This window comes from Brevibacterium sp. Marseille-P9724 (genome assembly GCF_902500275.1).
Classification (GTDB): Bacteria; Actinomycetota; Actinomycetes; order Actinomycetales; family Brevibacteriaceae; genus Brevibacterium.
Genome location: NZ_LR722997.1, coordinates 1 through 109,403 on the forward strand (window position 1 = coordinate 1; position 109,403 = coordinate 109,403).

Consider the following 109,403-nt stretch of genomic DNA (forward strand, 5'->3'; position numbering starts at 1 on the left):
AGTATTCCACCGCGCTAGCGGAATCCGGAATCCGTCCGAGTGTGGGAACAGTCGGCGATTCTTATGACAATGCTCTAGCCGAAACAGTCAACGGTCTCTACAAGGCGGAACTGATTCATGCCCAAGGTCCGTGGACGTCGGTCGGAGAAGTCGAATTGGCTACCTTGCGGTGGGTGCATTGGTGGAACACCAAGCGACTTCACGAAGCATTGGACTACGCCACCCCACAAGATGTAGAAACCGAGTACTATCTCACCCAGCCCATCAACACAGGGGCGTAATAGAAGCGGAACTAAACCCAGGCCGCTTCAGAAGTCCCTGACGATCCGGTCAAGATCGCCAGGGACCAACGATGGGGTCAAGACGCACTTTCCACAGCAACAGACCTGATCACCCACAACACCACAGCCACTACCAATGACATCGGTGCACCAGCAGAATACGACACCGCCATCGACACCAGCTACCAACACAACCTCGGCATCCAAAAAGGCTGGATCAAATAACCGCAACACGCCCGGAAAAGACACACTTTTCTTTACTTAACCCCCGCTGTGCCTCGGGAACATGCCTGCGTCCTCAGAACATGAAAAAGCTCCGAGGCAAGAACCCCGGAGCTTCATCTGGCGGTAGCGGTGGGATTTGAACCCACGGTAGGGGGTTGCCCTACACAACATTTCGAGTGTTGCACCTTCGGCCGCTCGGACACGCTACCGCGGATAACTCTACGGCCTCAGCCGCCACGGCACAAACCGAAGTACTGTCATTCTGGTCACTCCGGTCTGTCGCGCAGCCGCAGATCAGCGAAAAAATCATCCAGCACAGCCCGACATTCATCGGCCCGCACACCGGGATACACCTGGGGAATCGGGTGAGCCGCGCGGTCCCGCGGGAGGTCCCACACGGATCCCACCGCGCCGGTTTTGGGTTCGTGCACACCGAAGACGATCGTGCCTACGCGGGCGTTCATTGCCGCTCCGGCGCACATGGCACACGGTTCAACCGTGACGACGAGGACCGCCCCGTCCAGCCGCCACGTGCCCAGAGTCTGCCCGGCTTGGCGCAGAGCGAGGATTTCGGCGTGGGCGGTCGGATCGGCATCGGCTTCGCGCCGGTTGCAGGCAGCTCCGACCACTTTCCCGTCGACAATGACAACAGCGCCGATCGGCACATCGGATTCGGGGCACTGGTGCGCCTGCTCAAGCGCTACACCCATCCATTCCGCGTGCTGTTCGCGGACTGCCAGCACCATGTCAGCCCACTGCTTTTCCGCCGGCGGCGCCAATGGCTGCACTACCGCAGTCAGGCCCGCGCTCAGGAGCACTACCACCGCCCCCGTGGGCTTTGGGCGCACACATTGAAGTCATGCGTCTATTGTCTCTGCCCGCACCGCGCACACAAAGCAGGACTGCAGCCGCGGTCGGCGCTAGGCTTAAACCATGAAGCTCCACGTGGCGGACCACCCGCTCATTGCCCACAAGCTCACCGTTCTGCGTGACGAGCGCACTGACTCAGCTCGCTTCCGCCAGCTGACCGACGAACTCGTCACACTGCTTGCCTACGAGGCCACGCGCAATGTTCGCGTGCAGCTCAAGCAGATCAACACCCCGGTGTGTGCAACCACCGGTATCCAGATCGCCCAGCCGCGCCCGCTGGTAGTGCCTATCCTGCGCGCCGGCCTCGGCATGCTCGAAGGCATGACCCGCATGCTGCCGACCGCCGAAGTCGGCTTCCTCGGCATGGTCCGCGATGACGACACCCTCGAAGTCGAGGCCTACGCTCAGCGCCTGCCGGTCGACCTCGAAGACCGCCAGGTGTTCGTCATCGACCCCATGTTGGCCACCGGCCACACTCTGGAAATGGCCATTGATTTCCTGCTGGAGCGCGGTGTTTCGCACATCTCTGCCGTCTGCCTTGTGGCCGCCCCGGAGGGCGTCGACTACATCACGCAGCGCTTCGGAACACGGGCTGACATCGATGTGTTCACTGCGGCTCTCGATGAAGGGCTCGACGAAAACAACTACATCGTTCCCGGCCTTGGCGATGCCGGCGACCGCATGTACGGAACAGCCTGACCACTCACCTGAGTCCCGCGGGACTGCAGCTCAACAGCACGAGGCGCCTGGCACCTCGTGCTGTTCTTCTTCTGTCATCTTGACTCCCCTGAATACGGGCAAAACCGCTTATCGAGTCACAAAAACACCTTTTGTTGCGTCATATGTCGTCACAAACGTCCCAAAAGCTGATTTCGGCTTGGTTTTCAGTCAAGCCGTGACAAATAATGACGTCATGTTCTTCCTGCAGCGAATGCCGATGCTCTGCGTTCGCGACCTCACGTGCTGACACGGTCGCGAACGAGTTCTTCAGCAGCATCCACACAGTCCCATCGCTAAGAGAAGAGAAAACCATGGCGCAGCCCGCATCTGCACCCCAGAACATCCACCCCCGCAGCGCAGCAGCAACCCGCAGGCGAGGAGCCCGATTGACCCCGGTAGACCCGCAGTCCGCCCCTCGCACATACGGCCCCGCCGGAGTGCAGGCTCAGCCTGGTTCAGCCCGCGGAATCATCCTCTACATAGGTCTGAGCGAAGAAGAGGCTGCCGCCTCCGGCACCAACCTCACGGAAATCGCCGAGTCGCTGCGGGACTACACGCAGGAACTCGCCCCGTCGTCAGAAACCCAGGCGATCATCGCACTGGCGCCTTCCGGCCCCGAACGCGACCTCGAAGCAGTGCGCGCAGTTGCGACCGGGTCCCCCGCCGCCCGCGGTGCTGCCGCCCGCACGCACGGTCCCGTCCGCTCCCGCATTCCCAGCCGAATTCAGCCGCCCCAGCCCGCCGAAGTCCAGAAGCCCACACCTGGCCTCAAGGTCGACCTTCCGCGGCGCGAAGTGCACATCGACGGCAGGCTGGAAACCGTGACGGTCAAAGAGTTCGACCTTCTGGCAACGCTCGTCAGCAGCGAAGGCCGCACCCTGTCGCGCACCGAGCTTGTGGACAAAGTGTGGGGCGATGACGCTGACCGCCCTGACGAACGCACTGTCGATGTCCACGTGCGCAGGCTCCGCAAGCGCTTGGGTGCCTACTCTTCTGTTGTGCGCACCATCCGCGGCCAGGGATACCGCTTCGATACGCACCCTGATGTCGAAGTCTGGAGAGCATCAGCTCTGCGCTGATCCGCTGGCGCTGCGCTGACGCAATCGGTGTGGGCCCGCGATCCGGTGGATAGAGGAGCAGCCCCGTCCAGCGGATATAGGCGTGCGCTGAGGGACGCCCCAGAAAGCGGTCAGGTTGGACTCGTAGACTGAAGCCCTGATGTCTCGCACGAAGAACCCAGCCAAGGGCGTTATCGTAGCCCTCCTCGGCGCGCTGTTGGCCGCGCTTCTGCTCATCCACGAACTGATTCCGACTACCAACGGCATTGCCCTCGTTGTCGAATCGACGCTGCCCTGGACGTGGGTGCTGCTTGTTCTGCTTCTGCTTTTCGCGTTCATCCGCTTGTCGCCGCTGTCGATCATCGGCGTTCTCATTCCAGCTCTGGTGTGGGGCGTGATGTTCGGCCCCTATCTCAAACCGGCTTCAGATGACCGCAATGCGGACCTTATTGTCGCCACGCACAATGTCGGTGCGCGTCTGCCGCAGCCGACTGCCACGGCGCGCTCCATCATCGACCAGAATCCGGATGTCGTTGTCGTCCAAGAGATCGAATCCCTGTCGGGCAAGATCATCAAAAAGGAACTCGACAAGTCGTTCGAGTACACCCAGGTTGCCGACACGGTCGGCGTGTGGTCGCGCTGGCCGCTGTCGAAGAAGCGGAACATCGACCTTGGTCTGCAGTGGCCGCGGGCTTTCGAAACCACGGTGCAAAGCGATCATGGCGATGTCACGCTCTACGCGGTGCACGTTCCGTCGGTGCGTCCCGGGGTGGAAACTCTGCGCAATTCTGCGCTGCAGAAACTTTCGTCCGCCGTTAAGCAGGAAGACTCCGAACACCTGATTGTGGCTGGCGACTTCAACGCGGTGCAGACTGACCGCTATTTCAAAGACCTCGACGATCAGCTGCTTGACAGCCGCAAGGCCGTCGGCGGCGGCTTCGGCTTCACGTGGCCGGCAAGGTTCCCCGCGGTGCGGCTGGATCACATCATGGTCCGTGGGCTCGATCCGGTCTACGACACCGTCATGGACCGCGGAACCTCCGACCACCGTGCCGTCATCGCAGGGCTGAACTTGACCAAGTAGCGGCTGGCACGTCAGTTCTTGGCGGTGCACTTGCCCGTGGGCACAAGCCCGCGCGTGCCCTCTGCCGCCTTGAGCGTCGGCATGATCTCCTTGAGCGTGAGCGCATAGCCGGTGGAATCGTCATTCTGCGATTTCGCGAAGACCATTCCCGACACTCGACCGTCGGCAGCGATAAGCGGACCTCCGGAATTGCCCGGGCGGACATCCGCGCGCAGCGAATACACCTGGCGGACGGCTTTGTTCTGCCCGTAGATGTCTTTGCCTTCAGCAGTGATCCTTTCGCGGACCCTCGAAGGTGAAATCGTGTACGGGCCGTGTTCCGGGAAGCCGACGACTACGGAGTCAGCCCCTACCTCAAGATCTTTCCCGCGCTGCATAGCCGGGGTTTTGAGACTGGGCACGTAGAGAACAGCGACGTCTGTCTTGGGGTTGAAGCCCACGACCTGCGCGGGAAGAGCCTGCCCCTTACCGGTGACCTGCACTGATATCTGCTGGGCCGCGGCGACAACGTGCGCGTTGGTGGCCACATAGTGGTCGGCATACACCCAACCGGTGCCTTCTGAGGCCGAATTGCACGCCGGTGCTTGAGCGTTGATCTTCACAACCGATTCGGAAGCTTCTTTGCCGACTTCCACCATTTCCGGGTTCGGCGGCCCGACTTCGCGAATCTGCTCTTTCTGCCCGCTGAAGACATCGGGAAACCCGTTGAAGCGAAGGGCGTCGCCCAAAGCACCGAGCGCCTGCGAAGACGGCACGGGTGCCGCCCGGTCAAGTGCTCGCACAATGTTCGACTCTGCAGCCCACTGGTTTGGTTCGATGAGTGAAGTGGTGCGCACCCACCCTGCGGTGACCCACACCAGCAGGCAGAAGATAACAAGGCCGCTGATGGCACCGCCAATGGAGTCAACGAGTTTGCCCGAAACCGAGCGCATTCGCTCTCGCAGCCCCCGACCCAGCGAAGCTCCGATGGTCGCGCCGATCAGACCCAGCACAAAGGGTACGGCGAAAACGCCTGTCGGGCCGATCGCTTCGACGAGTTCGGCAGCGTCGACTGCTTTGAGTCCGGCGAGTGCACCTCGACCGGCGAGCAGTCCGGCCGTGAACCCGAGCAGCGCACCGACGGTGGGGCTGAGACCGCGGATCCACCCCGTTGCCATTGACGACAGCGCAATGATCGCCAGCACTAGGTCAATCATCTGAATCCACCGTGGTAGTGAGGCTGGTAGCTGCGCACGCTGTTCATGCTGTTGATCAGCTGTGTGCGCTGCGTGGTGAAGGCGGTGAGAAGCTTCATTTCGCGTTCTCGTTCCACCTGACCGCCTGCGTGGACATTGATGCGCTGGCGGGCATTTGCCAGGTCGATCGTGGTGCGGACCATCTTCTTGAAAGTGGCTGACGCACCGGGGTATCCGGCGGCCCAGCGTTTGGCCTGTCTGCGCCCTCGCCACGACCCGAAGGTGTCGACTTCAGCAGGTGTCAACCATCCCGCCGCCCGGTATTCGTCGAGCATCGCGCGGTCTTTGCGCACTTCGAGCCAGCGCAGAACGAAGGCCAGGCTGTACCAGATGACGGTGTTGACCAGCGCCAGCGCAACAATGACGAGCAGCGCGAAGACTCCCAGCCCGGAGACGATCCCGGCCATGAAGTTCCAGAGGGCATGCAGGAAGGTTCCCACGGACCAGCCCAGCGGCCATGCCAGAACGGCGGCCCACCACTTCCAGCGGGAGGCCGCGAAGCCGATGGCAATACCTGCCACGGCGGTGAAGAGCGAATGGCTGAGCGGGGACACAATTCCGCGCAGGACAAAGGTGATGGCCAGACCGGCGAACTGTCCTTCGTCAAAGGAAGCCGAAAGATACTGCAGGTTTTCGGTGAAGGCGAAGCCCGCTCCGACGAGCGAACCGTAGATGAAGCCGTCAAGCGGGCCGGTGAAATGACGGCGTGCCGCAATGGCGAAAACCGCGAGGAAAATGCCCTTGGCACCCTCTTCGATGGGCGGAGCGCCCAGGACTGGATACAGAAGCTCGTACAGACCCATGGAGTTGTCAAAGCCGATGAGCACAGATGAAACCGAGAATCCCACCAGCTGCACCACGAGGGTGAAGAGGATCGCCATGACAGCTCCCCACAGCAGAGGCAGCACCAGCCAGACAGGATTTCGCCTCTTCCAGCGATTGAACCACAGAACAACCAGGAAGATGAACGCCATGGGCACCAGCGACAGCAGGACTATGAGGACGCCCAGGCCGTTGAAGGTCAGCGACTGCAGCAGAATGATGATCAGAAGTCCGAAGCCCAACAGCCCTACGGCGAGTGACCCCAGAATAATGCGGACCAGCTCTCCGGTTGAGCCGTCCGGGCGCGAAACCGTCGGGTAGGCAATCCCGGACGCACCGGCCAACTGCCCCGATGGTGCCTGCCTGACGGGCCCCGCGGGACGGGCGTACCACGTGGGGCGGACAGGACCGCCGTGCGGGTAGTGCTGGCCGTAGTTGCTGTTGTAGTGCTGCGTCATAGTCGCCGTTCGTATGGTCTTGCCGAGCGTTTCGCATACATAATTCCACACCCCGATGTCACAGCGGACGTCCTACGCTGTGAAACCGTGACGACAGCTGCTGGTAGATGCTGAAGCCCCCGCTTTTTCCGCGGGGGCTTCGGCGTGCAGGGCTTCGGACTGCGCGGGCTTCAGGCTGTCGCGCTTCAGTCGACCGCGATCTGCAGAGTCCGGTTGGTGTACTCGGAGAGTTCGTCCAGCAGGGTTTCGTCTTCGTGCAGCTTGCGGCCGAAGGACGGAACCATCTTCTCAAGCTTGGGCTTCCAGCCTTCGAACTGGCGCGGGAAGCAGCGTTCGAACAGTTTGATCATGATTGACGGGGCGGTCGATGCTCCGGGCGAAGCACCCAGCAGTGCGGCGACCGAACCGTCTGCCGAGGAAACGGTCTCCGTGCCGAAGCCGAGCATGCCCTTGCCCTGGGCGTCCTTCTTCATGACCTGAACGCGCTGGCCGGCATGGATGAGCTCCCACTGGCTCGGGTCGACTTCCGGGGTGAATTCGCCGAGAGCTTCGAAGCGGTCCTTTTTCGTGGACGCCAACTGGCTCATGAGGTAGGTCACGAGGTCGAAGTTGTCCTTGGCCACGTTGAGCATGACCGGGAGGTTGCCTGCCCGAACCGAGAACGGCAGGTCGAGGAACGAACCGGTCTTGAGGAACTTCGGTGAGAAACCGGCGTAGGGGCCGAACATCAGGTATTCCTTGCCGGAGATCACACGGGTGTCCAGGTGCGGAACCGACATGGGCGGGGCACCGGTTGCTGCCTGGCCATACACCTTGGCGTGGTGGCGGGCCACCAGTTCGGGGTTCGAGCTGCGCAGGAACAGACCGGAGATGGGGAAACCGCCGTAGCCGTTGGCCTCTGGGATCCCGGTTTTCTGCAGCAGCGGAAGCGCGTGGCCGCCCGCGCCGATGAACACGAACTTGGCATCGACGTCGAACGATTCGGCCGCTGCCGTGTTCTTCACCGACACCCGCCAGCCGTTTCCGCTGCGGTTGAGGTCGGTGACTTCGTGGCCGGTGCGGACCTCAACGCCGTTGTCGGCGAGGTTGGCCAGCATCTGGCGGGTGAGCGAACCGAAGTCCACGTCAGTTCCGCTGGTCACGCGCGACAGGCCGTTGATCTGTCCCGGACCGCGGTTTTCGAACATGAGGGGCAGCCATTCAGCCTGCGTGGCCGGGTCGTCGGTGAACTCCATGTCCTTGAACAGGGGATTTTTGACCATGGCTTCGCGGCGAGCGCGAATGTAGTCGCGGCCGGACTCACCGCGGCCGTAGGACACGTGCGGAACCTGGTTGATGAAGGTGCTGGGCTCACCGACAATGCCTTCGTCGACAAGGTAGCTCCAGAACTGGCGTGAGACCTGGAACTGTTCGTTGATGTTGACGGCCTTCGTGATGTCAATGCTGCCGTTCTTGTCAGCCGGCGAATAGTTGAGCTCACACAGGGCGGAGTGGCCGGTGCCCGCGTTGTTCCAGGCGTCAGAGCTTTCGCGAGCAACGTAGTCAATGCGCTCGTAGACGCGGATTGTCCAGTCGGGCTGAAGTTCGTGCAGCAGGGTGCCGAGCGTCGCGCTCATGATGCCCCCGCCGATCAGGACGACGTCAGCGTTTTCCTTGATACTCAAAGTCAGCATCCCCGTTCAGCTGTTCGATAGATAGTCGACTCAAACTCTACTCCTGTGCACACCGTGCTGATTCCCAGGGTCAGGGACACAAGCGGGTTAAAACATCCCGGCGACTTGTGCGCTCACGCCTGTGGAAGAAGCCGTCGCTTTCCACAGCCTTTGCCGACCGTAGAGATCATGCCAGCACCGCCTGTCTGATGGGGGCTATGAACAGACTATTGACAGCGCTGAAGACAAGCGCACTCATTATTCTCAGCGCCATAATGGCGCTCGCGCTCATGGGGCCGGCGGCCGCGAACGATGACTTCCACGGCCCGGGGCTGTGGCACAAAGAGGGGGCGCACAGAACCTTCTACGGCGCCTACCTCACTATCGACGGAAAGCCCTCCTACTGTCTGGATGCGGGACTGCCGTCCCCGCGGCCACACCACTTCAAGGGCGCTGAGCCGACATCGGTGCGAACTCCGCAGACGGCATGGCTGCTTGCCGAATACGCTGAGTCGAAGAACAGCAGCAGGCAGGCCGCCCTATCGGCAATCGTAAAGCTCGACACAGCACTGCCCCACCGACACAGCATGAAGGTCCGCGCGCCTAAAGAGCTCGGCAAGAAGTTCGCGAAGGCGGCAGACATGTTCACCCAGATGCGCAAAGACGCTGCAGACTACGCTGGCCCGTACACACTGACCCTGGAACCTGAACACCGCGACGGAAAGGTGTTCACAACCCCGGTTCTCGCCTCGGCCGCGGGCAAACAGCTGGACTGGCCCGTCGATGTTGTCGTGACCGGCGCGGCCACAAGCCTGCGCAAGCAGGTCCGGTCAGGCACAGAAGTGTCAGTCCCAGCAGCACCCGGGGCTTTGGTCTCGATCGAAGCCACGGCTTCAGGACTGCCGAGCACCGATGTTCTGGTCTACACACCCACTGACGGCAAGCGAGTTCAGAACGTAACAACCGGTGCTCCCGCAGAAGTCACTGCCAAGGCAACGGCCAACACGCAGCTGCCGTTTGCACCACAAGCCAAAACCAGGGCTGACATCGCTGCCGATGGAAGCACGACTGACACGATCACCATCAGCGGGGCACCGCCGAACTCGACGCTGTCGGTGATCGCGCGGGCCTATCATTCGAAATCTGAACCCGTCCAGAAGGCCGAAGCGCAGGGAACGCTGGTCGGCGAACAGGAGCTCACCGCGCGCATCGACGGCGACGGAAGGGCTCAGCTGACAACCGAACCGATGACAAGCCGACCAGGCTGGACCACGTGGACCGTCGAAATCCGTGAAAGCGAAAAGTCAGACGGTTGGGTATCCGACTGGGGCATCCCGGAAGAAACCGTCTATTGGGAACAACCGCAGGACCCGACTGCCCCGCCGGAAAAGCCCACGCCGTCAGGAGAGCCGACACCGTCTGACTTACCAGCACCGGAAGAAACTCCGACGCCTGCGGAAACTCCATCGGTCCCACCGCAGCAGCCAACGCCGGAACCTATACCTGAGTCCACACCGGAAGCCGGAGGCGAGGGAACGCCCACACCACAGCAGCCGAAGCAAACTGAAGCGCTCCCCCGCACTGGTGCGGACTGGCGGGTTGGTGCCGGAATGGGACTGGTCCTGCTGGGAATCGGCGCGGCAGCGCTGGGCTTCACCCGAAAACGAGGCTGACTGCTCAGCGCGTTCAACCCGGACGCACCGCAGTCTTGGGTGAACAGCACGAGGGGTGGACAGCATCAGCTGTCCCCCCCCCGGGGCCTAATGTCAGTACCAAATCTCAAGAGCCGAACCTCAAGTGTCGAACATCAGCCCTTGCTGTCTGTTTCCTGGTCAGCCGCCCCCTCGGCAAAGCGGCTGGCAAAGTTGAGATACCAGTCGAGGATCTCGCTGTCGGCAGCAGTTGAGCGATTGACAACATCCGGCGACTGTCCCTGGAAGACCTTCTTCAGCGGCACCTCGAGAAGTTTGCCGGTGCGTGTCATGGGAACACCCGGTGCGGCAATGATTTCGTCGGGCACGTGCCTCGGAGACACCTCGGAGCGGATCGTCTGCACAATCTGGGAGCGCAGCTGCTCATCGAGCTCCACACCCGGAACGGTGACAACAAACAGCGGAAGATAGTAATCGCCATCGCCCAGTTCAGCGCCGATCACCATGGACGCCTGCACGCCCTCGACCCGGTTGACCGCGTTGGTGATGTCCGAAGAGCCCATGCGGATGCCGCCTCGGTTGATGGTCGAATCCGAACGCCCGTGGATCACCCAGCGGTCGTCAGCCGAGCGCGTCACCCAGTCGCCGTGACGCCATACGCCGGGGTACACATCGAAATACGCATCTCTGTACCGGCTGCCGTCGGGGTCGTTCCAGAACTTCACCGGCATCGACGGCATCGGCTTGGTCACCACGAACTCAGCCAGTTCGTCTACAACCGAATTGCCGTGCGCGTCAAAGGCATCGGCTGCGACACCCAGGTACGGTCCCTGCAGCTGGCCCAGCACCACCGGGTTCAGCGGGTTCGATCCGATGAAGGCGGTGCAGATATCAGTTCCACCAGAATCTGAACCCACGCGAATGTTCGGTGCCACGAACTCGTACGTCCACTTCCACGTTGAACCGGGCAGCGGCGAACCCGTCGAGAGGATTGTTCGAAGCGACGACAGATCGTACTCGGCCCTTGGCTTGGCCCCGGCTTTCTCCATCATCTGCAGGATCGCTGCACCGGTGGCGAAATGGTTGGCTTTCTCGCGGCTGACGATCTCGAAATGGCGGGAGGCCGAACCGGCCACGGGGGAACCGTCATACACGACGATGCCCACACCTGCACCGAGGGAATTGACCAGTATGTTCCACATGATCCACGTGGGCGAGACCGCCGTGTAGGCCAAGAACCCCGGCTTGAGTTCGCTGTGCAGAACAGTTTTTGCCGCTTCCAGGACAATGCCCCCGTGGCCGTGCACAATGCCCTTCGGCTTGCCGGTCGTACCGGAGGAAAAAACAACCCATAGCGGGTGCGAGAACTCCACCCGGGTGAATTCCGGCTTCTGCGGCGCGGCGACGATTTCGGAGAAGACGGCGCTCGGAACTCCCAGGTCGACAGGATCAGCAGCGGGAAGCCGGTCACCGAGGTTGTCCACCAGCACGTGGGTCTGAACACTGGGCATCTGCTCTAGAAGCGAAGCGGCAGATGAGCGCAGATCAATCTGCTTGCCGTTGAACCTGTAGCCGTCCGCGGTCAGCAGAACCTTCGGCTCAAGCTGAACGAACCGGTCCAACACTCCCGCCGAACCGAACTCAGCACCGACAACCGACCAGATCGCGCCCACAGATGCGCTGGCCAGCAGGCCGACTACAGCTTGGGGAATGTTCGGCAGCACGGCGCACACTACATCGCCTTCGCCCACCCCGGATGAACGCAGCCACTGAGCAAGCGCGCCAACCTGCCCCGCAAGCTCCGCCCAGGTCAAGGCACGCCTGCCCAGGTCCTCATCCAGGCCGATGAGCGCTTCGTCATCCGGCATGTGGTCAGCCCAGCGCAGCATGTTTTCGGCGTAGTTGATCTGAGCTCCCGCATACCAGCGCGCATGCGGCATAGATCCCACAACGGCGGGGCTGTCTGCGCGATCGCCTATGACGTCGAAGAATTCCCACACTGCATCCCAGAAGTCGCCCAGATTTTCGACCGACCAGGCGTGCAGCGAAGCGAAGTCTCCTACCGGCACGCCTCGTGTCTCAGCCAGCCACTCCTGAAATTCCCGCATTTTCGATGCGGCGATCCGCTCTGGTGAGGGTGTCCACAGAACGTCACCGGCCTGGGCTTGGTCAAAGTTCTCAGCGAGTGCCATAGCTTTCCTTTCTGCCGCGCTTCATGGCGACAGTCTACGAAAAGTGACGTAGGTCTCACCTGCTTTCCTCGGCAGAGTTCACCTTGTCGTTGCCTGTTTGAGCTTCGCGCGCTCTAGTCTGATCTGGACAGTGCGCATCCCTGTGCGCCCACGCCGCTTGTTAGGACTCACATGAAGCGTCAAGCTCTGCTCGCCGGCGCCGTTGCCGTCGGACTCGCCTTCGGTTCCGCAGTGCCCGTTTCGGCCGCACCGGCCGATGCTCACATCTCGGAAATCTCCTACCCGTCGAACGATGCCGACTTCGTTGAGATCGCCGCCCCGGCTGGCACCGACCTGTCCGGTTGGACAGTCGGCTCGGTCACCCGAGGTGGGGCGCTCAACAGCGACGAATCGATTGTCACCCTGCCGAAGGGCACTGTTGTCGGTGAGTCCGGCGTTCACGTTGTCGAACTGCCGCTGACGAACTCCGTCAACACCGGCAAGGCAGCCGATGGCGCTTATGGCGCTTCGGTTTTCGTGGTCAGCGCCGAAGGCAAGCTGATTGACTTCAAGCAGATCGGCGGTGTTGTCGGCGGCACGGGCGTCACGGCCTCCCAGAGCAGCAAACTGCCGGCGGCGGGGCGCGGCCAGCAGGCAGAACCAACAGGAGCAAAGGCATCCGGCAGGGACCAGTCGATTCAGCTGAAGTGCTCATCGTGGAAATCCGGCACCCCCACCCCGGGATCCGCTCCCGATCCCAGCACGTGCGATTCACCAGACAGCCCCGAACCGACTGAAACCAGCTCGCCCGACCCAACAGACCCCTCGGACCCGGAGAATCCGGCCAACCTCCTGCCGATCAACACCATCCAGGGCAATGGTGAGAAGAGCCCGTATGCGGGCAAGACTGTCACCACGACCGGTGTCGTCACAGCTGCGTACCCGACCGGCGGGCTCGGCGGCTACTACATTCAGACCGAGGGCACCGGCGGCGACAACCACGACTTCGCAAAGGGATCACACGGGGTCTTCGTCTATTCAAAAGACACCGTGGGCCAGGTCAAGACCGGCGACAACGTCGAAGTGACCGGCAGCGTCAGCGAGTACTACGGACAGACGCAGATCATTGTCGACGATAGGGGGCTGAAGAAGCTCGATGCTGCGGCTGCTGCTCCGAAGCCGTACGAAGGCGCATTCCCCGAAGACCCTGCCGAACGCGAAGCCCTCGAGGGCATGCTCGTACAGCCCAGCGGCGACATCACGGTCACGGACAACTACTCCACTAACGTCTACGGTGAAATCGGCCTGGCCAACGGAACTGACACTCTGCACCAGCCCACGGATGTGGCACGCCCCGGCTCAGAAGAAGCTCAGCGGATCGATGCTGAGAACAAGCGGAAGGCCTACACCCTTGATGACGGCGGTACCGCGGACTTCTTCAAGACCGCCAAGGACACTCCGCTGCCGTACTTGAGCAACGACAAGCCGGTTCGGGTTGGTGCGAAAGTCACATTCACCAAGCCCACCGTGGTCGGCTACAGCCACGACAAGTACCGCCTGCAGCCCACGGGGTTCCTGCCGGACAACGACGAGCTGACACCCGCCTCGTTTGAAAACACCCGTGCAGGTGTTCCCGATGTCGGCGGTGACATGACGCTCGCAAGCTTCAACGTGCTCAACTACTTCCCCACGACCGGCGACACAGAACCCGGGTGCCGGGCCTACACCGACCGTGAAGGCAACCCCGTCGGCGCCAACCGCTGCAAGCCGCGGGGCGCGTACAACCAGGAGAATTTTGAACGCCAGCAGACGAAGATCGTCGCTGCGATAAACAAGCTCGATGCATCTGTGGTTGCGCTGGAAGAGGTTGAAAGCTCCGACAAGTTCGGCAAGGAGCGCGACTGGGCGCTGTCGCAGCTGGTCAAGGCGCTGAATGCCGCGGCAGGCGAAGACCGGTGGGCTTTTGTCCCCTCCCCACAGACGATTCCTGAAACCGGTGACGATGTCATCCGCACCGCGTTCATCTATCAGAGGGCCGAAGCCAAGCCCGTCGGCGATTCGGCAATCCTGGACAGTCCGGCGTTCCACAACGCTCGCGCTCCCCTGGCGCAGAAGTTCCAGGCCGTCGGCGTCAAGAATCCGGGGGCTTCAGAGTTCATTGCGGTTATGAACCACTTCAAGTCGAAGGGATCCGGCAAGGGTCCGGGCAATGAGGACACCGGTGATGGTCAGGGCAACTCGAATGCTGACCGCGTGGCGCAGGCTAAGGCCGTTGATGCCTTTGCGGAGGAACAGAAGAAGTCCATGGGCACCAAGCGCGTGTTCATTCTGGGTGATCTGAACTCATACACGAAAGAAGACCCGATGCAGGTCTTCTACGATGCCGGATACACCGAGGTGGGCGATCACTTCGGCGCCACACCCACCTACCTTTTCGGTGGGCTGACCGGCAGCTTGGACCACGTGCTCGCCTCGAAAGAAGCGATGGGGACGACAACACGGGCCCAGTCGGCTGTCCCGGCTGCACCGGCAGGTGCCGTGACTGGTGCGGCCACGTGGAACATCAACTCGGTTGAGTCAATTGCGCTGGAATACAGCCGCCACAACTACAACGTGACCAACCTGTACCAGCCGGATGAGTTCCGCTCCTCGGACCACGATCCGCTCATAGTGGGCATCAGCACAGGTGAAACGCCGGCTGACGAACCCAGCCAGGAACCATCGGAAGAGCCCAGTGATCAGCCCTCCGAGGACCCCAGCGAGCAACCTTCCGACGAACCCGGCCAGGAACCATCGGAAGAGCCAAGCGATAAACCCACTGCAGGCGGATCGGCTGCACCGTCCGAGGCGCCCGCTGATGACGGCGCCGATTCCTCACCTGTCGCTGAAGCTGAGGACAACGACGGTGCTCCAGGTTCAAGTGGTTCCGATTCGCAGGCCTCCGCTGCCGGAGACACCGGCAGCCCTTCTTCCGGGGGTCCGGGATCGGCGATGCCGCGGACTGGTACGGAGCTCACCGCGCTTGGTGTTGGTCTGGCGCTGCTGGCGGCCGGAGCAGCAACTGTGCCGATCAGCCGTAGGCGGTCACAGGCACAGCGCTGACAATCGGGTCACTGCCGGAACTTCGGCGGGATGTACTGCTCTTCCAGGGGGATCTTCCGCCCGGTGGGAGTCTCGACAGGTGCTTGTGAAGGCTCCCGGACCATCCACCTGACAACACCAGCCCCGCTCATCACGTTCTTAGTCGCAAGGCAGGCACCGGCTTTCGGGATGAACTCTACGTATTCAGACATATTCTCTCCCTTTGTCCTCACTCACAGAGGCTTGCCGTTTGACCTTGCGGTGTGAGGGTCGACTGTTTGGTCAGTGGGGCAGCTGTGTGATGCCGTGGCGCTGGTAGACGGTGTGGAACTGTGCGCCGATCTGTTCGGAGTCGGTTCCTGTTCTTGCAAAGAGGATGGTGCCGTCTGTTGCGGCGAAGCTGAGCAGATCGGTGCCTTCGAGGTTGAGCTGTTCGGGTTCCAGTGGCAGCCATACTGCGTGTCCGACCGGGGTGTCCCAGGGGTCTTGCGGGTTGGTGAAGGCTGTGTGTGCGCTGGTGAGCACGACAGTGGCTACGGGTCCGAAGGCGTAGACCATCATCTGCATCAGGGTGTGCAGCGGAGTTGATTCGAGCACGTTGTTGCTTCCGGTGATCAGCCGCAAAGACACCTGGTTTAAGGGACTGTTCTCACCGACGATGGGGGCGGCTGTGATCATCAGCATTGCTTCAGCACCGAGGGTGGAAGACACGAGTGCTGGTGCCAGTCCGTGTTCGAAGCACGGGCCGAAAGCGTCTTCCGGGGCCCGCAGCAGCAGTCGCGCATTGGCCTGGGCGTCTTTCCCCCAGGTGCCTCCGGTGACTGAAACCCATGGCTCGCTGCCGAAGACACGGCGAATCTCGCTGATGAAGGTCTCAACTGCCGAGGTGATCTCGGCAAGGTCGGGCAAGGGGCGGTTGAAGATCGCCCGAATTGTCACATCAGTGCCTTGGGGGTTCATGCTAGTGCTCCTGGCTGGGTGGTGGTGTTGGGGGTGAGGATGATGTTGATGCGTGTGGCCAGTCCGTGTTGTGCCAGAAGGTTGCGGATGGCGGTAGCACCGGCAACGGTGCTGATGTGCCACTCGATGGCTGATGTTGGGGGTACGGATTCGGCCTGCCAGGAAGCGAGGCTGACGAGGTCGGCCATGATTGCCAGCACGGGTGGTTCCCAGGGTTCGCGCCAGAGCTGTTCGTGATCGTCAAAGGCCATCAGGAACACTTCACGTGTGTCGTTATCGCGCAGCGTACGTCCGTGGAATCGCACAGGGATGACATGATCACCTACCTCATAGGCTCGCGTCCACGTCGGCAGCTGGCCCTCATCATTTGGCCGCAGACCCGTAATCTGCTGTCGATACACAAACTGGGCCCTACCCGAATCCCCCACACCAGAACCAGAACCATCAGATGCTGGTTCGACTGGTGGTGGGCCCGTGGGTGTTGGCTCGGCTGGTGGTGGTGTTTCTGTCACTTCGTCACTTTCTTCTTCGTCGGACCATTCAGGTGCAATGATGCGTACCTGGTCGGGTACTGGCAGGTAGTCGGGAACGTCCATGTTCTGGACGGTGTCGCGCGGTATTTCATCCAGCCCGCTGCGTTCAACGACGGCTTTCCAGGCATCAACAACCTGCTGACTGGTCCAATCAGCAGGACAGGAATACACCGTACCGCTGCCCATACGCTGAGAGGTCATTCCATCAGCAAGCCATGAAAACTCACCAACCACATCATTAAGCCAGATCCGATAACCAGGCCGGATATGCCAACTGAGCCGATGCCACATCAACAGCTCATTAAGGGTGACCATCTCCACATACAGAGGATCAAAGGCAAGGACGAACCCCTCAAAAAGACTCTCACTCAAAGCCTTCGTACGCTCCGGCGACAACCGCTCAACAGAGGCCGAAACCTTATGCAACGGTATCCTGCGGCCTACCGACGGCGCGCCGATCGACAGACTAACCCTAACTGGCTCTTCGTACCCCGTAATCAAAGGACCCGGGTCGGCGTATCCCCACGCGGTTGTCGGTCTGCCGTGGTCATCCACGACAGGCAGTTCTTCAAACAAACGCTGCAGTTCCGCACGCGAGCCATCCCAGGGAACATTCAGCAGACTCGAACCCAAAGAGGCATCACGAGCTTGCACAAACCCCAATAACGCCATCACCCGATCAGCAGCCCACCCAGGACTCTCACCAGGCCGACCCCAAAACGCACGAACAAAACAATCCTGCCGCGACCACATGGTCTCAGCCATCACACACCCCTCCTAGGCGTATAAACAATTTTGATCTCCGGATAATCTTTCCCAAGAAGATTTCGGAGCGCTGTGGCACCCTTTTGAGTCGAGCAGTGCCACTCCAAAGTCGCACCGTCTGGAAGCGCATCCACCTGCCGTTTTGCCTGCTTTTCAAGGTTCTCAGCCATACTTTCAGCGACTGTGCCTCTAGGGTCGTTGTACAGCACCTCGTAGCCGTCTTTTGCTTCGAGGAAGACTTCTTGGCCGTTTCGTTCGGTGCGCCCGTCAAATGACACTGTGGATCCGTCATCCATATTGACGGTGTATTCGACCAGCCTGCCGTCCCCGGGTGAGGTGTGCCCGGTGATCTGTTCCTGGTATTTCATCCAGTCTTTTTCTTCAACGCTGCGGTTCTTGTATTCGTAGCCGTCGGTTTTTGTTGCCCGATCGAACGTTTCCGGCGGGGTCCGTGGAGGGTGGTCCCCTGGAAGTGTGACATCGCCAGATGCATATTCCTTGGCTTTTGCAACATCCAAAGGAACTGGATCTTCTAAGGGCTCATTACCAGCACCCCAGCCGGCCCCTTTGTTCCGTCCCACCCATTGCTGAGAGTCAGGATCCCACTGCATTTCCCAATGTCGCACTACTCGAGTCTCACCATTGGGCCGTGTTTTGGTCACTTCATTCAATGGTGCGCCGGTACGAGGGTCAATAGGGTGATCCCCTCCGGGAGGCACCTGGTTAGCCCGAACCGCTTCGACGTCTTCTGGAGTCCAGTTCGGAGCCCCTGCCGCAATAGCGTCCGACTTGCGCATCGGAGTGATGTCCGGGTCCAGTCCCGGGTTGCCCGGCCTGCTCTGACCGGTGGTGTCGACCCCCCTGGGCGTGGGGGTATCTGGACCTTGCGGCTGCGCTGTGCCGCCTGCACGTGAATCAGCTTCCCGCGCTTGTGGTCCGTTGGTGTCCTGCTGTGCCGCGTAACCGCCTTGTCCGCCCTCTACTGTCTGGGCCGCAGGCGCAGGGGCCTCGTTAGGCATACGTGGAGGAACCGCCAAATCGGGAACTGTTTGTCCCGAATGGGACCCTGGAGAGTCGGGTACTTCCGCACCACCCCGACTCTGGGGTGCAGATTCGTTGATGATTCCACTGGGGTTCAACGCTGATGGGTGTGGGTGTCCAAAGTGGAAGGCATTCGCGGTCTTATTGGCAAGCCAGGACGCCCCCGGCACTGCGAAGTCTGCCGCGTTGCCGGCGAAACGGAGAGTGGAATTGGCAATCTTTCCCGCAGCAGAAGCCATAGAAGCAGCTCGTCCAGCGGTAGAGGCGGCTTTCACTGCCCCTCCAGCTTGACCGCCTGGAATGAAAAATGTGCCGACATTGAGAACACCCTCGGTGGTGGCCGCTACGGGATCCTCTTTGAATTTACCCCAGCCATCACCACCAGCCCGATGAGTCGCCTCGTCCCACCCGATAAGACCACCCCAGCCGCCGCGATACGTGGAGTGCCGCTCCTTCATAAAGTTCTTTACCGGTCCTTCTGGACCGAACTTCGTAAATGCCAAAGCAGGAACGCCATTCATGCCGGCAAAGAGGGCCGTTGAAACCAAGAAATCACCGACTCCAAGCCATGTCTGACCAGCGTTTTCCCAGGACTTCTCGCCAGTTTCCGGGTCACGCCCGAAAAGAGCTCGGATTCCATCGACAGTATTCTTGCCAAAATTAACAGCCCCGTGGCCGACTGACTCGTGGCACTCTCTGTCTTCATCAACAGGAGAGCCCCACGGCATACTGTCGGGCGAATTCATGATCGAATCAGCAGTAATGGGCTCAACGGGAGCAGCACACGCGCCCTGCAGCTGACTGTTGATACCGTTAGCAGCATCAGCTGCCGCGCTCGAGATTCGTTCGATGAAACCAGCGTACTTTTTCAGAAGATCTTCGTTCTTCTTCACTGCCGGCGCGTGCTCTCGCCACGACACGTGCTTCATCGGCATCTCCAGCGGAACCGCATGCCCCATGTCGGCAAGCTTTACCGAATCTACTTCCTCATAGCCCTTGCGGGCTTCTTTTTCAAAATTGGAAGCAGTCTTCTCAAATGAACGAAGCTCATTCTTAATACCGTCTAAGGCGTCAGCATAGTCATCAATATACTGCGCAACCTTCTTCATGCGGTCACCAAGATCAGAAGCCGCTTTTTTAGGCTTATCCATCAGCTTATAGACCCGCTCCTGCTCCGGAGCCTCATAACAATCAGGCAGACCAGACCAAACAGAATGAATCGAATCGGTGCGGCTGACGACGGTGTCTTTCATTTTCCGAATGCTTTCAGCACCCGATTTAATTGACTGCGTGTTCAAATCTGATGCAGAACACGGGAAAGCTTCGGGACAGATCAAACCATCAGCGGAGACTGGATCGGATTGTCCGCCGCTGCCTATGCTGGCGGTCATGATTTGACTGGGCAAGGTCAGTCCCCCTTGTAGCCGTTCTTCTCGAAGTAGCTGAAGTCGCCGGTTTTCGCAGATGAAATCGCCTCACGCTGAAAATTACCGCTCATATCCTGCTGACCCAGCTGATAGGCGCGGGTTGCGTTACCGACGCCGAGCATACCCGCGCTGATGCTGTTGATAATCAAGGACAGCTCATCCTTATGATCATCAAAAATATCGTAAAGCGCTTTTGGCACAGCCGCGGTAATGGCGCCGCCCCATTCGAGTCCGCTGAAGCAAGACTCCAAAGAGTCTTCTTTCAGCGCATCTTGCAGCTCCTTGAAATCATCCGGAATCTTCTCCAAGGTCCGCTGCACCCCAGCGGGGCTGATCTTCCAAGCCGTCATAATTGGTCCTCTCTCAGTCTGCCGCCAATCAGGGCATTCGACCTCGGTTCAGTACGCCGCGCTGACTAGAGCGCCTGTACAGAATTCAATGGGGTAAACAGTTCACAGTCGTTCGCGCACGTACCCGTCAATCGCCTTTGCCATCGTCGTGGCAACAAGCCGTCCCTTCATTTCGGTGTGCTTGAAGAACAGCAGGTCCGTCCAGTACATGCCGGTCAGATCCCTCTCGTCGTCACCGCAGTCGAGCAGTGCAAGGGCATCCTCGTCTGTTTCGATTCGCCGACTCAGGCCGACAGTCAGAAGAACCTCACCGTGTTTGTCAATAATCGTCACGGTGCCCGGTGCTTCAAACTGAATCGCGTGGCCGCCGGCCATAAGATGCTCGATATTCAGAAGTGCCGCCTGCTGTTCCAGGGGAACGGGAGAAAGCAGCACAGATTCACGAGACACCGAAGCCGCCTCCTTTCCCCTCGTTCCGGCCCAGCGCCTTTGCAAGACGCACCTGGTCCAAGTCCTGCGCGAATCCAAGCAGCTGGTTCCACAGTGGGTCCTGCCCAGTGAGTTGAAGAATGACGCTCGGCACGCGGGCCATTCCCACCTGAGTCAGATCGAACTGTCTTGCCAAACGCGCAGTATCCAGTTTCAGATCCCGCACAGCGCGCGGGCCTATCAACAGCGCAAGCGGTTGATCCATGGGCCGGGCGCGAGCTCGCTGCCCGAACCCCGTGGCAGACAGATCCACTTGGACAAGCGATACCATCGCAACATTCGGGCGAAAGCCGTTCACCATCCCGCTAAGGCACCCGGCTATCCGTTCGCGGACGGCCGCGGTCACCGCTCCGGGCCGTCCGAGGTCCACCTCATCGGAGCCCAGCCCAATGAGCGCACGAGAGTGCTCGAGCAGACCCTTTCGGGTCCGCCCCACCCGGGTCCGCGCCATCGAGCCCCACTCGCCGTGAATGAGGTAGCTCTGGGTGGTCGGCATGGACATCCGCATATCGAGGCTCATCACCGCGGGGTCCCAGTCCATAAGCACAGGCTCCTGCTGGCCCCATCGATTCGGAATGTCCCCTCCGAGTTCAGCGAACACATGTTCAACAAGCATGCCGATGACAGTCTCTTCTGCCGCTCGCTCCCTTGCGTACACATCAACCAGGAGCGCCCAGTGCCCGGCAGACGAACGAGTATTCGCTGATCCATTCGGCGCAGTTTCAGAGGCTTCAGGGCCTTCTGACACTCTGAACGAGTCGAGCCGCTGCCTGCTGGTGTCAACGTCCCCGAACAGTTCGTCCACTTCAGCTGCGCGATAGCCGGTAAGCGCATTGAAAAGAGAACCGTCTGCACGGCGAACAGCCCAGGCTCCCCCTGCTTCACGCAGTGCTTCGCTCACGTGCCAGCTCAGCAGCGCGTCCTCGCGGGTGACGATGACCGGCCGCATGCCGGAGTACAGCGCGTCCCGGATCAGCGCAGAGACGAGACCGGTTAAAGCGACTTGCTGATGTACGGACTCATGCAGAAGCCAATCCCATCCCCACGATTCCGCAACCGGGTGGAACTCAATCTGCATCAGCCTGGAATAGCGCTTCGCGCCGTACTCAGGGCACGGTGAGCTACGTCGTCATTCTCAGCAAGAGATGCACGGATCTTCGTGATCACGTCGCGCACCTGCTGGCCAGCTCGATTCCACTGCCGCTCCAGCTGCGCATATTCATCAGAAACGCCGTCGGCCTGGTATTCGGCCATCGCCGCCTTCACATCCGCGTCTCGGCGCTCCAACAGGCTTTCCACATGGGAGGCCACAGCCTCAAAATTGCCCTGCGCGGTCTGCGAGCTGGAAATGTTGTAGTCGTTGCGGTCCATCATGTTCGAGTTCATCGTGTCTCCTCAGGTCACTGTGACAGCAGGCGGATCAGGCCTGTCCGCCAATGCGGTTCAAGAAAGTCTCGTCGGAAAAATCAGCAGAGCCTTCGGCCGACTGGTGCGCTGCCGCACCCTCTTCAGCCGCGGTGCGGAAGGCGGTGTCCTGGCCGTGAATCGAGGTCACAATGCCGCTGAGCGCTTTGTTGAGAGCAGTCGCGATCTCGTCGACACGCGAATGAAAGTTGTTGAATGATGCTTTCGCCGGGCCGTTGAAAACTCCGGTGAGCGGTTCAGCAGCATCGGCAAGCGCCCGCACCTGCGAACCGAGGTCGTCGTTTTCGACCGTGGTGCGCTGTCCGAGCCTGGAAAGGGTTTCGGCTTCCATCGAGAATTTTGTTGCCATTTTCGTCCCTTCGGTGTGGATCTTCCAAGGACTACCGTGCCACATAACAGGGCTATCGCAAAGAGGGCAAACACGTTTATTCGATAATCGAAAATTGAGAAGCGCGATGAGCTTTCGGCACACCAGCCATTCCGCCGCATTTCGGCGTTTTCAGACTGGGCAAGATATGTGTCAGATAGCTACAGTAGACACTGTTCCCACCACCCAGGGGATGCTTGTCTTGACGTGAAAGCGAGAAATGCTCGGCACACCACTTGAGCAGACACTGCGAACGGGTGAACTTCCCGCTCGTCCTTCGGCGATGGCAGTGTCGGCCGCGCTCGACAGCGCGATGTGCTGCATACCGCTGATCATCGCCGTCGCCATTGGGATTGCCGGTTCGCTGAACTCCACGCGAATTGTTCTCGCCGGTGTGGCAGTGTCACTGGCGGCGATGCTCGCTTTGACGTGCGTGCGCGCCCGCACCGGTTCGAGCGCCGGTCATGCGCTCTTCGGACTGCGCACTATTGCAGCCACAACGGGACTGCCCGCATGGCCGTTTCTCACGCCGGGCAGCCGGGTGACTCTGGACAGCCGCAACGGAGCGGATCCCCTTCACCTCAAGCCACGGGCTTCCGCCCAAAACGGCCACTCTCCGCCCGTCGAGATTCCTCGCCGTCGGCAGGCCCATCTACAGCTTCACTTAGATGATGGCTCCGCCCTTCCCATACCCGGTGTGGTTGCGGTCGGGCGGGACGCACGAGCACTCGGGACGATCCCGCGGATACCATCACTGGCGATCATGGACTTCAACCGCACGCTCGATGCGATTCATGCCATTATCGAACCCGTGCCGAATGGAATCCGATTGCATGCGGTCTCAAGGCGTCACCCAACGCACTGTGCGGTCGAAGGTCAAGTCCAGCGGGTGGAACCCGGCCATGCGGTCGAGGTGGCCCTCGCCGTTCCCTTCTGGTTGGGCGACCGGCGCTTTGCAGTTCATGAAATCGTTCCCACCCGACGCGGATGGGCGGTGGCACGATGATCGATCCCGATCGCACTCTTGTGGAATCAACCCGCACTCGCAGGGCACGAATGCTCGCTGCGTTTCTGCACGGTTCGCTCTCTTCTCGCCGGGCCGTCAACACAAATGTGAAGCGCGTGCTCGGGTCTACCGTCCTCGCCGCTGTGATCTCGGTAGGCTGCCTTGGAACCGGCTTCGTTCTGGGCCACCTCGAAAAGCAGCGGAACGAGAAGGCGATTGAGGCGTTTCGCCAAGCCAGCGAGGCAAATCCGATTCCGGCCAAGCCGCCCTATGTGAAGAGCAAAGAGACGGGATTGCTCAAAAACACCCGCACGGGGGTTCACATCGATCCGCGCACCGGGTTCGAAGTCGACCCGAAAACCATGCTTGCAAAGGACCCGCAAGGGCGGCTCATCGACACCCGCACCGGCTGGATCTTTGACCCTAAGACGGGGTACTACACCGATCCCGCCAGCGGGGTCACGGTTGACCCCAGCACACTCACCGTTGTGAAGGGGCCCTGAGTGGCATTCATTCGCGTATCGCTGTTCACCGGAAGCCGTTCGGCAGACCTCGTTCTGCCCGATGACGTTCCTTTGGGGGCTCTGCTTCCGCAGATGCTCGAACTCCTTGGTGATCGATCACCCGGCGGAACAGAGATCGCGCTTGTCACAGCGTTGGGAAGCACGCTCGACATGGATCGCTCACTCTCCGAGCTCAAGGTCACCCCCGGTGCAATGCTTCGAGTAGCGGCACAGGACGAGCGCCCTGTTGAACCGCAGGTCGCCGATGTGACAGACACACTGGGGACTGTAGGCGGCGCGCGAGCGGATGCGTGGGGTACCCGTTCAACAATCGCGGTACTTGCTGTCATTGCCGGTGTCGCTGCCGCCATCGCAAGCCAACTCATCTTCACAGAGAGAATCACCCTCCCCGCAGGTGACCCGCTGGCCGTGATGCTCATCATCAGCGCAGCACTCACAGCTGTCGCCTTGTTCGCAGCCCGAAAGCAGCTGACCGCGCTGTCCTTTGTTCTGGCAGCCGTCTCCATTGGCTGTGTGGTCCCAGCGATTCCCACCGCTTCATTCAGCATGGGCGTGTGGGGTACGTGCCTGCTCGCAGCGACTCTGCTCTGGGCGGTTATCGGAGTCGTGGTTGGGATCGGAATGCGGCGTACGCCTGTCCTGGCCGGGGCCGCTTTGGGAGTGCTTGCCGCCGGCGGACTGCTTGTGGCCGCGGAGATCTGGAGCGGACTGAAAATTCACGCACTCGCGGCGGTGATCGGCGCTGTTCTGCTTGGCCTGATTCCAGGTGCCGCCCTCGCAATCAGCGGCTTGACCCGATATGACGATCTGGTGATCGGAGGCGATGCGCCGAAGCGACCGCTGGTGGTCACGGCCGTGTCTGATGCATTTGCTTCGCTCACGTGGTGCATAGCAGCTCTTGCACTGCCGGTCAGTGCTGCGGTCAGCATGCTGCTGACGGCTTCGTCCATGTGGCCCGTAGTCCTGGCGGCGGCCACAGCTGCTGTCATGTTGTTGCGCTCTCGGCTGCTGCCGCTGGTGTTTCAGCGGTGCATCCTCCTGGCTGCCGCGCTGCTTCCGCTCATTCTCTTCGCGTTCAACACCGACCGCGCGGAATCCACTGCACAGTGGGTGTTTGCTGTCGTGATCGCCCTGGTCACGGTGTGCGTCATCACTGCCATCGCGCCGCCGAGTCGGGTGCGCGCGGCTCAGCTACGTCGCATGGCCGGCACTCTGGAACTTCTCGCAGTGCTGGCCCTGGTACCGGCTCTTCTGGGCACCTGGGGTCTCTTCCACGATCTGCTGAGCGTATTCCGATGAGCCGCATCCGCACCCTGCTGCGCGCCTCATCCGCTTACGGAGGGGAGCTTCTGCGCGAACTGCACGCCGACATGACCGCCGCCCTCCCGATTCGCAGGCGAATCAGCGTAGCCGCTGTGTCATCAGGGGTGGGAACGTCGACGGTCGCAGTTGAAGTCGCTTCCATGATCGCCGACACACGAGGGCATCAAGTGCTGCTCGTCCAGGCCGGGTCAACAGCAACACAACCCCCAGTTGCGCCTTCAACATCACGGGTTGTCACTCAAGTGGTTCCGGGCACCACCAGAGAAGTGAGTGTAGATGTGTGGTGGGCTGAGTCCGGTGCGGCAATTCAGCAGAATGAGCTGACCGTTACTGATTGGGGTCAGCGCACACTGCATGAACTGGTCAGCATTGCCCGCAGCGCTCATGCCCTCTGCTTAGTGACCGCAGCAAACCGCGACGCCATCCAGCAGGCGCTCGACGTTTCGGCAACGCTGCACGCCTACAGTGGAATCTGCCTGCTTGCCGTCGATGCTTCAGGCGAAAAGATTCCCGCTGTGTCCACGGTTCTGCGCAATCTTCCGCTGACAGCGGGCCAACTGCGATTCGATTCGCGCCGAGCACCTGGCGCAGAGTCCCCGCGCCCACGCCGCCAGGGCGACTCTGACTCTCTTCTAAAGGTATGCGCGTCGTTGATGACCGCGGCACGGAGCACTGATTCTCGATGACCGAAACACCTCCCACTCGTCGCTCTAGACGGCGTGAAGCTCGCTCAGATGACGCGGTTGTGCCCATGCCTCTGAGCCCGTCTGAACTGCCGGCGCGGCCCAGTGTTCCGCCTGGCGCAGGGGGCGAAGAACCGGATCTGCCACAGGATTCCCAGAATCCGGCGGCCGATGGCGCGCTGTCGGATGTTGACACTGAGCGCCTGTCCAATCGGCCTACTCGCGTAGTCCACCCCGTAGAACCGCCGGAAGAGCAGGCGCTTGCCACACCGCCGTCGCTGACCGAGGGAGCCGGCAGTTCACCGCTGCAGATGCTGTTGCCCGTGATTGGCGCACTGACGTCTGTCACCATGATGGTGGTTCTGCGCCACGGCCAACCGCTGTTTCTTTTGCTGGCCGCAGTGATATTCGTTGTCGCAGTGGTGGGCGGTGTGGCGTTTGCGCTTTCCAGTCGCGGCAGAGCAATACGCGAAGCCCGCCTCAAACGGGAACAGTACCTGGACTATCTTGAGCGCACCCGCGAACAGATCATGAAGGACGCCGGTGAAGCACGTGATGCCCTTATCCGCCTGCACCCCAGTCCAGCGGGTTTGATCACCTTTGTCAGGGACCCTTCGCGCCTGTGGGAACGGCGCCGATCCGATTCCGACCACCTCACAGCGCGCATCGGCACTGGAAGTCCCGATTGGTTCAGCATTCAGATTCCGCCGCCGGAATCTCCCGTTGAACCACCGGACCCCGCTCTGCTGGTGGAGGCTGAGCTGCTGACGCGCACGCACAGTCAGCTCACTGGAGCACCGACTGTGGTCCCTCTGCGCGACGCAAGTGTTGTTGCGCTGATCGGACCGCGAGAGCGCACAGTCGGTACGGCGCGTGCGCTGATCGCCCAGCTTGCGGCACACCAGCTGCCCGAAGATCTCACGCTTGCCGCCACATTCTCGTATCAGCATGCCTCAGACTGGACGGGCCTCGACCTTTTCCCACACGCGCAGTCCGCGGAGCTGTTCGACGGTCCGCTTGCCGCCCGGACGGTAGCACCCGACATGGAATCTCTTGCTCGTGTGCTCGAACCGGAACTCGCTGCCCGAACTCAAACCGCGGGGAACGCGCGCCGGGCAGGATCTCAACCCGAGTTCGGGCCGCGCATCGTGGTGTTCGCCGATCAGCACGGCGCGACGGCGACTGCGCTGCCGACCCCAGACCCTGCGCTTTCTCCGCGCGACCTCGGTGTCATCACAGTTCACCTGGTAGATGATCGACTGCATGAACCCTCCGATGTGGACGTTCGCATCGACCTTTCAGACGAGCCCCAGCTGACACTGGATGCAGGCACTCCTGATGCGCGTACACAGCAGTTCCAGCCGGACGTCATGCAGGCGTGGCAGCTGCATGCGCTTGCCCGGCAGCTCGCCGCATTGCGGACCTCCGCAACGGCAGCGTTCCTGCCCGAAGAATCCTCAACCCTGATGACCGCAACCGAACTGCTCGGCATCGATCCGTCAGCACCCACCGATGTGGCAGCCCTCTGGACACGCCGTTCGCCTTCTGAGTTCTTGCGGGTGCCTTTTGGGACCGATGACAACGGGCAGAGGGTCATGCTCGACATCAAGGAAAGCGCGCAACAGGGCATGGGCCCGCACGGCATCTGCATTGGGGCAACCGGATCCGGCAAATCCGAGATGCTGCGCACCCTTGTGCTGTCTCTGGCCCTGACCCACTCACCCGAAGACCTGTCGATGGTACTCGTCGACTACAAGGGCGGAGCAGCGTTTTCGCCGTTTGCATCGCTCCCACACTGCGCAGGTCTGATTGACAACCTCGCTGACGACCCACAGCTCACGGTTCGCGCGCGCTCTTCACTGCACGGTGAAGTGGTCAGACGCCAGCAGCTGTTGAAAGCCGCAGACTCATCGCCGAACATCACGCACTATCGCGAACTGCGGCTGACACGCCCCGACCTGCCGCCGATGCCGCACCTGTTCGTGGTGATCGACGAGTTTGCCGAACTCCTCACGGCAGAAAGGGAGTTCGTGGACCTTTTCCTGCAGATCGGGCGCATCGGCCGGTCCATCGGGGTGCACCTGCTGCTGTCAAGCCAAAGGCTCGAAGCGGGACAGCTGCGCGGACTCGACACATACCTTTCCTACAATTTGGCGCTGCGCACATTCAGTGAATCGGAATCACAGATGGTGCTTGGAACCGGTGACGCGTTCCATCTGCCGCCGCTGCCGGGGTACGGCTACCTCAAGGTGGATACGAGTGTGTATCAGCGTTTTCGCGCTGGTTACGTATCCGGCCCGGTACCGCGCACTCAGCAGATCCAGCAGCGCAGCGACGGACCCCGCGTAACACTGCTGCCGGTGTTCAACACCTTGAACAGCCAACAGAGCTCAGCCGAGCAGTCCCCCACAAGCACACCGGAACTGGAGCGGCCTCAAGTGGGTGTCACACTCGTGGACGAAATGGTCCGTGGGCTGAGAGGGCATGACGGAGTTGTATCGCCCATATGGCTGCCTCCGCTGCCGCCCGTGCTGCCATTGGGAACGCTCGTGAGCGACACGGAGCGCAATGGTCGACTGGCTCCGACTATCGGTCTCAAAGACGACCCCGTTAAGCAGCGGCAGGCTCCCTGGACTCTCGACCTGACCCGCTCAGGCGGCCATGCGGTCATCATCGGCGCCCCGCAGTCCGGACGCACAACGGCCCTGCGCACCATCGCGGCGTCACTCGCACTTACCCACACCCCAAAGGAAGTGGGAATCTACGGGCTTGACCTGACCGGTTCCGGCCTGCGCCGACTGGAAGGCTTCCCCCACGTAGGCGGTGTGGTCACTCGCGGCGACGAGGATCGCATGCAGCGTTTGCTGGAAGAACTGACTGCGATGCTGCGTGCTCGGGAAGCGCTGTTCAAACAGCTGCGCATTGACTCCATGCAGGAGTTTCGCCGACTCCACGCCCAGGGCCGAATCCCGAGCGTATCCAGTGCTGACATCGTTCTGCTTGTGGATGGCTACGGCGCTCTGCGCAGCGAGTTCGAACAGCTCGAAGGGCTGTTCACCGCTTTGATGATGCAGGCTGCCAGCTATGGCATCCACCTAATTGTGACGATGGGCCGCTGGGGAGAGATGCGGATGGCTCACCAAACCCTGTTCGGCAACCGAATCGAGCTGCGGCTGAACGATCCTTCCGACTCCATCATCGACCGCAAACTTGCGGGGATCCTACCTGAAGACACCGCGGGCCGAGGCCTCAATGACGATCAGCTGATAGGCCAGATTGCCCTGCCGATCATGGATGAGGCGGATGCCGATGATGTGGGTGAGGCTCTGCAGGAACTGGCTCAACACGTAGCGCGGTCCTGGACCGGCCCGTCTGCTGTGCCCATCCGTTTGCTGCCTTCGCATCTGCCGCTTACCGAATTGCCCGACGAATTCGACGAACCTCACTCGGTGCCGTTGGGGCTTCGCCAGGACACAATGGACACGACCTTCTGGGACCTTATGGAAACCGATCAGCACCTTGTGGTGCTCGGTGATTCGCGCGCAGGGAAGTCGACCACCCTGCGGACTATCGCCGACGGTTTGATTCGTCGTTTTACCCCGGACGAACTTGCAATCGCTGTAGTCGATTCGCGCGGCCATGTGGGCGCAGCAATCCCAGAGGAGTACCTTGCCGCGCATGCCCGGTCCCCTCAGCAGGCAAACGGACTGTCGCAGTCGATTGCCACAGAGCTGGCAAAACGGCCCGGACGGTCCGCCACGGAAGCGGCAACCGCACCGCGCATCGTGCTCATGATTGATGACATCGACATCATCACAGCAGGTGGGGTGGACCCGTTTGCTCCTCTGCAACAGCATCTGCCGATGGCGCGTGACCTTCACTTCCACGTGATCCTCACACGCCCGGTCACCGGGGCATCGCGCGCCATGTACGCGCCATTCATCCTTGCTGCATGGGAAACTGGCGGTGCGATGTTGTTGATGTCTGGCGATCGTGCCGAGGGGCAGATCCTGCCAAGAGTGCGGCCAGAGCGTATGCCAGCTGGGCGAGGCCGCTACATACGCCGAGGCGATTCGCCGTTTGTCGTTCAGGTCGCCCACGAAACGTCGGACCCAAGCGATGATTGAACGCAAACAGCCCAGAGAAAAACTCCAAGATCCAGCTGATTCCCAGCCCAAAGATCCTAGCAGGAATAGGAGTGGTGTCGATGACAAGCGCTGATAATGGCGATAAGACCATCTATCTGAACGGCAGCAATGTTCGCTATATGCCGGTTCAGGACATCATAGAGCTCTACGAAACACCCGAAGGCCGCGCTAATTCGCTCATGACCCTGGACGAGCTGCTTATGAAATCTCTTGGGCGCAACGATGTGTCTGATCGCATCAAGCTGGCCAACTACTTCTTAGACAAGGGTGCTGATCCCTCATATGTCGAAAGTTCCGACGGCGTTAATTGTCTGCATGTTCTTCTCTATCCTAGGGAGCATGATTATGAGCGTGAGGCGCCTTTGCTTGATGAGAGTGCGAATATAAACCAGCGGGGCGGTAAGTTCGGCTATCCGATGGAGGTGGCGTTTTATCTGTCTAGTCTGGGTGGTGACCCGAATTTCTTCTATGATGAGGTGTTTTCCCGCCCGGGTATCGACTTCGGTGTGGTGATCAACCGACACTCCGGGGCGATACTTGCTGATATGTACCTGGGTATGCCTTCTGCTGAGTCGGGACTGCCGAAGCGGACTGAGGACTATATTGCCCAGCACGGCCTGCACGGTGATGGCAAGCCTCCCTTTGTATATCCCCCTGCCAGTCAGAGAGTAGGAAAGGATTGACGATGTCTCAGTATGTTGAGTTCATCCCCAAGGCTGGTGCTGCGATGACGACGCATAATGTCCTCAACGGTGCCGGTCGGATCAAGTGGATGCTGCGTGTGCCTCCTAAAGCACCAGCTGATAATGGGTGGCGGATCTTCAGCGAAATAGACACATCCCCGTACCTGGCTGATACGAACAACTTCGAGATTGTTGACTACAACGAACTGTGCGGCATGGAACCAGCCCTGATCGGCATTTGGGACCTGCCGATCGGTTCGGACCTGCAGATGGTCATCGACGAAGACGGCAAACACATCTTCGATACACCCACCGGCCGAAAGATCCCCCTAGAAGAGCAGTACATCCCACCACAATTCCGCCAATGACCCCCGCTGATGAGCCAATGCGAGACTGCCACTACGAGCACCTGGAGAGGCTTTCGGCCCGTGCTTCGAACACAGGCACGCTGTGCCGCCTTGTTTATACGCCTAGGAGGGGTGTGTGATGGCTGAGACCATGTGGTCGCGGCAGGATTGTCGTATCCGTGCGTTTTGGGGTCGGCCTGGTGAGAGTCCTGGCTGGGCTGCTGATCGGGTGATGGCGTTATTGGGGTTTGTGCAAGCTCGTGATGCCTCTTTGGGTTCGAGTCTGCTGCATATTCCCTGGGATGGCTCGCGTGCGGAACTGCAGCGTTTGTTTGAAGAACTGCCTGTTGTGGATGACCACGGCAAACCGACAACCGCGTGGGGATACGCCGACCCCGGTCTATTGATCACGGGATACGAAAACAATATCAGTGTGGATTTATCCATTGGCTCTGATTCAGTAGGCCGCAGGATACCGTTGCATCAAGTTACAGCCTCTGTTGAGCGGTTATCTCCGGAGCATACGAAGGCTTTGAGTGAGAGTCTTTTTGAGGGATTCGTCCTTGCCTTTGATCCGCTGTATGTGGAGATGGTCACTCTTGATGAGCTGTTGATGTGGCATCGGTTGGAGTGGCAGATTCGGCCTGGTTATCGGATCTGGCTGAATGATGTGGTCGGTGAGATCTCATGGCTTGCCGATGGAATGACCTCTCAGCGTATGGGCAGCGGCACGGTGTACTCCTGCCCTGATGACTGGACCAGTCAGCAGGTTGTTGACGCCTGGAAAGCCGTTCTTGAACGCAGCGGGCTGGATGAAATACCGCGTGACCTCATCCAGAACATGGACGTACCCGACTACCTGCCCGTACCCGACCAGGTACGCATCATTGCACCCAAATGGGCCGACGAAAAAGAAAGTGACGAAGTCACAGAAACACCACACTGCGCACAACCACCCGAACCAACACCACCAGCCGAACCAGCATCATTTGAAGACTCTGCGTCTGGGCAGGGGGAATCGGGCATGGGCCAGTTTGTGTATCGACAGCAGATCACGGGCCTGCGGCCAGGTGACCCCCGACACCACCACCCGGCCAGGAACAGCAACATGAACCTCAGCGGCACTCCCGCCTGGACCCTCGGGCTCATAGCACTTTTTCCACTTCCGATACTCAACTCAGCCCTCGCCGGCGTTGTCATGCTTGTGGTGGGACTCAATCAGCGGAACGTCGGCGGCACTGCCGCGCAGAACGGCGTCAACGCAGCAAGCTGGGGTCTTCTGCAGATAGTGGTTCCGGCCCTGTTCTTCATCACCATGACAGTCGGAATGATCACCGGCGAAGATACTGAAGCTGGTCTCCGCATGCCTGCCCCTCTTGAAATGGCACTGCCGATATTCGGCATCACGTGGATATTCCTGTCTATCGCACACCTGGTGGTAGTGATCCTTGGCATTGTGAAGTCAAGTCGCGGAGAAGTCTTCCGGGCGCCGGTTCCGCGCATCTTCAAAACTTCGGGGCAGTAAGGACACTGACAAGTTCCCTCGGCGAGCCCGCCGAGGGAACAATGGCCCGACATACCACCAGCCCCACACAAAAAATTCCCGGGACATCGAGTGAACGATGTCCCGGGACTTCACACCGCGCGCCACGAGGGATTCGAACCCCCAACCTTCTGATCCGTAGTCAGATGCTCTATCCGTTGAGCTAGTGGCGCACGCCCTTGCGGACCTGACCAACTATACACAGGGTTGCGACGAAACCCAAAAGCCGACTGCGTGAGGCTCCCCACAACACAAGAACACCCCCGCAACCGAACCACGCCAGCGGCCATCGGAACCCAAAACACACGCGAATGCAAGAACACGTCATTGCAACGAAAGAATCGGTCTGTCTAACTTCAGAAACGCGTCATAAACCATCGGTTTGTGAGCCAATGCACATGATGAACGGCCCGTTTTCCTCTCCAGCGTACATTTCACGTTCCTACGGTTGGCTTGTCTCAAGAACACCGAAAGCTTGGAGAGAAAGCATGACCGTCATCGACCGTGGCTCAGTCGAAGACCTGCTCGCAGGCGCACCCACGAAGAACGAAAAGATCCTCGAATTCGTCAAGCGCGCTGCCGAGCTCACCACCCCGGACCGCATCGAGTGGATCACCGGCGAAGAAGACCAGCGCCAGGCCATCACCGACCAGCTGGTCGAAGCCGGCACGCTCGTCAAACTGTCCGAACCGGCAAACTCCTACTACGCAAAGTCCGACCCGGCAGACGTTGCCCGCGTTGAATCGCGCACCTTCATCAACTCTGAAAAAGAAGAAGATGCCGGCCCTCTGAACAACTGGATGGACCCGCAGGAAATGCGGGCCAAGCTCAACGAGCTGTTCGCCGGTGCCATGCGCGGCCGCACCATGTACGTCATCCCGTTCGCAATGGGACACATCGATGCCAAACACCCGCAGTTCGGCATCGAAATCACCGACTCGCCCTACGTTGTTCTGTCCATGCAGATCATGGCCCGCGTCTCCACAAAGGTTCTTGACGCAATCGACAAAAACGACGGCAAGTTCGTCGAATGCATGCACTCGGTGGGCGCTCCGCTCGAACCGGGCGAAGAAGACGTCGCCTGGCCGTGCAATGAAACCAAGTACATCACCCACTTCCCGGAAGACCGCTCCATCTGGTCCTACGGCTCCGGCTACGGCGGCAATGCCCTGCTGGGCAAGAAGTGCTACTCCCTGCGCATCGCCTCGGCTATTGCCCGCGATGAAGGCTGGCTGGCCGAGCACATGCTCATCATCAAGCTGACCAACCCCGAAGGCGAATCCAAGTACATCGCCGCCGCCTTCCCATCGGCCTGCGGCAAGACAAACCTCGCCATGATCACGCCGACCGTTCCCGGCTGGAAGGCCGAAACACTCGGCGACGACATCGCGTGGATGCGCTTCGGCGAAGACGGCCAGCTCTACGCCGTCAACCCCGAATACGGCCTGTTCGGCGTTGCTCCCGGCACCGGCTACTCGACCAACCCGACCGCCATGGCTGCAATCGACGCCGGCAACAACATCTTCACCAACGTCGCCCTGACCGACGACAACACCGTGTGGTGGGAAGGCAAGACGGACGAAGCACCGGCCCACCTGACTGACTGGAAGGGCAACGACTGGACACCCGAGTCCTCAACCCCGGCAGCCCACCCGAACTCGCGCTTCTGCACCCCGATCGCGAACGTCCCCACGGCCGCCCCGGAATGGCAGGACCCCAACGGCGTTCCGATCTCCGCCATCCTGTTCGGCGGACGCCGCAAAACCACCATGCCGCTGGTCACCGAAACCCACGACTGGCAGCACGGTGTGTTCATGGGCTCGGTCCTGTCCTCAGAACAGACCGCCGCCGCCGAAGGCAAGGTCGGCGTTGTCCGCCGCGACCCCATGGCCATGCGTCCCTTCATCGGCTACAACGTTGGCGACTACTTCCAGCACTGGCTGAACATCGGCAAGACCGAAGGTGCCAAGCTGCCGAAGATCTTCTACGTCAACTGGTTCCGCCGCGACGACGACAATTCGTTCCTGTGGCCCGGATTCTCAGAGAACTCGCGTGTCCTCAAGTGGGTCTTCGAACGCGTTGTCGGCACCGCTGACGCCGTTGACACCCCGCTTGGCAAAGCCCCTGCCGAAGGCGCGCTGGATGTTGACGGACTCGACGTCACACCGGAGCAGCTGCAGAAGGCACTTGCCATCAAGCCCGAAGAATGGGCTGAAGAGCTCAAGTCGATCGAAGAGTGGTACGCAGAACTCGGCGACCACGTTCCGGCCGAGCTGCGCGCAGAAGTCGACAAGCTTCGGCAGCGCCTGGGTCTCGCCTGACCCCTGCCGCCGCACAGGCATCGGCTGACAACACAGACCAGCGAGCGTCCGACTTCAGGTTCACGAGCCAGAACCGAGGTCGGGCGCTCGTTCTGTGTCCGGCACATCAACTGTGCGAAACACCGTGTTTCTCTTCGTGAAATTCCCCTTTTCACACCGCGTGCCGCCCGTTACCGTGAGGGGACGAGATGACACTTCGGTGTCGCCCAATCGCGGAGAGGAATCTTCAATGACTGACAACCCTCAAGGCACCATCGACCAGCTGGAGTTCGACGCTCTGATTGAAGGCGATCAGATCGCAGGCAGCAAGGTCTCCATCTACATTCCCACCAAGGTCTCCGGCGGCCAGGACAAGATCGCCGCCGGGCAGATGCGCGATCAGCTCAGCGCGGCGAAAGCGGACCTCGAAAGCGCGGGTCTAAGCGGCAGCGAGGCCGCGGCTGTCGTCGAACCGGTCCAAAAGGCCCTCGATGACCCTGAGTTCTGGCTGCACACAAGCCGCGGGCTGGCAGTTTTCGCTGCCAATGGCTTCTATCGCATCTTCCGGATTCCACTCGAAGTCCCAGCACTGCGCACAGTTGATGACCACTTCAACGTGGTTCCGCTGGCCCCCATGCTCGAACAGTCCGGCCGCGTCTACGTTCTTGCTCTCGCAAAGAACTCTGTCCGCCTGTTCGACGCCAGCCGCAACCACATCGAACAGCTGCCGCTGGGCGCAGTTCCCGAGAACTTCGATGCCACCGTCACGGAACTTCCGGAGCACAACCTCCAGTACCGTTCCGCAGGCGGCGAGCGCACTGGCTTCTACGGAACCGGCGGAGGTTCTGACACGGAAGACCACCTGCGCGAAAACTTCCTGCGCCGCGTAGGTGAAGGTGTTGCGGCTGAACTGGGCACCGCTCGTTCACAGCCGCTGGTTCTGGCTTCGGTGCAGGAGTATCTGAGCCCGTTCAAGAGCCTGTGCCCCTACCCGAACGTCCAGGACGTCGTCATCCCCGGCAACCCGGAGCAGACTCGACCCGAAGAGCTCCGTTCTAATGCCTGGGAAGTGCTCAACGACAAGGTTCAGGCTGACGAGGCCGCTGTTGTCGAACGCGCCCGCTCGCTCATTGCCGCCGGCAGGGGCTCCTACGATCTGGGCGAAATCGTGCAGGCGGCCGCCGAAGGCCGCGTGGACACGCTGTTCACCCCGCGGGACATCAAGCGCCTAGCCGCGACAAACGCCTACGGTCCGGCAAGCCAGGCGATTATCGCCACCGTCGCCAACAAGGGCACGGTGCGCACGGTCGCTGAGTTCCCGGAATCGTCGGAGGCTGTTGCCACCTTCCGCTACTGACCCGCTCCCCTTCCCCAACGCACGAGGTGGAGCTGCAGTGTTCTGCAGCTCCACCTCGTGTGCTGTTGCGGAGTGGGTTCAGGCGATGTTGAAGCGTGCGGCGGCGTATTCGGCACCCCAGGTCAGTACGTCGCGGGTGGCTTCCATCATCCGGCCGTAGTGCAGGAAGGAATGGAGAGCACCTTCCTCCATGTGGAATTCGTGGTCCTTACCGTGTGCGGCGAGCGTCTGGGCGAGAGCGCGAGAATCATCGGCCAGCGGATCGAGTTCAGCGCCGACGATGAACATGGGCGGCACCGGTTGGGTGTAGTCGGCCGACAGCGGGTCGATATAGGGGTTCGCTTCGTGCTGGGCACCCCGATAGTAGGACTCGCGCATTGAGTCGAGATCCGCCATGCTCATACCGTCCCACCATCCGCCGTACATGCGCATGGTGGCGGAATCCCTCAGCCCGTACGTGCCGTAGTAGAGCAGGAGTGAGCGAATCGATTCAAAAGCGCTGCGAGGTGCGCTCTGATCTGAGCTCAGACCCGCGGCTTGGGCCGCTGTGTGGGGTTCATCGCGCAGAAGCAGGGAAGCTGAGAGCGAAAGAATAGCCCCTGCTGAATCCCCGGCGAAAGACAGACGGCGTGGGTCGATGCCGTGTTCTTGACCGTGGGCTGCGAAGTAGGCGGCGGCAGCGGCAACTTCGTGCAGAGCCTGCGGGAAGACGGTCTCCGGAGTCAGCGAATAGTCCACGGCGACGACCGCCGCCCCTGATTCTGCGGCCAGAACTCGCTGAATCCGGTCGTGGGTATCAAGATTGCCGACAGTGAAACCACCGCCGTGAACAAAGATGATCACCGGAAGGGCGTCGTTTTCCACCGGACGATGAATGCGCACGGGCACAGTCGCACCGGCCAGCGACAGAGTGAAGTTGTCAGTGCTGGCCATCTGCGGGCCGCCCTCGTTCCAGAATGCACGTTCGGCGTTGTAGTCGGCGCGCATCGCTGCGACGGGGTCATCGCCTGCGGTGTTAGAACCGCGAGCTTTGTCCGTCCCACTAGATGTGCGCGCAAGCTGATGTCGGACTACCGCAGTCTGCTCCGGCGTCATGGCGCGGCGAATATGTGCAGGAATGGATTCAAAAGTCTGTTCGTCAGCCATGAAACCATCGTCTCACCCACACCAGACAAGGAAAACGCCCCGGCGATTCTGTGAACCACCGGGGCTAGGCGCGGAGTTGGAGGGATTTGAACCCTCGGTCCCCAAACACGAGGACTTCACCTTAGCAGGGTGACGCTTTCGACCGCTCAGCCACAACTCCAGGCAGATACAGGTTACAGTCCAAGCGCCCCGGGAGCAAAAGCGCACCCTTCCGCCGCCAGTCCAGTGCACCACCCGCCGTGCGTCGCAGCACTCGTCAACTGCATGGTCAATGTTCTCTATGCTGCTCACAGGCTCGATACACTTGCTGTTCAGCCGAGGGCCATATACTCACCAAGCCGCTTCTGACGGCGGCACGGCTGCACACTACGAGGAGACGACACGGTGACTGATTCCCACGACACCACAGGCGGCTCTGGCTCCGCTAACGGCGAATACACGCCGGACGGTGGGGGCAGTGCCGAGAATGGCTTCTGGGCTGATCTTTCCTCTCACCATGTCCTCCGCGCTTCATCGCGCCCCAATTTCCGCGGCGACAAACCCACTGGCTCAGACAGCGATCACCCCACCCATCCGCACAGTGTCCGGTCGGCCGCAAAGCCTGAAGACCACCCCACGCACCGCTTTGACGGGCCCCTTCCGTCACGGCGTGAACTTCGCGAACAGAGAGAACTCGAAGAGAACTGGTACTTCACCGACGAAGACGAAGAAGAATACGATTCGGACTTAGAGTCGGCATACTCCACACACCACGGCTACGCCGAAGACGACGACGCCCAGCCGCGCCACGGTCAGCGCGGCGGCGACGGATTTCCCTCTGTTGTCACGTGGACGACCCTGGGAACCATGCTGCCCGGCCTTGCCATCATTCGCCGCGACCGCAGGTCCATCGCCGGATGGGTTCTGCTGTCTGGCTTTCTCCTGGGCATTGGGGCACTCGTTGTCTCTGCTCTCATCTACGGTCCGACGGCGTTTGCCAGCCGCATAGTGTCCAGCCCGAAGATCCTGCGATTCACATCGATTGTGCTCATTGTCGGACTCATCATCTGGGTCCTTGTGATTCTGCGTTCCTTTGCCGTGTCCAAGCGCGGCTTCCGCATGCCGCGGGCACAGAAGGTGCTCAGCTGGATCCTTGTGTCCAGCCTCATTGTGATCGTCGGCATCCCCTTGGGCGTTGGTGCGGCCTACGCCAATGTCACGGCCACAGCACTGTCGAAGGTCTTCGGCGAAAACGGCGCCAGGGTTCTCAAACGCGAGGATCTGTGGGCAGACCAAGAGCGGATCAACGTCTTCCTCATCGGCCAAGACAGCGCCGACAACCGCGAGGGCGTTCGTCCCGACACCATGCTTGTTGCCAGCATCAACACCCGCAGCGGACAGACAACTCTCATCTCGGTTCCGCGCAACCTGGCCTTCCCGCTGTTCCCAGAGGACTCGAAACTGGCTGAAACGTTCCCCAACGGGTTCCGGCCCACCGGCAACCCTTCGGAGGACCTCATCAACGCGGTGTGGGACTGGGCCGAAAGCTCGCCGGAAGCGGTTGGCGATACCCACGGTCTCGAACCGGGAATGTTCGCCACCATCCAGGCGGTTGAAGCTTCCCTGGGGCTCAAAACGGACTATTGGACCGCCGTGAACATGAAGGGCTTCTCCGATCTCATCACCACGATGGGCGGAGTTGAGCTCGACGTCGAACGCCCCATCCCGATGGGCGGCGGCACCAACCAGACCACCGGCGCAAAAAACCAGATCTTCGGGTGGATCGACCCGGGCCCGCAGCACCTCGAAGGCAAAAAGGCACTTTGGTACACCCGCAGCCGTGACGGTGCTGACAACTACGACCGCATGTGCCGTCAGCAGCGTTTCCTCAAGGCCGCTCTCGAACAGATGAGCCCGCAGGAAATGACGTTGAAGTACCCCAAGCTGGCAGCCAACGCATCTGACAACATCCGCACTGACATCCCGCTGTCAGACCTCAGTGCCTTTGCTGACCTCGCCATGATCATGCGCAACACCGAAGTGAAGTCCGCACAGATCACCAACGACGTCGTGGCTACTCTCAGCCCTGATTACGACGCCCTGCACGCGTGGGTGAAAGAACAGACGCAGTCGGGCGACGACAAGAACGACTCCGACAGCGCCTCCGGTCCTAAGAGCTCATCGGGCGGCAACACGGACAGCGCAGACGACTCTGCCAAGTCGCAGGGCGCAGACAATTCAGACAACGACACCCAGGCTGACTCCGGTTCGGCATCAGACCAGTCGGGGTCGGGCGGAGAAGACGCGGAACGCGGCCGCGGCGCGGAAACCGCCGACGGCAAGTGCTACCCGCACGGCTACACGCCGGGCGACCCCTGGCCGGGCTACCCGCACAACGACCAGCTGCGCGGAGGTGCCAACAGCGAAAACGGTGCCGATGGCTGACATTGCGATCATCGGCATGGGCCCTCGGGGCCTTACTGTTCTCGAACGTCTGGTTGCACTGTCCTGCGCTCAGCCTGACGAGGCGCCGCCCCGGCTGCACATCCATGTGATCGACCCGTTCCCGCCGGGTGCCGGGAGGGTGTGGCGGACGGATCAGAGCCCGTCTCTGCTGATGAACACAACGGCTGCCGAGCAGACGGTGTTCGCAGATGATTCGTGCGGTGTGCCGAACCCAAATCAGGGCCCGTCGATGGCCGAGTGGTCGTCTGACCCGCGCAGCCCGGGATCCTATTTTCCCAGCCGTGTTGAGTACGGCCGCTATCTGCGCGACTCCTATCAGCGGATTGCATCCCGGGCTGAGGGCTCCCAGGCAGCGCACGTCATCGAACACCAGGCGCGGGTGACGGACATTGCCGAACCTGATGGCACGGACGGTCAGCAGGTTCTGCGCCTGTCCGATGGCAGCCGCCTGGCGGTCGACTTCACCGTGCTGTGCGTGGGGCACATTGAAGCGCGCTTGACGGATGAACGTCGCTCCTACGCTGAGCTCAGCCGCGAACCCGGCGTTGAGTATCTGCCGCCGTGTCTGCCGGCGGAAACTCCCGTCAACCGCCTCAAACCGGGAGAGCCTGTGATCTTCCGCGGGTTTGGGCTGAACTACTTCGACCTGCAGGATCTGCTGACCACGGGCCGGGGCGGCCGTTTTACACAGAATCCTGACGGCACCTTGAAATACCATTCCAGCGGGCTCGAACCGGTCTTGGTGCCGTCCTCCCGCCGTGGTGTCCCCTACCGGTGCAAGCCGATCACACAAGCGCACCCGCTTTCCGAATGGCAGCTGCGCTACTTCATTCCGGAGAACATCCGGAATCTGGCACAGGCCCAGGCGGCAGAGGGGCAGAAGCTGAGCTTCAATGACCACCTGTGGCCGCTGATCCTGGCTGACATCCGATCCGCTTGGTATCGCACCCTGTACCGCGTGCGCCCCGAGGCTTTCCGCGCTGACCCCGTTCACATGCACGATGCGCTGACCCACTTTGTCACCGAACACATTGGGGTTCGCGCCGGTCGCACTGAAAAGGGCGGCAGGGCCGCCGGAACCTCCCCCGCGGGGCTGTTGACCCAGGCTTCCCCCAATTGGGTGGCCGTTGAACAGCGAGTTCTTGCCGACCCCGGCTTTGCGCTCGATCTGCATCGACTGCTGCGCCCCATGGAAGGGGTCGATTTCGCCGAACCGGACTCTGATCTGCGCGAATGGATGCTGAAGTTTCTGCGCCGCGACCTCGCCGCAGCACAGGCGGGACCTTCGGGCTCACCCGGCAAAGCCGTTTTTGCCGCTCTGTGGGCTGCCCGCAATCTGCTTAAGACCGTCGTGGTTGACGGCCTACTGGACCCGTTGAGCTTCACTTCCGAAGTCCGCGGCTGGTTTGAGGGCTTTGTGTCCGGCATCTGCGACGGCCCTCCCCCGCAGCGCTTTGCTGAGCTCATTGCGCTGACAGAGGCAGGGCTTGTCGATTTCGTCGGCCCGGGCGTGCAGATCAAAACCGTGGGCGGTCCCGGCCGTGGCCACTTCGTGGCCACCAGTCCCGCCGTAGACAGGCCGATTCGCGCAACAGCCCTGGTGGACGCTTCGACACCGGCGAACAACATCCGGTTTGCCGATGACGAACTCATGAACTCGATGCTCGACCGCGGCCAGGTCCGGCCCGCCGTCGTCACGAGCCCGGCGGGTGTCGATATGCCCCTGACGGGGCTCGATGTTGACGGTCCTTCCTACCGCACCGTCACTGCTGACGGCACAGTCCACCCGCGCCGCTTTGCGTTCTCCATCCAGCTTTCAGCTGTGCAGCTCGGCTTGGCGATTGCCGCCAACCCCAACGCGCGAGCACAGAGCCTCATCGATGCCAACACGATCGCTCAGGCGATCATCGACGACCTCACCTGACCTGCACACAGCAGAAGACGAGGCGGAAACTCACTTGAGTTTCCGCCTCGTCTTCTTCAGCTGATCACACGTACCGGTAGGCGGGCCTGCGCGGCACCGTGACGGTTCGCTTGCTGGCGATTGCCGCCAAAGCCGCGGCGGCGCCGACAATGAGCCACACCACCAGCTGGCCGACGGCCGCACCGGCACCCGGTGTGCCCGACGCCAACGCGGTGAAGCCGGAAACGGCGGGAGCCGGCGGCAGCATGTTCACCAGCGACACCAGCCCGGTCGGTGCGGTGCTGATCATGTTGACCGACAAAACGGCCACTATGATCGCCGCCGACAGAATCCGGCCGAAGCCGCCCATCAGCGCCGTGAGTGCAAAGTTGATGACGGTGAACGTCACACCCGCCAGCAGGGCCAAAAGGAACATGCCCGCAAACGTTCCAAAGCCCAATCCCCAGATGAACTGGAATAGGACGGTCATGACGAAGGCGTGGATGACCGCAATCGCCAAGCCCGGCGCCAGCGATTTCAGACCCACCTGCCACGAGGGCCGACCGGATGTAACAGCCGAAGCGGGCACAGCACGCAGGACCGTGTAGGTCAGCAGCGAGCCGATCCACAGCAGCAGGGTGAACAGCACGCCGATGACGCTGTTCTGCGACAAGGCGCTCAGCTTCGCCGTTTCACCCGGCACGGACGCGGCCACCACGTCCGACAGCTGCGAACGATGCGATTTGTCGTAGGTGGGTATTTCGTCCTTGCCCTCTTCGAGTTGGTCGTAGAACTCGCCGGTGCCGTCCTTGAGCTCCTTCGTGCCGTCAACGAGTTTGGGGGTGTTGTCTGACAGTTCCTCGGTGCCGTCGGCCAGCTGGTCGACCCCGTCGGTGTATTGGCCGACGCCGTCGCGGTACTTCGAAGCGCCGTCGGCAAGCTTGTCTGAACCGTCAGCGGCGTCACTGATGCCATCGGTCAGCTTGCCCGTGCCCTTGTGGAGCTTCTCGGTTCCGTCGGCAAGCTGCCCGGATCCGTCCCGCAGCTTCTTACCGGCGCCGAGGACTTCCTTCTTGCCTTCCTTGAGTCCGTTGACGCCCTTTTCAATGTCTCCGAGGTTGTCCTCGATGCCCGAGTTGAGGTCACTTGTTCCATCGGCAAGCTTGCGCAGACCCTGCGGCAGGGTGAGACCGGAGTCGCCCTTGGTGTGCAGACCGTCGCTGATCTTCTGCAGCACCCCCACCGAGGCGGAGCTGATTCCCGCTGCGAAGGCCCGTTCGGCTGTAGCGCAGCTTGTCTTGGAAACCGCACTGCCGAGTGCCTTCTGAAGCTCGGGGTCGAGGAGGGTCTTCTGGACTTCTGGGGAAACTCCCGCTTCGCCCATGGCCTTCTTCAGGTCCTTCTGGAACTGCTTGGCGCCCTGCTTGCTGATCTTGGAATCGGGTGACGGGCACAGTGCCGCACGCGCTTGCGAGACTTCCTTTGCTGTCATCAGCCCAGCGGCCTGAAGGTCATCGAGGCTTGTGGCCTTCGACGTTCCGTCGGCGTTCATGAGCTTCTTGGCCGCGGCAAGCTGCTTGTCGACGTCCTTCTGCATGTCTTCCACACCAGTGGCGATGGTGTCCATGGAGCTGTCGAGCTTGTCGGCAGCGTCGACGGCTTTTTTGAGCTTGTCGGCGTCGAACCCGTCCAGCGCTTTGACAACCTTGTCGATCTCACCGGTGTATTCGACAATGCCGTCGTGCAGGCTGTCAGCGCCCTTGTACAGCTTCTTCGTCTGACCGGGAAGTGACTTCGTTTGGTCCTTCATGGTGTTCAGACCAGACGCGAGCTCGTCGGCTCCGTCAGCCAGTTCGTCGGCTCCGCTGCGCAGATCTTTGCCCTTATCGGACAGCTTCTGAGCACCCTTGTCGAGTTCCTGCACACCGCTGTCCAGCTGTTCGGTGCCGTCCAGCAACTCACCGGCGCCATCGTCCAGCTTCCCTGCACCGTCAGCGGCTTCCTGCATCTGCCCGGAGATTTCGTTGAAGCCCAGGTAGATGTTGTCGAGGTACTTCTTGGCGAAGTCCTTGTTGAAGCTCTGGGTTGCCGCCTGCGTGATCGCCTTGGCGATGATGACGTCCGGCACCGGCTTCACTTTGGACTGCTGAATGTCGATCGTGGCGTGTTCGGCGTTCTTGCCGTCGTCTTCGGAAATCGACATGACGCGCTCGGAGAAGTTCTTCGGGATAGCCACAACCGTGGCGTACTTGCCGTTGCGCAGACCCTCTGCGGCGTCCTCGTCATCTGACAGCTGCCAGTCGAGGTTGTCCTGGTCTTCGTCATCCGGCGCGATGAGAGCGGCGGCCAGCTGGCGGCCCAACGGCACGGTTTTGCCGTCGATTTCGGTGCCGTCGTCGTTGTTGACGATGGCTCCCGGAATGGTGTGGACTTTCTCTTCTGCCCCGTGGGCAGTCACCACATAGCCGCCGGCTACCAGCAGCGGGATGAGCAGCAGACCGATGATGGTCCACCATGTCACCCGCTGACCGGCAGCGGCTCGTTCAAACTTAAACATGGTGTGTTTCCCCCGTCAGGTGGACAGACTCTTGGTGCGCATCAGCATCCGCTTCCGCAAAAGGCGAATGGTCGGAGCTGCGGTGAAGGTCTAGGAGTGTGTATTCGGAGTTCTTCGGCAGCATCCAGTCGGAATCCGCGGTGACAAGACCGAGGATCACCGCCGAGCCGCGCTGGAGTGATGAGTCGATCAGCCGCTTGAGCAGAGCCGCGCTCTGTGAGTCCTGCGGCTGGTCAGCGTGGTCGATGACGACCAGCTTGGGCGGATCTTGGATCATGCGGTAGAGCGAACGATGCGACGGTGCCGTCGAATCGTCGCGCGGACTCATGACGATCAGCGGCAGCGCTCGCCGGACGTGCCCACCCTGTTCTGGCATAACCCAGTCGAGGATCTTGAGTTCGCCCTCAGAGATCGGCATGCGGCCCGACAGCGCAGTGACAAGAGCCGATGATCCAGGCCCGGTGACAGCGAACACCTCGCCCGGTTTGAGCGCAATGTTGACCCCGGAGACCAGCTTGCCTTCCGCATCGCCGACGTCACCGCGAACCGAGCGCCCCTTGTCCCGGGGTCCGTTGATGCCGATGTCCTCACCGTAGAGCAGGTACGGCGAGTCCTTCTGCGGCCAGTCGCGCTGCTCAACCAGATGGGCAAGCCCTTCGCCTTCGACATCGAAGTGCGGCAGGATCTTGTCGAGCTTCTTCGGCAGCCACCACGACTTTTCGCCCAGCATCGCCATGACCGCAGGGCCAAGAGTCATGCGGATGAGGAAAGCGTCAACGGTGATGCCCACCGCCAAGCCCAGCGCGATTGACTTGATGATCGGCTCGCCAGCGGGCACAAACGCTGCGAACACGGCGAACATGATGAGTGCCGCGGCCGTGACAACACCGGCGGAAGCCAGGAAGCCCCTCTCGATTGCTTCGCGAGCAGGCGCCCCGTGCGCATAGGCTTCGCGCATACCGGACACGAGGAACACCTCGTAGTCCATGGCCAGGCCGAACAGGATGCCCATGAGGATGATCGGCAGGAACGAAATGACCGGACCCACCTGTTCAATGCCGATCGCTTCGGCTCCGTGCCCTTCCACAAAGACCAGTGACACCACACCGAAGGCGGTGATGACCGACAGGAGGAAGCCCAGAGCTGCCTTGATCGGCACCGCCACGGACCGGAACACCATCATCAGCAGGACAATCGACAGACCCACGACGAAGATGCCGAAGGGAACCAGGGCCTTGCCCAACTGGCTAGATACGTCGATGGCCACCGCAGTCGAACCTGTCACCGCGGTCTCAAAGCCGTACTTGTCCTTGAAGTAGTCGTGCATGTCGCGGATCTTTTCGACGACTTCTTCTGTGCGCGGATCGTCCGGGCCGTACTCTGGGATGACCTGAACCATCGCGGTGTCGGCGTTTTCATTGGGGGTCGCCATGGCGATCTGCTTGACGCCGTCAACCTTTTCAAGGTCCTTTTTGATGTCGTCGACGTCCTGCAGCGGATCATCGCTGGTGATGATGTCCGCGGTGACGATCAGCGGACCGTTCGCACCGGGCCCGAAGTGCTTTTCGGTGAGGTCGTAGGCGATTCGCGGTGGTGTGCCTTCGGGCTCACCGCCGTTGTTCGGCAGCGCCAGCTGCAGTTTGGACGCCGGAATGGCAAACAGGCCGAGGCCCACAACCACAATGATGACCGTCAGCGCTGGCACCTTCGTGACAATGTGCTCCCACGTCCGGAAGATCCGCGTTGCCGGGCGCTCCTTCTTCGGCTTGGCCTGCCGACGGGGGCTGTCGGCCTGGGCGTCTTCGGATGTGGCTTTCTTATTCTTCTTCGGCATCATCTTTTCGCCGAAGAAGCCCATGATTGCCGGAACCAGTGTCAGGGCCACAAGGACGGCTACTGCGACGGTTGCGGCCGCACCGAAGCCCATGACCGACAGGAAGGGAATGCCCGCGATTGACAGTCCGACAAGGGCGATGATGACCGTCATACCGGCGAACACAACGGCAGAACCGGCGGTGGCGGTTGCCCGTGCCGCGGATTCGTGGGCGCTGTGGCCTTCGTCGCGGCTGAGCTGGCGAGCGCGCGAAATGATGAAGAGCGCGTAGTCGATTCCGACTGCCAGGCCCAGCATGAGCGCAAGCATGGGGGCGGTGGAGTTCACGGTGGCGAACGCCGTTGTCAGCACCACGAGCAGCAGGCCGATGGCTACGCCGACAATTGCGGTGACCAGCGGAATTCCGGCTGCGATGAACGATCCGAAGGTCACAAACAGCACGAAGAAGGCCACAACAACGCCGATGCCCTCCACCCAGGAGATTTCGATGCCGGTGACCTTGAAGATCTCACCGCCGGCAACGACCTCGGTGCCTTCGGGCAGTTGGGACTGCAGATTGTCAGCTGCTTTTTCAAGATCCGTTTTGACTGAGTCGGGCAGATTGGCCTCTGCGTCGTCGTACTGGACGTTGAGCAGAGCGGCGTTGCCCTCATCACTGATCGAACCTTCGATGATGTCGTCATACGGGCTCGTAGCGCCGTCTACGTGGTCGTAGTCCTCGATTTTCTCAGCAGCTGCCTCGATCGGCTTCTTGTATTCCTCGCTTCTGAGGTCAGCACCGTCGGGGGCGACGATCGTCAACTGGCCGCGACCACCGCTGACCTGCGGAAATGTGAGCTCTAAGTTGTCAAGAGCTTCCTGGGACTGGGCACCGGGAAGCTCGAATTCATCGGAGAAGTCGTCTGAGAACAGCGCAACGCACCCGCCGAGCAGGGCGAGTATGGCAAGCCATACGGCAACGGTTGTCTTCCGTCGACGGTAGGCCGCCGCACCGAGTTCATAGAGAAAAGACGACATTCAGGAGCTCCGAACAATCGTGAAGTTACTGGCCAGTAGTAAACGCACTCAGCGATGTTAGCAACTGAGCGCTTCACCGTCGCCCAGAAAACCTTAAGTCAAGTATGACGCGCGGACCTGTGAACCCAGCTCACACCCGCTGACGCTGCAAGCATCCGTACGGCTCGCGCAGCCGGAGCAATGCCCGAAAACACGCTGATCGTATGCAATGAGAACGCCGAGCGCGCCAAAAGAATTTCACCGGAAGCAACTGCCTACAGCCTGTTGCGGCGTCAGGGTGCATGCAAGACGACTGTGCGCATTTTCACGTACTGCGGAACTCCCGGGCTGACGGCAATCTTCCGCTGGGCGGGATCAATGCGAACACTGGCCAATGTGGTCGTTTCAAGAGTGCCGCCGGGTTTTGGCAGTTTGGCCACGCAGCCAGAAGCCAAGTCCGAACACAGAAGAGGCACAAGATCCTCCGCGCACTGCGGCACACCGGCGCAGCTCACTGTGTCCTGCAGAAACTCCAACCGGTCAAAGGTGTTGGCGTTCGGCGGGCTGAGCAGGCCGGTCTGCGCGAACTCACCATCCAAAAAGTGGTTGGTGTGCACCGCGTAGCCGCGCTGATCAAGCACACGGGTCCTACCAGCGCTGATTTCGACCATCGCCGATTGTTCAGAGTCGATCAGCGTGATGACCGAACTGGACGACAGGGGCGCGTCTTCAATCATCCGCACCGCCTCGTCAACACTTCCGGCAGCCCCTAGGATCCGCGCGAGAACAGAGTGCACAGGAACTCCACCAGGCGCATCGTCAGAAGAGAACAGAATGTTGAGAAAACACCCCAGACCAGCCGAATTGACCCCTATTTTGCCGGTCATGCCGTACTCGGCGAGACCCGCGTAGCCGTAGCCGCCCGGCAGAGCAGCCACAGAGTGCAGGTGCCACAGGTCTGCAAACTCCGGATACCAGTCCCACGTCTGCGCGCCAACGCACGGAGCGCCCGCACCGGCACCGGCGGCACGGTCCGCGGCAAAGGTGATGGTCGAACATTCCGAAGGTGCCGAGGTGGAGCTTTCCTTCCGCGGCCCATCCTGCTGGGACGGGAGCGCAGAGCGGTCCGCGAGCGTTATGATTTCCGTGCGGGCAATGATGACCATGAGATCAGCGGGCGTAAGCCCCGCCCCCATTGCAGCGCCGGTGACTTCTTGATGCTGGTCGGGGTCCCAGTCGCGCAGAGCGGCGAGGGAGTCTTTTGCCGCTGCTTTGACCGCGCTGTCCTCTATGCCAAGGGTTTGGAACAGATGCGTGTAGCTTCTGTGTGCCGAACGGATCCTCTGCGCGGTCTGCGTGGCCCTCGCCATCCCGCGCATCTGCGGGGTGGGGCCGCTGACCACAATCGATTCGGAGCGGACTTCGTGTGGAACCGGCATGTGAACTCCTCGCTGCTGGAGAATCTGCTGTATGCGAAGCCTATCGGCTGTGCCAAAGCGGATGGGCGTTCACTGGAATTCCCGCTGCCCACATGTGGGAAGCGGTGTCCATGAGCGCCGCGAAGCGCGCAAAGGACCCCGGTGGCAGATCAGAAAGGTCCGCAGTCTTTTCTGCGATGAGTTCAAGGGCTCGATGTTCTGGTGTGCGGGCTTCACGGGTGCGGAGGCTGTCGGCTTGGCGGCTGGCCGCTGGCTGGGCAGCGGCGTCTGCGGTGTGTCTGGCAGCGTCTGCGACCGCGGCGGTGCGTGCGGTTCGGGCCTGCACAATCTGCTGGACTCGGTCGTGCAGACCGTAGAAGGGACGGCCTTCGCCTGGGAGCACCAGCGTGTCAGGCGGCAGCTGCTCCAGTTTTCTCAGGGAATCCGTGTAGGCACTGACCGAGCGGGGAAGATAGCCGACATCCAAGCCCAGGCGGCCTTCGAGTGATTCTTCTTCCGGCAGCACGTGATCGCCGGAATACAGGAGCGCGCCCTCGGGGTGATCTTCCACCAACACCGTGTGGCCGAACGTGTGGCCGGGCGTCCACACGGCCTGCACGGTGCGGCCGGACAGCGGCAGGTGAGCGCCATCGGCTAGGAGCACCGTGCCGGCGGGCACACGGGGCACAGGAACTTCAAAACCAGCCGTGGGCGCTTTGCCGTCGCGAATGTCTTTAAGCGTTTTGAGTTCGTGGCCGTGGATGCCACACCAAATGTCCGGCTGGTTCAGCGCCTGCAGCAGGCCAGCATGACCGTAGTGGTGATGGGTCACCGCTGCACCGTTCAGCTCATCGGGAGTGAAGCCGGCCTGCTCGATTCCCGCCATAAGAGCGGTGAGCCCTTCGCGGCTGCCCCACCCGGTGTCTATGAGGCTGAACCCAGTGTCTTCTGCAAGCAGGTAGGCAACGGTGTGCCCGCCAAAGGGTGTGGGCACCGGAATCGCCCACGTCCCCTCGACCAATTCAGCAGCGGCACTCATAGTGCTCATTGTGTCAAGGGGCAGCTCGGGCCGACGGTGGGCTTCGCGCCGAGGCACCTGCTCACCGCCGGTCCGAACGTCGCCGGGCTGTGTCAGCCGCTGGCTATCAGAAGTATTGGTTGAGGAGGTCTTCTGCCATTCCGCCCCATTTCGCGTAGGCGTTGGGGAATGCGGAAGCCTGAACAGCTTGGGCTGCATCACCGGGTGCCATGGTTTCCCAGCCCGGAATCTGGAGGAGGCCATTGGGGGACACTGCGGGATTCACACCGTAGAACGATTTCGCAGCGAAGACAGGGTCTTGGACCTGTGCGGGATTGCCCCATCCGGCGGAGGGGCGCTGCTGGAACAGGCCCAGTGAATCACGGTCCCCGTAGTTGAGGTTGAGCAGAGTTGATTCCTGCTGTGCGGTCATGAGTGCGATCTTGATGCCTTGGCGCGGAATGTTGTTGTCCTTGCCGACCTGGATGATCGTCTTAACATTCTCGATCTGCTGCGGGTTCAGCTGCTGCTGTGCTGCCGCCTGTGCTTTGGGAGACACTGCCGGTTTGGTGCCTTCGGTGGCCATGGCGGGGCCTGAAGCCAGGACTCCGACGGCGGCAATTCCGGCGGCGATTGCGGTGGTCGTAGAAATACGGGTAAGCGTCTTCACGGACTTCGCTCCTGTTTTCGATTGCTTCTGTTTTTGTCAGCCCCTGCTCGCGTCGTCTGCAGGGCCCTGCAGGGCGGTGCCGGGGAAGTCGAAGAAGCGAATCTCCGGGGCTGTTTTCACGATTCCACGGCTGCAGCCGCCCTTCAACAAACTGCGAGTCAAAGGAGTCTCAGTGTTCCTTGGCCGTTTCCCAACCTTCCGAAACAAGAAGAACCGGGTCGGCACCTCGGCGCCTTGCAGCGCCCCCCACCCTTTAGCAACAGAAGCTCCCGATAGCAGTCCATGTTGCTAGGGCGCAGATCCCGGCCAGCGGGTGTTTCCTGCACAAGATCAGCGGCGCCACACCGCGCCGCGCGCACCACCCCCGCCGCGCAAACACGAAACCCCGGCAGTTCATTGAACTACCGGGGTGTCCGGCGGTGAGTGTGGGATTTGAACCCACGGAGCCCGTGAGGACTCAACGGTTTTCAAGACCGTCACATTCGGCCGCTCTGTCAACTCACCAGATGCGCACAGCGCCTGACCATTGTGCCACACAAAGGTGAATCACTCACGAGGTGCTACTGGCTGGCTCGCGTCCAGTATGCGCTCTGCACGTCTTCGGCAAGCGGTTTGCCATCGGCGAGCGCCCACTTAGTGGGCCGGTCCGCGTCGCCTGCCTGCGAATCGACGAACACAACATCACCGTAGTCGCCGTGGTGGCGAACCATAAGAATGGGCAGTTTGGTCATGTCGACCGGATCTGGGGTCTTCTTCTGTGCTGGTTCTTCGCTGGGCCCAGCCGATTCCGAGGTGCCGTCCGGCTCGCCAGCCGCCTGGCCTTCTTCATCTTCGGCAGTTGCACCGTCCGTCGGCTTCGCGGTGGCATCCCCCGCCTGTCCTTCAGGGGCATCACTCGGGGCGCTTTCCGGTGCTGGTGTCCGCTTGTCTGCGTTGAACAGAGCCGCGCCCGCACCCTTCGGCGCTCCAGCTGACTCGGATGGGAATTTGAGGCCTTCGACAGCTTCCATAAGCCTGCCGCTGGGTGCTGTGTCGGCCAGCTTCTTCCAGTCATCCAGCGGTGCGAGTCCCGAGTGTGTGTAGTTGCTTGCGGTGGGAGCGCCCGTGGCAAAGTCCAACTGGATTGTCTTGTCGTCTTTGGTCAGCACAACAGCACGGGTTTCATTGCCAGCGAACTCAACGCTGAAGACCTGTTTCACCTCGTAGTATTCAAGAGCTGTGACCAGCTGCTTGCCTGAGTGCTCTGCCATAGCTTCGACTGCGGGCATGGTGTCCAGCAGCTGTTCGGCTTCGTCCGTCTGGGCTACGTTCGGCACTGCCCCATCGGCGCTGGGAACACTGAGGATCCGCTCAGCAGCAAGATCCCACACAACGGTTCCCGACCCGGTGCCGAAGCCTTCACCCGAAGTCGCCGCTCGCAGCGTGGCAGACGGTCCAGCATCGCGACCATTGAAGTTTCCGTAGTCCTGTTCGATCGACAGCGAGCGGATTCGCTCAGCTTCGTCAATCACGTCAAGCGTCTTGTCCTCCGCGGCTTTGAACGCGTCTGCGCTGATGTCAGCAGCGGGAACGCGCGCGGCATCAGCAGGAGCCGTCCCTCCGCCCTTCTTCTGGGGTTCACCGGTTGGGCTGAACACAAGGGTGCCCAGTTTGCCGTCCTGTTCGAAGATCTGGGCTGTCGCGTGTTTTCTGGTGATGACCAGCTGGAAGACGTCCGCGCCCTCATCCTGAAGAGCGCTGACAATCCGCTCTGCCTGTTCGTAGTTGAGGAAGTCAACCTCTGTCTGCTGTTCTTGAGGCGACGCCGGGTCGTCCTCACAAGCGCGAATGCCAACAGCGGCAATAAGAAGCGCAACAGCGACAGCGCTGATCGCAAGGATCGGCTTACGTGCCTCCCGCTGAGTCGAGTCAGCGCTGCCCGTATGAGAACTGTCGCTTGTGTCGTGAGTTTCCGGCACCGGTGTCTGCTTCCTTGGCTGCGAGAGCTGAATTCGAACGGGAGCACATCCCGCCAGAATCCGAGTCTATCGAAGCGTGCCAGACCGTGCCCGCCCAGAGCCCGGCCTCGTACGTCACAGAGGGCGCAAGCTTCATTTCCAGCTCGCTTAGACGCGCATGTGTCTGGGTCTCAGCTGTCAGTCACCTCGGCGGGCTGACTTCGGCTGCGCCGGCGGCTGCTCTTCTTCTGCCGTTTCGGCATCGTAGTCGTCTTCTTCGCTAAGGGTGTAGTCGCCGATGACAAGCCCACCCACACCCGGCTGCGCAGGCGCCCACCGGGGTGAGACTTCAGCAGAATCCCACGAGGCGCCCTGTGGCTGCCCTGTGCTGTCTTCGGCTTGTTTTTCGGTTCCCCTGTCAGCCAGATCCGGCCAGCTGGGCTCAGGCTGCATTCTCTTGTCAGCTTCTTCGACGCTTTCTGCAGCGGCTGCTCCGTCGGCTTCGACAACTGTCTCGACGGGCCTGATGACCGGCTTCTGGTTGAGTTCAGCACTCGGGGCGGCCTCGCCCGCCGATTCGTCTTGCTGTGGAATCTGCAGTTCAGACCGCTGCGCGAAGTCCTCCGCGCTGATCTTGTCACCTGGCACCGACCAGGCCGAGACCTGCACATCTTCGCCCGCAGCACCCGTCCTTCCGGTGCCCGCGCCTTCGGCCTCCGCACTGTCGGCAGCATCGTCGACAGCAGTCTCTGTGTCCATCACCGGAATTGCCGTGCCGCCGAGCCCAAAAGCGCCTTCGTGATCGTCATCAGCCGCAGCCGCGCCACGCGCTGCGGAAGCGTCATCTTCACCGCGCGAAGTCTTCGTCACCTTGGTCGGTTCAATTGGGCCGCTGCGGTGGGCAGCTGTACCGCGCGGGGTGGCCTTCGACGGACGACCGCGCAGCGCCAGCGTCAGTGCTGCCAGCGGCACGGTCAGCCAGGCCGGACGGTTGCGAAGCTCCGTGACAACCTCAACCAGCAGGCGGTCGATGAGCACCGCGCGCAGGATTGGGTCATCCAGTGTGACAGACCCTTCCACAGCGCGTGAATATCCGGTCAGAAGCGAGTTCTGTGCCCGCTTCGACCATTCGGACTCCGGTGAGTCCGTGAGTTCGCGCAGCTCGTCAGCAGACAGACCAGAGGTGATCGGCGCATCGTCAGATTCGAGAGTGCCCGTGCGCTTAAGTCGAGCGTATCCAGCCGCGTAGTCCAGGGAGCGCAGCAGCGCAACCAGGTCCAGCGCCGGAGGCTTCGGCTCTGTGCCCTGGCCGTCAGCGCCTTCGGCAAAGTTGCGCACCCGCGGACCCCCGGTGGGTGCCATAACAACGTTGCCGAGCGTGAGATCACCGTGAATGCGCTGCAGGCCGCCCACCGACTCAAGCTCAGCAAGCCATTTGCGGTGCCGTCTGAGGTCACCGCGCAGCGGTTCGAGAGTCAGCGGTGAACGCTCCAGCGCCCAGTCAACGCGCTTCTGCCACTTCTTGGTCCACGCACCTGCGTCATCCTCGGATTCGACGATGCCGAAAATGCTGGCGAGGTCCCCGTGCAGTTCACCGATCCGCCGGCCGATTGCCCCGGCGGTGTCGACAAAGCTGGCGGTCGAACCGGAGTCGACTTCCAGTGCCGACCGGACCGCCTGCGCCCACGCAGTGTCAGCTTCGGCTTCGCCGCTGGTCAGCATGAGGGTCGGCAGTTCGCATTCGGACAGGCCGTAGCCGTCGAACCACCGGCCGGAAACCCATCCGGCAACGTGCGGAACAGCTGCCGAACCGGCCTTTGTCAACGCCACCGGCATGTGCAGCGCGGCAGCGGTAGCCGCATCGAGCAGGCGGAAGACCGTAAGAACCGAACGCTCCGCCCCGTAGTCGATGACCGCATTCGTGACATTGCCGCGGTCCGAAACCGTGATCCGGGAAGAACCGAGAGCCTCAGCCACGGCTTCCGGCGAATTCAGATCATTGACATTGACCGCTCGCGAATTCACGCGGTGCGCGTTGATCTGGTTGCCGGGAAAGCTGCGTCCGGCGGCACTCGCACCAACCATGGTGAGCACATAGGCGGGGTCAGCCGCCGCATCGTACACGCAGACCCGGCCGAGAGTCAGATCGTCAATACGGCCGATCAGGTGCGCGCGCAGGCTGGGCTCTTCGTCAGTTCTGTACGTCAGGGGGATGTTGAGGCGGTGCACCTGCTGTTCTCCCCCCGCGGTGGCGCTGCCGACGGCGATGACCGACTCATAGCCGTGCACTTCACCGCCGCCGGGCAGTTCCATGTGGAACACCTCAACTGAAGACATGGGGGTCACGTCCGGGGAGGTTGCGAGCACGCGGCCGAGAACCCCCTGCTGCCTCGGAAACCACGACTGTCGGGGCAGCCACTCCGAAAGCAGGTGCTCAAGCTCACTGCTGATCGCCACTGTTGTTCTCCTCACCAAACCGGACTGACCTTCCCACTGTATCGGCCAGTACTCGATTTTCTGTGATATGACGCGGGAAGTTGCTGTTCCATCAGCTGAGGTTGAGAATGAAAACGTGTTGATAGACGGCAAGAAACCCCAGGTCCCCCCGACAGCTGCTGAAATCCGTGAGGCCGCCTCGCGAATTCAGCCGAAAGTGGTTTCGACGCCTCTGCACATTTCCGAGCGGCTGTCGGCCGCGACGGGAGCTTCCGTCTACCTCAAGCGCGAAGACCTGCAGGCTGTCCGCTCCTACAAGGTGCGCGGTGCTTTCAACTTCATGCTGCAGCTGACCCCGGAAGAGCGCGCCCGCGGTGTTGTTGCCGCTTCTGCCGGCAATCACGCGCAGGGTTTTGCCCAGGCGTGCAACGATCTGGGGATCAACGGGCGGATCATTGTTCCCCGCACCACCCCGCAGCAGAAGATCCAGCGAATCCGCCATTTCGGCGGTGAGCGCGTGACCGTCGTGATCGAAGGCTCCACCTACGACGATTCATCGGCGCTGGCCAAACGCTATGCCGAACGCACCGGCGCTCTCATCGTGTCGGCGTTCGACCATCCGCGCACAATCGCCGGACAGGGCACGATCGGCGTCGAGATCCGCGATCAGCTGGGCTACGACCCCGACTACATTGTCGTGCCGATCGGCGGCGGCGGAGTTCTCGCCGGCATAGCCGAATACGCTCGCGAAGCCATGCCCGACACCAAGGTCATCGGCATGGAACCTGCCGGGGCGGCCTCTATGATCGCCGCGCGCTCGGCGGGCAAACCGGTGGAGCTTCCTGAAATCGATTCCTTTGCCGATGGTGCCGCGGTGCGCCGGGCCGGCGATGTCACCTACCGGATGATCGCCGACATGAACCTTGAGCTGCACCCGGTTCCAGAGGGCCGGATCGCCAAGGAAATGCTCGATCTGTACCAGGTGGACGGCATCATCGCCGAACCCGCCGGCGCAATCGCTTCGGCCTCCGTCGGACCGGAAGGGTCGTTTGCCCCGCTCGAAGTTCCCGCCGGTTCGTCTGTCGTGTGTGTTCTCACCGGCGGCAACAACGACATCTCCCGCTACTCGGAGATCCTTGAGCGCTCACTCGTGTGGGAGGGGCTCAAGCACTACTTCATTGTGAACTTCCCGCAGGAGCCCGGGGCTCTTCGCCGATTCCTCGACGAAGTTCTTGGCCCTGATGACGATGTCGCCCTGTTTGAGTACATGAAGCGCTCAGGCCGTGAAACCGGACCCGCGTTCGTAGGCATCACGCTGGGCAATGCGGCTGACCTGCCCGGCTTGCTGCAGAGAATGGACGAATCGCCTCTCGAAATCGAGAAGGTCGGGGAAGACTCGCCGCTGTTCCACATGTTCGTCTGAGTTCGGCTGGGTGCAGCTGGGTGCGCGGTCGCAAGCTCTGACGAGACGCCGGGACGGCAGGGTCTTGGTCTGCCCAGGTGCCAGGTTAGCTTTGCCGAGGTGCCGGTTGAGGGTTCGTGGCAGTGCCTGCCGATAGGCTTGCCCCATGGCTGAACTGACGACTATGCGCGCGGTGACAATCCCCGAACCCGGTGGGCGCGATGCTCTGCGGGTCGATACCGTCGACGTTCCAGACTGCCCGCCGGGCCACGCCCTCGTGCGCGTTGCCGCCGCCGGGGTCAATCGCGCCGACATCGCGCAGCGCGAAGGCAATTACCAGCCGCCCGCAGGGGCCACGCAGATTCCCGGTTTGGAAGTCGCAGGAACTGTTGTCTCGGTCAATCCGGCGGATGCAGCTAGCCGCCAGACCGGGTCTGCTTTTGCGGCCGATTCTTCTTGCACAGCCGTGCAGATCGGCGACAGAGTGGCGGCTCTGCTCACCGGCGGCGGCTATGCCGAATACGTTCCGGTGCCCATCGGCCAGCTGATGCCCATTCCCACTGTGTCCGACCCGCACAGCGACACTGAACGCCCCATGAGCTTCACGGAAGCCGCAGCTTTGCCGGAAGTCATGGCAACTGTGTACTCAAACCTGTTCAGCACCGCCCGTTTACAGCCGGGCGAATGGGTGCTCATTCACGGCGGCGGATCCGGCATCGGCACAGCAGCCATCCAAATGGCCAAAGCCCACGGAGCAAAAACAGCCGTAACCGTCGGCAGCGAGCGCAAGGCCGATTTCTGCCGCAAGCTGGGCGCTGACGCTGTCATCAACTACCGCGAAGAAGACTTTGTCGACCGGATCAAGCAGATAACGGCAGACGCCGGGCAGCCGGACTCCCCCAATTTCTTTGGGCTTCCCCGCGACAGCAGCCGGCGTCCCGGTGCTGACGTCATCCTCGACATCATGGGCGCGGCCTACCTCGAACGGAACACGGAAGCACTGACGCGCGACGGTCGGCTGGTGGTCATCAGCCTGCAGGGCGGTGCGGAAGCCGAACTCAATCTTGGCCGACTCATGGTCCGCAGGCAGACGGTCATTGCAACCACTCTGCGCGCACGTTCGGAAGAACAGAAAGCCGCCGTGGTCACCGGCCTTCTTCAGGACTTCTGGCCGCACGTGGCAAGCGGCCGCATTACCCCGGTGGTCTACCGGGAACTGCCCATTGACGACGTCGCCGAAGCCCACCGTCTGCTCGAAGACGGTGAAGCCATCGGCAAGGTAATCCTCAAGGTAGGTGCGCATGACTGAAGCGGACACCAGCACCGCTGAAGCCCCAATCGAATCCGAAGCAGAACAGCAGCCGACTGCTGATGCAGACACGGATGCCATCACTGAAAACAGCGAAGAAAACAGCCCGGAAAGCGGCGAACAGAACAGCCCGGAAAGCGACGACGAAACCCCCGATGTCGCCGACCCTTCCCGGGTTCTGCGCATTGGCAGCACCCTCAACAGGCTGCTGGAAGACCTGCGCGGAACCGACGACCTCGACGCTGCCGGACGCAAACGGCTCAGTGCGATCCACAAGGGCGTACGCGAAGACCTCGCAGAAGTTCTCAGCGAAGAACTGCTCGAAGAATATGACCGGGGGGGCCGCCGCTCTGCCCGTCACGCCCTCACGCGGCGAACTGCTCATAGCCGTTTCGCACGCTTCGGGGTGGATTGACGGTCTGGTGCAGAGCATTCAAACCGCCATCATGGCCCGCCAGGCCATGAACGGAGAAGGCCAGCCCGCCCCCGTGGTCCAACCCGGCAGAAAGCCCGGAGACGCCCCGGCAGGGCCTGGAAACTACCTGTAGTGGGACTGTTTTCATGGCTGCGCTCACGCACGCCTGATACCGGCGACCAGCGGGACGATTCACTGGATGCCCGCCTGGGCACTGGTCTGTGGCGGCAGCACCGCGACCGCTTCGGCCGCGCTGTCGACAGGCTGTAATACAACCGCCGTGCAAGCCCAGAAGGAAGCACCCAACACCCCATCGGTTCTGGCAGTGGTCGAACTGACCCATCGGCTGTCCGAACTCGACCAGCGGGCAGCCGGCATTGCCGAATACGCCCACAGCAGGTGGCCGGTGGAAGGCCTGGTCCTCCCAGCTGATGTCCGCCTGCAGGCAGGCGATCTCCCCGAACTGCTCAGCCACGCGGCGGGCAAAGTGTCTGAGGCAGCCCAAGCGGCAGCTCATGTGAGAGTTTCGGCCCGGCAGGTGAAAAGCACTGCACACAACGAGGCCGGCCAGCCGACAGACACGGAGGGCACCCTAGCCGACGACTTTCCAGCAGCTGAAGCACCGGCGGCCGACGCCTCAGCCGCAGCTGCCGCCCGTTTTGTCGACGATGCCGAACACCTCATTGCCCAAGCCCACGCGCGCACTTTGGGAAAGGAATCGCCATGAGCATGCACTTGCCGGACGACCGCGCTTTATCCCGCATCCGCCTGATCGCGACGGATGTCGACGGCACGCTGTTAGAAACCGGCACACCCATAACCGCGCGCGTGCGCGAAGCAGTTGAGGCTGTTCGCGAAACCGGCGCTGACGTTGTTCCCGTCACGGGCAGGCCGCTTCGGTGGATGGACCCGGTGGCCCAGCAGCTGCCGCACCTGCAGTGGGCTATCTGCGCCAACGGCTCCGCAGTGCTGGATATGCACAGCGGGCACTTGGCGGCGGTCTACGGAATCGACACCGACCAGCTGGTCGCTTTTCGTCAGCGCCTGCACTCTGTCCTGCCACGGGCCGCGCTGGCCTATGAAACCCCGGAAGGGTCTTTCACAGCACCGGGCTTTGTGCACGATTCAGCAACCGAACTGTCTGAATTGGCCGCCGTTCGGGCGCGCTTACAGGCTCCCGAAATCGACTATGGCGAAGAAGCCGAACTCGGCACTGTCCTCAAAGTTCTTGTGCGCGTTCCGGGCTCCTATGATTCCGAGGCTCTTCTCAACACCGTCCGCCCGCTTGCGCGTGGGGTTTTCCACCCGACCCATTCGAACCCTTCGTCCGGGCTGATCGAACTGGCAGCACTCGGGATCACAAAAGCGCACACGCTCGGAGTCTTTGCGGCCGACCGGGGAATCAGCTCGCAGGAAGTCGCAGCCTTCGGGGACATGCCCAACGACATTGAAATGCTCACGTGGGCCGGAGCGGGCTTTGCGATAGCCGACGGCCACCAGCAGGCGCTGCGGGCTGCAGCATTCCGGGCGCCGGCATTGACTGACGGCGGCATCGCCCCGGTGCTCGAAGCGATTGCCCGTGCCCGCTCAGCGGAACTCGGCTGAGATTTCGTCTTTCGTCGGTTCGAAGATGTTCACCAGCTGTTCGGCCAGGCCGTCTTCTTCAACGGGGGCGGCGATGATGTCGGCGTATGCGCCGAGCTTTTCCTTCGACTGGCCCATGACGATTGCAGTGTCGACCCACTGCAGCATTTCGATGTCGTTCGAACCGTCACCGGCGCCGATCGTGTGCTTCTGTTCGACACCGAGGTTAACGGCCACGCGCTGAATGGCGCTGGCTTTGGAAACCCCGTCGGGCTGGATGTCCAGCCAGTTCGACCAGCCGACGGAGTAGGTGACCCCATGCAGGCCGATGGTTTTGACGGACTCTTCGAATTCAGCGTTGTCGATCGTCATTTCGCGCATGACGATCCTCGTGGCGGTTTTGGTTTTGAGGTCTTCGAAGTCGGTCATACGAAGATCGCTGCCCACGGCGAGGTCACCGTCGGGGAACTGGCCGGAGGACCAGCGCACCAGATCGGCATCCTCGACCATGTACAGGGCTTCGGGCAGAACCGAGGACATTCGCTCAAGCGCGGGGCCGGGATCAAAGCACTCCACGTGGTAGACCGACCATCCGCGGTCGGCTTGGGCATCGAGTTCGACGATGACAGCCCCGTTGGAGGCAACCACGTAGCCGTGGGTCAGGCCCAGTCGGTTGGCCACATCGAGCGCCCCTTCGACAGTGCGTCCGGTGGCGATGACAACGTGATGACCTCGCCTGGACACCGCGCGGATGACTGCGCGGGTGTAATCCGACAGTCGGTTCTCGTAGTCGACTACTGTTCCATCGAGGTCAAGGGCGACGATGTACTCGGTCACGATCTCTCCTGTGGGTCGTCCGGCTGTGGTCGGTGTGTCAGCGCCGCGGTCCTTCCGGCCCCCACGCCTTGATGCCGCCCAGATAGGGCTGCAGGGCAGCGGGAACGCTGACCGACCCGTCTGCCTGCTGGTGGTTTTCCAGGATTGCCACGATCCAGCGGGTGTTCGCCATGGTGCCGTTGAGAGTGGCGACGGCTTCGGTTTTGCCGTCTTCGCCGCGGGTGCGGATGTTCAGGCGGCGGGACTGGAAGGTGGTGCAGTTCGAGGTGGAGGTCAGTTCTCGGTAGGTGTTCTGGGTGGGAACCCAGGCTTCCGTGTCGTACTTGCGGGCGGCGGAATCGCCGAGGTCACCTGCGGCGATGTCGATTACGCGGTACGGCAGTTCGCAGAAGCCGAGCATTTTCTCCTGCAGATCCAGCATCCGCTGGTGCTCAGCTTCGGCGTCTTCCTGGTGGGTGAAGGCGAACATTTCGACCTTCTGGAACTGGTGGACTCGGATGATTCCACGCGTGTCCTTACCGTAGGACCCGGCTTCGCGGCGGTAGCAGCTGGAAATGCCGCCCAGGCGGATGGGACCTTCGGACAGGTCGATGATTTCGTCTTTGTAGTACCCGGCCAGGGCCACTTCCGATGTGCCGACCAGGTAGAGGTCGTCACGTTCCAGGAAGTAGATTTCGTCGGCGTGCTCGCCCATGAATCCGGTGCCGGACATGATCTCGGGCTTGACCAGGGTCGGGGTGACCACGGGGGTGAAGCCGGCTTCGATCGCGGTGTCCATAGCCAGGTTGAGCAGCGCCATTTCCAGGCGCGCACCAAAGCCGGTCAGATAGTGGAAGCGGGATCCGGACACCTTGGCTCCGCGGCCGGTGTCGATTGCGGAAAGCCCTTCGCCGATCTCCAGGTGGTCTTTCGGTTCAAAGCCCTCGGCGGCGAAATCACGGGGGCTGCCTTCGCGGCGGATCTCCACGGAGTCTTCTTCACCGCCGGAGGGCACACCGTCGATGATGAGGTTCGGCACTTTCTGCACCGCGGTGGTGAATGTCTGTTCAGCTTCCGAAGCGTCAGCTTCGAGTGACTTAACACGTTCGGCCAGCTGCTTGGCTTCCGCTACGAGCGCCTGCTTGGCTTCTGGGTCTTTTTCCTGCGAAACCTTCTTGCCGAAGGCCTTCTGCTGGGCGCGAGCCTCTTCAAAAGCGGTCAGACTCTGCCTGCGGGCGGAATCGGCGGACAGGACGTCGTCAATCAGTTCGACGCTTCCGCCGCGGGCCCGCTGTGAGGCCTTGAAGACGTCCGGGTTGTTCCTCAGCTGCACAAGATCAATCACGCCCCCAGCTTAGCCCGCCCCATTGAACATTCAGGTGACGGGCGCGCGAACCCGCGCATCCGCACGAACCTCTCAGACGCAATAGCTAAACTCGCAGCATGGATCTAGGCACGCAGACTGTTCTGACCATCCTTCTGATAGTCGTCGTTGCTCTGATTGCATACGCCATCGGTCACAGCGTCGGAGCAATGCGCACTCGCCGGAGCATGGAACGCCAGACCTCTTCCGAACTTGCGCAGGTGACAGCAGAGCGCGAACTCAACGGCACCTCGTCAGACAGGCAGCCCAGATTTGCGGTGGTGTACAACCCCACAAAACCCGAGGCCCAGGCAATCATCGCCGCAGCCCAGACCGAAGCGCGCAATTCGCGGTGGGCCCAGCCGCTGATCATCCCGTCTGACGAAGACGACGGCGGGGTCGCAGCAGCCCAGAAGGCGCTCGATGAAGGAGTCGACCTCATCATCGCCGCCGGTGGGGACGGCACTGTCCGGGCAGTGGCTCATGTGATTGCCGATACCGATGTTGCGCTTGGCCTGGTGCCGATCGGCACCGGAAACCTGCTGGCCCGAAACACGGGCCTGTTCTTTGAGAATCCCGAATGGTCCATCAAAATCGCAATGTACGGCAACGACAGGCACATTGACGTCATTCGCACGCGCACCAGCCCGGGCGCCGAACCGGACACCTCTGTTGTTATGACCGGCATGGGCTATGACGCGGCGGTCATGGAATCCGTGTCTCCAGAACTCAAGCAGCGGATCGGCTGGCTGGCCTATGTTGAGGCCGGCAGTCGGCAGCTGACCGGCAAGCGCACAAAGGTCAAGATGAAGTTTGACGACCAACCAGTGCGCTCGTATTCCATTCGCTCGGTGCTGGGAGCCAATGCCGGCCGCGTGCAGGCGGGCCTCGAACTGCTTCCCGGTTCACGGCCGGATGACGGGCTCATCAACGTTTTGGTGACCACGCCGAAGAACATCGCGCAGTGGGCCTCAGTGCTGCTTTCGGTGGTTGGGCGCCGCAAGCGGGGACCGGCCACTGAAATTCTCACGTGTGCGTCGGTGATCATCGAAGCCGAAGAAGAACTCGCCCTGCAGCTGGACGGGGATTTTGCCGGCATGAGCGATTACTTTGAAATGAAGGTTGTCCACGGGGCTCTGACTCTGCGCACACCCACGCCGAATCAGCGTCGCCAAATGCGCACGGCCCAGTGGAACCTGCCGGGATAGACAGCAGCGGTCTTGCCGCGCAGCCGCAGACTGTTCACAGCACGGCACAGTGAATCGACCGGCAGCACAGCGATTCGGCCGGTATTGTCGTGACCATGGCTGACGACACCCCAAGCACGACAGACGACCTCCAGCTGAGAATGCTCGCCGAAGGCTTCTACCTGCAGGCTCTCGACCAGGTGACGCACACCGGTATGAACAGCCCATCGCGGTTGCCGGGGTGGACCCGCAAGCACGTGGCCATGCACGTGATCGCAAATGCGGACGCCTTTATGCGGCTGATCGAATGGGCACGCACCGGACGGGAAAACCCCATGTACCCGTCACGAGCAGCGCGGGATGCCGAAATCGAGCAGCTTGCCGCTTCGACCGCCGACGCGGATGTGAGCACAATGGCCCACGAAGCGTCCGAAGAGCTCACGCAGGCACTCAGCAGCATGAACGACGAGGCGTGGTCTGCGCTTGTCCGCACCGGGCAGGGAGAGGACACTGCGGCATCGTTCATTCCGTGGGCACGAGCCCGGGAGTGCTTTGTCCACGCACTTGACCTCAACATCGGCTACACCGCGCTCGACTTTCCGTCAGCGGCGGCCGATCGCATCTTCGCTGAGCTCATTGACCACTGGAAGAAGACTCAGACACGAGCGAACTTTCTCTTCCATGTGACTGATCGAGATGACCTCAGCGACTGGCACATCGACATTCCAGGCACCGAGAAGAACGAAACGGACTTCAGCACACCGGTCGAAGTGACAGGTGAATTCAACGAACTTCTGCAGTATGCAATCGGCCGCGGGTGGCCGGCGTCGGGTCGACAGGACGACGCAAAGGGCGGTTCGGGCACGGCCACCCCCGAAGACCTGCCCACTCCCCCACCCTGGGTCTGAGCACCCGGACCGAGATGCGAGGCCCAGACAGCACGGAATTCCGGGATCTCGGAATCTGAGCGCCCGGGGCCCTCGGAATACGATGCGCTCTGACCTGCACATTTGATGCCGTTTCGAGATGTTCACCTGGAAGTTCCAAGAAAACACTGACCTTTCACACAGGTGCGGCTAGGTTGAAGGGGTCAAACACACGGGTGCTTCGCACTCTCTTTTAGGAAAAGGATCACCGTGAAGAAGACCATCCTCGCTCCCGCAGTAGCCCTCTCGGTCGGCCTGACCGGCGCATTCGGATTCGCCGCAGCCCCCGCCTTCGCTTCGGAGGGCCCGTCGTCCGAGACCGAATCAACAAACCCGGCTGCCGACGAAACACCCACTGACGACACCGACGCCGACGCCGACGAGACCCCGGTTGATGACAACAAGGACGAAGAGGGCGAAGGCGGCGAGGACGAATCACCCGCTGGCGACGAGGCTCCGGCTGACGACGAAACACCTTCTGACGAACAGCCCGAAGACAGCACCGAGGGCGAAGAGTCCGGCGAAGAAGCCCCGGCTGAAGACGAAGAGTCTGAGGAAGAAGCACCTGCTGCAGAGCCGACTCTGCACCTGTCTGAAAAGAAGATCAAGGCCAGCGACTTCAACAACAAGAAGAAGGGCATCGGCGCTGCCGTTTCCGGCCTTGAACCCGGCACCAAGGTGAAGTTCACCGTCACCGGCACCTCCGGCAAGGCAAAGAACGTCCAGTCGTACTCACAGACCGTCGAAGCTGACGAAGACGGCATCGCCGCCCTCAGCGTGGCCGGAATCACCGACGGCAATGCCGAGGACTACGTCGGCAAGTACACCATCACCGCTGAGTTCGACGGCGAGACGCTCAAGGACTCCTTCGAGGTTGTCAGCGAAGCTAAGAAATCGGACAAGAAGGAAGACAAGAAGTCCGGCAGCACCGGCGGAGCCATCTCTGGTGATTCCTCTGACTCCGACAAGTCTGATGCCGACGAAGCCAACGCTGATGAAGAATCGGAAGCTCCTGCTTCGTCCGGCGCTCTTCCACGCACCGGTCAGGGCCTCGGCGCTCTGGCAGCAGGCGCCGCTCTGCTCACCGTCGGCGGTGCAACCGTTCTGCTCACCCGCCGCAACCGCAAGGCCTGAGCGGCAGGCGCAGAACTGAGATTCTGAACTGAAACACAGTGAAGGGGCGGCCCACACGGGGCCGCCCCTTCACTGTTTCCAAACCCGGCCGTTCTCAGCGCTGGCGTGCCGGAGGAACACAGCACTAGCGTGTGCGGCGAGCGGATGCTCCCGGCATGAGCACACCGGCAATGCGCCTGGCCGGGCGTGCCCGGCGGCCAACACCCTGACCGTCCTCAAACAGAGACACAACATCGCCAGACGAAGCTGCGGCAAAGATTCTGCCGGCAGTTTCCAAACGACGGCGCATAGCCTCCATTTCGGCACGCATAGCTTCCTGTTCGCGGCGCATGGCCTCGATTTCTTCGCGCATCCGCAGAATCCGCTTAATGCCTTCGAGGTTGATGCCGTCATCCTGACTCAGTCGCTGCACCAGCTGCAGCTTTTCGATGTCGTCAGCCGAGTAGCGTCGACCGCGCCCAGCTGACCGCTGAGGCGTCACCAGCCCCAGTCGGTCATACTGCCGGAGCGTCTGCGGGTGCATGCCCGCCAGTTCGGCCGCCACAGAAATCATGTAGACAGGACGGTCTGCGGGAATCATCAGGCTTCACCCGCCCTCCGCTGCAGGCCTTCACGAGGATTCTCCCCTGCGGTAGCGGCAGCAAAGTCTTCAACCGCCTTTTTCGCTTCGGCACTGAGATTGCGCGGGACCGTCACTTCGACGGTCACCAGCAGGTCGCCCTTGCCGGACTTCGCGTCGATGCCCCGGCCGCGCAGGCGCAGTGTGCGCCCAGACGGCGTACCGGCGGGAATCTTCATGGTGACCGGCTGCCCGCCCAGAGTCGGCACGGAAACCTGTGTTCCAAGTGCCGCTTCCGGGAACGTGACCGGCAGCGTCATACGCAGGTTGTTGCCATCGCGTGTGAACACACTGTGCGGTGCGACTTCGACCGTGAGGATGACATCACCGGGCTGGCCCCCGTTGGGGCTGGGCTTGCCCTTACCGCGCACGCGGACTTCCTGGCCGTCTTTCACTCCCGCGGGAGTGCGGACGGTCAGCGGCTTTCCGCCGGGCATGTTGAGCTTCACAGTGGCGCCTTCAATCGCCTCGGTAAAGCTCAGGCGCGCCTTCGAGCGGATGTCCCCGCCCTTCTGCGGAGCCTGCTGGTAGCCGCCGAAGCCGCCACCGCCAAAACCGCCGCCCCCGCCGAAGCCGCCGCCGAACAGGTCGGACAAGTCCGGCCCTCCGCCGGGGTACCCGCCGACACGAGTCCGAGCTCCGGTGCCGCCGGTGTTGAACAGGCCCGAGAAGATGTCCTCAAAGCCGCCGGCACCGGCACCGCCGGCGCCCGCCTGGAACCTGGCGCCGCCGCCCATGGCGCGCACCTGGTCGTACTGTTTGCGAGTTTCAGGATCGCCGATCACCGAGTTCGCAGCCGAGATCTCCTTGAACTTCTCTTCTGCTTCCGCGTTGCCGGGATTGGCGTCCGGGTGGTACTTGCGGGCCAGTTTGCGGTAGGCCTTTTTGATTTCAGCATCGGAGGCGTCCTTGGAGACTCCGAGCGTTTTGTAGTAGTCCTTCTCGAACCACTCATTCTGCGGTCCCGAGTTCATCCGGCCCCTCCTTTCAATGCCGAACTGATCTGCTGTTGTGTTCTTCTAGCCGCCGAGGCGGAGCCCCGCTCCCCCAGCACGGCACCCAGGTGCCCCGCCAGGTGGTCGGAAGCTCCGCCTCGGCAATTGTGGGTGTGTCAGGCTTCAGGGAGGTGAACCCCCACCCGAGCTGCCCGAATGACGCGATCGCCGATCTTGTAGCCCGGCTGCATGACCATGAACACCGTGGGCTCTTCTACATCAGCCGAGGGCTGCTGCATGAGAGCGTCGTGGATGTTCGGGTCGAAGATCTCACCGGCTTCGCCGTACTGCACGACTTCAAGCTTGCCGAGGGCTTCAAGGAGCCTGTCGACGTGCTTTTCGTACGGACCGGTGACATCACCGGCTTCGCGAGCCAGCTTCACCTCGTCAAGCACGGGCATGAGCGCTTCGACCGCGTCCTGCAGACCGGCTGTGCGAGCAGCCTGCTGATCGCGTTCCGAACGGCGACGGTAGGCCGCGTATTCGGCGTTGAGCCGCTGCAGGTCGTCAAGGTAGCGCTTGGCTTCGTCCGATTCCGGCTGCGGTTCGGCGTCTTCGATGCCCGAAGCGTCGTCGGGAATCTCAACACCGAGATCCGAAGCGTCAGCCGCCGGCTGCTCCGCGTCCGGCTGGCCCTCCGGCTGCTGTTCAGACTGCGGGGTATCGGCCCCGCCGTCGGCCTGACCCGCGGGGCGGGCCTGACCGGTTTCGGGATCAATCCGACGGTTGTCCTTGAACGAGAAGCCCTGGTCGCCGGTGTCGCGGCCGTCTGGGTTCTCGGCGGTCATTACTTCTCCTCGTCTTCGTCAACGACTTCGGCGTCAACGACATCGTCGTCAGCAGAACCTGCGTCGGCCTGTGCGCCTTCCGCACCGGCTTCAGCCTGAGCTGCCGAGTAGATGGCCTCGCCCAGCTTGGTCTGCGACTGCTGGAGCTTGTCGTAGGCCTGCTTGACGGCGTCGTCATCGTCACCCTTGAGGGCTTCCTTCAGAGCGTCGACATCTGCCTGGACCTCATTCTTGACGTCTTCGGGCAGCTTGTCGTCGTTGTCCTTGATGAGCTTGTCCGTCTGGTAGGCCACCGTTTCCGCGTTGTTGCGCGTGTCGGCAGCTTCGCGACGCTTCTTGTCTTCGTCAGCGTGCTCTTCTGCTTCGCGCACCATGCGGTCGATGTCTTCCTGCGGAATGGCCGAACCGCCGGTGATCGTCATCGACTGCTCCTGGCCGGTGCCCTTGTCGGTTGCCGACACGTGCACAATGCCGTTGGCGTCGATGTCGAAGGACACTTCAATCTGCGGCACACCGCGCGGGGCGGGTGCAATGCCGGTCAGCTCAAAGGTGCCCAGCGGCTTGTTGTCGCGCGTGAACTCGCGCTCACCCTGGAAGACCTGAATCGACACGGACGGCTGGTTGTCTTCGGCCGTTGTGAAGGTTTCGGACTTCTTGGTGGGGATCGGCGAGTTGCGCTCGATCAGCTTGGTCATCACGCCGCCCTTGGTCTCCAGACCCAGCGACAGCGGGGTGACGTCAATGAGCAGAACGTCCTTGCGGTCACCGCGCAGAACACCGGCCTGGACGGCAGCGCCGACTGCGACGACTTCGTCCGGGTTGACACCCTTGTTGGGCTCCTTGCCGTTGGTGAGCTTCTTGACCGTTTCGGCCACTGCGGGCATACGGGTGGAACCGCCGACGAGGACCACGTGGTCGATGTCGGACAGGCTCACGCCAGCGTCAGCGATGACCTGCTCGAAGGGCTTCTTGGTGCGGGCCAGGAGGTCCTCGGTGAGCTCTTCGAACTTGGCGCGGCTGATGCTCTCATCCAGGTGGATGGGGCCGGATTCGCTCATCGACAGGTACTGCAGCGAAATATTGGTGCTGCTTGCGCTGGACAGTTCCTTCTTGGCCTGCTCAGCAGCTTCCTTCAGGCGCTGCATGGCGGTGGGGTCCTTGGTGAGGTCCACACCGTAGCCGTTCTTGACCTGTCCGACCAGGTAGTCGACCAGGCGCTGGTCCCAGTCGTCACCGCCGAGTTCATTGTCACCCGAAGTGGCGCGCACCTGAATGGTAGAGAAGTCGTCTTCGTCCTTGCCGACTTCCAGGAGCGAAACGTCGAAGGTTCCGCCGCCGAGGTCGAACACGAGGATGAGTTCGTCTTCCTTGCCGCGCTCCAGACCGTAGGCCAGAGCCGCTGCGGTGGGTTCGTTGATGATGCGCAGGACGTTCATACCGGCAATCTGGCCGGCGTCCTTGGTTGCCTGACGCTGAGCGTCGTTGAAGTATGCGGGGACGGTGATGACGGCGTCGGTCACGGTGTCCTGCAGGTACTCTTCAGCGTCGTGCTTGAGCTTCTGCAGAATGCGGGCCGAGATTTCCGGCGCCGTAAGGTCCTTGCCGCCGAGCTTGGTGGTCCAGTCGGTGCCCATGTGGCGCTTCACCGAGGACACGGTGTTTTCGACGTTGGTGACAGCCTGACGCTTGGCGATTTCACCGACCAGCGAATCGCCGTTCTTGTTCACTGCGACAACCGACGGGGTGGTGCGGCCGCCCTCAGCGTTTGCGATGACCTTCGGTTCGCCGCCTTCGAGGACTGCGACGACCGAGTTGGTGGTTCCGAGGTCAATACCTACTGCACGAGCCATTGTTCGTGTCTCCTTTCAAAAGAGCCTTCGCACTGTGAGTGCATCTGACTCAAGTCTGCTACTGGATGCCTGGACCGTCAAACTCATTAAGTCTAGGCCCATCATCAAACTTGCGTTCACTAGGCTCAACCCTGAATGGCGCGACCTTATTCCCCGGCGGCAGAAAATTTTTTCGCAGCACCCCCAACTGCACCTGGGCCGCTATCGTGGTGGGCAGACCAGAGGTCTCTCAGACCGCAGATTCCTCAGCCCACTGTCACGCACCGGAGCCCATGACTTTCACACCAGCCGAAACCAGCCAGCCGACAATCACCGCCCCCTGCGGAACCGTCCGCGGGCTCAGCGACGGCGAAGTCGAGTCCTATCTGGGAATCCCGTACGCCCAGCCGATGACCGAAGCGGCAGCCTTCCAGGCACCTCGGGCATTGGAGCCCCTGCCCGGCGGGCAGTTCGACGCGACTGCATTCGGCCCGCCCTGCCCGCAGTTCATACCCGCCGGCGAGATTGGCCTGGAGGAACACCGCGAAGGCGATGATTGGCTGAGCCTCAACGTGTGGACCCCAGCTGAGCGCACGCAGGGCCAAGCACTGCCGGTCATGGTGTGGATTCACGGCGGAGCCTATGTTCTGGGCAGTTCAGCCGAACCGCAGTACAACGGCAGCGTTTTCGCCCGCGAGCGCTGCGTTTTCGTTTCCATCAACTACCGGCTGGGCCTCGAGGGCTTCCTCCAGTTGGACGGCGCTCCGGCCAACCGCGGTCTGCTCGACCAGATTGCCGCACTGGCCTGGGTGAGGGACAACATCGCCGCTTTCGGCGGCGATCCGCAGCGGGTGACGGTCTTCGGCGAATCCGCCGGAGCCGGTGCCATTCACTGCCTGCTGACCATGCCCGGTGCACAGGGACTGTTCCAGCGCGCCATTCTGCAGTCCCCACCGTCCATGATTCTCGAAGCCGAGCTCGCCGCCCAGGTCACGGAAGCAGCTGTCGAGGCTGCACGCCAGATTCGCCCGGAAGCGCAGGCAACACCGGAGTTCTTCGGTTCACTCAGCCGCACCGAACGCCGCGCAGTGTTGGAAGAACTCACCGCCACAGCCAAGCGCAGCCTGAGTTCGTGGGGTGCCGCTTCGGCCTTTGAACCGCCCCTGACTCCGGTGGTCGACGGCACGGTTCTGCCGCGCGGACCGTGGAAGGCGCTGCGCAGCACACCGCCGGACATTCCAGTGCTTGTGGGCAGCAACGCAGAAGAGTTCAACCTGTTCATAGCCTTGGCGCGCAGCCAGCCCAATGACGCTGTCGCACAGCGCACCCTGGCGACCATCGGCCCGCGCACCCAGCCGGAGGCCGCACAGTACGGCCGCCTGGTCACTGCACCAGAGGGCACCGCCCGCCCGCCGGTTGTCTACGAGCGCGTTAACACCGACTTCATGTTCACGGTCCCGGCTCTCGATATAGCGCAGGCGATACCTGGCGCTTGGGCCTATCTGCTGGAGGCTGACCCCCGCGGCGGAATCCAGTCCGCCCACACGGTCGACCTTCCGCTGCTGTTTGAGAACTACACCGACGGGATGGGTGCGCTGACCTTCCCGCAGGGCCCCACGGAGCGCGAACGCCGCACCGGCCGCCGCATGCGGGATGCCTGGCTGCGCTTTGCCCGCACCGGCCGGGCCGACTGGCCGGAGTTCAGCCACGACGGAGCCACCCGGGTTTTCGATGCCCACACCGACGAAGAGCGGGTCGGCCCGCACCCGCTGCTGGAGCGCTGGAAGTGCTTTGTTCGCCAGCCCGCAGCACCCCACGGCCTGATCTGACGGGCTCATCTGACGAGGCGCCGCCGGGCTTCCGCTGCTGCGCTGGCTGGTTTGTTGTCGTCTGTGCTGGCTCGCGCTTGCGGTCACCTGTGCTGGCTGGCGTCAGCGGTCAGCTTCGTCAACTGGCCGGTCAGATGCGGATGATGATCTTCCCGGCCGCGTGGCCGTCCTCGACGTCTGCAACCGCCTGCGCGGCATCGGCAAAGCGGTAGCGAGCCGACACCCAGGTGGGTGCCGCAGATGCGGCCAGCAGCTGGGCTATACGGGCGAAGACTTCGCGTGTGCGGTGCCGAACAATACCGGATCCCCCAAGTTCTTTCGCCAAAGCGGGATCAGCCGCCGACACGATCCGCACCCGCTGGCCCGCAGCCTCGCCCGCAGCGTCACCAGCGAAGCCGCCGGGCGCCTCGTCAGCTAGAAGCTGGGCACCCTCGCGCAGCACCTCACCGCCCACCAGATCGAGAATGGCCGCGGGAGTTCCCAGCTGTCGCACCCGGTCGGCCCACCCGGGACCGGATTCAACGTGCTGAGCGCCCATGCGCGTGATGACATCGTGCTTCCCTGCCGAACCCACTCCCCACACTGTGAGCCCGGCGGCTTTGGCAAGGGACAGCGCCGACGAACCCACACCTCCGCCCGCACCGAGAACCAACAGCGGCTGTCCCGGTCGCAGGCGGAGCTGATTGAGGGCATCGTGCGCGGTTCCGAAGGCAACCGGAATGCTCGCCGCCCTTCCGGCGCTCAGCTCTTCAGGCACCGGGGTGGCCGAGGCGCCGGTCAGCACCGTCTGCTCTGCGAAAGTGCCGATGCCCGGTGCTGCCGAACCGAACACCCGCTGACCGACATCCAGGCCAGCAGGTGCGTTCGGACCCAGCGCTCGAATGGTCCCCGCGGCTTCCCGGCCCATGGCCATGGGGAAGCGCACCGGAAAAGACTTCTGCCGCTGCCCGGAACGAACCTTGATATCACCGGGATTGACGGTGGTCGCTTCAACGTCGATGAGGACGCCATCGCCCTCAGCCTGCGGTGCTGGAACATCGAGAAAACCGGCCACCTGCGGGCCGCCGTATTCGGTGAAGCCGAAGATTCGCATGAGAGCTCCTGTCGCGCGTCGTTGCCGGCAGCGGTCGTTCTTTAGACTACTGGAATGGCACACGAAGAAAGAGCGGACGACAAGCACGGCGATGTCTCCGGTGACGTTTCCGGCGACAGCTCAGAACACGCCGACAGCACTCGTGCCGACGGCGCTTCGGACGACGGCGCAGAGAACCCAAATCAGATCCCCTGGCCGTGGGGCGAGCGCACCCCCACCAAAGCCGACAAGGTGCTGTTGGGCTTCATCATCGGCCTGCCGCTGTTCTTCCTTGTGCTGTTTCCCTTCCGGCCCTTTCTCATTGCCAAAATGCCGGTGCTGTTGTCTGTCATCACGGGCGCAAAAACCGTCATTGCCGGGGCCGGTGCGTTCGCGAATGTTGAAGGCTACCCGCTGTCCTTGGCGATTCTGGCCGGTTTCATCGGTGCGGTGAAGTTCGACTGGCTGTGGTGGCTGGCAGGCCGCCACTGGGGTGAAAACGTGGTGCGCATGGTGGCCAACACCCCTTCGGCCTACCGGAAGGCAACCAGAATCCGCAATCTGCCGCAGTGGCTGCTGGTGACCCTCGTGGTGTTCGGCCGCTTCCCCGGTGTGCCCGGTTCCCTGGTGTGGCTGGTGGCCGGATGGTCTGGAATGCGGTTCCGCACGTTCATCAGCGCCAACATCGCGTGTGCCCTGCTGGTGTCCACGATCAGTGCCTGTTTGGGCTGGTTCATAGGCCAACCGGCGGTTGACCTGCTCAAACTCATTGACAAATACGCCATCTGGATCACATTTGCGCTGATCATCGGCACCGTCATCTGGACGTCGAAAAAAGAGCGCGATCGAGCGGCCCGCAAAAAGAACTCAGAGTCCTGATCTACACGCGCCGAGCGCGTCCCTTCGCGCTCGGTTCGCGCCCCGGCTAGGCGGGCTCACCCTCGCTGGGCGGGCTCACCCTCGCTGGGCGGGCTCACCCTCGCTGGGCAAGCGCAAACGGCAGAACCGCGGCCGCCCCGGCCTGCCGCAGAAGGCGCGCTGCAATGGTCATGGTCCAGCGCGAAGCGATTTCAAGGTCCGTCAGCAGAACGGTTCGCCCTGCCACTGCAGCCTCCAGCTGTGGACTGGCCCTGAGCGCATCCCACATGTTCTTGACCCGGTAGGCGCTGTTGACATCCGGGCTGCCGGGATCGTGAAGAAGCTCCAGTTGACCCAAGTACTCCATGCGGCCCACTGCTGCGAGCCCTTGGGCAAGCGACTGAGCCGAGTTCGGGCGGTGTGTGCTGGGAATGCCGACAACACAGTCGGGACGCACTGCCCAGTCCCAGTCGGCCAGCACCGAAACCGCAAGATCGCCAATGGGCTTTGGAATCTGCTCATCGTCAGCTGCCGGAGCCAGGAACTGCCGCAGCGTCTGCCCCGCCCCGAGGTCGGTCAGCCGGGCAATGACCCGGCCGGTTTCGGCTCTTTCGCCTTCTGGGATCTTGCCCTTGATGTCAATGCCCGCCTTTGGCATTCCGGTGGGCCACTGGGCGCGCGGCGCGACCGGCAGACCGACAGCGGACAGGAGCGACTGCGCGCTGTCGCGCAGACCCTGATCGATGTTCTCTGACCACCACGTGCCCGCACAGTTGTCACAGCGTCCGCACGGCTCGGCCGTGGTGTCGTCCAGCTGGCGGGCGAGGAACACCATGCGGCAGTCGTCCGTAGCCAAGTACTGTTCCATTGCCCGCGCTTCGCGTTCGCGGGCCGCGGCAACACCGGCGTAGCGCTCAGCATCGTATGTCCAGCCGACCCCGGTGGACACATAGCCGCCCTGCACCCGCTCAACAGCGCCGTCGGCCTGCAGTGTCTTCAGCAGCAGTTCCAGTGCCGAGCGCTTGATGTCGACAAGCGGCTCCAAAGCGGGCACGGACATGGGACCATCGTCTGAGGCAAGAACCTGCAGGACGCGCTCGGCTGCTTCAGGGTCCGGCATGGATGCGGTTGCGAAATAGTCCCAGATTGCGCGGTCTTCACGGCCGGGCAGCAGGAGGACATCTGCGTGCTCAACTGCGCGGCCTGCACGGCCGACCTGCTGGTAGTAGGCCACGGGCGATGCGGGAGCACCGAAGTGCACAACGAACCCCAGGTCCGGCTTGTCAAAGCCCATGCCGAGTGCGCTGGTGGCAACGAGTGCTTTGAGTTCGCTGTTCTTCAAAGCGTCTTCCAGCCGGGTGCGCTCTTCGGCATCCGTGCCGCCGGTGTAGGCCTCGACATTCCAGCCGGCCTGCTTCAGCGCCCGGGCGAGGTCTTCGGCCGCTGACACCGTGAGCGTGTAGACGATGCCGCTGCCGGGAAAGTCGCCCATGTGCTGACACAGCCACGCGATGCGGTCCTCAGCCGACCACACACCGGCAGCGCCCAGGCGCAGCGAATCGCGTGTGAGCGGACCGCGGACAACCACCGTGTCCTCGCCCAGCTGAGCTGCGACATCGGCAACCACCCTTTCGTTTGCGGTGGCGGTTGTTGCCAAGACGGGCACGGAGTCCGGAAGCGAGCGCACAAGCGCGCCGATCCGTCGGTAGTCCGGCCGGAAGTCGTGACCCCAGTCTGAAATGCAGTGGGCCTCATCGACGACGATCATGCCGACCCGCTTAAGAACCTCGCCGAGCACGTGATCCCGAAAGCGCGGGTTCGTCAGCCGTTCGGGAGATATAAACAGAACATCAACGCGATCCTGGCGCAGCGCATCGACGGCGTCATCCCATTCGGTGACATTGGACGAGTTGATGGTGACAGCACTGACACCCGCCCGGTGGGCCGCCTCAACCTGATCGCGCATGAGCGCCAGCAGAGGCGAAATGACGAGCGTCGGTCCTCCCCCGGCTTGCCGGATCAGTCGGGCGGACACAAAGTACACGGCGGACTTGCCCCACCCGGTGCGCTGGACGACAAGAGCCCGGCGCCGATCACGGACCAGAGTGTCGATCGCCTGCAGCTGTCCGTCGCGAAAAACCGCGTCTGGCCGCCCCGTCAGTTGGGCTAAGATCGACTGGGCGGAAGCATGCAGAGTGTTTTCGCGTGACATATTCGAAGTCTATGGGGGAGCACCGACACGGCGGCCTGACCAATCACCTTCAGCACCGCGCCGCCTGCCGCACTGCCTTCCCCGCAGGCAGCGCAAGGAGGGGCAGTGTCCGTCGAACTTATAGAAGAAGCGCTGCGATCACGCCCCAAGGGCGAAGCTGAACTGGCCGAACTCGCCCACGCGGCGCGCAATGTCAGCCCCGACGACCTCCAGTACCTCATCGAATCAATGCCGGCCAAACAGGCCGCCGTGCTCTACCGGGTGCTGGACAAAGACACTGCCCTGGGCATCTTCGAAGACCTTCCACCGGCATACCAGGCTGATCTGATCAGCGGACTGCGCTCAACCGACGTCGCGGAACTCATCGAAGAGCTCGACCCGGACGACCGCGCGCTCGTGTTCGACGAACTGCCGGCCGCAGTTGCCGACCGGCTCATGGCCGGCCTGAGCCCTTCCGAACGCCACATGACCGCCTCGGTCCTGGGCTACCCGCCCGAAGCAATCGGCCGCTACATGTCGCCGGAGGTCATCGGCATCAATCAGGACTTCACGGTGGGCGAAGCCATGGCCTACGTCCGCCGCAGGATTGACGACCCCGAAACCATCTACCTGCTGCCGGTTGTCGATTCCAGCCGCAAACTCACGGGAGTCATCGGCCTTCGCCGACTGCTGAGCGAAGACGATTCGGTTGTCATCCGCGACATTGCCAACCAGCCGGTGAGCGCCAGCGCAATCGACGACCGCGAAGAGACCGCGCGCCGCTTCTTAAGCGACAAGCTCATTGCAATGCCGATTGTCGACCGCGAACAGCGCCTGGTGGGAATCCTGACGATTGACGACGTCATCGACATCGTCGAAGAAGAAGACACCGAAGACACCGCCCGCTCGGGTGGTTCAGAGCCCCTGGCGCAGTCCTATCTGTCGGCGTCGATCTTCAGCATCTTCCGCTCCCGCGTTGTGTGGCTGACGATGCTTGCGGTGTCAGCTGTCCTGACAGTGCAGGTGCTCAATGTGTTCGAAGACCGGCTGGCACAGCTGACAGCACTGGCGCTGTTCATTCCGCTGCTGACCGGCACCGGCGGAAACACCGGCAACCAGGCGGCCACTACAGTTACCCGCGCCCTGGCAATGGGCGAAGTTCGTGTGCGCGACATGCCCAAGATCATCTGGCGCGAAGCCCGCGTGGGCTTCACTCTGGGGCTTACCTTGGGTGTTCTGGGCTTCCTGGCGGCGTCACTGGCCTTCGATGTGGGGATCGGCACCGTCATAGGTCTTACGCTTCTGTCGATCTGCACAATGGCCGCAACAATCGGCGGGGTCATGCCGCTTGTCGCCAAGAAGGTCGGTGCCGACCCGGCGGTGTTCTCCAACCCGTTCATCTCCACGTTTGCCGACGCAACGGGCCTCATCATCTACTTTTCGATCGCCACGGCAATTCTGCTCAGCTGAAGCGGTTGAACCGGCGAGCCCACAGCTCGTGCGCTATTGATACGTGCACAAGCGGCCCTGTATCCTATGGGTAGAAAACACCACGATATTAGAGGTGTTTATCTGGAGGAGCGGGTTAGCACTCGCCCGGATGCTCGGCGGCGCACAACGCCGCACTCCTTAAGTGGATCGACTCCGGGGAGTGCTAACCCGCTCCTCACTTAATCTTGGGGCAATCGGGACAAGGGAACCACTCGGGTGAGATCACCTTGTAATTCGGCATTGCCATAAGTCCGAGGGGAACGGCACAGTAGTTGCTGGCGTTTGTGCAGTTTTCCGTGCCGCGTACACGCGGCCAGACCGTGCGGAGGTAGCGTCCTTCCACGTGCCCGTACCGCCCAGGGCGCAGAGCCTCATTCAAGCAGCCTGCAAAGAGATCGGCAACATCGGACTCGCGGTACTTCGTTGCAGCCACCCACTGGAGGGAGTCAAGCAGCTCCATCGGGAGGCTTTTCTGAGTCGGCAAAGTCGTTTCAAGGTAGGGCCGACTGACGGCATCGTGGTCAAAGCCTTTGACGTGTGAAAAGCGGATCGTCAAATCACCCTTCTTGGCGCCGGAGTTCCGGGCCGCCCAGAGAATGTTCTTCAACATTTTTCCGGCAACATAGTTATAAAGCGCGCCACGTTCCGTGGTGTAAGTACCCTCAGTCACGGCGGCCTTATCGGTGTAGACGTAGATGGCCTGCACCTTGTCCAACATGCTGAGATGGTCGGCAACATGGAGGCGCCGGTCGTGATCTCGCACGTACTCCTTCCACGAAAACGGCTTGTCGTGGGGAACTTTGAATTCGCCCTTAAGGTCTGTGATCAATTGGCGAACATCGCCAGCTGCGCTGGCAGGAAAAACAATAGCGGCCATCCCGAAGTGCGGGCTTGCTTTGGGGCTCACGCTCAAGTCACCAAGGCCACCAGTCTCGTCAACGTAGGCGAAGTATTTCTCAGGCATCACAGTCCTCTATTCGTCGTCGACGAGGGCTGCCGCCATGCTGTTGAGCAAGTCGACCGAGCGGGTCAGCGCAGCGACGTCATCGGCCGTGAGGTCATCGACCGCCGAACCCATTTTCTTCACCGCCGCGGTGCGCTCAGACACGAGCCACTGTCGGCCCTTGTCGGTGATTTCCAGAAGGGAAGCGCGCGCATCATCGGGGTCTGGTCGGCGTGTAATGAAACCGTCCGCGGTCAGGCGCGCCGCGATTTTCGTGGCCGCAGGCTGCGAACATCCGTACAGCTGCCCCAGCAGCCCGACCGTGGTGCGTTCACTTTGGTCGATGACCGCCAGCGCACGCCACGCTGACCAGCCTTCGTCACCGTGAGTGCCCCGGCGAACAGCGCGGGTGAACCTCCCGGCCGCGGCAACAAGATCAGTGACAAGGCGCTCATTTTCCATACCTCATTTATATAACTTGGCTATGCACGCCGCAAAGACGAGCGCACCCCCGACCCCGTGTCGCACATGTCACAGCAAGGAGCTACTATGTGCTTCAGATGTTCCGGGGACGGTGAAATTCCGTACCGGCGGTGACAGTCCGCGACCCGGCTGCTCCACGGCACACGCCGTGCGAACACCCGGCCGACTCGGTGCAATTCCGAGACCGACAGTAAGAGTCTGGATGGGAGGAACACGGTCTGCTCGCGCAGGCACTGTTGGTGTACCCGGCATGTCTTTGCGAACCCACAGCGCCGCTGTGGACTCCCATCTCCCGGCTGTACCGGGAGGTTCTTATGGAAGTCCAGGCGGCTTTTCTTCTGCCTGAGAGCACCGGCCTGACTCACGAGCAGGCCATGCGGGCTGCCCTCGATCACGCCGCATACGGTTCGCGAGGTGCCACTCCCCTGGTCGGCGCTGTTCTGCTGCCGCTGCACTCCGGTCCGGTCGTGGGATTTCACGCCGGGGCAGGAACCGCGCACGCTGAGGCTGCCGCTCTCGACTTCGCCCGGGCCCACGGTATTGACACGGTCGGGGCGACGATGGTCGTGACCTTGGAGCCGTGTTCGCACACCGGCCGGACCGGCCCGTGCACCCAGCGGATCATCGACGCCGGGATCACCCACGCGGTCATCGCCACAGCCGATCCGAACCCGACAGCCCGCGGCGGCGCGGATGTTCTGCGCGCGGCAGGCATTGCTGTGACGACCGGAGTGCTGGCCGCTGAAAGCCAGGCGCTCAATGCGCGCTGGCTGCGTGCAGTGCACGAAAACAGGCCGTTCATCACGTGCAAGATCGCCCAGAGCCTCGACGGGTGTTCTGCCGCGGCCGATGGCACAAGCCAGTGGATCACGGGGGAACAAGCCCGCGCTCACGCGCACGGGATTCGCGCCCGCGTCGATGCGATTGCCGTGGGCACCGGCACCGCGCTTGCCGACAACCCGCGTCTGAGCGCCCGCCCCGACACCACCGCGGTCACTTCCCAGCCGATCCCGGTGGTCATCGGCCGCCGTCCCCTGCCGCCGGAAAGCCACCTGGCGAACAACCCGCGGACCATCACCGCCGAAACAATTGACGAAGCGCTGACTCGACTGAAGGCCGCCGGTGTTGAACACCTGCTTGTCGAAGGCGGCCCCCGGTTGGTCAGCAGCTTCATAGGCCGCGATCTGGCCGACGAGCTCCTGATCTACCAAGCGCCCGTGCTTTTAGGTGAGGGCTTACCCAGCACGGCCGGACTGAATGTCACCACCTTGCGTGAAGCGCACGGCTTCACCCTCGATGGCGCCGGAGCAGCGCACCCCACGGCCCACCCCAACCCACAGGTTCTCGGCGCGGATGTTCTGCTGCGCCTGGTCCCGGATGAGAAAGGACACCATGTTCACCGGAATCATTGAGCACGTCGGAACCGTCGTCTCACTTGAACAGGCTGACGACAGCGCCTATCTGACCCTGGAAGCCGGGCCGCTCGTGGCCGATCTCCCGCCGGGCGGTTCGCTCGCGGTCAACGGAGTGTGCCTCACCTCGGCACCCCCGGCTGCCGCACAGGCAGAAGAAAAGGACGAGGCGCCAGCCGGGCCCCAGCCCGAAGGCACCTTCCGTGCCCTGCTCATGGGCGAAACGCTGCGCCGCTCATCTCTTGGGGCCCTGCAGCCGGGCGATCCGGTGAACCTCGAACGGTGCATGCCTGCGGGTGGTCGCTTTGACGGACACATTGTCCAAGGGCATGTGGACGGCGTGGGGCACGTGGCTTCCGTCGAAGACAACGGCCTGTGGCGCACAGTGCGCGTGAACATTCCCGCAGACCTTGCCCCCTACACCGTGGAGAAGGGCTCCATCAGCCTGTCCGGCACCAGCCTCACCCTGACCGCGGTCAGCCCCTCAGATGCCGATGAACACTGGGTGGAAGTCGGGCTGATCGAAGCAACCCTTGAACGCACAATCTTCGGCCAGGTCAAACCCGGTCATCCCATCAACATCGAAGCCGACATTCTTGCGAAATACGCCGAACGCCGCGCCGAATTCACAGCCCTCACACCCCGAAAGGACCAGCCATGACCACCAGCTTGGCCTCTATTGAAGACGCGATACAGCAGATTGCGGCAGGCCGTCCGATTGTCGTGGTCGACGACGAAGACCGTGAAAACGAAGGCGACCTCATCATGGCCGCAGACGCCGTGACGGCCGAATGGATGGGCTTCATCATCCGGTACTCATCGGGTGTTGTGTGCGCACCCATTCCCGCCCAAACCGCCCAGCGGCTGGCGCTGCCACCCATGACGGCTGACAACGAAGACCCCAAGGGCACCGCCTACACCGTGAGCGTTGACGCCAAAGCAGGCGTGACAACCGGCATCAGTGCAGCTGATCGCAGCCTCACCGCGCGCCTCCTGGCAGACCCCGATACCCGCACGGAAGACCTCACCCGGCCCGGCCACCTGTTCCCGCTCATCGCACAGGATGACGGTGTGCTCGCCCGGGAGGGCCACACCGAAGCAGGCCTCGACTTCGCCCGCCTGGCAGGCCGCAGCCCAGCGGCGGTCATCGCCGAAATCGTCCACGACGACGGCTCCATGATGCGCTTTGCGGCACTTGCCGAGTTCGCTCGCGAACACGGCCTGGCAATGGTCACGATCGCCGACCTCATTGCCTACCGCAAGGCCAATCCGGACGCCCCAATGACCCCAGTGCCCACCACCTCGGGCAAAAACCAGTCAACAGGCCCCACCGCAGCCCAGTCGGCAGCCGCAGGCGGAAACACAGCCGGGCGGCGCCTCGTACGCGGAGAGACGGTTCCCCTGCCCACCGACTTCGGGACACTCACGGCAACCGCGTACACCTTCGACGGAACTGACCACCTGGTGCTCAGCGGCCCGCCGAACGCCGATTCCACACCGCTCGTGCGGATCCATTCAGAGTGCCTTACAGGCGATGTCTTCGGTTCACACCGCTGCGACTGCGGCGAACAGCTGGCCCAGGCGCTGCGCACCATCGCGACAGTCGGCGGGCACGTGATCTACGTGCGCGGACACGAAGGCCGCGGCATTGGGCTGGCCGCCAAAATCGCCGCCTATTCCCTGCAGGACACCGGCGTGGACACCGTGGACGCCAACACGCGCCTGGGCTTTGCCGCTGATGCGCGCAAGTACGACGCCGTCGCAGCGATTCTCGCCGACATGGGGCTGCACTCGGTGCGGCTCATGACCAACAATCCGACCAAAATCACCGCGCTGCAGCACATGGACATTGACGTGACCCGCGTGGATGCCGAAGTCGCCCCGCGGCCGGAGAACATCGCCTACCTGGCAACCAAGCGCGACAGGATGTCGCACCTTCTGGAAAGGACACTCTGATGGCAGGACACGGAGCACCCGAAATCTCACCCCGCACGGCAGTTCAGGCGGGCCCGCTGAGCATGGCGATCATCGCCTCGCGCTGGCATGACCAGGTGATGGGCGGTCTTGTGGCCGGTGCCCAGCGCGCCGCAGCAGAAGCCGGCATCGATGCGCCCGTGCACTGGGTGCCGGGCTCGTTTGAGCTGCCTATCGCCGCCCAGGCGGCGGCGAAACAGTATGACTGCGTTGTCGCTCTCGGGGTTGTCATTCGCGGCGGCACCCCGCACTTCGACTACGTGTGCACTGCCGCCACCGACGGTTTGGGGCGCGTGGCACTCGATTCCAGTACGCCCGTGGGCTTCGGCCTGCTCACGTGCGACACGGAAGAGCAGGCCCTCGACCGAGCCGGGCTGGAAGGCTCGAAAGAAGACAAGGGGTACGAGGCGGCAACCGCGGCTTTGGCAACCGCCGATGTCCTGCGCCGACTGCGCTGATCTCTCAGCTTAAGTGCCGAACTGCCCGATGCAGGGGTCTGCGAAGTGCGTCGTCCCCGCACGCGCCTGGGCGACGCGCTTCCCACACGCCGAAATTCCGCCGGACTGGGCCGCTATCCTTAGCAGGACTGGAGTGGCCCGACCGGATAGGGAGTAGAAGTGACCGTTGCCGAGATTGAACGCATCCTCCGCGAAGTGACAAATGCCGGAGGCAAGTTCAACGCCGTCACCGAAATGCTGCCGGAACTCGCCCGCGAGTGCGCACTCGAAGCGACCGAACGAGCAGAAGCGGGACTGCCGCCGCGCGCCCTCGAAGGCCAGGCTTTCGCCGTCAAGGACGTCGTGTTCATTGCCGGCTGCCCCACGTCGATGGGTTCGCGCGTCAAGGTGGCCGACCACCCCGATGCGACGACAGGCACCGCCGAAGTCATCGAACGGCTCATGGCGGCAGGCGCCATCCCTGTTGCCAAGACCAACTGCCAGGAATTCTCCCACGGCATCTTCGGCGAACACTCCGCTTTCGGCACGGTCATGAACCCAGCCGGACTTCAGCTGTGCAGCGGGGGTTCGTCTTCGGGATCGGCCGCACTTGTGGCCGCCGGAGCGGTTCCCTTCGCCGTCGGCTCTGACACCGCCGGATCGGTGCGCGTTCCCGCCGGCTGCCAGGGGGTTGTCGGCTTCAAACCCACCCTCGGAGCAATCAGCACAGACGGCGTGTTCCCCCTGGCCCCGTCATTTGACACTCTCGGATTCTTCGCCCGCACCGTCGCAGAGGCAACCCGAGTGTTCTCAGCTGTCGTGGACTTCTCAGCCGGTGCTCCGTCATCGGTCACCGTCGGCACTTTCGAACTGAACAGGCCGCACTGGATTGAGGACGGCGCGGACTACCTCGACTCGACAGAAGAGGTTGATCTCGGGCCGTTCATCGATGTGTCGAGTCCCCTGTATGACACGGTCCGCAAATACGAGTCCTACCGGATTCTGGGCCCGCTGGCCGAGGACCAGCCGGGCGCCTTCACCCCCGGTGTGCTCGACCGGGTGCAGCAGTCGGCGGATGTGTCTGAATCCCAGTACCAGAAGGCACTGGCCGATGTGGACATTCTGCGTGAGCGGGCCCTGTCCGCATTTGAGCACGTGGACATCATCGTGTCGCCCGCACTGGACGGCGGAACGGTCCCGTGGGGAAGCATCGGACCGGACGCCCGCCCGGCCTTTGTCCGCTACTCCCAGCTGTTCAACGTGCTCGGCTGGCCGGCCATCACCATCCCCACCGGTCGCAGGTACCCCAACGGAGCCCCCGCTTGCCTGCACTTGGCAGGAAAGCCCGGCGAGGACGCCACTGTGTTGGCTGTCGCCGCTGAGCTCGAACGCCGACTGCAGGCGGACGCCGACTGAATGACTCTGCCCTTTTCCCGGGGCAGGAGTCTCGACCTGCTGCCGCCCACCCAGCGCTACACCCGGACTGCCTACCGTGCGGCCGGGGCGGTCATCCGCTCCTATTCGACCTCGTTTTCCTTTGCCGCGTCACTCCTGCCCAGACGCATGGAACGCAGCATTGCCAGCCTCTACGCGGTGGTGCGCATTGCCGACGAGATCGTCGACGGCGCCTACCCCGCAGGCCCTGCCGCGCAGGCGGAAGCCCTCGATGATTTCCGACAGCGCATAGCCGAAGCGTGCCGAACGGGGTTCTCCCCTGACCTCATTGCGCACGCTTTCGCAGACACCGCCCGGCGCACGGGAATAGGGCCGAAACTGTGGAACCCGTTCTTTTCGTCTATGTACCGCGACATCCGACCGGAACACCATTCGCCGGGTTCGCTGGAGTCCTATATTCACGGTTCGGCTGAAGTAATCGGGCTGATGTGCCTGGCAATCTTCATGGAAGACGAAAACCCGACCGCAGAAGAGCAGAGAATCCTGGAAAACGGCGCACGCGGTTTGGGGGCGGCATTCCAGCGCGTGAACTTTCTGCGCGACCTCGGCGCCGACACGTCTGAACTCGGCAGGACCTATCTGCTGGGCAGCACGGGCACGTTCACGGAAGAAGAGAAATCCCGCCAGCTGAACATCGTCCAGACCGATTTCGCCGCCGCCCGTCAGGCGATGCCGCTGCTGCCGTGGCGTGTCCGCACCGCTGTCGGCACAGCACTGGGCATCTTCGAAGAGCTCGCTGAGCGAATAGCCGCCACACCGGCCAGCGAACTCCAGCAGACGCGACTGCGGATTCCCGCACCGCGCAAAGCTGTTTTCGCAGCCCGTGCCGCCACTGCCCGCAGCCGCACCTGCGTGGACACCCCGGAGGGCTGATGCGCTCACTCACCGTCATCGGCGGCGGCATTGCCGGTCTGGGCACAGCCGCATTGGCCGCCGCGCGGGGCTGGAAGGTGACTCTGCTGGAAGCCCGCAGCGAACTCGGCGGACGGGCCGGCATGCACACAGAAGCCGGTTTTGTCTTCGACACGGGGCCGTCCTGGTACCTCATGCCCGAGGTGTTCGACCGCTTCTTCCACCTGCTCGGCCAGGACAATCCGCTGCGGCTGCACGAACTCGATCCCGGCTTCCGGGTGTGGCCAGCGGGACTTCTGGACGACAGCGGCGGCGGGGGCGGAGGCGGCGCCTCGGCAGTTGATGTTCCCCGTGAAACCGAAGCCTTCCTCTCCCTGGTCAGTGCACGCGAGCCCGGTGCGGTCGAGCGGGTGCGCCGGTACCTGGAATCGGCCTCGGACACGTATCGCCTGGCGCTTGAGCACTTCCTCTACACGAACTTCACCGCGCGCGAGTGCAGCCGGTTTGCCCACCCTGACGTGCTCGCCCGGCTGCCCCAGCTGCCGCGGCTTTTCGGACAGTCCATGCAGCGGCGGATTGAGCAGACGGTCACCGACCCCGTGCTGCAGAAGATTCTGGGCTACCCCGCGGTGTTTCTGGGCACGGAGCCGAAAACTGCGCCGAGTATGTACCACCTGATGACGAACCTCGATGTTGTCGACGGTGTCCGCTACCCCCTGGGCGGAATGCACACGATCATCACCTCCATGGCCCAAGCCGCAGTGCGCCTGGGCGTGGACATCCGCACCGACTGCACCGTGACGGCTGTGCGCACGCACGGGCGGCGGGTTGTCGGCGTCACCGCCCGTCGGGATGGTTCGCCGACTGACGAGGCGAAGGCCGGTTCACGGGATGGCTCAGTGGGCGTGCGGGGCAGCTCCCAAGGTGGCGAAGGTTCTGTTGTCGACTTCGACAGTGACGCGGTTGCTGCGGCCTGCGATCTCGAAGCGTTCGAAGCCCTGCTGCCCACACGCCTGAGGACGCGGAGTCAAGCGTGGTGGGCTCGGCGCGACTACGGCATAGGCGCGGTCACACTGCTGCTCGGCATTGACCGTCCCCTACCACAGCTGCACCACCACAACCTGTTCTTCACTGCAGACTGGGACAGCAACTTCACGCAGATCTTCGGGGAAGACAAACGCCTGCCCCAGCCTGCCTCGGCCTATGTCTGCGCACCGTCGCGCACCGATGCGGCAGTGGCCCCCGCAGGTTGTGAAAACCTGTTTGTGCTGGTCCCTGCCCCGGCTGACCCGCAGCTGCGTGCCGGATCACCGCAGCTTGAACAGTATGCCGATCAGATCATCGAGTCTTTGGGCGCGAGCATCGGTGTTGATTTGGTCTCGCATCTGCAAGTGCGCCGGGCTTTTGGTCCCGGCGATATCGACCCGCGGCGCGGCTCAGCTCTCGGCCCGGCGAATGTGCTGTCGCAGTCGGCCATGTTCCGTTTCCCGCAGAAGGCCCGGGCTCGCGGCCTCGTGCACGCGGGCGCATATACGGCACCGGGCGTGGGGCTGCCCATGTGCCTCATCAGCGCTGAGAACGCCGTCAACCTGTTGGGACGCACATGAACTGGGCCTATGCGGCAGCACTTGGATTTTCACTGCTGGGCATGGCGATTCTCGATTTCCGCCACGGCCTGTTCTGGGGTGCCGCGCTGCGCAGCAAGTCAGCCCGCACGTGGGCCCGGACTGCCGCAGTGCACTTCGGGGTGTGGGCCGTGTTCCTGCTGTGGGATGTCCTCGGCATTGGGCTGGGCGTGTTCTTTCGCGGCGATTCGCCATATATGACGGGCATTGACGTGGCCCCGCACCTGCCGGTTGAAGAGCTGCTGTTCCTGTTCTTCCTGGTGTGGCTGACCATCAACGTGTTTGCCGGGACAGCCGCACTCGCTGAATGGCGAACCGGACGAGGTGCCGGGTCGGCAACCCGGCAAGGTGCCCGGCGTGGGGCAACCCGAGAAGCAGCGGGGCACCGAGCTGGCCGTGAGGCTGGTCAGCCATGACGTACACGCTGCTCAACGCCTGCTTCCTCATACCCGCAGCCCTCCTTGCCTGGAGTGCCCGCAAGCGCATTCCCACACGCCCGTGGCTGCTGACTGCCGCAGTGCTCATCGTTCTGACGATCATCTTCGACAACATCATGATCGGCGTTGGGCTGTTCTACTATTCGCCGGAAACATCGTCGGGCATCACTATTGGGCTCATGCCGATCGAAGACCTGTCTTACACCGTCTTCGCGGTGCTTGTCCTACCCGCACTCTGGACCCACCTGCTCCAGCCCCGTCCAACGCAAGCCGCAGAGTGCAGCAGCGGTGACAGGCGCCTCGGCAGTGGTGGTGCAGACCGCCTCGACGGTGGTGACAGGCAGTGCTGAAGCACCTGATCCTGTCATCCCGCCCACTCAGCTGGGTCAACACGGCGTACCCGTTCGGTGCGGCATATCTGCTGATGGGCGGCGGCCTGAGCCTCGACTTCTGGTTGGGGAGCCTGTTCTTTTTAGTGCCGTACAACCTGGCCATGTACGGGATCAACGACGTCTTCGACTACGAATCCGATATGCGCAACCCCCGCAAGGGCGGTGTCGAAGGCAGTGTGCTCGATCCCGCCCTGCACCGGCCGACCCTGCTGGCCGCAGTCATCAGCTGCCTGCCATTCGCACTGTATTTCCTGGTGAGTGCCCCGTGGGCAGCAAAAGCGACGCTGCTTTTCAGCCTGTTTGCGGTCGTGGCCTACTCAGCCAAGGGCCTGCGGTTCAAAGAGATTCCCGTACTGGACTCCGTGACCAGCTCACTGCACTTCTCCACACCGGCATGGTTCGCCGTGGCGCTGTTGGCTGGGGATGCTGGCGGTGATGCGGCGGGTGCTGACGTTGGGGTTTTGGGCTCCGGTGTGAGTGCAGCGGGAGCCTTGGGGCTCATCGCGTTCTTCCTGTGGGGCATGGCCAGCCAGGCATTCGGCGCGGTGCAGGACATCGGCCCTGACCGCGAAGCCGGCCTCAAGTCGATCGCCACGGCACTCGGCGCGCGCGGAACAGTGGCTGTGGCGGTGGGGTTGTACGCGGCGGCGGCCGTGCTCATGGGCCTCACTTCGTTCCCGCTGGACATCATGGCGGTCGTAGGGCTGGCCTATACCGCCAACACGGTGCGCTTTTTGAGCATTGACGATGCATCCGCCGAACGCACGCGCACCGGCTGGCAAGTGTTTTTGTGGCTGAACTACGCGGCGGGTTTTGTCCTGACCATGGTTCTGCTGGCTGACGCGCTGCTTTGAGGGTTTGCGCGGCGCACTGCCGGTCCCCTGCTGCGTGACGGTTGGTTCCACCGAGCACGTCGGTCGGCGTTCCGGTGAGCGCTTCGGGCCCTATTGTGGAGACATGAGGATCCACATTGCCGCCCTGGGCGGAACCATTGCGTCTGTTCCCGATTCATCCGGAGGGGTTGCTCCCAGCGTCTCCGGTGAAGACATCGCCCGCGCCGCCAACCTCAACACGATTGACCTAAGCGCGGTGCTTGGACACGCGAACCCACCAGCAGGGCAGGCGGGCGAAGAAGGAACAGCAGGTGCAGGCAGCCGGTCATCCAGTCTGCAGCTGACATACGAGCAGGTGGCGCAGGTCGGCTCGGGGTCCATCACCGTCGAACACCTGCTGGGTGTGGTGGAATCAGCCCGCACCGCAGCACGCGAAGGCGCCGTCGGCGTTGTGCTGACACAGGGAACTGACACGCTGGAAGAGACCGCGTTTGTCCTGTCCCGGATCAACGATTCGGGCATTCCGATCGTCGTCACCGGGGCTATGCGCAACCCGTCCCTGCCCGGCGCCGACGGCCCGGCCAATGTGCGCGCCGCCGTCATCACTGCACTGTCCCCGCAGGTGCGCGGCCTGCCGAGCGTGCTGGTGATGGCCGATGAAATTCACGACCCCGTATTTGTGCGCAAAAACCACACGAGCTTCACACACGCCTTTTCCTCCGGCCCCACAGCCGGGCCGCTGGGCTGGGTGAGCGAAGATTGCGTCGTTCTGCCCCATGTTCCTGCCGGGCTGACGGGAGCCCGTCCGGCTGGTGCTGTGGGTGCGGCCGGTGAGTCGAGTTCAGCCGAAGAGGCAGGGGTTTCCGGGGCGGCACCTCGTCCCCAGTATCCCGGGCTGACCAGCGCGCACACTGTCCCCCAGGTGGCGGTCATTGCCGTGGGGCTGGGCGATTCGCTCAGCATTCTCGACGCTGTTGCCGATGCCGGTTATGCCGGCTGTGTTCTTGCCGGTGTGGGCGGCGGGCACGTGCCGCAGTCAGCGCTGCCTGCGATTGAGCGGCTGGCTCAGCGGATGCCGGTTGTGTATGCATCCCGGACCGGATCGGGCTCTGCACTAGAAAGCACCTACGGCTACCCCGGTGGCGAAATCGGCCTGCAGAAGATGGGGCTCGTGCCCGCCGGTGTGCTCGATCCCTATAAGGCGCGACTCCAGCTGCGGCTTGCGCTTGCCGCTATTGGTGAGGCGAGCGCGGATGTTCGGGCTGGTGTGGAGGTAGCTTTCGCCCCCTTCCGGGCCGGATTCACGCGCTAATGCAGCGCACCAACAACGCCAGACTCCACCCAACCCGCACCAGACTCACGCGGTAATGCAGACTTGCGCGCAAATGCGGGCCTGGCCTGCGCCCACTCGCGGATCCGCTTCGTCTCGTCGCTGCGCCCGCGGGAGGCGCCTCGTCGGGCGCGGCCCTCGACGCGCCGTACATGCTCCGCCCATGCCGCGAACTCGTCGCGGAGCTTCTGCGCGTTCTTGTCGTTGAGATCGATCTCGTAGGTGACGTCGTCGAGGGCGAACTCGACCGTCGAGGTGGCTGCGGAGCCGTCGAGGTCGTCGGTCACGAAGTCCGGGTAGGTGGTGGTCTGGTCAGCAGTGCGTGTGCCGCACCGCGGCTGCTGCCGTCGGCCACACCGCCGAGATCTCGCCACTGTGGCCGACGGCCGCACCGGCGCGGCCGTCCGCCAGCACGAGCATCGTGTGGAAGTCCTGCTGGAGCTCGGTGGGGGTGGCCCTGCTGGCCTGCTTCCCCCGCGGCGTCCTGGGTGTACCGCTCCGCGAGCCCACTGCTGTAGGACCGTGCAGATGTCGGCCCGGGGGCCGTGTGACCGCACAGCACCAACTTGTCGCGCGTGGCGGCCCGGGCTGTCACACCAGACGGATAAACGGGTGTAATAACAGTGGCATGACGGTAGCTATGCCGGGGAAATAAACGGTACGATGGGGCGACACCTTCGGAAGGGAGGCACCCATGGTTTCCACGACATCCTCCGCCACCTCGGCAGATGCTCGAGCGACCCAGAACCAGGCCTACCGACGTGCAATCGCCCTCGACGTCCGTGAGATCACCCGGCGTCTGAACGCCTCGCTCGGAGGGACCCTGGTCTCGGCTCTCGCCGGCGCCTCGGACACGAAGTCCTCGCACAAGTGGGCGAAGTCCACCGGCCCCAACCCGCGCCCGGAGACCGTCAAGCGCCTCTACTTCGCCTACGAGCAGTGGCAGAAGGTCTCCGAGGCCGAAGGTGAGCACACCGCCCGGGTGTGGTTCATCGGAGCGAACCCCTGGCTGGGGTACGACACTCCGGTGAACGCGATCCGAGAGGGACGCCTCCCGGAGGTCGCGACGGCGGCGCAGGCCCTGGTCGACGACTCGTTCAGCGGCTGACCCGCGGCGAGGGCTGGTGGAGGGTCTGTCGCTCGGCTGTGTGCGGCCGGGTCGGAGGCCGGCGCTCTGGGCCTCCGGTCGGCCAGCCGCGCGGGCGATCTCCTGCCCCATCGTCTTCGCATCCTCGCCGGTCAGCACCCTGTACAGGCCGGAGAACCCTTCGGGTGTGGCGATGGCTGTCGCCCCCCTACGCCCCGGTTTCACACGGTAATGCAGACTTGCGCGCAAATGCGGCGCAACAACGCGTGACTCTGCATTAAAGCGTGATTCTGCGGTTGCAGGCGGACAAAACCAGCCCGACGGCGTCAGCACCCAGTGCGGTTTACAGCCGCGGGGCCGGCGGCAGGGTCCACGAGGGGTCGGGGTGGAAGCGCTTCCACGCATCGTCAAAAGCCCAGTGACCGGCACGCATCTGGTCAAGGGCCAAGCGCTTCTCCGCCTCGATCGCTGCGGCAATGCCCTCATCCCACTGACCGAAGCGGACGGCAGCTTCGAGTTCGTCGCGGTCTTTTTCCTCCACGCTCCCGTCAGGTCGCACCAGAATGTCGAGCACATGGTCCGCGGTGTACAGGGAGTCACCAGCAATTGTGTGCGGGTGCTCCAAGTTGATGTACCAACAGCGGAACTGCCCCGTTTCGGCCCAGAAAAGCCACACAGAAAACGGCATGCCCGTCGGCACAATGCGCAGCACGCCCGTACCGCGCCAGTGCCGCCGATAGCTGACACGGTCAGTGGATTGGGGCGAAAAGCGTTCGGCGTAGCCCAGTTCGTGCGGATTGACGTCCTCCCGGCCCGCAAAGCGGCTGTCGACCGTGGGCGTGTCCCCGGCAAGCCACACAACCAGGCCGCGCTCATTGTGCTGGACAACGCGCGCCGGCTGGATGACCTCACTGCCGTGGGCGGCGAAATCGTGCCGACGGAATCGCCAATTCAGAAGCGAACCGTGGGCAAAGAACGGCGCGTCGCCCACTCCCCGCCCTTCCGGGTGGGGTACGTCAAAGGGCCCCTGTGGGTCGAGCGGACCGGAATGTTCGCGAGCCCGAACAGAGTTGAGAATCTCAGCCACGCAGCTGCGCCCATTCCTCGACCACCCACGGGCTGAAGGCAAACGGCGCTTGGCGCAGCACGTCTGTCAGCGCATCGGGCTCAATCCATGCGAAGTCCATGACTTCGTCGGTCACCGGCAGGAGCTCACCGTCGATCTTGGCGGAGAACACGGGACAGATTTCGTTTTCGACAACTCCCGATGCGTCAATTGCCCGGTAGCGGAAGTCCGGCAGGATCTCGGTGATGTCAACAACCTTGGTGCCCAGTTCCTGTGCGGCGCGCCTTTCGATCGCGGCGGTGAATGACTCCCCCGGCGCGGGATGTCCGCAGAAGGAATTGGTCCACACGCCCGGCCACGTGGCCTTGCCCAGCGCCCGGCGGGTCATGAGCACCTGGCCCGCATCGTTGTGGAGAAAACAGGAAAAAGCCAGGTGAAGCGGGGTATCGGCCGTATGCACTGCCGCCTTGTCAGCCTCGCCGATGGGCTTGCCCGCCTCATCGAGAAGAACAACGTACTCCGTCATGGGGACCCTCCTTGCGGCTGGCTGACACTGTGACTGGCGGGGTGTTCTCACCCTAGCCGCTGCCGCCGAAACAAACTCCCAGCCAACCGTGCAGCACAGCTGCTGTGCCGAACTGATCCGGGCAGGTACCTCGGGATCTTCCGGCGCGACACGGCCTCAGCCTTGCATTGCCGGCAGCCGCACTTCCATTTCAGCCGACGCGACATCTTTCTCCCGCGGTCGGATGAACAGCCAATGCACGCCGTAGCAGACAGGAACCACGCCCAGGCCGATCACCAGTGACAGCCTCTGAGTGGGGTCTAGAGCCATACCAACGAACACTGCCAGATTCAGCAGCACCACGAGGATCGGCACAGCCGGGAATAGGGGCACCCTGTAGGGAAGCTGCTTGACGTCCCCACCGGACTTCACGAACTTGGTGCGGAAAGCGTATTGGGTCAGTGCGATCGTGATCCACGACAGCGCACCGCCTATGCCGGAGACCGACATGAGGAAGACAAAAAGCGTGTCTTCTGCAACGAAGCTCGACAGAAGCGACAGCAGGCCGAAGGCCATCGTGAAGATCAGACCGCCGTAGGGCGAACCGTTCTTGAGTGTGCGGGTGAAGAACTTCGGCGCATGTCCATCGTGGCCGAGCGACCACATGATGCGCGAACACATGTACAGCCCCGTATTGCCCACCGACAGGATGGACACCAGCACCACGAAGTTCATAATGTCCGCAGCAAAGGGGATGCCGATGGCTTCGAACACCGTGACGAACGGGCTTTCCGACAGTCCCGCCTGGCGCCAGGGAATGAGAGCTATGAGAATGACGACAGCGCCCAGGTACAAGAACACCAGGCGGAACACGATCGTCCGCACTGCCCTGGGCACAGCCTTGGCCGGGTTTTCCGCCTCGCCTGCGGCAACTCCCATGACCTCCGAGCCCATGAACGTGTAGATCACCGTCATCATGGCGGCAAGAACCGCGCCGATCCCCGTGGGGAAGAAGCCGCCGTCAGCATAGAAGTTGTCCCAGCGCGGCTCGGTCTGGCCGTCCATGCCCACCACCCCGAAAAGCACCAGTCCGCCGACGACGATGAACGCGGCGACAGCAGCGACCTTGACGAAAGCCAAACCGGATTCGACTTCTGCAAAGCCGCGAACGCTGAACAAGTTGATGACGAACAGGACCACAATGAAGACACCGGACCACACCGCCGTGGGAACGTCAGGGAACCAGAACTTCATGACAATACCGGCGGCTAAGAACTCCAGGCCGATGAAGCTTGCCCACGACAGCCAGTAGATCCAGCCGATTGTGAACCCCGTCCCGGGCCCCAGGAGCTTTGTTGCATGGGCTTGGAACGACCCGGAGGCCGGCATCACGGACGAAGTTTCGCCCAGGCACGACATGGTCAGCCACAGGAGAAAACCTCCGACGACATACGCCGCGATCGTCCCTCCGGGACCAGCCCGACTGATGACGTCGCCCGTGCCCAGGAACAGGCCCGTGCCGATGACCCCAGCAAGCGCAATCATGAACATGTGGCGACTCTTGATGCTTCTTTTGAGCGCCTGCCGCTTATGCCCGCGCGCACCCTTGGGAATCGGCTCTTCCTCACGAGCGCTGCTGAGACGGTTTTTGTCATGACGCGACATTGCTGGGGCCTCCGGTTAGTGGGCTATTAACTATTCGCCCACCAGAGGAGATAGTCAAGTGGCCACATACCAGGCTCGTCGTCTTCTAGCCCGTCTTCATAGAAGCCTTCATCAAGGGCCTCACTCTCGACATCGTCTAAGGACTCGTCTTCTTCGTCTGAGTACTCGTCCCCTTCATCGGCGTACTCGTCTTCTTCGTCTGAGGACTCGTCCTCTTCTTCGACCTCCGAATACCCGAGTTCAATATCCCCCGCACCGGCGTTGAGATTCAGCGGAATGTCCTTGCCGACTTCTTTCATGTCAGCGACTCGCCTGGCTTCGATTTCGATCTTGTCGTCTTCCAGGTTGGCCTTTCCGTCGTCGACGATGGCGTAGCCGCGTCCGTCCTTTACATTCTTCGGATCCGGCACTTCCAGGTCGGCGGATCCGGCTGCAACGCTGAGGTCGACACCGTCGGCAGGCTGGATATTCGGGTCCAGCGACAGGTCAGCTGATCCCGCGGTGACGTTGACTGACATCTTCTTGCGCACTTCGACGGGCAGCGATCTGACCTCACCACCGCGGACTTCCCAGCTGGTCTCATCGAAGGTTCCCCGGATGTCGGCTTTTCCGCCCTTGACGTCGAGTGCCAGCTTCTCGGCTTCGCCACTGACGTCCACGGCACCGCCGGTCATTGAGGCGGCGATGTCTTTGTAGTTGCCGAAAACCTGAAGTACGCCGCCGCTGACCTTCACGTCGACGTTGAGGTTTTGTGCCACTGCTTCCGGCAGACCGATGGTCACGTCAACACCCTGGCTGTCCTGAGATTTGACGTCCAGAACCGCTGTCGAACCGTTCGTCTGCACCATGACGGGCGCTTTGCCTTCACCGTCGCCCTTGTGCTGGCGATAGCTCGCGTCAAACCATCCGGTGGCCTGTGCATCCGGTGGCACGTCACGGTCGCCGAACTGCGCCGAATCCACGAGCGTCACAGTTGCGCGGCCCGTTCTGACTTCGAGCTTGTCGATGCCTTCGGGAATCGCACCGTTCTGGGTTTCGACCGCGTATTTGGCTGAAACCACCATCGCCGCTGCGACTGCGCCGAGCGGCACGACCAGGGAAAGAACCGCCGCTATGACGACCCCGGTCTTCCACACGGTGCCCGATGCGGACCGCGGGGGCTTGTTCTCCTCCGGCTGCTGCCCCGGTTGCGGGGTGGACTGCTGCCCCGACTCCGGATTGGGCTCCGGCGTGGGCTGATTGTTGTCACGAGGTGTGGGCATGATCTGGGTATTCATGTCAGGCTCCCAAAAACTTCAGAACCGCAAGAATGCGGCGGTTGTCGTCGGCGTCGGCGGACAGGCCGAGTTTGGTGAACACCGACGAAATGTGCTTTTCAACTGCACCGGCGCTCAAGAACAGCGCGGATGCGATGGCAGAGTTCGATTTGCCTTCGGCCATGAGTGCCAGCACTTCGCGTTCACGGGCGGAGAGCTGCTCAATTCCGGTGTCCCGGCGGGAGCGCACCATAATCTGGCTGACGACTTCCGGGTCGAGGACAGTGCCTCCGGAGGCGACCTTGTCGACCGCTTCGAGGAAATCGCTGACATCTGCCACACGGTCTTTCAGCAGGTAGCCGAAACCTCCGCTGTTATTTGCAATGAGGTCAGATGCGTAGCGCTCTTCGACGTACTGGGACAGGACAAGGACTCCAACGTCAGGGTTCTGCGCGCGGATGAGCACAGCCGCCCGGATGCCCTCGTCCGTGAACGTCGGCGGCATTCGCACGTCGATGACGGCCAAGTCTGGTTTGTGGGCGCTGATTGCTCCCAGCAGATTTGCGGCATCACCCGTTGTGTGGACGATGGTGTGGCCCGCATCTGAGAGCAGACGAACCAGTCCTTCCCGCAGGAGAACGGAGTCTTCGGCGATCACAATGCGCATGGCACCTCCACTTTCAGTTCGGTTGGTCCGCCATTGGGCGATGAGAATTCCCAGGTGCCCCGCACGGCCCGCACCCGGTCCTGCAGTCCCGCAAGACCGGAGTTTCCGTGGATCGGGAGGTGGGCTCCGCCTCGTCCGTTGTCAGAAACCTCGATCTGCAGTCGGGAAGCGTCGGCACTCATGCCGACCTTCACCTGTGCGCGGCTGGCCTGAGCGTGCTTGTTGATGTTGGTGAGGGCTTCGGCCACAACGAAGTAGGCAACGGATTCGATATCGCGGTCGATGCGCCCGGAAAGATTCACGGTGAGGTCAACCGGGACGACCGACTGGGCGGCAAGACCGGACAGGGCAGCGTCGAGGCCGCGGTCGCCCAGCACTGCAGGCTGCAGTCCGCGCACCAGGCGACGCAGTTCGGCAACCGCCTGCTTGGAGTCTTCGTGCGCTTCGGTGATGAGGGCGCGGGCACCCTCGGGGTCGGTCTCGAGTTTCGTCTTCGCCATGCCGATCTTCATCGACTGGGCAACCAGCATGGGCTGCACGCCGTCGTGGAGATCACGCTCCAGGCGGGCGCGTTCGGTTTCCGCAGCGCCGACCGCTCCCTGGCGAGCGTCGTCGAGGGCCGTCACTTCTTTTGTCAGGGCATCAGCTTTCGGCGGCGCCAACAGCAGTTTGTCGATTGCGCGGTCCAGAATCGCCGAGTACCACAGGATCGCCACGGTGAAGACCACCAGAACTACCGCGAGGACAAACCGCATCGGTGCGCTTCCAAGACCCACTTCGAAGCGCTCGCCGATTGCCTCTGACACAGTGTTGTTGACGAACACCATGGAAACCGCAAGCGCGAGGAAAGTCAGTGCTCCCAGAAGCGCACCCGCGAAGGACTTGAGGAAATGGTGGCCTGTTCCACGCCAGAATACGGGCGATATCAGGCACCGGCCCAACCATTTGAGCCACTCGGTGAATCCGGGCTGACGCCGCGGCATCTGCGGTTTCGGATAGCCCAGGCGGTAGATCGATTCAGCACGGTGACGATCAGCAATGTTGACGCCCCACTGAAAGAAGAACCACGCCAGCAGTATGACCAGGCCGGAACCGGCAGCCGGCAGTGCCGAAATGCCGCTGAAGAACAAGAAGATTGACAGGCAGGAGATCGTCCACCAGACAAAACCGGAGGCCAGCAGGTTTGCTGTGCCTATGATCCCCGGATGTCCGGCTGGTTTGATCCAGCTGCCGTTCTGTGTTTGTGATTTCATGCTTCAATCCTCGCGGGCGGCCAACCCGATTCCCATGATGGAAGCCAGAGGAACACTGAGGGTTTTCCCTACTTGTCGCTTTACAGTAAACCGCATGAATCAGCAATCCCCGGTGCGCTCAAAGGCCCGCACGCAGATTCTCTTCTTCCTGGCGGCCAGCGCCGGCGTCACGATGTTCGCTCTCTACCACGTGTTCGAAGCACTGGGTTTCATAGCTCCACCGCCTCCGTTCGGTGACTCGATCGGCACAGTGGCATTCGGTGTTGACATCGCCCTGGGCGTTCTCGCGCTGGCGCTCCTGCCGTCAGCTATCCGCCACGACCCCATGGAAGTCGAATACGGCTACGTAGGCCCACCGTCAGCGCTGGTGGCCTCCCTGGTCATCCTGTCGGTCTGGATGGTGTCGCTGTTGGCCGCACCTGCCGGGGCCATTGTGCTCATCTCACTGTCAGCACGACTGTCGCTGAACTGGACAGCGCCGGCTGTGTGCGCCTCGCTCATGTCAGCCCTCGTCTACCAGCTGACCCACAGCCCCGCTCAGCCGGATATCTCCTGGACGACCGTCCTCGGGTCCTTTGTTCTCACTCTCATGCTCATCGCCATGGGCTCCGTACGCGGGCTCATTCTGCGCAGGCAGGCCCAGCGGGCAAAGCAGATGCGCCAGTCGCAGTCGGACCAGCCGACCCAACAGACCCAGCCCGGGTGAGCTCCAAGACCAGCCGGGGGCTTCTAGCCTGGTCACGTGGACAGCCTACGCCGCCGATAAGGGCGCAGTCTGCAAGGTAACGTAGCCCCCATGACTCACGCCACGTCCGAGTTCCCGACTCCGCACGCTGCGGCGGGTGCGGATCACGGTCCAATGATCCAGGTGCGTGATGCACACCTTCACAACCTGAAACACATCGACGTCGACCTGCCCCGGGATACCCTCGTGGCGGTCACCGGGGTGTCGGGTTCGGGCAAGTCCAGCCTGGCCTTCGGCACCATTCATGGGGAGGCGCAGCGTCGCTACTTGGAGTCTGTCTCCCCCTTCGCGCGACGTCTCATCGGCGGCGCGGTCAACCCGCGCGTCGGATCGGTCACAGGACTGCCGCCGACGGTGGCTCTGCAGCAGTCCACCACCCTGGGTGGGGCACGCTCCTCCGTGGGCACGATCTCGAATATCTCGAACAGTATTCGGCTGCTCTTTTCCCGCTCCGGCAGCTACCCGGCCGGCATGCGCGAGCGGCTGGAATACGGCAGGCTCGACTCCGACGCCTTCTCCCCCAACACCACCGCGGGGATGTGCCCCGAGTGCCAGGGAACCCGCACCGTGCACCGGCCGACGGAAGAGTCGATGGTGCCGGACCCCAGTCTGTCCATCTGGGACGGCGCGATCGCCGCGTGGCCGGGAGCGTGGCTGGGTAAGAACTTCCGGGACATTCTGGGCACCCTCGGCTACCCGCTCGGCGTCCCGTGGCGGGATATTCCGCAAGAGGACCGCAACTGGATCCTGTTCACGGACGAGCAGCCGGTGGTCACCGTCCACCCAGTGCGCGACGAAAACGCCATGCAAGGGTCGTATAAAGGCAAATGGCGCTCGGTTGCCGCCTACCTCACCGACTCCCTGGCGGAAACAGAGTCGGATAAGACCCGCCGCCGGGTGCTCTCCTTCATGCATTCATCGACATGCCCAACCTGCCAGGGCCGCGGGTTCCAACCGGATACCCTGCAGGTCACCTACGCCGGTTACCCCATCGACGAATTCAACGATTTGGCGTTGAAGGACGTGCTGGCTGTGCTGGAGGACCGCCTCCAGCACTTGGCAGGGATCGCGAAGCAGCAGTGGAACGAGCACGACGAGGCCGAAGAGCTGCTGTTGGATCAGGTGCTGCCCACGGTGCGCGCGGCGATCGAGCTGGGGTTGGGGCACCTGAGCCTCTCCCGCCCGGCACGGAGCTTGTCTGCGGGCGAGAACCAGCGTTTGCGGCTGGCTTCCCAGCTGAACTCGAACCTGTTCGGCACAGTCTATGTGCTGGATGAGCCTTCGGCCGGCCTGCACGTCGTGGAGCGGAAGGCAGTCTCCGAGCTGCTGCAGCGCTTCATCGCTTCCGGCAATTCGGTGCTTCTGGTGGAGCACGATATGTCCCTGGTGGCGGGATGCGATTGGATCGTGGATATCGGCCCTCGCGCCGGTGAGCGCGGCGGGGAGCTGGTGTTCTCCGGCCCTACCGAGCAGTTCCGCGCCAAAGCTGAGCAGCTGGGCTCGCCCACTGCTGCCGCTCTGAACGAGGACTTTCCCGAACTGACGGACACCCCGGCAGGCACCGGCGAATCCATCAGCCTGACCGGCGTGTACGCGCGCGCCTTCGACGGGGCCGACGTGGACTTCCCGCTGGGGACGCTCACCGCAGTCACGGGAGTATCCGGTTCCGGCAAATCCACCCTGGTCATCGGGGTGCTGGCCGATGTGGCGTCCCGCTCGGCCAGGCAGGTGATCGGCGCCGAAGAGACTTCGGACGAGGACCCGGATGCTGATTCCACGGCAGGTTCCGACGACTCCCGAGATTTCCGGGTGGACAGCCTGGCGGGGGTCGATAAGATCCGCCGGTTGGTTCACATCACTCAGAAGCCGATTGGGCGAACGGTGCGTTCGACCGTCGCGACCTACACGGGCCTGTTCGATCATGTCCGCAGGCTGTTTGCCAACACCCCGGAGGCCAAGCGGCGGGGCATGTCGGTGTCGGACTTTTCCTACAACACGAAAAAGGGCCGCTGCCCGGAGTGCGATGGCGCTGGCAGCATCGAGGTTGAGCTGGTGTTCCTGCCCGGCACGTACACCACCTGCCCGGCCTGCCACGGCAAGCGCTATAAACAGGAGATCCTTGAAGTGCAGTGGAACGGCCGCAGCATCGCGGATATCTTGGCGCTTACTGTGGACGAGGCGCTGGGAGTCTTCGCCGATGAGCCGAGGATTCTGCGCTCTGTCGAATTCCTGCACGCACTCGGCCTGGGCTATCTGCGCCTGGGACAGGGCTCCCCGGAGCTTTCGGGAGGGGAGGCGCAGCGCATCAAGCTGGCCTCCGAAATGCAGCGCGGCTCCGGACGCAAGCACAGCCTGTACCTCCTGGACGAGCCGACGACGGGACTGCATCCGGCGGATGTGGACCTGCTGCTCACCCAGCTGCGTCGTCTGGTCGACGACGGCGCGACGGTGGTCGTCATCGAGCACGACCTTCGGGTGGTCGCGCAGGCAGACCACGTCATCGACGTCGGTCCGGGAGCCGGAGACGAGGGCGGCCAGATCCTGGCCACCGGGACGCCTGCGGCGGTCGCTCAGCAGGGCACGCATCCGGATTCGCGCTCGGTGACGGCCCAGGTGTTAGCCGAACGAGCCGGCTTGATCTGAGCCGCACAATCCGGCTGGCGGGAGCGGATGTGCCCACGTGAAGGCGCGCCCACCAAAACAGACGAGGTGCCGCCCCCTTTCGCGCGGGGACGGCACCTCGACCGGTCGCAGCTGGGTTGGTCACACCAACCGCCTCAGCGCGCACCGATCATTTCGGCTGCATGCGGATGGCGCCGTCCAGGCGGATGGTGTCGCCGTTGAGCATGGGGTTGCGCACGATCGATTCGACCAGCTGCGCATATTCGGCGGGCTTGCCCAGGCGTGCCGGGTGCGGAACCATCTTGCCCAGTGAGTCCTGTGCTTCCTGCGGAAGGCCTGCCATCATCGGGGTTTCGAAGATGCCCGGTGCGATGGTGACCACGCGGATGAGCGATTCGGCGAGTTCGCGGGCCATCGGCAGGGTGACAGCAGCCACACCGCCCTTGGATGCCGAGTACGCAATCTGGCCGATCTGACCGTCAAAGGCCGCAACCGAAGCGGTGTTGATGATGACGCCGCGCTCTTCGCCGTCGGCTTCGCCCTTCTGCATTGCCGCAGCTGCCAGGCGTGCCACGTTGACGGTGCCGACCAGGTTGATGCCGACGACCTTCTTGAAGGCGTCAAGTTCCAGCGGCCCACGGCGTGACACGAGCTTGCCGGGTGTTCCCACACCGGCGCAGTTGACGACGATCCGCAGGGGACCGAGTTCAACTGCCTTGTCGACAGCGGCCTGGACCTGCTCTTCGTTCTGCACGTCGGCCTTGACGAAGTGCGCGCGTTCGCCGAGTTCTTCTGCGGCCTTCGCACCGGCTTCTTCGTTGAGGTCGATCATGACGACATTGGCACCGGCCGCGAGCAGACGCTCGGTTGTCGCACGGCCAAGACCGGACACGCCGCCGGTGACGAGGGCGGATACTCCCTGAATTTCCATAGCAATCTCCTCACTGTGGTGTTGCACAGCTCACTTTAACCCGAAGCCGTGCCCCTTACGATCGCGGAGTCGGGCGGAAGCGCTCCAGCGGATCGGTGACCACTTCGATGACGGTCGGCGCGGTGACTTCGCCGAGTTCTTCCAGCACCCCGTTGAGCTCTTCCAGGGAGCTCACAGTGTGTCCGACCGCGCCCATTCCGCGGGCCATGGCGGCAAAGGACGGCCATTCGACGAACGAGGTTTCGCCCTTGGCACCGAAGTTCTCCAGCTTGTAGAACTCCGCGCCATAGCAGGAGTCATTGAGCACGACCACCACCAGCGGAAGACGATCGCGCACGGCCGTGGAGACCTCCATGAGCGAATGCATTGCCGCCCCGTCGCCCACCCACACGACCGTCGGGCATGAAGAGTCCGCGTAGGCCGCACCGAGTCCCAGCGGGATGGCCAGGCCGATCGCCCCGAAGTAGCCGCCGAAGTCCCACTTGCCTGGGTCGACCACGAAGTGCCGGACGATCGACGGGAAGTACATGCCGATGTCGGACACCTGGTTGACCTGCTTCTTGCCGTCATTGCTGACGGCGGTGCTGATCAGCCGGGCCGCATCACGCACATCAATGTGGTCTTCGCGCGAGGTGGAGCGGTAGTCATCGAGGGCCTCCCGCTGGGGGCGGTCCTCTAGTGCCGCAACGTACTTGGGTGCGGGCCGACCGTCGGCGTCCGGGTCGGCTTCCAGCAGGGTTGCGGCGAGCGCGTCAACAGCTGCCGCAGCATCGGCCTGGATGACAACGTCGGCTGGCCCGTATTTGCCGAGCGCCTCAGCGCAGATGTCTACCTGGATGACTTTTTTGCCTTCGAGCAGGTGGTAGTGGTCGGTCTGCCAGTTGTTCAGCGAGGCTCCGAAGGAGATGACGACATCGGCCTCCCCCATGTATTCGACGCCCACTTCGTTGGACAGTGTGCCGTGGATGCCGAGGTTCTCCGGTTCACCGCGGAAGAGGTCCTTGGCAATCAGCGAGGTCATGACGGGCGCACCGATCATGCGGGCAAAGCGCAGCACGCCATCCCGCGCACCCGCGGCAATGGCACCTCGACCTGCCAGGACCAGCGGGCGGCGGGCCGACATGAGGTAGCCCAGTGCCTCCTCGATCCGTTCGGGGTCCGGGCCGAGCACGGATAGGGGCTTACTCAGATCGGGCAGATCAGGCAGGTCAACCTCGTCGTTCATCTGCGCGTACGGGATGTTGACGATGACCGGCTGCTGACGAGCGCGGGCGCGCGCGACCGCCTTGTGGATTGTCTTCACAGCGTCCGCGCCGGTGTGGGAGCGCTCATAGGCAGCACCCGCGACTGCCGCAACGGCGGCGATGTCGATGCGCTGATAGTGCTCGTTGACATCCGGGGTGTCGCCGGTGAGCAGCACGAGCGGCGTGCGGGCGCGCACAGCTTCCGTCAACGCGGTCAAAGCGTTGGTGATCGCGGGGCCGAAGGTGACGGTTGCCATCCCGACTTCGCCGGAGAAGCGCGCATAGCCGTCAGCCGCGAGGACGACGGCATCTTCAATCGACATGCCGACGTAGCGGCCGTCGGTCTGTTCGATGAAATGACCCAGATACGCGAGGTTGGCGTCGCCCATAAGGCCGAACAGCGGTTTGCCAGAACGTTCGTGGGCAAGGAAGCGGCTGATCGCTTCGTAGTTCTTCACTGCGGACTCCTTTGTAACAGCGGCTGCGCATGGTGCACGGCTGCACTGTACCCCGGCAGCGCGCTTCTTGTATGCAGAACGATCGTTTGAACCTGCGATAGCCTGACTTTTATGGAACGTTCAGGGAAGCAGCTCAAGGGCCGCGACGCCATTCTGCGCGCCGCGCGAGAAACATTCGCGGCAAAGGGATTCGACGGTGCGTCCATCCGCGACATCGCGAACACGGCGGGGCTGAACCTCTCTGCGCTCTACTACTACTTCGATTCCAAACAGGCAGCTCTTTTCGAACTCATCCGCACCAGCTACCAAGAGTTCAACAGCGCTATCGACGAAGCCCTCAAGGCCGCCGAACCGGACCCCGTCTGCCGTGTTGCGGTGTTTGTGCGCGTTCTTGTGCGCTACCGAGCTGCAAACCTCGCAAGCTCCAGGCTTCTGCTTCTGGAAACAGAGCGCCTGTCAGAGAAATACCGCCCCGAAATAGACGAGCTGCGCGTGTTCACCCGCGGTCAGCTGTACGAACAGGTTCGCCTTGGCAAAGAGCAGGGCGTTTTCGACATCGACAACCCCGACCTCGCTGCCCGGTCCGTGCTTGCCATCAGCAATGTCCTCCCCCAGTGGTGGCGCCCGGACGGCCCGCTGAAGGTCGAAGACCTCGAACGCGAATACCTTGAGCAGAGCCTGCGGATTCTCGGCTGCAGCGAGCGGGGCCCTCGCCTGACCGCCACCGTTCTGCCGCCGATTCCCTCCGACGCCTAAGAGCCGACCGTGGAGTTCCTCGGATGGCTGGGTTTCAACCCGGCAGAGCTGACGGGCATGTGGACACTCGACGTGTCCGTTCTAGGCAAGGCGCTGCGCACAGTCGCGGTCTACCTGTTCATCGCCGTGCTCATCCGCTTAGCCGGCGCCCGCTTTCTCGCGCAGATGAACTCACTGGACCTGGTGGTCGTCCTGTTGCTGTCAAACGTCGTGCAGAACGCCATCATCGGACCGGACTTTTCGCTCATCGGCGGTCTGCTCGGCGCTGCAATCCTCGTGGCCGCCAACGCTGGCTTGGAACGGCTGACCCTGCACTGGCCGTGGCTCAGCCGCGGCCTGCGCGGACGCTCGCGCAGACTCATCGACGACGGGCACATCCGCTGGCCGGAAATGCACAGGGCCGGCATCACCCGCGCCGAACTCGAATCTGCCGTGCGCCACCAGGGCGGCATGGGCTTAGACGCTGTCGACACCGTCGACCTCGAACCCGGAGGTTCCCTCGTCGTGGACCTCAAAGACGGGCGCGAGCCGATCACGCGGGCTGAGTTCTACGCGGCACTGGAGGACCTACACAAGGCGATTAAAGCAGGAAAGACGACCGGCACCTCGGAAGATGAAGACGAAGCTGCACCGGACGGCACGGAGGGTGCCGACCCGGCGAAATGAGCCGTTTCGCAATTTGGAACAATGTGGCCATGGCTCGCATTGTGAATACAGTCCTCGCCGACAAGGTGATGTCTGCTGAGGACGCTGCTCGTTTCATCAACCCCGGCGACAACGTCGGAATGTCCGGCTTCACCGGAAGCGGTTACCCCAAGGCCGTCCCCACGGCACTCGCTCACCGGATAGAAGCAGCACACGATGCGGGCGAAGACTTTTCGATCGGCCTGTTCACCGGAGCATCAACCTCGGACGAACTCGACGGCGCACTCGCAAACGCGAAAGGCGTGCGCTTTCGCACCCCGTTCAACACCGACCCGGACATGCGTGCGGCCATCAACAAGGGCGAAGTCGACTACCTTGACGCCCACCTGAGCCACCTGGCACAGCAGGTGTGGTTCGGCTTCTACGGCAAGCTCAACGTCGCCGTGATCGAAGTCGCTGCAGTCCTGCCCAATGGCCTGCTGGTTCCCGGCGCTTCGGTCGGCAACAACAAAACCTGGCTCGACCTGGCCGACAAGGTCATCCTGGAGGTCAACGAATGGCTGCCGAACGAAATCGAAGGCTTCCACGACATCTACTACGGCACGCACATTCCGCCGCACCGCAACCCAATCCAGATTCTGGACCCGGCCCAGCGAATCGGCGATCCCTACCTGCGGGTTGACGAATCGAAAGTCGTCGCGGTCGTCAAAACCAACTCCCCGGACCGCGACAACAAGTTCAACCCGGTTGACGAAAAATCCGAGGCGATGGCGAACTACCTCATCGACTTCCTCCGCTCGGAAGTCAAGAACGACCGCCTGCCGAAGAACCTTCTGCCGCTGCAGTCGGGCATCGGCAACGTCGCCAACGCAGTGCTCGCCGGGCTGCAGGAATCTGAATTCCGCAACCTCACATCCTTCACCGAGGTGGTGCAGGACAACCTGCTGAGCCTGCTGGAAGAGGGCACTTTCACCTCGGTGTCTGCCACCGCCCTGTCGCTGACGCGCGAAAAGGCCCAGTACTTCAACGACAATGTCGAGAAGTTCAAGGGCCGTCTGCTTCTGCGCCCGCAGGAAATGTCGAACCACCCCGAAATCGTCCGCCGCCTGGGCGTCATCGGCATCAACGGCATGGTCGAAGCCGACATCTACGGCAACGTCAACTCGACCCACATCACCGGCACGAAGATCGTCAACGGCATCGGCGGTTCTGGTGACTTCGCGCGCAATGCGTTCCTCAACTTCTTCGTTTCGCCCTCAACGGCCAAAGACGACGCGATTTCGTCTATCGTCCCGTTTGCCAGCCACGTCGACCACACGGAACACGACACCCACGTTCTCGTCACGGAACAGGGAATCGCAGACCTGCGCGGACTGTCGCCCATCAAGCGCGCCCGCCGCATCATCGACAACTGCGCTCATCCCCAGTTCCGGGACCGGCTCACCGATTACCTCGACCGGGCCATAGCCGCCGATCCCGGCGGCCAGCACACACCGCACATTCTCGACGAAGCGCTCAGCTGGCATATCAACCTGCGCGAGCACGGAAAGATGTGATCATGTTCGAAGAACCCACCTGCTCAGTCACCGAAGTCCCCGACGACGCGATCGTCCTTGACGTCCGCGGCCGCGATGAGTTCGCCGCCGGTCACATCAAAGACGCCATCAACGTGCCCCTTGACGAACTGCAGGAACGGCAGGACGAGGTGCCGTTTGACGTTGACGTGTACGTCATCTGCCGCACCGGACGCCGTTCGGCACACGCAACACAGTTCCTCAATATGGCCGGGCACGACTGCATCATGGCTGTCGGCGGCATGGACCAGTGGCATCACGAAGCCGAACTGCCGATTGTGGCCGAAGGCGACGGACAGCCGTATGTGAAATAGGATTCGCACAAACAGCGAGCGGGCCGGAAGGAAAACCTTTCCGGCCCGCTCTTTTTGGGCAAAGCGCGCAGTCGTGGACCACCGCCTTGACCAGGGCTGTCGGCGGTGCTTCCGGCGTGCCGACAGCCGGTCCGAGAGTTTTTGGAGCTTTGCCCATAATGCACGACTCAGTCCCATTTTCGAAATTCCCCGAGCACCTCGGTGAGTCGATTCCGGGTAACCGGAATCCGCTATTCAAGATTTCACCGCCTCACGGTGGAACTGAAGCGATAACTTCGGCACACTCTGCTATATGAACGACCGTGCTGGACATCCCGCTTCCGAAAGCGACCTCACCGACATCCCGCAGCTGCTGGACGACTACCACGACATCGTCCCCAATCCAGACGACCCGGCCCAGCGGGTGTCCTTCGGCACCTCGGGCCACCGGGGCACCAGCAGCGCAGGCTCGTTCAACGAGGCCCACATCGTCGCCATCACCCAGGCGATCGTGGAGTACCGGCGAGCCCAGGGCATCACCGGTCCGGTGTTCCTCGCCCGTGACACGCACGCACTGTCCGAACCGGCTTTTCTCACGGTCAACGAAGTCCTGGCGGCATCGAATATCCCCACGTTCATCGACGACCGCGACGGATACACTCCCACCCCGGTGCTGAGCTTTGCGGTTCTGCGCCACAATCGGGACTCAGCCACCCATTTCGGCCAGGCTGACGGCATCATCTTGACTCCCAGCCACAACCCGCCGACCGACGGCGGCATCAAATACAACCCGCCCCACGGCGGGCCGGCTGGAGCGGAGGAGACCGCGTGGATTGAAGACCGGGCCAATGAGCTTCTTTCCTCCTGGCAGGACATTCCGCGCACCCAGTTCCAGCGGGCCTTCCACCTGGAGAACACGCAGAACTTCGACTTCATCGGCGCCTATGTCAGCGCACTCGGCGATGTCGTCGACCTACCGGCGCTGCAGTCGGCGGGCCTGCGGATCGGCGCCGATCCGCTCGGCGGCGCCGCGGTCGACGTGTGGGCGGCCATTGCCGACGCCTACGACCTCGACCTGACCGTCATCAATCCGACAATCGACCCCACGTGGTCGTTTATGCACTTGGACTGGGACGGCAAGATCCGCATGGACTGCTCATCCGAATACACCATGGCCGGTCTGATCAGCGCACGGTCGAACTTCGACATCGCACTCGGCAACGACCCTGACGCCGACCGCCACGGCATCGTCACCCCTGATGCCGGGCTGATGAACCCCAACCACTACTTGGCCACCGCAATTGACTACCTGCTCACCCACCGGCCCGCCTGGACTGCCGGCGGCAGCGCGCTGGGTGCGGCCGGAGTGGGCAAGACTCTCGTGAGCTCGCGGCTGATCGACTCGGTCATCACGTCTCACGGCAGGACCGTGTACGAGGTGCCTGTCGGGTTCAAGTGGTTTGTTCCGGGACTTCTGGACTCGTCTTTGCTCTTCGGCGGCGAAGAGTCCGCTGGGGCTTCGTTCCTCGACAAGCAGGGTCGCCCTTGGAGCACTGACAAGGACGGCATCATCATGAGCCTGCTGGCGGCAGAAATGCTCGCGGTCACGGGGCAGACGCCCACACAGCGCTGTGCCGAGCTGACTCAACAGCACGGCGATTTCACCTACCGCAGGGTGGAAGCGGCTGCCGACCGCAAGCAGAAGGCCAAGCTCAAGTCGATCTCGGCTGACAGCGTCACGGCCGACTCTTTGGCCGGCGAGCCGATTACGGCCGTGCGCTCACACGCACCCGGCAATGAGGCTGCGATCGGCGGGCTGAAAGTGGAAACCGAATCCGCGTGGTTTGCCGCCCGTCCTTCGGGAACAGAGGACATCTACAAGATCTACGCTGAATCGTCGCGGGGCGGGGAACACCTGCAGCGCGTCATTGACGAAGCACAGGCTCTCGTCGATTCCGTACTGGCGGACTGATGGTGATTCGGTACTGCTGACCGGAGCTGCGCTGGGCCCGGTTCGCACCGTGAGACGGAGGCCATCAGCCTACTGTTCCGCGGTCTAGGATATGACCATGTTCTCTGCCTACCGCGATATCTTCAGAATTCCCGGCACCCTGAAGTTCTCCGCGGCTGGTCTTATCGCCCGTCTGCCGATCGCCCTGCTGGGCTTGGGCCTGGTTCTCTTCATCCAGGAAGAAACGGGTTCCTACGCTCAGGCGGGAGTCGTTGCTGCCACCTTCATGACCGCTCAGGCGATTTCGAACCCTCTTCTGGGCAAGCAGATCGACCGGCACGGCCAGGCCAAGATCATGGTTCCCGCAACCATCATCCACGTCACAGCACTCACGTGCCTGCTGCTGGTGGTCTATCTGCGACTGTGGCCGGGCCTTGTGTTTGCCTCAGCCGCAATTGCAGGCGGGACGGTCGGTTCGGTGGGAGCGCTCGTGCGCGCTCGGTGGGCCGCGGTGACAAAGACCCAGAAAGAACTCGATACCGCATTCTCGTGGGAGGCGGTTGCCGATGAGCTCATGTTCGTATCCGGCCCAGCGATTGTCACCGCGCTGGCCACCGCACTGTGGGCCCCGTCCGGCATCGTCCTCTCCGTTGTCGCCGTCACGATCGGCTCGCTGCTGCTCTACCCGCAGAAGGCGACGGAGCCGCCCACCAGCAAGCGAGAACCGCGCGCTACGCGCGGCAAAGTGCTGGGGAATCCCGGAATCCTTCTTGCCGTCTTCGGGCACTTCTTCCTCGGCGTCAACTTCGGCGCAATCGATGTGTCAACAATCGCCAGCGCCGAAGAACACGGCATGAAGAGTGCTGCCGGAATCGCCCTGGCCGCCCACGCTTTCGGTTCGCTCATTGCGGGCATAGCCTACGGTGCAGTGAACTTCCGCGCACCGGTTCGTCTGCGCTACGCCGCCGCGGCGGGCGCCCTTGCACTGCTGTCGTGGCCGCTGATGTTCGCCCCGAACATTCCCGTGCTGGCAGTGTTCATGCTCCTTGTGGGCTTGACCGTTTCCCCCACGATCATCACCGGAAGCTCAGTCGTGCAGTCCCTGGCCCCACCCAAGCGGATGACAGAGGCCCTGGCATGGATTTCCACGGCCATCGGCTTCGGCATTGCGATCGGCTCTGCAGTGTCCGGGGTCTTCATCGATCGCTACGGCGCGCACGAGGGCTATCTGGTGGCCGCCGTGTCTATGACGGTCGGCGCCATCATCATCCTCGCCGCCAACAGGGCCTTCGAACCGCAGAAACAGCAGCGAGTCGTTCTCAGCTGACCAAGGCGCATTTTCACCTGCCATTCGCTTGACGGGCTCCTCCCCCGAAAATCGGGGTAGGCACCCGTCGACACGCCCATGTCGGCGCCGCGTTAGATTTATTGACGAAAATCACACAATGTGACTGTTCTTTACGCGTATTCTCAGCGTATTATTGGAATACCGCGGTGGTCCGGCTGCAAAACGTCTGGCCATCGCGGATTAATTTTGCCCACTTGCGGGCCGCCGTCCCAGACACAACTCCCGTTAGCCACGGATCCACCCGTTAGCCGCAAGCACACTCCCACTAGCCACGGATCCACGCTGTAGCTGTACTTCCCCGTGAGGTTGTGAACGCGGTCGGCTGGTGAGAGTCCCCCGATGGCGGTGTGGGCTCGGTGGTGATTGTAGTCATGTAAGAACGCTGCGTACGAATCCTCGCGAGCACTCTCACTGGC

At 62.4% G+C, this 109,403-nt stretch carries 91 protein-coding genes, 4 tRNA genes, 2 pseudogenes and 1 riboswitch; of the genes and pseudogenes, 51 read left to right on the top strand and 46 right to left on the bottom strand.

The features are described from left to right. Both GC119_RS08885 and GC119_RS08890 read left to right on the top strand, forming a co-directional pair. Positions 1-281 (top strand): integrase core domain-containing protein (locus GC119_RS08885; protein WP_151952931.1); only part of this gene is annotated, 281 nt, incomplete at its 5' end. Positions 282-308: 27 nt separating this feature from the next. Then, positions 309-506: pseudogene (locus GC119_RS08890) on the top strand (IS256 family transposase); the annotation flags it as partial. A gap of 118 nt (positions 507-624) precedes the next feature. Here GC119_RS08890 and GC119_RS08895 read toward each other — a convergent pair. Further along, positions 625-715 (bottom strand) — tRNA-Ser (locus GC119_RS08895). A gap of 57 nt (positions 716-772) precedes the next feature. Then, entirely contained in the window at positions 773-1,294 is a 522-nt protein-coding gene (locus GC119_RS08900; RefSeq protein WP_413462991.1) for a nucleoside deaminase, read from the bottom strand. A gap of 145 nt (positions 1,295-1,439) precedes the next feature. On the opposite strand from GC119_RS08900, the gene upp reads away from it, so the two are divergent. From upp to GC119_RS08915, 3 genes are all read left to right on the top strand, one after another. Further along, positions 1,440-2,075, top strand: coding sequence for a uracil phosphoribosyltransferase (gene upp, locus GC119_RS08905; protein WP_070573515.1), 636 nt, complete (start codon positions 1,440-1,442; stop codon positions 2,073-2,075). A 407-nt stretch (positions 2,076-2,482) separates the two neighbouring features. Then, positions 2,483-3,175: a winged helix-turn-helix domain-containing protein gene (locus GC119_RS08910; RefSeq protein ID WP_226829381.1), complete on the top strand. Its 693-nt coding sequence runs from the start codon at positions 2,483-2,485 to the stop codon at positions 3,173-3,175. 139 nt (positions 3,176-3,314) lie between these two features. After that, positions 3,315-4,238 carry an endonuclease/exonuclease/phosphatase family protein gene (locus tag GC119_RS08915; RefSeq protein ID WP_070573521.1) on the top strand — a complete coding sequence of 308 codons (924 nt, stop codon included), beginning with the start codon at positions 3,315-3,317 and terminating at the stop codon, positions 4,236-4,238. A gap of 11 nt (positions 4,239-4,249) precedes the next feature. Here the strand turns inward: GC119_RS08915 and GC119_RS08920 are convergent, their stop codons facing one another. The 3 genes from GC119_RS08920 to GC119_RS08930 all read right to left on the bottom strand — a co-directional run bounded on the left by GC119_RS08920 (position 4,250) and on the right by GC119_RS08930 (position 8,426). Continuing rightward, the gene (locus GC119_RS08920) at positions 4,250-5,434 is read right to left on the bottom strand and encodes a MarP family serine protease (RefSeq protein WP_151952932.1); all 1,185 of its coding nucleotides are present in this window, start codon (positions 5,432-5,434) and stop codon (positions 4,250-4,252) included. Then, entirely contained in the window at positions 5,431-6,753 is a 1,323-nt protein-coding gene (locus GC119_RS08925) for a PrsW family intramembrane metalloprotease (RefSeq protein WP_070573523.1), read from the bottom strand. Before GC119_RS08925 ends, GC119_RS08920 begins: the two co-directional genes overlap by 4 nt. Positions 6,754-6,938: 185 nt before the next feature. Continuing rightward, entirely contained in the window at positions 6,939-8,426 is a 1,488-nt protein-coding gene (locus tag GC119_RS08930) for a malate:quinone oxidoreductase (protein ID WP_070777773.1), read from the bottom strand. A 197-nt stretch (positions 8,427-8,623) separates the two neighbouring features. Here GC119_RS08930 and GC119_RS08935 point away from each other — a divergent pair, with 197 nt between their 5' ends. Continuing rightward, a complete protein-coding gene (locus tag GC119_RS08935) occupies positions 8,624-10,078 on the top strand; it encodes a hypothetical protein (RefSeq protein ID WP_141759596.1) in 1,455 nt (484 codons plus the stop codon). A gap of 134 nt (positions 10,079-10,212) precedes the next feature. Here GC119_RS08935 and GC119_RS08940 read toward each other — a convergent pair whose 3' ends face one another. Beyond that, a complete protein-coding gene (locus GC119_RS08940) occupies positions 10,213-12,249 on the bottom strand; it encodes an acetoacetate--CoA ligase (protein WP_151952933.1) in 2,037 nt (678 codons plus the stop codon). Between the two features lie 171 nt (positions 12,250-12,420). Here GC119_RS08940 and GC119_RS08945 point away from each other — a divergent pair, with 171 nt between their 5' ends. Next, positions 12,421-15,330 (top strand): ExeM/NucH family extracellular endonuclease, encoded by a 2,910-nt coding sequence (locus GC119_RS08945; RefSeq protein ID WP_151952934.1) that lies wholly within the window; start codon positions 12,421-12,423, stop codon positions 15,328-15,330. Between the two features lie 8 nt (positions 15,331-15,338). Here GC119_RS08945 and GC119_RS08950 read toward each other — a convergent pair whose 3' ends face one another. The 9 genes from GC119_RS08950 to GC119_RS08990 all read right to left on the bottom strand — a co-directional run bounded on the left by GC119_RS08950 (position 15,339) and on the right by GC119_RS08990 (position 22,648). Further along, a complete protein-coding gene (locus tag GC119_RS08950) occupies positions 15,339-15,521 on the bottom strand; it encodes a hypothetical protein (protein WP_070777777.1) in 183 nt (60 codons plus the stop codon). A gap of 70 nt (positions 15,522-15,591) precedes the next feature. Beyond that, positions 15,592-16,269: a hypothetical protein gene (locus tag GC119_RS08955; protein ID WP_070777778.1), complete on the bottom strand. Its 678-nt coding sequence runs from the start codon at positions 16,267-16,269 to the stop codon at positions 15,592-15,594. Beyond that, the gene (locus GC119_RS08960; protein WP_151952935.1) at positions 16,266-17,567 is read right to left on the bottom strand and encodes a hypothetical protein; all 1,302 of its coding nucleotides are present in this window, start codon (positions 17,565-17,567) and stop codon (positions 16,266-16,268) included. Before GC119_RS08960 ends, GC119_RS08955 begins: the two co-directional genes overlap by 4 nt. Further along, positions 17,567-19,999 carry a Tox-REase-5 domain-containing protein gene (locus GC119_RS08965; protein WP_151952936.1) on the bottom strand — a complete coding sequence of 811 codons (2,433 nt, stop codon included), beginning with the start codon at positions 19,997-19,999 and terminating at the stop codon, positions 17,567-17,569. The genes GC119_RS08960 and GC119_RS08965 overlap by 1 nt, the downstream gene beginning before the upstream one ends. Positions 20,000-20,016: 17 nt before the next feature. Next, positions 20,017-20,385, bottom strand: coding sequence for a DUF6507 family protein (locus tag GC119_RS08970; protein WP_151952937.1), 369 nt, complete (start codon positions 20,383-20,385; stop codon positions 20,017-20,019). Positions 20,386-20,487: 102 nt separating this feature from the next. After that, a complete protein-coding gene (locus GC119_RS08975; protein ID WP_151952938.1) occupies positions 20,488-20,835 on the bottom strand; it encodes a hypothetical protein in 348 nt (115 codons plus the stop codon). After that, entirely contained in the window at positions 20,825-21,952 is a 1,128-nt protein-coding gene (locus tag GC119_RS08980; RefSeq protein WP_151952939.1) for a DUF6177 family protein, read from the bottom strand. Before GC119_RS08980 ends, GC119_RS08975 begins: the two co-directional genes overlap by 11 nt. Next, positions 21,952-22,260, bottom strand: a complete 309-nt coding sequence (locus tag GC119_RS08985; protein WP_151952940.1) for a hypothetical protein — start codon at positions 22,258-22,260, stop codon at positions 21,952-21,954. Before GC119_RS08985 ends, GC119_RS08980 begins: the two co-directional genes overlap by 1 nt. A gap of 34 nt (positions 22,261-22,294) precedes the next feature. Continuing rightward, on the bottom strand, positions 22,295-22,648 hold the full coding sequence (locus GC119_RS08990) for a hypothetical protein (protein ID WP_151952941.1): 354 nt from the start codon (positions 22,646-22,648) through the stop codon (positions 22,295-22,297). Positions 22,649-22,886: 238 nt separating this feature from the next. Between GC119_RS08990 and GC119_RS08995 the strand changes: the two genes are divergently transcribed. The 8 genes from GC119_RS08995 to GC119_RS09030 all read left to right on the top strand — a co-directional run bounded on the left by GC119_RS08995 (position 22,887) and on the right by GC119_RS09030 (position 32,905). Then, the gene (locus GC119_RS08995) at positions 22,887-23,672 is read left to right on the top strand and encodes a hypothetical protein (protein WP_151952942.1); all 786 of its coding nucleotides are present in this window, start codon (positions 22,887-22,889) and stop codon (positions 23,670-23,672) included. After that, entirely contained in the window at positions 23,669-24,175 is a 507-nt protein-coding gene (locus GC119_RS09000; RefSeq protein ID WP_151952943.1) for a hypothetical protein, read from the top strand. The genes GC119_RS08995 and GC119_RS09000 overlap by 4 nt, the downstream gene beginning before the upstream one ends. Next, positions 24,176-25,495: an EsaB/YukD family protein gene (locus GC119_RS09005; protein WP_151952944.1), complete on the top strand. Its 1,320-nt coding sequence runs from the start codon at positions 24,176-24,178 to the stop codon at positions 25,493-25,495. Then, on the top strand, positions 25,492-26,205 hold the full coding sequence (locus tag GC119_RS09010; protein ID WP_151952945.1) for a hypothetical protein: 714 nt from the start codon (positions 25,492-25,494) through the stop codon (positions 26,203-26,205). The genes GC119_RS09005 and GC119_RS09010 overlap by 4 nt, the downstream gene beginning before the upstream one ends. Then, positions 26,202-30,329, top strand: a complete 4,128-nt coding sequence (eccCa, locus tag GC119_RS09015) for a type VII secretion protein EccCa (RefSeq protein WP_226829382.1) — start codon at positions 26,202-26,204, stop codon at positions 30,327-30,329. Before GC119_RS09010 ends, eccCa begins: the two co-directional genes overlap by 4 nt. An 80-nt stretch (positions 30,330-30,409) precedes the next feature. After that, the gene (locus GC119_RS09020) at positions 30,410-31,033 is read left to right on the top strand and encodes a hypothetical protein (RefSeq protein ID WP_151952946.1); all 624 of its coding nucleotides are present in this window, start codon (positions 30,410-30,412) and stop codon (positions 31,031-31,033) included. A gap of 2 nt (positions 31,034-31,035) precedes the next feature. After that, positions 31,036-31,401: a DUF2185 domain-containing protein gene (locus GC119_RS09025; RefSeq protein WP_151952947.1), complete on the top strand. Its 366-nt coding sequence runs from the start codon at positions 31,036-31,038 to the stop codon at positions 31,399-31,401. A gap of 118 nt (positions 31,402-31,519) precedes the next feature. Continuing rightward, entirely contained in the window at positions 31,520-32,905 is a 1,386-nt protein-coding gene (locus GC119_RS09030) for a hypothetical protein (RefSeq protein WP_151952948.1), read from the top strand. A 118-nt stretch (positions 32,906-33,023) separates the two neighbouring features. On the opposite strand, the gene GC119_RS09035 is transcribed toward GC119_RS09030, so the two are convergent. Then, positions 33,024-33,096, bottom strand: a tRNA-Arg gene (locus GC119_RS09035). 315 nt (positions 33,097-33,411) lie between these two features. On the opposite strand from GC119_RS09035, the gene GC119_RS09040 reads away from it, so the two are divergent. Beyond that, a complete protein-coding gene (locus GC119_RS09040; RefSeq protein WP_070575534.1) occupies positions 33,412-35,244 on the top strand; it encodes a phosphoenolpyruvate carboxykinase (GTP) in 1,833 nt (610 codons plus the stop codon). A gap of 229 nt (positions 35,245-35,473) precedes the next feature. Then, positions 35,474-36,580, top strand: a complete 1,107-nt coding sequence (locus GC119_RS09045; protein ID WP_151952949.1) for a hypothetical protein — start codon at positions 35,474-35,476, stop codon at positions 36,578-36,580. A 78-nt stretch (positions 36,581-36,658) separates the two neighbouring features. Here the strand turns inward: GC119_RS09045 and GC119_RS09050 are convergent, their stop codons facing one another. Next, a complete protein-coding gene (locus tag GC119_RS09050) occupies positions 36,659-37,726 on the bottom strand; it encodes an alpha/beta hydrolase fold domain-containing protein (protein ID WP_070575539.1) in 1,068 nt (355 codons plus the stop codon). Positions 37,727-37,797: 71 nt separating this feature from the next. Continuing rightward, a tRNA-Ser gene (locus GC119_RS09055) sits at positions 37,798-37,886 on the bottom strand. A 224-nt stretch (positions 37,887-38,110) separates the two neighbouring features. Between GC119_RS09055 and GC119_RS09060 the strand changes: the two genes are divergently transcribed. Together GC119_RS09060 and GC119_RS09065 are read left to right on the top strand one after the other, a co-directional pair. Beyond that, positions 38,111-40,150, top strand: a complete 2,040-nt coding sequence (locus tag GC119_RS09060) for an LCP family protein (RefSeq protein WP_151952950.1) — start codon at positions 38,111-38,113, stop codon at positions 40,148-40,150. Then, entirely contained in the window at positions 40,143-42,095 is a 1,953-nt protein-coding gene (locus GC119_RS09065) for an FAD/NAD(P)-binding protein (RefSeq protein ID WP_151952951.1), read from the top strand. Before GC119_RS09060 ends, GC119_RS09065 begins: the two co-directional genes overlap by 8 nt. A gap of 64 nt (positions 42,096-42,159) precedes the next feature. On the opposite strand, the gene GC119_RS09070 is transcribed toward GC119_RS09065, so the two are convergent. The 8 genes from GC119_RS09070 to GC119_RS09105 form a co-directional block, all read right to left on the bottom strand. Then, complete coding sequence (locus GC119_RS09070; protein ID WP_151952952.1) at positions 42,160-44,631, bottom strand: YhgE/Pip domain-containing protein; 2,472 nt, start codon at positions 44,629-44,631, stop codon at positions 42,160-42,162. After that, the gene (locus GC119_RS09075) at positions 44,624-47,482 is read right to left on the bottom strand and encodes an MMPL family transporter (protein WP_151952953.1); all 2,859 of its coding nucleotides are present in this window, start codon (positions 47,480-47,482) and stop codon (positions 44,624-44,626) included. Before GC119_RS09075 ends, GC119_RS09070 begins: the two co-directional genes overlap by 8 nt. Positions 47,483-47,754: 272 nt before the next feature. After that, positions 47,755-48,900, bottom strand: coding sequence for a C45 family autoproteolytic acyltransferase/hydolase (locus tag GC119_RS09080; protein ID WP_151952954.1), 1,146 nt, complete (start codon positions 48,898-48,900; stop codon positions 47,755-47,757). A 40-nt stretch (positions 48,901-48,940) separates the two neighbouring features. Next, a complete protein-coding gene (locus GC119_RS09085) occupies positions 48,941-49,918 on the bottom strand; it encodes an MBL fold metallo-hydrolase (RefSeq protein WP_193215644.1) in 978 nt (325 codons plus the stop codon). Positions 49,919-50,024: 106 nt separating this feature from the next. Further along, entirely contained in the window at positions 50,025-50,567 is a 543-nt protein-coding gene (locus GC119_RS09090; protein ID WP_151952956.1) for a peptidoglycan-binding protein, read from the bottom strand. A 417-nt stretch (positions 50,568-50,984) separates the two neighbouring features. Further along, positions 50,985-51,071, bottom strand: a tRNA-Ser gene (locus GC119_RS09095). A 56-nt stretch (positions 51,072-51,127) separates the two neighbouring features. After that, positions 51,128-52,525 carry a hypothetical protein gene (locus tag GC119_RS09100; protein ID WP_151952957.1) on the bottom strand — a complete coding sequence of 466 codons (1,398 nt, stop codon included), beginning with the start codon at positions 52,523-52,525 and terminating at the stop codon, positions 51,128-51,130. A gap of 177 nt (positions 52,526-52,702) precedes the next feature. Then, positions 52,703-54,961 carry a maltokinase N-terminal cap-like domain-containing protein gene (locus GC119_RS09105; protein WP_151952958.1) on the bottom strand — a complete coding sequence of 753 codons (2,259 nt, stop codon included), beginning with the start codon at positions 54,959-54,961 and terminating at the stop codon, positions 52,703-52,705. 67 nt (positions 54,962-55,028) lie between these two features. On the opposite strand from GC119_RS09105, the gene ilvA reads away from it, so the two are divergent. The 6 genes from ilvA to GC119_RS09130 all read left to right on the top strand — a co-directional run bounded on the left by ilvA (position 55,029) and on the right by GC119_RS09130 (position 59,671). Further along, on the top strand, positions 55,029-56,363 hold the full coding sequence (gene ilvA / locus GC119_RS09110) for a threonine ammonia-lyase IlvA (protein ID WP_226829383.1): 1,335 nt from the start codon (positions 55,029-55,031) through the stop codon (positions 56,361-56,363). Positions 56,364-56,508: 145 nt separating this feature from the next. Further along, positions 56,509-57,651 (top strand): NAD(P)H-quinone oxidoreductase, encoded by a 1,143-nt coding sequence (locus GC119_RS09115; RefSeq protein WP_226829384.1) that lies wholly within the window; start codon positions 56,509-56,511, stop codon positions 57,649-57,651. Then, positions 57,644-58,066 (top strand): proteasome activator, encoded by a 423-nt coding sequence (locus GC119_RS09120; RefSeq protein WP_151952959.1) that lies wholly within the window; start codon positions 57,644-57,646, stop codon positions 58,064-58,066. Before GC119_RS09115 ends, GC119_RS09120 begins: the two co-directional genes overlap by 8 nt. Positions 58,067-58,198: 132 nt before the next feature. Next, positions 58,199-58,336, top strand: a complete 138-nt coding sequence (locus GC119_RS10960) for a hypothetical protein (protein ID WP_193215645.1) — start codon at positions 58,199-58,201, stop codon at positions 58,334-58,336. 10 nt (positions 58,337-58,346) lie between these two features. Further along, a complete protein-coding gene (locus tag GC119_RS09125; RefSeq protein WP_151952960.1) occupies positions 58,347-58,793 on the top strand; it encodes a hypothetical protein in 447 nt (148 codons plus the stop codon). After that, the gene (locus GC119_RS09130) at positions 58,790-59,671 is read left to right on the top strand and encodes an HAD family hydrolase (RefSeq protein WP_151952961.1); all 882 of its coding nucleotides are present in this window, start codon (positions 58,790-58,792) and stop codon (positions 59,669-59,671) included. The genes GC119_RS09125 and GC119_RS09130 overlap by 4 nt, the downstream gene beginning before the upstream one ends. Here the strand turns inward: GC119_RS09130 and GC119_RS09135 are convergent. Further along, positions 59,654-60,487: an HAD family hydrolase gene (locus tag GC119_RS09135; RefSeq protein ID WP_151952962.1), complete on the bottom strand. Its 834-nt coding sequence runs from the start codon at positions 60,485-60,487 to the stop codon at positions 59,654-59,656. The two genes, GC119_RS09130 and GC119_RS09135, sit on opposite strands and share 18 nt — an antisense overlap. A 37-nt stretch (positions 60,488-60,524) precedes the next feature. Then, positions 60,525-61,811 carry a serine--tRNA ligase gene (gene serS, locus GC119_RS09140; RefSeq protein WP_151952963.1) on the bottom strand — a complete coding sequence of 429 codons (1,287 nt, stop codon included), beginning with the start codon at positions 61,809-61,811 and terminating at the stop codon, positions 60,525-60,527. Between the two features lie 98 nt (positions 61,812-61,909). Here serS and GC119_RS09145 point away from each other — a divergent pair, with 98 nt between their 5' ends. The 3 genes from GC119_RS09145 (at position 61,910) to GC119_RS09155 (ending at position 65,076) form a co-directional block, all read left to right on the top strand. Next, positions 61,910-63,037: a diacylglycerol/lipid kinase family protein gene (locus GC119_RS09145; protein WP_151952964.1), complete on the top strand. Its 1,128-nt coding sequence runs from the start codon at positions 61,910-61,912 to the stop codon at positions 63,035-63,037. 95 nt (positions 63,038-63,132) lie between these two features. Beyond that, positions 63,133-63,924 carry a maleylpyruvate isomerase family mycothiol-dependent enzyme gene (locus GC119_RS09150; protein WP_151952965.1) on the top strand — a complete coding sequence of 264 codons (792 nt, stop codon included), beginning with the start codon at positions 63,133-63,135 and terminating at the stop codon, positions 63,922-63,924. Between the two features lie 228 nt (positions 63,925-64,152). Further along, positions 64,153-65,076 carry a hypothetical protein gene (locus tag GC119_RS09155; protein WP_151952966.1) on the top strand — a complete coding sequence of 308 codons (924 nt, stop codon included), beginning with the start codon at positions 64,153-64,155 and terminating at the stop codon, positions 65,074-65,076. A gap of 124 nt (positions 65,077-65,200) precedes the next feature. On the opposite strand, the gene GC119_RS09160 is transcribed toward GC119_RS09155, so the two are convergent. From GC119_RS09160 to dnaK, 4 genes are all read right to left on the bottom strand, one after another. Beyond that, positions 65,201-65,656 (bottom strand): heat shock protein transcriptional repressor HspR, encoded by a 456-nt coding sequence (locus GC119_RS09160; RefSeq protein ID WP_070575592.1) that lies wholly within the window; start codon positions 65,654-65,656, stop codon positions 65,201-65,203. Beyond that, the gene (locus tag GC119_RS09165) at positions 65,656-66,669 is read right to left on the bottom strand and encodes a DnaJ C-terminal domain-containing protein (protein WP_151952967.1); all 1,014 of its coding nucleotides are present in this window, start codon (positions 66,667-66,669) and stop codon (positions 65,656-65,658) included. Before GC119_RS09165 ends, GC119_RS09160 begins: the two co-directional genes overlap by 1 nt. Positions 66,670-66,806: 137 nt before the next feature. Beyond that, positions 66,807-67,478, bottom strand: a complete 672-nt coding sequence (locus tag GC119_RS09170) for a nucleotide exchange factor GrpE (RefSeq protein ID WP_151952968.1) — start codon at positions 67,476-67,478, stop codon at positions 66,807-66,809. Beyond that, positions 67,478-69,328, bottom strand: coding sequence for a molecular chaperone DnaK (dnaK, locus tag GC119_RS09175; protein WP_070575600.1), 1,851 nt, complete (start codon positions 69,326-69,328; stop codon positions 67,478-67,480). The genes GC119_RS09170 and dnaK overlap by 1 nt, the downstream gene beginning before the upstream one ends. Before the next feature lie 272 nt (positions 69,329-69,600). On the opposite strand from dnaK, the gene GC119_RS09180 reads away from it, so the two are divergent. Next, on the top strand, positions 69,601-71,136 hold the full coding sequence (locus GC119_RS09180) for a carboxylesterase/lipase family protein (RefSeq protein ID WP_193215646.1): 1,536 nt from the start codon (positions 69,601-69,603) through the stop codon (positions 71,134-71,136). Positions 71,137-71,266: 130 nt separating this feature from the next. On the opposite strand, the gene GC119_RS09185 is transcribed toward GC119_RS09180, so the two are convergent. Further along, a complete protein-coding gene (locus GC119_RS09185; RefSeq protein WP_151952970.1) occupies positions 71,267-72,229 on the bottom strand; it encodes an alcohol dehydrogenase catalytic domain-containing protein in 963 nt (320 codons plus the stop codon). A 54-nt stretch (positions 72,230-72,283) separates the two neighbouring features. On the opposite strand from GC119_RS09185, the gene GC119_RS09190 reads away from it, so the two are divergent. Next, positions 72,284-73,087, top strand: coding sequence for a DedA family protein (locus GC119_RS09190; protein WP_151952971.1), 804 nt, complete (start codon positions 72,284-72,286; stop codon positions 73,085-73,087). Positions 73,088-73,181: 94 nt separating this feature from the next. Here the strand turns inward: GC119_RS09190 and GC119_RS09195 are convergent, their stop codons facing one another. Then, a complete protein-coding gene (locus GC119_RS09195; protein WP_151952972.1) occupies positions 73,182-75,278 on the bottom strand; it encodes a RecQ family ATP-dependent DNA helicase in 2,097 nt (698 codons plus the stop codon). Positions 75,279-75,383: 105 nt separating this feature from the next. On the opposite strand from GC119_RS09195, the gene mgtE reads away from it, so the two are divergent. Then, positions 75,384-76,727: a magnesium transporter gene (gene mgtE, locus GC119_RS09200; RefSeq protein ID WP_070776783.1), complete on the top strand. Its 1,344-nt coding sequence runs from the start codon at positions 75,384-75,386 to the stop codon at positions 76,725-76,727. A gap of 196 nt (positions 76,728-76,923) precedes the next feature. Here mgtE and GC119_RS09205 read toward each other — a convergent pair whose 3' ends face one another. Together GC119_RS09205 and GC119_RS09210 are read right to left on the bottom strand one after the other, a co-directional pair. Further along, positions 76,924-77,712, bottom strand: a complete 789-nt coding sequence (locus GC119_RS09205; protein WP_151952973.1) for a DUF3800 domain-containing protein — start codon at positions 77,710-77,712, stop codon at positions 76,924-76,926. 9 nt (positions 77,713-77,721) lie between these two features. Further along, complete coding sequence (locus GC119_RS09210; RefSeq protein WP_070575619.1) at positions 77,722-78,153, bottom strand: MarR family winged helix-turn-helix transcriptional regulator; 432 nt, start codon at positions 78,151-78,153, stop codon at positions 77,722-77,724. A 95-nt stretch (positions 78,154-78,248) separates the two neighbouring features. Next, a riboswitch (FMN riboswitch) is annotated at positions 78,249-78,392 on the top strand. Positions 78,393-78,488: 96 nt separating this feature from the next. Here GC119_RS09210 and ribD point away from each other — a divergent pair. From ribD to GC119_RS09265, 11 genes are all read left to right on the top strand, one after another. Next, complete coding sequence (gene ribD / locus GC119_RS09215) at positions 78,489-79,586, top strand: bifunctional diaminohydroxyphosphoribosylaminopyrimidine deaminase/5-amino-6-(5-phosphoribosylamino)uracil reductase RibD (RefSeq protein ID WP_151952974.1); 1,098 nt, start codon at positions 78,489-78,491, stop codon at positions 79,584-79,586. Beyond that, positions 79,567-80,247 (top strand): riboflavin synthase, encoded by a 681-nt coding sequence (locus GC119_RS09220; RefSeq protein ID WP_151952975.1) that lies wholly within the window; start codon positions 79,567-79,569, stop codon positions 80,245-80,247. Before ribD ends, GC119_RS09220 begins: the two co-directional genes overlap by 20 nt. Next, the gene (gene ribB, locus GC119_RS09225; RefSeq protein ID WP_151952976.1) at positions 80,244-81,542 is read left to right on the top strand and encodes a 3,4-dihydroxy-2-butanone-4-phosphate synthase; all 1,299 of its coding nucleotides are present in this window, start codon (positions 80,244-80,246) and stop codon (positions 81,540-81,542) included. Before GC119_RS09220 ends, ribB begins: the two co-directional genes overlap by 4 nt. Continuing rightward, the gene (ribH, locus tag GC119_RS09230) at positions 81,542-82,018 is read left to right on the top strand and encodes a 6,7-dimethyl-8-ribityllumazine synthase (RefSeq protein ID WP_070776779.1); all 477 of its coding nucleotides are present in this window, start codon (positions 81,542-81,544) and stop codon (positions 82,016-82,018) included. Before ribB ends, ribH begins: the two co-directional genes overlap by 1 nt. Positions 82,019-82,177: 159 nt before the next feature. After that, complete coding sequence (locus GC119_RS09235) at positions 82,178-83,413, top strand: amidase (protein WP_151952977.1); 1,236 nt, start codon at positions 82,178-82,180, stop codon at positions 83,411-83,413. Continuing rightward, on the top strand, positions 83,414-84,325 hold the full coding sequence (locus GC119_RS09240; RefSeq protein ID WP_070575629.1) for a phytoene/squalene synthase family protein: 912 nt from the start codon (positions 83,414-83,416) through the stop codon (positions 84,323-84,325). After that, a complete protein-coding gene (crtI, locus tag GC119_RS09245) occupies positions 84,325-85,911 on the top strand; it encodes a phytoene desaturase family protein (RefSeq protein WP_151952978.1) in 1,587 nt (528 codons plus the stop codon). Before GC119_RS09240 ends, crtI begins: the two co-directional genes overlap by 1 nt. Further along, the gene (locus tag GC119_RS09250) at positions 85,908-86,345 is read left to right on the top strand and encodes a lycopene cyclase domain-containing protein (protein ID WP_151952979.1); all 438 of its coding nucleotides are present in this window, start codon (positions 85,908-85,910) and stop codon (positions 86,343-86,345) included. Before crtI ends, GC119_RS09250 begins: the two co-directional genes overlap by 4 nt. Next, positions 86,342-86,716: a lycopene cyclase domain-containing protein gene (locus GC119_RS09255; RefSeq protein ID WP_151952980.1), complete on the top strand. Its 375-nt coding sequence runs from the start codon at positions 86,342-86,344 to the stop codon at positions 86,714-86,716. Before GC119_RS09250 ends, GC119_RS09255 begins: the two co-directional genes overlap by 4 nt. After that, positions 86,710-87,612: a prenyltransferase gene (locus GC119_RS09260; RefSeq protein ID WP_070776775.1), complete on the top strand. Its 903-nt coding sequence runs from the start codon at positions 86,710-86,712 to the stop codon at positions 87,610-87,612. The genes GC119_RS09255 and GC119_RS09260 overlap by 7 nt, the downstream gene beginning before the upstream one ends. A gap of 103 nt (positions 87,613-87,715) precedes the next feature. Next, positions 87,716-88,903, top strand: coding sequence for an asparaginase (locus tag GC119_RS09265; protein ID WP_070776774.1), 1,188 nt, complete (start codon positions 87,716-87,718; stop codon positions 88,901-88,903). Here GC119_RS09265 and GC119_RS09270 read toward each other — a convergent pair. Further along, a complete protein-coding gene (locus tag GC119_RS09270; RefSeq protein WP_070776773.1) occupies positions 88,900-89,208 on the bottom strand; it encodes a histone-like nucleoid-structuring protein Lsr2 in 309 nt (102 codons plus the stop codon). The genes GC119_RS09265 and GC119_RS09270 overlap by 4 nt on opposite strands. 407 nt (positions 89,209-89,615) lie before the next feature. On the opposite strand from GC119_RS09270, the gene GC119_RS09275 reads away from it, so the two are divergent. After that, positions 89,616-90,029, top strand: coding sequence for a hypothetical protein (locus GC119_RS09275; RefSeq protein WP_226829385.1), 414 nt, complete (start codon positions 89,616-89,618; stop codon positions 90,027-90,029). Positions 90,030-90,351: 322 nt separating this feature from the next. Here the strand turns inward: GC119_RS09275 and GC119_RS09280 are convergent, their stop codons facing one another. From GC119_RS09280 to GC119_RS09305, 6 genes are all read right to left on the bottom strand, one after another. Then, positions 90,352-91,095, bottom strand: a complete 744-nt coding sequence (locus tag GC119_RS09280; protein ID WP_226829386.1) for a DUF402 domain-containing protein — start codon at positions 91,093-91,095, stop codon at positions 90,352-90,354. After that, a complete protein-coding gene (idi, locus tag GC119_RS09285) occupies positions 91,088-91,600 on the bottom strand; it encodes an isopentenyl-diphosphate Delta-isomerase (protein WP_070575651.1) in 513 nt (170 codons plus the stop codon). The genes GC119_RS09280 and idi overlap by 8 nt, the downstream gene beginning before the upstream one ends. 156 nt (positions 91,601-91,756) lie before the next feature. Further along, positions 91,757-93,244, bottom strand: coding sequence for an amino acid permease (locus GC119_RS09290; protein WP_083304217.1), 1,488 nt, complete (start codon positions 93,242-93,244; stop codon positions 91,757-91,759). A 26-nt stretch (positions 93,245-93,270) separates the two neighbouring features. Next, a complete protein-coding gene (locus tag GC119_RS10965; protein WP_193215647.1) occupies positions 93,271-94,521 on the bottom strand; it encodes a hypothetical protein in 1,251 nt (416 codons plus the stop codon). Position 94,522: 1 nt separating this feature from the next. Then, a complete protein-coding gene (locus tag GC119_RS09300; protein WP_070575658.1) occupies positions 94,523-95,167 on the bottom strand; it encodes a response regulator transcription factor in 645 nt (214 codons plus the stop codon). Next, complete coding sequence (locus GC119_RS09305; protein WP_151952981.1) at positions 95,155-96,420, bottom strand: sensor histidine kinase; 1,266 nt, start codon at positions 96,418-96,420, stop codon at positions 95,155-95,157. Before GC119_RS09305 ends, GC119_RS09300 begins: the two co-directional genes overlap by 13 nt. 94 nt (positions 96,421-96,514) lie before the next feature. Here GC119_RS09305 and GC119_RS09310 point away from each other — a divergent pair, with 94 nt between their 5' ends. Continuing rightward, positions 96,515-97,126 (top strand): hypothetical protein, encoded by a 612-nt coding sequence (locus tag GC119_RS09310; RefSeq protein WP_226829387.1) that lies wholly within the window; start codon positions 96,515-96,517, stop codon positions 97,124-97,126. Positions 97,127-97,216: 90 nt separating this feature from the next. After that, complete coding sequence (locus GC119_RS09315) at positions 97,217-99,808, top strand: excinuclease ABC subunit UvrA (RefSeq protein WP_151952982.1); 2,592 nt, start codon at positions 97,217-97,219, stop codon at positions 99,806-99,808. A 148-nt stretch (positions 99,809-99,956) separates the two neighbouring features. On the opposite strand, the gene GC119_RS09320 is transcribed toward GC119_RS09315, so the two are convergent. Both GC119_RS09320 and GC119_RS09325 read right to left on the bottom strand, forming a co-directional pair. Then, positions 99,957-100,718: an SDR family NAD(P)-dependent oxidoreductase gene (locus GC119_RS09320; RefSeq protein ID WP_151952983.1), complete on the bottom strand. Its 762-nt coding sequence runs from the start codon at positions 100,716-100,718 to the stop codon at positions 99,957-99,959. 55 nt (positions 100,719-100,773) lie between these two features. Further along, positions 100,774-102,420: a thiamine pyrophosphate-binding protein gene (locus tag GC119_RS09325; RefSeq protein WP_151952984.1), complete on the bottom strand. Its 1,647-nt coding sequence runs from the start codon at positions 102,418-102,420 to the stop codon at positions 100,774-100,776. Positions 102,421-102,531: 111 nt separating this feature from the next. Here GC119_RS09325 and GC119_RS09330 point away from each other — a divergent pair, with 111 nt between their 5' ends. From GC119_RS09330 to GC119_RS09355, 6 genes are all read left to right on the top strand, one after another. Next, the gene (locus GC119_RS09330; protein WP_070776764.1) at positions 102,532-103,176 is read left to right on the top strand and encodes a TetR/AcrR family transcriptional regulator; all 645 of its coding nucleotides are present in this window, start codon (positions 102,532-102,534) and stop codon (positions 103,174-103,176) included. Positions 103,177-103,185: 9 nt separating this feature from the next. Further along, positions 103,186-103,842: a DUF421 domain-containing protein gene (locus GC119_RS09335; protein ID WP_151952985.1), complete on the top strand. Its 657-nt coding sequence runs from the start codon at positions 103,186-103,188 to the stop codon at positions 103,840-103,842. A 29-nt stretch (positions 103,843-103,871) separates the two neighbouring features. After that, complete coding sequence (locus GC119_RS09340) at positions 103,872-105,377, top strand: acetyl-CoA hydrolase/transferase family protein (RefSeq protein ID WP_218079089.1); 1,506 nt, start codon at positions 103,872-103,874, stop codon at positions 105,375-105,377. A gap of 2 nt (positions 105,378-105,379) precedes the next feature. Then, entirely contained in the window at positions 105,380-105,709 is a 330-nt protein-coding gene (locus GC119_RS09345; protein WP_151952986.1) for a rhodanese-like domain-containing protein, read from the top strand. Between the two features lie 292 nt (positions 105,710-106,001). Then, positions 106,002-107,660: a phosphoglucomutase (alpha-D-glucose-1,6-bisphosphate-dependent) gene (gene pgm / locus GC119_RS09350; protein ID WP_151952987.1), complete on the top strand. Its 1,659-nt coding sequence runs from the start codon at positions 106,002-106,004 to the stop codon at positions 107,658-107,660. 97 nt (positions 107,661-107,757) lie between these two features. Further along, complete coding sequence (locus tag GC119_RS09355; RefSeq protein ID WP_151952988.1) at positions 107,758-108,966, top strand: MFS transporter; 1,209 nt, start codon at positions 107,758-107,760, stop codon at positions 108,964-108,966. A gap of 323 nt (positions 108,967-109,289) precedes the next feature. Here the strand turns inward: GC119_RS09355 and GC119_RS11085 are convergent. Next, positions 109,290-109,403: pseudogene (locus GC119_RS11085) on the bottom strand (IS481 family transposase); the annotation flags it as partial.

What these genes read in the sequence shown, in the direction of transcription:
- upp (WP_070573515.1), top strand. Translation starts at nt 1,440, where the DNA reads ATGAAGCTCCACGTGGCGGACCACCCGCTCATTGCCCACAAGCTCACC.
- GC119_RS08915 (WP_070573521.1), top strand. Translation starts at nt 3,315, where the DNA reads ATGTCTCGCACGAAGAACCCAGCCAAGGGCGTTATCGTAGCCCTCCTC.
- GC119_RS08920 (WP_151952932.1), bottom strand. Translation starts at nt 5,434, where the DNA reads ATGATTGACCTAGTGCTGGCGATCATTGCGCTGTCGTCAATGGCAACG.
- GC119_RS08925 (WP_070573523.1), bottom strand. Translation starts at nt 6,753, where the DNA reads ATGACGCAGCACTACAACAGCAACTACGGCCAGCACTACCCGCACGGC.
- GC119_RS08930 (WP_070777773.1), bottom strand. Translation starts at nt 8,426, where the DNA reads ATGCTGACTTTGAGTATCAAGGAAAACGCTGACGTCGTCCTGATCGGC.
- GC119_RS08935 (WP_141759596.1), top strand. Translation starts at nt 8,624, where the DNA reads ATGAACAGACTATTGACAGCGCTGAAGACAAGCGCACTCATTATTCTC.
- GC119_RS08940 (WP_151952933.1), bottom strand. Translation starts at nt 12,249, where the DNA reads ATGGCACTCGCTGAGAACTTTGACCAAGCCCAGGCCGGTGACGTTCTG.
- GC119_RS08945 (WP_151952934.1), top strand. Translation starts at nt 12,421, where the DNA reads ATGAAGCGTCAAGCTCTGCTCGCCGGCGCCGTTGCCGTCGGACTCGCC.
- GC119_RS08950 (WP_070777777.1), bottom strand. Translation starts at nt 15,521, where the DNA reads ATGTCTGAATACGTAGAGTTCATCCCGAAAGCCGGTGCCTGCCTTGCG.
- GC119_RS08955 (WP_070777778.1), bottom strand. Translation starts at nt 16,269, where the DNA reads ATGAACCCCCAAGGCACTGATGTGACAATTCGGGCGATCTTCAACCGC.
- GC119_RS08960 (WP_151952935.1), bottom strand. Translation starts at nt 17,567, where the DNA reads ATGGCTGAGACCATGTGGTCGCGGCAGGATTGTTTTGTTCGTGCGTTT.
- GC119_RS08965 (WP_151952936.1), bottom strand. Translation starts at nt 19,999, where the DNA reads ATGACCGCCAGCATAGGCAGCGGCGGACAATCCGATCCAGTCTCCGCT.
- GC119_RS08970 (WP_151952937.1), bottom strand. Translation starts at nt 20,385, where the DNA reads ATGACGGCTTGGAAGATCAGCCCCGCTGGGGTGCAGCGGACCTTGGAG.
- GC119_RS08980 (WP_151952939.1), bottom strand. Translation starts at nt 21,952, where the DNA reads ATGCAGATTGAGTTCCACCCGGTTGCGGAATCGTGGGGATGGGATTGG.
- GC119_RS08985 (WP_151952940.1), bottom strand. Translation starts at nt 22,260, where the DNA reads ATGAACTCGAACATGATGGACCGCAACGACTACAACATTTCCAGCTCG.
- GC119_RS08990 (WP_151952941.1), bottom strand. Translation starts at nt 22,648, where the DNA reads ATGGCAACAAAATTCTCGATGGAAGCCGAAACCCTTTCCAGGCTCGGA.
- GC119_RS08995 (WP_151952942.1), top strand. Translation starts at nt 22,887, where the DNA reads ATGCTCGGCACACCACTTGAGCAGACACTGCGAACGGGTGAACTTCCC.
- GC119_RS09000 (WP_151952943.1), top strand. Translation starts at nt 23,669, where the DNA reads ATGATCGATCCCGATCGCACTCTTGTGGAATCAACCCGCACTCGCAGG.
- GC119_RS09010 (WP_151952945.1), top strand. Translation starts at nt 25,492, where the DNA reads ATGAGCCGCATCCGCACCCTGCTGCGCGCCTCATCCGCTTACGGAGGG.
- eccCa (WP_226829382.1), top strand. Translation starts at nt 26,202, where the DNA reads ATGACCGAAACACCTCCCACTCGTCGCTCTAGACGGCGTGAAGCTCGC.
- GC119_RS09020 (WP_151952946.1), top strand. Translation starts at nt 30,410, where the DNA reads ATGACAAGCGCTGATAATGGCGATAAGACCATCTATCTGAACGGCAGC.
- GC119_RS09025 (WP_151952947.1), top strand. Translation starts at nt 31,036, where the DNA reads ATGTCTCAGTATGTTGAGTTCATCCCCAAGGCTGGTGCTGCGATGACG.
- GC119_RS09030 (WP_151952948.1), top strand. Translation starts at nt 31,520, where the DNA reads ATGGCTGAGACCATGTGGTCGCGGCAGGATTGTCGTATCCGTGCGTTT.
- GC119_RS09040 (WP_070575534.1), top strand. Translation starts at nt 33,412, where the DNA reads ATGACCGTCATCGACCGTGGCTCAGTCGAAGACCTGCTCGCAGGCGCA.
- GC119_RS09045 (WP_151952949.1), top strand. Translation starts at nt 35,474, where the DNA reads ATGACTGACAACCCTCAAGGCACCATCGACCAGCTGGAGTTCGACGCT.
- GC119_RS09050 (WP_070575539.1), bottom strand. Translation starts at nt 37,726, where the DNA reads ATGGCTGACGAACAGACTTTTGAATCCATTCCTGCACATATTCGCCGC.
- GC119_RS09065 (WP_151952951.1), top strand. Translation starts at nt 40,143, where the DNA reads ATGGCTGACATTGCGATCATCGGCATGGGCCCTCGGGGCCTTACTGTT.
- GC119_RS09070 (WP_151952952.1), bottom strand. Translation starts at nt 44,631, where the DNA reads ATGTTTAAGTTTGAACGAGCCGCTGCCGGTCAGCGGGTGACATGGTGG.
- GC119_RS09075 (WP_151952953.1), bottom strand. Translation starts at nt 47,482, where the DNA reads ATGTCGTCTTTTCTCTATGAACTCGGTGCGGCGGCCTACCGTCGACGG.
- GC119_RS09080 (WP_151952954.1), bottom strand. Translation starts at nt 48,900, where the DNA reads ATGCCGGTTCCACACGAAGTCCGCTCCGAATCGATTGTGGTCAGCGGC.
- GC119_RS09085 (WP_193215644.1), bottom strand. Translation starts at nt 49,918, where the DNA reads ATGAGTGCCGCTGCTGAATTGGTCGAGGGGACGTGGGCGATTCCGGTG.
- ilvA (WP_226829383.1), top strand. Translation starts at nt 55,029, where the DNA reads ATGACGCGGGAAGTTGCTGTTCCATCAGCTGAGGTTGAGAATGAAAAC.
- GC119_RS09115 (WP_226829384.1), top strand. Translation starts at nt 56,509, where the DNA reads ATGGCTGAACTGACGACTATGCGCGCGGTGACAATCCCCGAACCCGGT.
- GC119_RS09120 (WP_151952959.1), top strand. Translation starts at nt 57,644, where the DNA reads ATGACTGAAGCGGACACCAGCACCGCTGAAGCCCCAATCGAATCCGAA.
- GC119_RS09130 (WP_151952961.1), top strand. Translation starts at nt 58,790, where the DNA reads ATGAGCATGCACTTGCCGGACGACCGCGCTTTATCCCGCATCCGCCTG.
- GC119_RS09145 (WP_151952964.1), top strand. Translation starts at nt 61,910, where the DNA reads ATGGATCTAGGCACGCAGACTGTTCTGACCATCCTTCTGATAGTCGTC.
- GC119_RS09150 (WP_151952965.1), top strand. Translation starts at nt 63,133, where the DNA reads ATGGCTGACGACACCCCAAGCACGACAGACGACCTCCAGCTGAGAATG.
- GC119_RS09160 (WP_070575592.1), bottom strand. Translation starts at nt 65,656, where the DNA reads ATGATTCCCGCAGACCGTCCTGTCTACATGATTTCTGTGGCGGCCGAA.
- GC119_RS09165 (WP_151952967.1), bottom strand. Translation starts at nt 66,669, where the DNA reads ATGAACTCGGGACCGCAGAATGAGTGGTTCGAGAAGGACTACTACAAA.
- GC119_RS09170 (WP_151952968.1), bottom strand. Translation starts at nt 67,478, where the DNA reads ATGACCGCCGAGAACCCAGACGGCCGCGACACCGGCGACCAGGGCTTC.
- dnaK (WP_070575600.1), bottom strand. Translation starts at nt 69,328, where the DNA reads ATGGCTCGTGCAGTAGGTATTGACCTCGGAACCACCAACTCGGTCGTC.
- GC119_RS09180 (WP_193215646.1), top strand. Translation starts at nt 69,601, where the DNA reads ATGACTTTCACACCAGCCGAAACCAGCCAGCCGACAATCACCGCCCCC.
- GC119_RS09185 (WP_151952970.1), bottom strand. Translation starts at nt 72,229, where the DNA reads ATGCGAATCTTCGGCTTCACCGAATACGGCGGCCCGCAGGTGGCCGGT.
- GC119_RS09190 (WP_151952971.1), top strand. Translation starts at nt 72,284, where the DNA reads ATGGCACACGAAGAAAGAGCGGACGACAAGCACGGCGATGTCTCCGGT.
- GC119_RS09195 (WP_151952972.1), bottom strand. Translation starts at nt 75,278, where the DNA reads ATGTCACGCGAAAACACTCTGCATGCTTCCGCCCAGTCGATCTTAGCC.
- GC119_RS09205 (WP_151952973.1), bottom strand. Translation starts at nt 77,712, where the DNA reads ATGCCTGAGAAATACTTCGCCTACGTTGACGAGACTGGTGGCCTTGGT.
- GC119_RS09210 (WP_070575619.1), bottom strand. Translation starts at nt 78,153, where the DNA reads ATGGAAAATGAGCGCCTTGTCACTGATCTTGTTGCCGCGGCCGGGAGG.
- ribD (WP_151952974.1), top strand. Translation starts at nt 78,489, where the DNA reads ATGGAAGTCCAGGCGGCTTTTCTTCTGCCTGAGAGCACCGGCCTGACT.
- GC119_RS09220 (WP_151952975.1), top strand. Translation starts at nt 79,567, where the DNA reads ATGTTCACCGGAATCATTGAGCACGTCGGAACCGTCGTCTCACTTGAA.
- ribB (WP_151952976.1), top strand. Translation starts at nt 80,244, where the DNA reads ATGACCACCAGCTTGGCCTCTATTGAAGACGCGATACAGCAGATTGCG.
- ribH (WP_070776779.1), top strand. Translation starts at nt 81,542, where the DNA reads ATGGCAGGACACGGAGCACCCGAAATCTCACCCCGCACGGCAGTTCAG.
- GC119_RS09240 (WP_070575629.1), top strand. Translation starts at nt 83,414, where the DNA reads ATGACTCTGCCCTTTTCCCGGGGCAGGAGTCTCGACCTGCTGCCGCCC.
- crtI (WP_151952978.1), top strand. Translation starts at nt 84,325, where the DNA reads ATGCGCTCACTCACCGTCATCGGCGGCGGCATTGCCGGTCTGGGCACA.
- GC119_RS09250 (WP_151952979.1), top strand. Translation starts at nt 85,908, where the DNA reads ATGAACTGGGCCTATGCGGCAGCACTTGGATTTTCACTGCTGGGCATG.
- GC119_RS09255 (WP_151952980.1), top strand. Translation starts at nt 86,342, where the DNA reads ATGACGTACACGCTGCTCAACGCCTGCTTCCTCATACCCGCAGCCCTC.
- GC119_RS09265 (WP_070776774.1), top strand. Translation starts at nt 87,716, where the DNA reads ATGAGGATCCACATTGCCGCCCTGGGCGGAACCATTGCGTCTGTTCCC.
- GC119_RS09275 (WP_226829385.1), top strand. Translation starts at nt 89,616, where the DNA reads ATGGTTTCCACGACATCCTCCGCCACCTCGGCAGATGCTCGAGCGACC.
- idi (WP_070575651.1), bottom strand. Translation starts at nt 91,600, where the DNA reads ATGACGGAGTACGTTGTTCTTCTCGATGAGGCGGGCAAGCCCATCGGC.
- GC119_RS09290 (WP_083304217.1), bottom strand. Translation starts at nt 93,244, where the DNA reads ATGTCGCGTCATGACAAAAACCGTCTCAGCAGCGCTCGTGAGGAAGAG.
- GC119_RS10965 (WP_193215647.1), bottom strand. Translation starts at nt 94,521, where the DNA reads ATGAATACCCAGATCATGCCCACACCTCGTGACAACAATCAGCCCACG.
- GC119_RS09300 (WP_070575658.1), bottom strand. Translation starts at nt 95,167, where the DNA reads ATGCGCATTGTGATCGCCGAAGACTCCGTTCTCCTGCGGGAAGGACTG.
- GC119_RS09305 (WP_151952981.1), bottom strand. Translation starts at nt 96,420, where the DNA reads ATGAAATCACAAACACAGAACGGCAGCTGGATCAAACCAGCCGGACAT.
- GC119_RS09310 (WP_226829387.1), top strand. Translation starts at nt 96,515, where the DNA reads ATGAATCAGCAATCCCCGGTGCGCTCAAAGGCCCGCACGCAGATTCTC.
- GC119_RS09315 (WP_151952982.1), top strand. Translation starts at nt 97,217, where the DNA reads ATGACTCACGCCACGTCCGAGTTCCCGACTCCGCACGCTGCGGCGGGT.
- GC119_RS09320 (WP_151952983.1), bottom strand. Translation starts at nt 100,718, where the DNA reads ATGGAAATTCAGGGAGTATCCGCCCTCGTCACCGGCGGCGTGTCCGGT.
- GC119_RS09330 (WP_070776764.1), top strand. Translation starts at nt 102,532, where the DNA reads ATGGAACGTTCAGGGAAGCAGCTCAAGGGCCGCGACGCCATTCTGCGC.
- GC119_RS09340 (WP_218079089.1), top strand. Translation starts at nt 103,872, where the DNA reads ATGGCTCGCATTGTGAATACAGTCCTCGCCGACAAGGTGATGTCTGCT.
- GC119_RS09345 (WP_151952986.1), top strand. Translation starts at nt 105,380, where the DNA reads ATGTTCGAAGAACCCACCTGCTCAGTCACCGAAGTCCCCGACGACGCG.
- pgm (WP_151952987.1), top strand. Translation starts at nt 106,002, where the DNA reads ATGAACGACCGTGCTGGACATCCCGCTTCCGAAAGCGACCTCACCGAC.
- GC119_RS09355 (WP_151952988.1), top strand. Translation starts at nt 107,758, where the DNA reads ATGTTCTCTGCCTACCGCGATATCTTCAGAATTCCCGGCACCCTGAAG.